General features: G+C 50.9%; 114 protein-coding genes and 3 tRNA genes (2 of these 117 cut by a window edge). 86 read left to right on the top strand and 31 right to left on the bottom strand.

Annotated elements, in window-relative coordinates:
- From EPV75_RS03695 to rimI, 5 genes are all read left to right on the top strand, one after another.
- Window positions 1-142, top strand: partial view of a UDP-glucose dehydrogenase family protein gene (locus EPV75_RS03695; RefSeq protein ID WP_029939897.1) — the 3' portion only. Its footprint begins 1,169 nt before the window's first position; 142 of the gene's 1,311 nt are visible here — the last part of the coding sequence; its start codon lies beyond the left edge, outside the window; the stop codon is at window positions 140-142.
- A 122-nt stretch (window positions 143-264) separates the two neighbouring features.
- Window positions 265-1,071, top strand: coding sequence for a CDP-diacylglycerol--serine O-phosphatidyltransferase (gene pssA / locus EPV75_RS03700; RefSeq protein ID WP_127120022.1), 807 nt, complete (start codon window positions 265-267; stop codon window positions 1,069-1,071).
- Between the two features lie 7 nt (window positions 1,072-1,078).
- Window positions 1,079-2,623 (top strand): 2-isopropylmalate synthase, encoded by a 1,545-nt coding sequence (locus EPV75_RS03705; protein WP_128384506.1) that lies wholly within the window; start codon window positions 1,079-1,081, stop codon window positions 2,621-2,623.
- A gap of 17 nt (window positions 2,624-2,640) precedes the next feature.
- Window positions 2,641-3,207 carry a hypothetical protein gene (locus EPV75_RS03710; RefSeq protein ID WP_128384507.1) on the top strand — a complete coding sequence of 189 codons (567 nt, stop codon included), beginning with the start codon at window positions 2,641-2,643 and terminating at the stop codon, window positions 3,205-3,207.
- Between the two features lie 11 nt (window positions 3,208-3,218).
- Window positions 3,219-3,695: a ribosomal protein S18-alanine N-acetyltransferase gene (gene rimI, locus EPV75_RS03715; protein ID WP_128384508.1), complete on the top strand. Its 477-nt coding sequence runs from the start codon at window positions 3,219-3,221 to the stop codon at window positions 3,693-3,695.
- Window positions 3,696-3,767: 72 nt separating this feature from the next.
- Here rimI and EPV75_RS03720 read toward each other — a convergent pair whose 3' ends face one another.
- Complete coding sequence (locus tag EPV75_RS03720) at window positions 3,768-4,568, bottom strand: inositol monophosphatase family protein (RefSeq protein WP_029939902.1); 801 nt, start codon at window positions 4,566-4,568, stop codon at window positions 3,768-3,770.
- Window positions 4,569-4,633: 65 nt separating this feature from the next.
- Between EPV75_RS03720 and EPV75_RS03725 the strand changes: the two genes are divergently transcribed.
- From EPV75_RS03725 to der, 11 genes are all read left to right on the top strand, one after another.
- Window positions 4,634-5,419: an RNA methyltransferase gene (locus tag EPV75_RS03725; protein ID WP_029939903.1), complete on the top strand. Its 786-nt coding sequence runs from the start codon at window positions 4,634-4,636 to the stop codon at window positions 5,417-5,419.
- A gap of 54 nt (window positions 5,420-5,473) precedes the next feature.
- Window positions 5,474-6,277 carry a serine O-acetyltransferase gene (cysE, locus tag EPV75_RS03730; RefSeq protein WP_128384509.1) on the top strand — a complete coding sequence of 268 codons (804 nt, stop codon included), beginning with the start codon at window positions 5,474-5,476 and terminating at the stop codon, window positions 6,275-6,277.
- 154 nt (window positions 6,278-6,431) lie between these two features.
- Window positions 6,432-6,860, top strand: coding sequence for an Rrf2 family transcriptional regulator (locus tag EPV75_RS03735; protein WP_127120015.1), 429 nt, complete (start codon window positions 6,432-6,434; stop codon window positions 6,858-6,860).
- 17 nt (window positions 6,861-6,877) lie between these two features.
- Window positions 6,878-7,204: a HesB/IscA family protein gene (locus EPV75_RS03740; protein WP_127120014.1), complete on the top strand. Its 327-nt coding sequence runs from the start codon at window positions 6,878-6,880 to the stop codon at window positions 7,202-7,204.
- Window positions 7,205-7,360: 156 nt separating this feature from the next.
- Window positions 7,361-7,786 (top strand): nucleoside-diphosphate kinase, encoded by a 426-nt coding sequence (gene ndk / locus EPV75_RS03745; protein WP_128384510.1) that lies wholly within the window; start codon window positions 7,361-7,363, stop codon window positions 7,784-7,786.
- A gap of 10 nt (window positions 7,787-7,796) precedes the next feature.
- On the top strand, window positions 7,797-8,930 hold the full coding sequence (rlmN, locus tag EPV75_RS03750; RefSeq protein WP_128384511.1) for a 23S rRNA (adenine(2503)-C(2))-methyltransferase RlmN: 1,134 nt from the start codon (window positions 7,797-7,799) through the stop codon (window positions 8,928-8,930).
- Window positions 8,923-9,339: a helix-turn-helix domain-containing protein gene (locus EPV75_RS03755; RefSeq protein ID WP_127120011.1), complete on the top strand. Its 417-nt coding sequence runs from the start codon at window positions 8,923-8,925 to the stop codon at window positions 9,337-9,339. Before rlmN ends, EPV75_RS03755 begins: the two co-directional genes overlap by 8 nt.
- A gap of 40 nt (window positions 9,340-9,379) precedes the next feature.
- Window positions 9,380-10,651: a histidine--tRNA ligase gene (hisS, locus tag EPV75_RS03760; RefSeq protein ID WP_128384512.1), complete on the top strand. Its 1,272-nt coding sequence runs from the start codon at window positions 9,380-9,382 to the stop codon at window positions 10,649-10,651.
- Window positions 10,652-10,708: 57 nt separating this feature from the next.
- Window positions 10,709-11,350, top strand: a complete 642-nt coding sequence (locus tag EPV75_RS03765) for a YfgM family protein (protein ID WP_128384513.1) — start codon at window positions 10,709-10,711, stop codon at window positions 11,348-11,350.
- Between the two features lie 26 nt (window positions 11,351-11,376).
- Window positions 11,377-12,615 (top strand): outer membrane protein assembly factor BamB, encoded by a 1,239-nt coding sequence (gene bamB / locus EPV75_RS03770; RefSeq protein WP_029939912.1) that lies wholly within the window; start codon window positions 11,377-11,379, stop codon window positions 12,613-12,615.
- A complete protein-coding gene (gene der, locus EPV75_RS03775; protein WP_128384514.1) occupies window positions 12,612-14,105 on the top strand; it encodes a ribosome biogenesis GTPase Der in 1,494 nt (497 codons plus the stop codon). The genes bamB and der overlap by 4 nt, the downstream gene beginning before the upstream one ends.
- Before the next feature lie 27 nt (window positions 14,106-14,132).
- Here der and EPV75_RS03780 read toward each other — a convergent pair whose 3' ends face one another.
- From EPV75_RS03780 to EPV75_RS03795, 4 genes are all read right to left on the bottom strand, one after another.
- Window positions 14,133-16,934, bottom strand: a complete 2,802-nt coding sequence (locus EPV75_RS03780) for an FAD-binding and (Fe-S)-binding domain-containing protein (RefSeq protein WP_128384515.1) — start codon at window positions 16,932-16,934, stop codon at window positions 14,133-14,135.
- A 158-nt stretch (window positions 16,935-17,092) separates the two neighbouring features.
- A complete protein-coding gene (gene serA, locus EPV75_RS03785; RefSeq protein ID WP_029939915.1) occupies window positions 17,093-18,331 on the bottom strand; it encodes a phosphoglycerate dehydrogenase in 1,239 nt (412 codons plus the stop codon).
- 190 nt (window positions 18,332-18,521) lie between these two features.
- Window positions 18,522-18,821, bottom strand: coding sequence for a c-type cytochrome (locus EPV75_RS03790; protein ID WP_029939916.1), 300 nt, complete (start codon window positions 18,819-18,821; stop codon window positions 18,522-18,524).
- 160 nt (window positions 18,822-18,981) lie between these two features.
- Window positions 18,982-19,290, bottom strand: a complete 309-nt coding sequence (locus tag EPV75_RS03795) for a c-type cytochrome (RefSeq protein WP_029939917.1) — start codon at window positions 19,288-19,290, stop codon at window positions 18,982-18,984.
- A gap of 301 nt (window positions 19,291-19,591) precedes the next feature.
- On the opposite strand from EPV75_RS03795, the gene EPV75_RS12215 reads away from it, so the two are divergent.
- Complete coding sequence (locus EPV75_RS12215; RefSeq protein WP_164730764.1) at window positions 19,592-19,768, top strand: hypothetical protein; 177 nt, start codon at window positions 19,592-19,594, stop codon at window positions 19,766-19,768.
- Between the two features lie 12 nt (window positions 19,769-19,780).
- Here the strand turns inward: EPV75_RS12215 and EPV75_RS03800 are convergent, their stop codons facing one another.
- From EPV75_RS03800 to EPV75_RS03825, 6 genes are all read right to left on the bottom strand, one after another.
- Window positions 19,781-21,397: an ABC transporter permease gene (locus EPV75_RS03800; protein WP_128384516.1), complete on the bottom strand. Its 1,617-nt coding sequence runs from the start codon at window positions 21,395-21,397 to the stop codon at window positions 19,781-19,783.
- A 218-nt stretch (window positions 21,398-21,615) separates the two neighbouring features.
- The gene (locus tag EPV75_RS03805; RefSeq protein WP_225972386.1) at window positions 21,616-22,644 is read right to left on the bottom strand and encodes an extracellular solute-binding protein; all 1,029 of its coding nucleotides are present in this window, start codon (window positions 22,642-22,644) and stop codon (window positions 21,616-21,618) included.
- A gap of 40 nt (window positions 22,645-22,684) precedes the next feature.
- A complete protein-coding gene (locus EPV75_RS03810; protein ID WP_051673559.1) occupies window positions 22,685-23,347 on the bottom strand; it encodes an ABC transporter ATP-binding protein in 663 nt (220 codons plus the stop codon).
- A gap of 153 nt (window positions 23,348-23,500) precedes the next feature.
- Window positions 23,501-24,526, bottom strand: coding sequence for a ribosome small subunit-dependent GTPase A (gene rsgA / locus EPV75_RS03815; RefSeq protein WP_029939921.1), 1,026 nt, complete (start codon window positions 24,524-24,526; stop codon window positions 23,501-23,503).
- A gap of 24 nt (window positions 24,527-24,550) precedes the next feature.
- The gene (locus EPV75_RS03820; protein WP_029939922.1) at window positions 24,551-24,892 is read right to left on the bottom strand and encodes a 4a-hydroxytetrahydrobiopterin dehydratase; all 342 of its coding nucleotides are present in this window, start codon (window positions 24,890-24,892) and stop codon (window positions 24,551-24,553) included.
- A gap of 70 nt (window positions 24,893-24,962) precedes the next feature.
- Window positions 24,963-26,210: a M48 family metallopeptidase gene (locus tag EPV75_RS03825; protein ID WP_128384517.1), complete on the bottom strand. Its 1,248-nt coding sequence runs from the start codon at window positions 26,208-26,210 to the stop codon at window positions 24,963-24,965.
- Between the two features lie 169 nt (window positions 26,211-26,379).
- Here EPV75_RS03825 and orn point away from each other — a divergent pair, with 169 nt between their 5' ends.
- From orn to rmuC, 13 genes are all read left to right on the top strand, one after another.
- Window positions 26,380-26,931, top strand: a complete 552-nt coding sequence (orn, locus tag EPV75_RS03830) for an oligoribonuclease (protein WP_128384518.1) — start codon at window positions 26,380-26,382, stop codon at window positions 26,929-26,931.
- A gap of 213 nt (window positions 26,932-27,144) precedes the next feature.
- Window positions 27,145-28,848 carry an acetolactate synthase 3 large subunit gene (locus tag EPV75_RS03835; RefSeq protein ID WP_128384519.1) on the top strand — a complete coding sequence of 568 codons (1,704 nt, stop codon included), beginning with the start codon at window positions 27,145-27,147 and terminating at the stop codon, window positions 28,846-28,848.
- A 13-nt stretch (window positions 28,849-28,861) separates the two neighbouring features.
- The gene (ilvN, locus tag EPV75_RS03840; RefSeq protein ID WP_029939926.1) at window positions 28,862-29,353 is read left to right on the top strand and encodes an acetolactate synthase small subunit; all 492 of its coding nucleotides are present in this window, start codon (window positions 28,862-28,864) and stop codon (window positions 29,351-29,353) included.
- 63 nt (window positions 29,354-29,416) lie between these two features.
- On the top strand, window positions 29,417-30,433 hold the full coding sequence (gene ilvC / locus EPV75_RS03845; protein WP_029939927.1) for a ketol-acid reductoisomerase: 1,017 nt from the start codon (window positions 29,417-29,419) through the stop codon (window positions 30,431-30,433).
- A 382-nt stretch (window positions 30,434-30,815) separates the two neighbouring features.
- Entirely contained in the window at window positions 30,816-32,177 is a 1,362-nt protein-coding gene (locus EPV75_RS03850; protein ID WP_128384520.1) for an ExeA family protein, read from the top strand.
- Between the two features lie 29 nt (window positions 32,178-32,206).
- Complete coding sequence (gene mshL / locus EPV75_RS03855) at window positions 32,207-33,958, top strand: pilus (MSHA type) biogenesis protein MshL (RefSeq protein ID WP_128384521.1); 1,752 nt, start codon at window positions 32,207-32,209, stop codon at window positions 33,956-33,958.
- Window positions 33,959-35,269: a tetratricopeptide repeat protein gene (locus EPV75_RS03860; protein WP_128384522.1), complete on the top strand. Its 1,311-nt coding sequence runs from the start codon at window positions 33,959-33,961 to the stop codon at window positions 35,267-35,269. It abuts the gene before it with no gap.
- Window positions 35,270-35,278: 9 nt separating this feature from the next.
- Window positions 35,279-36,961: a GspE/PulE family protein gene (locus tag EPV75_RS03865; RefSeq protein WP_128384523.1), complete on the top strand. Its 1,683-nt coding sequence runs from the start codon at window positions 35,279-35,281 to the stop codon at window positions 36,959-36,961.
- Between the two features lie 10 nt (window positions 36,962-36,971).
- Window positions 36,972-38,177, top strand: coding sequence for a type II secretion system F family protein (locus EPV75_RS03870; RefSeq protein ID WP_128384524.1), 1,206 nt, complete (start codon window positions 36,972-36,974; stop codon window positions 38,175-38,177).
- On the top strand, window positions 38,174-39,754 hold the full coding sequence (locus EPV75_RS03875) for a hypothetical protein (protein ID WP_128384525.1): 1,581 nt from the start codon (window positions 38,174-38,176) through the stop codon (window positions 39,752-39,754). The genes EPV75_RS03870 and EPV75_RS03875 overlap by 4 nt, the downstream gene beginning before the upstream one ends.
- The gene (locus EPV75_RS03880) at window positions 39,751-40,389 is read left to right on the top strand and encodes a hypothetical protein (protein ID WP_029937516.1); all 639 of its coding nucleotides are present in this window, start codon (window positions 39,751-39,753) and stop codon (window positions 40,387-40,389) included. The genes EPV75_RS03875 and EPV75_RS03880 overlap by 4 nt, the downstream gene beginning before the upstream one ends.
- Entirely contained in the window at window positions 40,386-40,733 is a 348-nt protein-coding gene (locus EPV75_RS03885) for a hypothetical protein (RefSeq protein ID WP_128384526.1), read from the top strand. Before EPV75_RS03880 ends, EPV75_RS03885 begins: the two co-directional genes overlap by 4 nt.
- A complete protein-coding gene (gene rmuC, locus EPV75_RS03890; protein WP_128384527.1) occupies window positions 40,720-42,180 on the top strand; it encodes a DNA recombination protein RmuC in 1,461 nt (486 codons plus the stop codon). The genes EPV75_RS03885 and rmuC overlap by 14 nt, the downstream gene beginning before the upstream one ends.
- Here rmuC and EPV75_RS03895 read toward each other — a convergent pair.
- On the bottom strand, window positions 42,177-42,560 hold the full coding sequence (locus EPV75_RS03895; RefSeq protein WP_128384528.1) for a response regulator: 384 nt from the start codon (window positions 42,558-42,560) through the stop codon (window positions 42,177-42,179). The genes rmuC and EPV75_RS03895 overlap by 4 nt on opposite strands.
- Window positions 42,561-42,811: 251 nt before the next feature.
- Here EPV75_RS03895 and rpsP point away from each other — a divergent pair, with 251 nt between their 5' ends.
- The 6 genes from rpsP to EPV75_RS03925 all read left to right on the top strand — a co-directional run bounded on the left by rpsP (window position 42,812) and on the right by EPV75_RS03925 (window position 46,560).
- On the top strand, window positions 42,812-43,054 hold the full coding sequence (gene rpsP / locus EPV75_RS03900; RefSeq protein ID WP_029937520.1) for a 30S ribosomal protein S16: 243 nt from the start codon (window positions 42,812-42,814) through the stop codon (window positions 43,052-43,054).
- A 25-nt stretch (window positions 43,055-43,079) separates the two neighbouring features.
- The gene (gene rimM / locus EPV75_RS03905; RefSeq protein WP_128384529.1) at window positions 43,080-43,628 is read left to right on the top strand and encodes a ribosome maturation factor RimM; all 549 of its coding nucleotides are present in this window, start codon (window positions 43,080-43,082) and stop codon (window positions 43,626-43,628) included.
- Window positions 43,629-43,630: 2 nt separating this feature from the next.
- Entirely contained in the window at window positions 43,631-44,341 is a 711-nt protein-coding gene (trmD, locus tag EPV75_RS03910; protein ID WP_128385617.1) for a tRNA (guanosine(37)-N1)-methyltransferase TrmD, read from the top strand.
- 102 nt (window positions 44,342-44,443) lie between these two features.
- Window positions 44,444-44,791 carry a 50S ribosomal protein L19 gene (gene rplS / locus EPV75_RS03915; RefSeq protein ID WP_029937523.1) on the top strand — a complete coding sequence of 116 codons (348 nt, stop codon included), beginning with the start codon at window positions 44,444-44,446 and terminating at the stop codon, window positions 44,789-44,791.
- Between the two features lie 96 nt (window positions 44,792-44,887).
- A complete protein-coding gene (gene xerD, locus EPV75_RS03920; protein WP_128384530.1) occupies window positions 44,888-45,781 on the top strand; it encodes a site-specific tyrosine recombinase XerD in 894 nt (297 codons plus the stop codon).
- A gap of 53 nt (window positions 45,782-45,834) precedes the next feature.
- Complete coding sequence (locus tag EPV75_RS03925; protein ID WP_225972387.1) at window positions 45,835-46,560, top strand: DsbC family protein; 726 nt, start codon at window positions 45,835-45,837, stop codon at window positions 46,558-46,560.
- 70 nt (window positions 46,561-46,630) lie between these two features.
- On the opposite strand, the gene EPV75_RS03930 is transcribed toward EPV75_RS03925, so the two are convergent.
- The 3 genes from EPV75_RS03930 to EPV75_RS03940 all read right to left on the bottom strand — a co-directional run bounded on the left by EPV75_RS03930 (window position 46,631) and on the right by EPV75_RS03940 (window position 50,042).
- Window positions 46,631-47,866, bottom strand: coding sequence for an Rta and bZIP domain-containing protein (locus EPV75_RS03930; protein ID WP_128384531.1), 1,236 nt, complete (start codon window positions 47,864-47,866; stop codon window positions 46,631-46,633).
- 12 nt (window positions 47,867-47,878) lie between these two features.
- On the bottom strand, window positions 47,879-49,255 hold the full coding sequence (locus tag EPV75_RS03935; RefSeq protein WP_128384532.1) for a midas domain-containing protein: 1,377 nt from the start codon (window positions 49,253-49,255) through the stop codon (window positions 47,879-47,881).
- Between the two features lie 100 nt (window positions 49,256-49,355).
- Window positions 49,356-50,042, bottom strand: a complete 687-nt coding sequence (locus EPV75_RS03940; RefSeq protein WP_128384533.1) for an RluA family pseudouridine synthase — start codon at window positions 50,040-50,042, stop codon at window positions 49,356-49,358.
- A 91-nt stretch (window positions 50,043-50,133) separates the two neighbouring features.
- On the opposite strand from EPV75_RS03940, the gene EPV75_RS03945 reads away from it, so the two are divergent.
- Window positions 50,134-50,616, top strand: coding sequence for a low molecular weight protein-tyrosine-phosphatase (locus EPV75_RS03945; protein WP_029937529.1), 483 nt, complete (start codon window positions 50,134-50,136; stop codon window positions 50,614-50,616).
- Between the two features lie 156 nt (window positions 50,617-50,772).
- Here the strand turns inward: EPV75_RS03945 and EPV75_RS03950 are convergent, their stop codons facing one another.
- On the bottom strand, window positions 50,773-53,175 hold the full coding sequence (locus tag EPV75_RS03950) for an Rne/Rng family ribonuclease (RefSeq protein WP_128384534.1): 2,403 nt from the start codon (window positions 53,173-53,175) through the stop codon (window positions 50,773-50,775).
- A gap of 687 nt (window positions 53,176-53,862) precedes the next feature.
- Here EPV75_RS03950 and rluC point away from each other — a divergent pair.
- Entirely contained in the window at window positions 53,863-54,798 is a 936-nt protein-coding gene (gene rluC / locus EPV75_RS03955; protein WP_128384535.1) for a 23S rRNA pseudouridine(955/2504/2580) synthase RluC, read from the top strand.
- Window positions 54,795-55,466 carry an HAD family hydrolase gene (locus tag EPV75_RS03960; protein WP_128384536.1) on the top strand — a complete coding sequence of 224 codons (672 nt, stop codon included), beginning with the start codon at window positions 54,795-54,797 and terminating at the stop codon, window positions 55,464-55,466. Before rluC ends, EPV75_RS03960 begins: the two co-directional genes overlap by 4 nt.
- Before the next feature lie 13 nt (window positions 55,467-55,479).
- Here EPV75_RS03960 and EPV75_RS03965 read toward each other — a convergent pair whose 3' ends face one another.
- Entirely contained in the window at window positions 55,480-56,088 is a 609-nt protein-coding gene (locus EPV75_RS03965; RefSeq protein ID WP_128384537.1) for a Maf family protein, read from the bottom strand.
- Window positions 56,089-56,189: 101 nt separating this feature from the next.
- On the opposite strand from EPV75_RS03965, the gene EPV75_RS03970 reads away from it, so the two are divergent.
- The 15 genes from EPV75_RS03970 (at window position 56,190) to EPV75_RS04040 (ending at window position 70,424) form a co-directional block, all read left to right on the top strand.
- Entirely contained in the window at window positions 56,190-56,720 is a 531-nt protein-coding gene (locus EPV75_RS03970; protein ID WP_185748088.1) for a YceD family protein, read from the top strand.
- Window positions 56,721-56,738: 18 nt separating this feature from the next.
- The gene (rpmF, locus tag EPV75_RS03975) at window positions 56,739-56,912 is read left to right on the top strand and encodes a 50S ribosomal protein L32 (RefSeq protein WP_029937535.1); all 174 of its coding nucleotides are present in this window, start codon (window positions 56,739-56,741) and stop codon (window positions 56,910-56,912) included.
- 97 nt (window positions 56,913-57,009) lie between these two features.
- Window positions 57,010-58,050, top strand: a complete 1,041-nt coding sequence (gene plsX, locus EPV75_RS03980) for a phosphate acyltransferase PlsX (RefSeq protein ID WP_128384538.1) — start codon at window positions 57,010-57,012, stop codon at window positions 58,048-58,050.
- Window positions 58,051-58,074: 24 nt separating this feature from the next.
- Window positions 58,075-59,052 (top strand): beta-ketoacyl-ACP synthase III, encoded by a 978-nt coding sequence (locus tag EPV75_RS03985; protein ID WP_029937537.1) that lies wholly within the window; start codon window positions 58,075-58,077, stop codon window positions 59,050-59,052.
- 52 nt (window positions 59,053-59,104) lie between these two features.
- The gene (fabD, locus tag EPV75_RS03990) at window positions 59,105-60,028 is read left to right on the top strand and encodes an ACP S-malonyltransferase (RefSeq protein ID WP_318779051.1); all 924 of its coding nucleotides are present in this window, start codon (window positions 59,105-59,107) and stop codon (window positions 60,026-60,028) included.
- Between the two features lie 10 nt (window positions 60,029-60,038).
- Complete coding sequence (fabG, locus tag EPV75_RS03995; RefSeq protein WP_128384540.1) at window positions 60,039-60,779, top strand: 3-oxoacyl-ACP reductase FabG; 741 nt, start codon at window positions 60,039-60,041, stop codon at window positions 60,777-60,779.
- Window positions 60,780-60,940: 161 nt separating this feature from the next.
- Window positions 60,941-61,177, top strand: a complete 237-nt coding sequence (acpP, locus tag EPV75_RS04000; protein WP_029937540.1) for an acyl carrier protein — start codon at window positions 60,941-60,943, stop codon at window positions 61,175-61,177.
- A 175-nt stretch (window positions 61,178-61,352) separates the two neighbouring features.
- Entirely contained in the window at window positions 61,353-62,591 is a 1,239-nt protein-coding gene (gene fabF, locus EPV75_RS04005; RefSeq protein WP_128384541.1) for a beta-ketoacyl-ACP synthase II, read from the top strand.
- 41 nt (window positions 62,592-62,632) lie between these two features.
- Window positions 62,633-63,976 carry an aminodeoxychorismate synthase component I gene (locus tag EPV75_RS04010; protein WP_128384542.1) on the top strand — a complete coding sequence of 448 codons (1,344 nt, stop codon included), beginning with the start codon at window positions 62,633-62,635 and terminating at the stop codon, window positions 63,974-63,976.
- Window positions 63,977-64,002: 26 nt separating this feature from the next.
- On the top strand, window positions 64,003-64,902 hold the full coding sequence (pabC, locus tag EPV75_RS04015; RefSeq protein ID WP_128384543.1) for an aminodeoxychorismate lyase: 900 nt from the start codon (window positions 64,003-64,005) through the stop codon (window positions 64,900-64,902).
- Window positions 64,902-65,909 (top strand): endolytic transglycosylase MltG, encoded by a 1,008-nt coding sequence (gene mltG / locus EPV75_RS04020; RefSeq protein ID WP_128384544.1) that lies wholly within the window; start codon window positions 64,902-64,904, stop codon window positions 65,907-65,909. The genes pabC and mltG overlap by 1 nt, the downstream gene beginning before the upstream one ends.
- Before the next feature lie 25 nt (window positions 65,910-65,934).
- Complete coding sequence (gene tmk / locus EPV75_RS04025; protein WP_128384545.1) at window positions 65,935-66,600, top strand: dTMP kinase; 666 nt, start codon at window positions 65,935-65,937, stop codon at window positions 66,598-66,600.
- A gap of 156 nt (window positions 66,601-66,756) precedes the next feature.
- Window positions 66,757-67,734, top strand: coding sequence for a DNA polymerase III subunit delta' (gene holB, locus EPV75_RS04030; protein ID WP_128384546.1), 978 nt, complete (start codon window positions 66,757-66,759; stop codon window positions 67,732-67,734).
- A gap of 60 nt (window positions 67,735-67,794) precedes the next feature.
- On the top strand, window positions 67,795-68,568 hold the full coding sequence (locus EPV75_RS04035; protein ID WP_128384547.1) for a TatD family hydrolase: 774 nt from the start codon (window positions 67,795-67,797) through the stop codon (window positions 68,566-68,568).
- Window positions 68,565-70,424, top strand: coding sequence for an ABC transporter ATP-binding protein (locus tag EPV75_RS04040; RefSeq protein WP_128384548.1), 1,860 nt, complete (start codon window positions 68,565-68,567; stop codon window positions 70,422-70,424). Before EPV75_RS04035 ends, EPV75_RS04040 begins: the two co-directional genes overlap by 4 nt.
- A 97-nt stretch (window positions 70,425-70,521) precedes the next feature.
- Here the strand turns inward: EPV75_RS04040 and EPV75_RS04045 are convergent, their stop codons facing one another.
- The 4 genes from EPV75_RS04045 to EPV75_RS04060 form a co-directional block, all read right to left on the bottom strand.
- Complete coding sequence (locus EPV75_RS04045) at window positions 70,522-72,753, bottom strand: methyl-accepting chemotaxis protein (RefSeq protein WP_192894029.1); 2,232 nt, start codon at window positions 72,751-72,753, stop codon at window positions 70,522-70,524.
- Window positions 72,754-73,000: 247 nt separating this feature from the next.
- Window positions 73,001-73,076 (bottom strand) — tRNA-His (locus tag EPV75_RS04050).
- Between the two features lie 28 nt (window positions 73,077-73,104).
- A tRNA-Arg gene (locus EPV75_RS04055) sits at window positions 73,105-73,181 on the bottom strand.
- Between the two features lie 54 nt (window positions 73,182-73,235).
- Window positions 73,236-73,312 (bottom strand) — tRNA-Pro (locus EPV75_RS04060).
- Between the two features lie 162 nt (window positions 73,313-73,474).
- Between EPV75_RS04060 and folD the strand changes: the two genes are divergently transcribed.
- A complete protein-coding gene (gene folD / locus EPV75_RS04065) occupies window positions 73,475-74,326 on the top strand; it encodes a bifunctional methylenetetrahydrofolate dehydrogenase/methenyltetrahydrofolate cyclohydrolase FolD (RefSeq protein ID WP_127119992.1) in 852 nt (283 codons plus the stop codon).
- Between the two features lie 122 nt (window positions 74,327-74,448).
- Here the strand turns inward: folD and EPV75_RS04070 are convergent, their stop codons facing one another.
- Window positions 74,449-75,384: an AraC family transcriptional regulator gene (locus tag EPV75_RS04070; RefSeq protein ID WP_128384549.1), complete on the bottom strand. Its 936-nt coding sequence runs from the start codon at window positions 75,382-75,384 to the stop codon at window positions 74,449-74,451.
- A gap of 253 nt (window positions 75,385-75,637) precedes the next feature.
- On the opposite strand from EPV75_RS04070, the gene EPV75_RS04075 reads away from it, so the two are divergent.
- The 3 genes from EPV75_RS04075 (at window position 75,638) to EPV75_RS04085 (ending at window position 78,482) form a co-directional block, all read left to right on the top strand.
- Window positions 75,638-76,057, top strand: coding sequence for a cyclophilin-like fold protein (locus EPV75_RS04075; RefSeq protein WP_225972388.1), 420 nt, complete (start codon window positions 75,638-75,640; stop codon window positions 76,055-76,057).
- 55 nt (window positions 76,058-76,112) lie between these two features.
- Complete coding sequence (locus tag EPV75_RS04080; protein WP_128384551.1) at window positions 76,113-77,270, top strand: (R)-mandelonitrile lyase; 1,158 nt, start codon at window positions 76,113-76,115, stop codon at window positions 77,268-77,270.
- 114 nt (window positions 77,271-77,384) lie between these two features.
- Window positions 77,385-78,482 carry an NAD(P)-dependent alcohol dehydrogenase gene (locus EPV75_RS04085; protein WP_225972389.1) on the top strand — a complete coding sequence of 366 codons (1,098 nt, stop codon included), beginning with the start codon at window positions 77,385-77,387 and terminating at the stop codon, window positions 78,480-78,482.
- Between the two features lie 116 nt (window positions 78,483-78,598).
- Here EPV75_RS04085 and EPV75_RS04090 read toward each other — a convergent pair whose 3' ends face one another.
- Window positions 78,599-79,249: a DUF5610 domain-containing protein gene (locus EPV75_RS04090; protein ID WP_128384553.1), complete on the bottom strand. Its 651-nt coding sequence runs from the start codon at window positions 79,247-79,249 to the stop codon at window positions 78,599-78,601.
- A 274-nt stretch (window positions 79,250-79,523) separates the two neighbouring features.
- Here EPV75_RS04090 and prfB point away from each other — a divergent pair.
- Both prfB and lysS read left to right on the top strand, forming a co-directional pair.
- Window positions 79,524-80,619, top strand: a protein-coding gene (gene prfB / locus EPV75_RS04095) for a peptide chain release factor 2 (protein ID WP_127119988.1) whose coding sequence is annotated in 2 segments (ribosomal slippage) — window positions 79,524-79,595 and window positions 79,597-80,619 — 1,095 coding nt in all. Because the reading frame shifts where the segments join, the coding sequence is not laid out codon by codon here.
- Between the two features lie 110 nt (window positions 80,620-80,729).
- On the top strand, window positions 80,730-82,238 hold the full coding sequence (gene lysS / locus EPV75_RS04100) for a lysine--tRNA ligase (protein WP_128384554.1): 1,509 nt from the start codon (window positions 80,730-80,732) through the stop codon (window positions 82,236-82,238).
- Between the two features lie 113 nt (window positions 82,239-82,351).
- On the opposite strand, the gene ygfZ is transcribed toward lysS, so the two are convergent.
- Window positions 82,352-83,419 (bottom strand): CAF17-like 4Fe-4S cluster assembly/insertion protein YgfZ, encoded by a 1,068-nt coding sequence (gene ygfZ, locus EPV75_RS04105; RefSeq protein ID WP_128384555.1) that lies wholly within the window; start codon window positions 83,417-83,419, stop codon window positions 82,352-82,354.
- 167 nt (window positions 83,420-83,586) lie between these two features.
- On the opposite strand from ygfZ, the gene EPV75_RS04110 reads away from it, so the two are divergent.
- Entirely contained in the window at window positions 83,587-84,147 is a 561-nt protein-coding gene (locus EPV75_RS04110) for a chemotaxis protein CheW (RefSeq protein ID WP_051673308.1), read from the top strand.
- Between the two features lie 12 nt (window positions 84,148-84,159).
- Here EPV75_RS04110 and nadB read toward each other — a convergent pair whose 3' ends face one another.
- Window positions 84,160-85,776 (bottom strand): L-aspartate oxidase, encoded by a 1,617-nt coding sequence (nadB, locus tag EPV75_RS04115; protein WP_128384556.1) that lies wholly within the window; start codon window positions 85,774-85,776, stop codon window positions 84,160-84,162.
- Between the two features lie 71 nt (window positions 85,777-85,847).
- Here nadB and EPV75_RS04120 point away from each other — a divergent pair, with 71 nt between their 5' ends.
- The 22 genes from EPV75_RS04120 to EPV75_RS04225 all read left to right on the top strand — a co-directional run bounded on the left by EPV75_RS04120 (window position 85,848) and on the right by EPV75_RS04225 (window position 106,536).
- A complete protein-coding gene (locus EPV75_RS04120) occupies window positions 85,848-86,333 on the top strand; it encodes a SoxR reducing system RseC family protein (RefSeq protein ID WP_192894030.1) in 486 nt (161 codons plus the stop codon).
- A 10-nt stretch (window positions 86,334-86,343) separates the two neighbouring features.
- A complete protein-coding gene (locus EPV75_RS04125) occupies window positions 86,344-87,768 on the top strand; it encodes a DegQ family serine endoprotease (RefSeq protein WP_128384558.1) in 1,425 nt (474 codons plus the stop codon).
- A gap of 214 nt (window positions 87,769-87,982) precedes the next feature.
- On the top strand, window positions 87,983-89,788 hold the full coding sequence (lepA, locus tag EPV75_RS04130; RefSeq protein WP_128384559.1) for a translation elongation factor 4: 1,806 nt from the start codon (window positions 87,983-87,985) through the stop codon (window positions 89,786-89,788).
- Between the two features lie 12 nt (window positions 89,789-89,800).
- On the top strand, window positions 89,801-90,568 hold the full coding sequence (gene lepB / locus EPV75_RS04135) for a signal peptidase I (protein ID WP_029937565.1): 768 nt from the start codon (window positions 89,801-89,803) through the stop codon (window positions 90,566-90,568).
- A gap of 1 nt (window position 90,569) precedes the next feature.
- Window positions 90,570-91,268: a ribonuclease III gene (gene rnc / locus EPV75_RS04140; protein ID WP_029937566.1), complete on the top strand. Its 699-nt coding sequence runs from the start codon at window positions 90,570-90,572 to the stop codon at window positions 91,266-91,268.
- Window positions 91,261-92,193: a GTPase Era gene (gene era / locus EPV75_RS04145; RefSeq protein WP_225972390.1), complete on the top strand. Its 933-nt coding sequence runs from the start codon at window positions 91,261-91,263 to the stop codon at window positions 92,191-92,193. Before rnc ends, era begins: the two co-directional genes overlap by 8 nt.
- A gap of 58 nt (window positions 92,194-92,251) precedes the next feature.
- Window positions 92,252-92,989, top strand: a complete 738-nt coding sequence (gene recO / locus EPV75_RS04150) for a DNA repair protein RecO (RefSeq protein WP_029937568.1) — start codon at window positions 92,252-92,254, stop codon at window positions 92,987-92,989.
- A 56-nt stretch (window positions 92,990-93,045) separates the two neighbouring features.
- On the top strand, window positions 93,046-93,792 hold the full coding sequence (pdxJ, locus tag EPV75_RS04155) for a pyridoxine 5'-phosphate synthase (protein ID WP_128384560.1): 747 nt from the start codon (window positions 93,046-93,048) through the stop codon (window positions 93,790-93,792).
- Between the two features lie 12 nt (window positions 93,793-93,804).
- On the top strand, window positions 93,805-94,188 hold the full coding sequence (gene acpS, locus EPV75_RS04160; protein WP_029937570.1) for a holo-ACP synthase: 384 nt from the start codon (window positions 93,805-93,807) through the stop codon (window positions 94,186-94,188).
- A 194-nt stretch (window positions 94,189-94,382) separates the two neighbouring features.
- Complete coding sequence (fliO, locus tag EPV75_RS04165; protein ID WP_128384561.1) at window positions 94,383-94,811, top strand: flagellar biosynthetic protein FliO; 429 nt, start codon at window positions 94,383-94,385, stop codon at window positions 94,809-94,811.
- 43 nt (window positions 94,812-94,854) lie between these two features.
- Window positions 94,855-95,574, top strand: a complete 720-nt coding sequence (gene fliP, locus EPV75_RS04170) for a flagellar type III secretion system pore protein FliP (protein WP_038151939.1) — start codon at window positions 94,855-94,857, stop codon at window positions 95,572-95,574.
- Window positions 95,574-95,843, top strand: coding sequence for a flagellar biosynthesis protein FliQ (gene fliQ, locus EPV75_RS04175; protein ID WP_029937573.1), 270 nt, complete (start codon window positions 95,574-95,576; stop codon window positions 95,841-95,843). Before fliP ends, fliQ begins: the two co-directional genes overlap by 1 nt.
- A gap of 51 nt (window positions 95,844-95,894) precedes the next feature.
- Complete coding sequence (gene fliR, locus EPV75_RS04180) at window positions 95,895-96,671, top strand: flagellar biosynthetic protein FliR (protein ID WP_029937574.1); 777 nt, start codon at window positions 95,895-95,897, stop codon at window positions 96,669-96,671.
- Window positions 96,672-96,701: 30 nt separating this feature from the next.
- A complete protein-coding gene (gene flhB, locus EPV75_RS04185) occupies window positions 96,702-97,838 on the top strand; it encodes a flagellar biosynthesis protein FlhB (protein WP_029937575.1) in 1,137 nt (378 codons plus the stop codon).
- A gap of 12 nt (window positions 97,839-97,850) precedes the next feature.
- Entirely contained in the window at window positions 97,851-99,944 is a 2,094-nt protein-coding gene (gene flhA / locus EPV75_RS04190; RefSeq protein ID WP_128384562.1) for a flagellar biosynthesis protein FlhA, read from the top strand.
- A complete protein-coding gene (gene flhF / locus EPV75_RS04195) occupies window positions 99,945-101,114 on the top strand; it encodes a flagellar biosynthesis protein FlhF (RefSeq protein WP_128384563.1) in 1,170 nt (389 codons plus the stop codon).
- A complete protein-coding gene (locus EPV75_RS04200; protein ID WP_029937578.1) occupies window positions 101,104-101,997 on the top strand; it encodes a MinD/ParA family protein in 894 nt (297 codons plus the stop codon). The genes flhF and EPV75_RS04200 overlap by 11 nt, the downstream gene beginning before the upstream one ends.
- A 17-nt stretch (window positions 101,998-102,014) precedes the next feature.
- The gene (locus tag EPV75_RS04205) at window positions 102,015-102,740 is read left to right on the top strand and encodes an RNA polymerase sigma factor FliA (RefSeq protein WP_029937579.1); all 726 of its coding nucleotides are present in this window, start codon (window positions 102,015-102,017) and stop codon (window positions 102,738-102,740) included.
- 20 nt (window positions 102,741-102,760) lie between these two features.
- Window positions 102,761-103,174, top strand: a complete 414-nt coding sequence (locus tag EPV75_RS04210; protein ID WP_185748090.1) for a chemotaxis response regulator CheY — start codon at window positions 102,761-102,763, stop codon at window positions 103,172-103,174.
- A gap of 85 nt (window positions 103,175-103,259) precedes the next feature.
- Complete coding sequence (locus EPV75_RS04215) at window positions 103,260-103,910, top strand: protein phosphatase CheZ (RefSeq protein ID WP_128384564.1); 651 nt, start codon at window positions 103,260-103,262, stop codon at window positions 103,908-103,910.
- A gap of 136 nt (window positions 103,911-104,046) precedes the next feature.
- Window positions 104,047-106,014 (top strand): chemotaxis protein CheA, encoded by a 1,968-nt coding sequence (locus tag EPV75_RS04220; RefSeq protein ID WP_128384565.1) that lies wholly within the window; start codon window positions 104,047-104,049, stop codon window positions 106,012-106,014.
- Between the two features lie 30 nt (window positions 106,015-106,044).
- Window positions 106,045-106,536: a chemotaxis protein CheW gene (locus tag EPV75_RS04225; RefSeq protein ID WP_029937583.1), complete on the top strand. Its 492-nt coding sequence runs from the start codon at window positions 106,045-106,047 to the stop codon at window positions 106,534-106,536.
- A gap of 68 nt (window positions 106,537-106,604) precedes the next feature.
- Here the strand turns inward: EPV75_RS04225 and EPV75_RS04230 are convergent, their stop codons facing one another.
- The 5 genes from EPV75_RS04230 to EPV75_RS04250 all read right to left on the bottom strand — a co-directional run bounded on the left by EPV75_RS04230 (window position 106,605) and on the right by EPV75_RS04250 (window position 109,453).
- The gene (locus EPV75_RS04230) at window positions 106,605-106,928 is read right to left on the bottom strand and encodes an EscU/YscU/HrcU family type III secretion system export apparatus switch protein (RefSeq protein ID WP_128384566.1); all 324 of its coding nucleotides are present in this window, start codon (window positions 106,926-106,928) and stop codon (window positions 106,605-106,607) included.
- Window positions 106,929-106,989: 61 nt separating this feature from the next.
- Complete coding sequence (locus EPV75_RS04235) at window positions 106,990-107,268, bottom strand: STAS domain-containing protein (RefSeq protein ID WP_128384567.1); 279 nt, start codon at window positions 107,266-107,268, stop codon at window positions 106,990-106,992.
- Window positions 107,269-107,294: 26 nt separating this feature from the next.
- Window positions 107,295-107,657, bottom strand: a complete 363-nt coding sequence (locus EPV75_RS04240; RefSeq protein ID WP_029937586.1) for a response regulator — start codon at window positions 107,655-107,657, stop codon at window positions 107,295-107,297.
- A 48-nt stretch (window positions 107,658-107,705) separates the two neighbouring features.
- Window positions 107,706-108,236, bottom strand: coding sequence for a chemotaxis protein CheW (locus tag EPV75_RS04245; RefSeq protein WP_127119983.1), 531 nt, complete (start codon window positions 108,234-108,236; stop codon window positions 107,706-107,708).
- Between the two features lie 179 nt (window positions 108,237-108,415).
- Window positions 108,416-109,453 carry a flagellar hook-length control protein FliK gene (locus tag EPV75_RS04250; RefSeq protein WP_128384568.1) on the bottom strand — a complete coding sequence of 346 codons (1,038 nt, stop codon included), beginning with the start codon at window positions 109,451-109,453 and terminating at the stop codon, window positions 108,416-108,418.
- Between the two features lie 132 nt (window positions 109,454-109,585).
- Between EPV75_RS04250 and EPV75_RS04255 the strand changes: the two genes are divergently transcribed.
- The 3 genes from EPV75_RS04255 to EPV75_RS04265 all read left to right on the top strand — a co-directional run bounded on the left by EPV75_RS04255 (window position 109,586) and on the right by EPV75_RS04265 (window position 113,032).
- Window positions 109,586-110,413: a CheR family methyltransferase gene (locus EPV75_RS04255; protein WP_029937589.1), complete on the top strand. Its 828-nt coding sequence runs from the start codon at window positions 109,586-109,588 to the stop codon at window positions 110,411-110,413.
- A gap of 63 nt (window positions 110,414-110,476) precedes the next feature.
- The gene (locus EPV75_RS04260) at window positions 110,477-111,610 is read left to right on the top strand and encodes a protein-glutamate methylesterase/protein-glutamine glutaminase (RefSeq protein ID WP_029937590.1); all 1,134 of its coding nucleotides are present in this window, start codon (window positions 110,477-110,479) and stop codon (window positions 111,608-111,610) included.
- A 189-nt stretch (window positions 111,611-111,799) separates the two neighbouring features.
- A complete protein-coding gene (locus tag EPV75_RS04265) occupies window positions 111,800-113,032 on the top strand; it encodes a methyl-accepting chemotaxis protein (RefSeq protein ID WP_029937591.1) in 1,233 nt (410 codons plus the stop codon).
- Between the two features lie 77 nt (window positions 113,033-113,109).
- Here EPV75_RS04265 and EPV75_RS04270 read toward each other — a convergent pair whose 3' ends face one another.
- Window positions 113,110-113,173, bottom strand: partial view of a hypothetical protein gene (locus EPV75_RS04270; protein WP_029937592.1) — the 3' end only. It continues 221 nt past the right edge of the window; 64 of the gene's 285 nt are visible here — the last part of the coding sequence; the start codon falls outside the window, past its right edge; its stop codon occupies window positions 113,110-113,112.

Below are 113,173 nucleotides of genomic sequence, written 5' to 3' on the forward strand. Positions count from 1 at the left end.
CTTCTGGAGTCCGGATTACCAGAGAATGTTCGATTTGATGAAACGACCGGTGGTTTTTGATGGCCGGAATATTTACGAGCATGATGTGATGGTGCAGCATGGGTTCCGGCACTTCGGTGTCGGCCGCGGTGAGGTCATTTAGTGACGCTGCCTAAAAAAGCCCCGAAAGGGGCTTTTCTTTTTTTGAAAAGCGTTTAACGGTTGTTTGGCCGAGGGATTGTTTATAAAATGAATCTTTCCTTCCAAATTAATGAATAGGATTTTATGAAACCTTTTGAAAAAGGCATTTATTTATTGCCGAATTTGATGACGACCCTGGCGCTGTTCGCGGGATTCTATGCAGTGATTGCCGGGATGAATGGTCAGTTCGAACTCGGTGCCATCGCAATTTTCGTCGCCATGATTTTTGACGGCTTGGATGGCCGTGTGGCGCGCATGACCAACTCTTGTAGTGCTTTCGGTGCCGAATATGACAGTTTGGCGGATATGGTGTCATTCGGTTTGGCCCCGGCGTTATTGGTCTATCAATGGGCGTTGCAGGATTTCGGTAAGCTGGGCTGGCTGATTGCCTTCATCTTTACCGTGGGAGCCGCATTGCGTCTGGCTCGTTTCAATACCCAAGTGGGGATTGCCGATAAACGTTATTTCCAAGGCTTGCCGAGCCCGGCCGCTGCGGCGTTGCTGGCCGGTTTTGTTTGGATGATTGAAACCAATCATATCGAGACAGGATTGGAGTCCTTGGCGGTGTTGCTGTTGACATTGGTGGCTGGGTTGATGATGGTCAGTAATATCCGTTTCAGTTCCTTTAAAGAACTGAACCTGAAAGACAAGGTACCGTTTGTGACCTTGCTGGTGGTGGTGCTGGTGTTTGTGGTAATCACCTTGAAGCCAGCCATGATTCTGTTCATTCTGTTTTTCGGTTACACCTTATCCGGCCCGGTTATGACGTTGAAGCAATTACAGCAAAAACGGGCCTTGCGCCGCCAAGCCAAGTCGCAGGCGAAACCGGAAAAATCACCTGCGACCGAGCCGCAGAATGAACCCCCTACCGAAGAAACTTCAAAAGAGTAATCCATTGATGAAAGAAGAATTGGTCATTTTTGATACCACGCTACGCGACGGGGAGCAAAGCCCGGGCGCGTCCATGACGAAAGAAGAAAAGATTCGTATTGCCAAGCAATTGGAAAAATTGCGGGTCAATGTGATTGAAGCCGGTTTTCCGGCCGCCAGTGTGGGCGATTTCGAATCGGTTAAAGCTGTGGCGACGGCGGTGAAGGATTCGACGGTCTGCGGTCTGGCGCGAGCGGTTGAAAACGACATAGTGCGTGCCGGGGAAGCGATTCAACCGGCCAACTCCGGGCGTATCCACACTTTTATCGCGACCTCGCCGATTCACATGGAAAAGAAATTGAAGATGACGCCGGATGAGGTGGTTGAACGTGCCGTCTGGGCGGTAAAGCGAGCACGGGATTTTACCGATAACGTCGAGTTTTCGCCGGAAGACGCCGGGCGTTCCGACATCGATTTTTTGTGTCGTGTTATTGAAGCGGTAATCGATGCCGGGGCCACAACCATCAATATTCCGGATACGGTCGGTTACAACATTCCCGAACAGTTCGGTGACCTGTTCCATCAATTGCTGACGCGCATTCCGAATTCCGATAAGGCCATTTTCTCAGCGCATTGTCATAACGATCTGGGGTTGGCTGTCGCGAATTCTTTGGCGGCCGTCAAAGCCGGCGCCCGTCAGGTGGAGTGTACCATCAACGGTTTGGGTGAGCGTGCCGGGAACACCGCTTTGGAAGAGGTGGTGATGGCTGTGCGTACTCGTCAAGATATGTTTGCCGTGGATACCCGTATCGAGACCACTGAAATTCTGGCGGCGTCACGTTTGGTGGCGGGTATTACCGGCTTTGCCGTGCAGCCGAATAAGGCGATTGTCGGCGCCAATGCTTTCTCGCATGAATCCGGCATTCACCAGGATGGCGTGCTCAAACACCGTGAAACCTATGAAATCATGCGGGCCGAAGACGTGGGCTGGACCACTAATAAGATGGTGCTGGGCAAGCATTCCGGCCGCAGCGCTTTCCGCTCGCGTTTGCAGGAATTGGGTATCGAATTCGAAACCGAACAGGAGCTGAACGAAGCCTTTATCAGTTTCAAAGACCTGGCGGATCGCAAGCACGAAATCTACGATGAAGATTTGCAAGCGCTGGTGACCGACAACAATACCCGTCGGGTGGAAAACGAAGTTTTCCGACTGGTGGCCTTGAAAGTGGGTACCCAAACCGGCGATTCGCCGACGGCGGAAGTGACGCTGTGGATTGACGGTGAGGAAAAAACCGCCTTTTCCGAAGGCGGCGGGGTGGTGGATGCCACCTTTAAAGCCATTGAGAAATTGGTGAATTCCGGTGCCAGTCTGGAGTTGTATTCGGTCAGCAATGTCACTAACGGTACCGACTCGCTGGGCGAAACCACGGTGCGTATGGAAAAGGCCGGTCGCATTGTCAACGGCCAGGGAGCAGACACCGACATCGTGACGGCTTCGGCCAAAGCGTACATCAACGCGCTGAATAAATTGCAGGATGCCGCCAGTAAGGCCCATCCTCAAGCGGACGTGTAGTTTCCAGAGGGGCGGATGTGCAAGCGGATTTTTTAAATACTCTAGGTCTCACCACTTGGCAAGCCAGGCCTGGGTATTTTGCCAAGTCGGTTACGCGAACGGAGCCGGCGGCGAATTCCATCTCTCTGGAAGCTGAAGCGATGACCGCGGCCCCAAGCACCGAGATGGAAGTGAATTCAGTGGTATCGGAAGCCGAGATGGCATCCGCCCCTGTTGAAACACCAGCGCCGAAACCGGCGTTTGTTTTGGTGGGGGCCGGTTTGGACGATATTTGGCAAAATGAATCTGCCGTGCAATGGGGCTTGATGTTGAATATCCTGAAAGCCTTTGGGTTATCTGAAGAACAATTACGTTTTTTCGATACCGCGCATGCCGTGACGGATGAAGCGGTGTTTGCCTCCATTGAAGAGGTCATCGACCTGGGAGTGGAAACGGTGTTTGCATTTGAAGAAAGCTCGCCGTTGATTGAGCAACTTGAAGAAGGGGTGCAAGTGGTGTTTTTGCCATCGTTGGATGAAATGATGCAACGCGGCCAAGCCAAGCGCGAAACCTTTGAAATCCTGTCTCATGTAATATCTGCCTGACGGAACGTCCTGTGCCTTCTTGTTACAGTTATTTTCGCCCGATGGACGAATCTGATTTGGATTGGGTGATGTCGGTTGAGACGGCCGCCTACGACTTTCCCTGGTCTCGTCAAGGGTTTGAAAAAGCCTTGGATGACGGCCTTAGTTATGTGTTCTGTGATGCTACCCGGCAATCATTGGGTTATGCCTGCTTCTTATCGGTTTTGGACGAAGCGCACTTATTGAACCTGTGTATTGCCCCGGGCCACCATCGTCAGGGGGTCGCGTCGGAGGGACTGAAGGCGTTGATCGACCATTTTGCTTCCGCAGCGTTTGAGGTGATGTTGTTGGAAGTCAGGGAGTCCAACCCGGCGGTGCGGTTGTATAAAAAGCTGGGGTTTGTCGAAGACGGTGTGCGTCCGAATTATTATCCAGTGAAAAGCCAGGAAAACGGGGAGAGGGCCGCTGAACGGGAAGACGCGATTTTAATGTCGTGTCGTTTGAATTGATTCTGGACTGATTTTAGATGGATAAAACGGCCAGGCCTGGCCGTTTTTGGGTTTGGCGGTGTTTTAAACCGATTAGTTTCGGAATTCTTCCGGAATGGTTTTGCCGATGATTTTCGCCATTTCTTTCAGCATTTTGCCGTTGGCAGCAATCAGGTTGCCCGATTCCAGGTATTTGTCGCCGCCTTTGAAATCACTGACCATGCCGCCTGCTTCGGTCACGATTAAGGCGCCGGCGGCAATGTCCCAAGGTTTTAAACGCATTTCCCAATAACCGTCCACGCGTCCGCAAGCGACGTACGCCAAGTCCAGTGCCGCGGAACCAGGGCGGCGGATGCCGGCAGTTGTCAGCATGAATTGCTTCAAACTTTCCAGGTAGGCATCAACGTATTCAAAGTCGTAATATGGGATACCGGTTGCCATCAGGGCGTTTTGCAGGGTTTTCTGTTCACTGACGCGGATGCGGTAGTTGTTGAGGCGGGCACCGGCACCACGACTGGCGGAGAAGAGTTCGTCACGCAATGGGTCGTAAACCACGCCGTGCATCAGGCGGCCTTTCTCGGTCACTGCGATGGACACCGCGAACTGCGGGAACTGGTGTAAAAAGTTGGTGGTGCCGTCCAGCGGGTCGATGATCCATTCAAAATCCGAATCGGTTTGGTGGTGTCCGCTTTCTTCGGCTTTGATGCTGTGATCCGGGTGGTATTTTCGAATGGTGTCGATGATGATGCGTTCGGCATGTTTATCGACTTCGCTGACATAGTCGTTGCGCCCTTTTTCTTCAATATCGAGCCGATCAATGTGCTCCAGCTGGTTGGCGATGAATTCACCGGCTTCTTTCGCCGCAATGGTGGCAATATTTAAAATAGGATGCATAAGTTCAGTTCCAGTTGTTAGAATAATCGGTTATTCGAATATAGGCGCATTATAGCGGAAAAAGCATGGTAGAAGATTACAGAACGCACCCGAATTTGGCAAAGATTAAAATTGTTCTGGTGGAGACGTCACACCCAGGCAATATCGGGGCGGTTGCGCGTGCCATGAAGAATATGGGGTTGAGCCAATTGGTGCTGGTGAACCCTAAGGAATTCCCGAGTCAAGTGGCGTCGGTACGGGCGTCGGGTGCCGCCGATGTGTTGAATGACGCGCAAGTGGTGGCGAGTTTGGATGACGCCATTGCGGATTGTCAGGTGGTGGTCGGAGCCAGTGCGCGGATGCGCAAAGTATCTTGGCCGCAACTGGACGTACGCCAGACGGCACAGTTGGCGATGGAAACGGTTTCGGCGGATGCGCAAGCGCAGGTGGCGATTCTGTTCGGCCGCGAAGATTCGGGCTTGAGCAATGCGGAGATGGATAAGTGTCATTATTTGGCACACATTCCAACCAATCCGACGTACAGCTCGCTGAATATCGCGGCGGCGGTGCAGGTGTTCGTTTATGAGTTTCTGATGGCGACCGATATCAAGAGCGTGCATCAGGCCGAAGGATATCGGCACCAGTTGGCGAGTGCCGAACAGTTGGAAGGGTTTTACGATCATCTGTATCAGGCGTTGCAGGACATCGCGTTTTTGGACCCGTCCAAAAATGCTCGCTTCATGCGTCGTATGCGTCGATTGTTCAATCGCAGTCAATTGGATGTCAAGGAAATCGATATTTTACGAGGCATCTTGACCGCGGCGCAGCGCCAGTCGAATCAATTAAAAACCCTGACTCAGGATCGGGATTAAAATACCGTTCATTAGTTTTACGTTTTTTGACGCTTACCCATTTAAGGAAACGGCATGTTCAAACGAATCAGAGACGACATTCAATCCGTATTTGACCGAGACCCGGCGGCACGGAACAGCTTTGAAGTCCTAACCACCTATCCAGGGCTGCATGCGGTTCTGTGGTATCGACTATCGCATTGGTTGTGGGGCTTGGGGTTGAAGTGGCTGGCGCGTTTCATCTCCGGTTTGGCGCGTTGGTTTACCGGCATTGAAATCCACCCGGCGGCGAAAATCGGCAACCGTTTCTTTATCGATCACGGCATGGGAGTGGTCATCGGGGAAACCGCTGAAATCGGGGATGACTGTACTTTGTATCATGGTGTGACTCTGGGAGGCACCAGCTGGAATGAAGGCAAGCGTCATCCAACGTTGGGGAATCGTGTGGTGGTCGGTGCCGGTGCGAAAGTGCTGGGGCCAATCGAAATTGGCGACGATGCCCGTATCGGTTCCAATGCCGTGGTGATTAAATCCGTGCCGAATAATCGGACAGTGGTCGGGATTCCCGGACGTGTGGTGGAGACCAATCTGAGCGCGAAGGAAAAACGCCGCCAGAAAATGGCGCAGAAAATCGGGTTCGATGCTTATGGTGTGGGTCAGGACGTCGAAGATCCGGTGGAGAAGGCCATTTACAGTTTGCTGGATCATGTGCAAAGTCAGGACGAGCAACTGGAGCGCTTGAACGAACAGGTTCAAAAATTGGGTGGGGCGGACACGCATGTGGATTTGCCGAGTCTGGATGATGCGGTATTGGAGCCGGATGATCCGGAGCAGCGAGCGCATGTAAAACCGCATGAAACGGGCGAAGCACCCAAATAGAACCTTGAATAAATGCTTGAAATTGGACTAATTCTTGAGTTGTTCGCTAGGTTATTGTAGAATGTTACAATTGATTAACAATTGAGTGGCGGTTTCATTCGCATTTGAGCGAAGAAAGGTTGGCCACCAAGCATTTGCAGAAGGGTTGACAGTTATGAAACTCACGTCAAAAGGACGATATGCAGTAACCGCCATGCTGGATATCGCCTTGAATCAGTCCAAAGGTCCGATTACCTTGGCGATGATTTCCGAGCGACAGGATATTTCGCTTTCCTATTTGGAGCAAATTTTCGCCAAACTGAAAAAAGCGGACTTGGTTTTGAGTGCCAGAGGGCCGGGCGGCGGTTACCGCTTGAGTCGTGATGCGGGTGAAATCACCGTCAGTCAGGTGATTTCCGCTGTGAATGAGGATTTGGAACCGAGACGCTGCCGTGGGCAATCGAATTGTCAGAACGGCATGCAATGCTTGTCGCACGAGCTTTGGGCGGATTTAAGTGATATGATTCAAGGTTTCCTCAGTGGCGTGACGTTGCAGCAAATTATCGACGGGCGTTCCGTCGCGAAAGAAGTGCAATTAGCGTAAGCGGAAATGGAGTAATTATGGCAGTGACATTGACAGAAGCGGCTGCACAACGCGTTAAAACCATGTTGGATAAACGCGGGCACGGCATTGGCTTGAAGGTTTCGACCAAAGTCAGCGGGTGCACCGGGTTTGCTTATGTGGTGGATTATGCGGACGAAATTACCGAAGGCGACAATGTTTATGAAAGCTTTGGGGTTCAGGTTGTGGTGCCGAAAAAAAGTTTGGAACAAATTGACGGAATGGAGTTGGATTACGTCAAGGAAAGTCTCCTGAACGAAGGGTTTGAATTTAATAATCCGAACGTGAAAGATTCTTGCGGCTGCGGAGAATCGTTCAGCGTTTAAATAACGTCTTTCGACAACATCAGAAAAGGCCTCGGAATCCCGGGGCTTTTTTTTTCGATAAAGGGCTTTTTCGCTGATTTTAAAAACCTTTTTTCTGCAATGTTTTTATGAGATTGTTAAAATAAGCTAATTCTAAAATATTGGGTAGTGAGTGACATGCTGGAAAGGACGTTTTCGATTATTAAACCGGATGCGGTGAAGCGTAATTTGATTGGTGAAATTTTAAGTCGTTTGGAACAAAATGGCTTGAAAGTGGTGGCGTCGAAAATGGTATTCCTGACACGCGGAGAAGCGGAAGGGTTTTACGCCGAGCATGAAGGCAAGCCTTTCTACGAAACGCTGGTCAACAATATGACCGCTGGGCCGATTATTGTGCAAGTACTGGAAGGCGAAGACGCCATCGCGAAAAATCGCCAGGTGATGGGGACGACGGATCCTGAGAAAGCGGATGCCGGCACCATCCGTAAAGATTTTGCCGTGTCGATGCAGCAAAATTCGGTACACGGTTCCGATTCGCCGGCAAGCGCGGCGCGTGAAATCAGTTACTTTTTCAGCGAAATTGAAATTTTTTCAGGCAATTGATAGGCCGATTATGACTCAAACGGATTTGCAAGCAACGGAACAGGTCGATCATAAAACCGACTTGCTGGGCATGGATATGGCAGGCCTAGCGGAATTCTTCACTCAGATTGGGGAGAAGCCGTTTCGTGCTGCGCAGGTGATGAAATGGATTCATCAGTTCGGTGTCAGTGATTTCGATGAGATGACCAACCTCAGCAAAGCCTTGCGCGAAAAACTGAAACAAAAAGCCGTGATCCGTACCCCGAAAATCGTTTCCGAGCAACGCTCGGAGGATGGCACGATCAAGTGGTTGCTTGAAGTGGACAACCACAACAGTGTGGAAACCGTATTCATCCCGGAAAAAACACGCGGTACCTTGTGTATTTCATCTCAGGTCGGCTGTGCGTTGGAGTGCAGCTTTTGTTCCACTGGTCAGCAAGGGTTTAACCGTAACTTGGAAAACTGGGAAATCATTGCGCAAATGTGGGTTGCCAACAAGGCGCTGGGCTGCAAGCCGAAAGAAGAACGCGTCATTTCCAATGTGGTGTTTATGGGGATGGGGGAGCCGTTGCTGAATGTGACGCACACCTTTCCCGCGGCGCGCATTCTGATGGACGACAATGCCTATGGCTTGTCGAAACGCCGCGTGACCATCAGTACGGCCGGAGTGGTGCCGGCCATCGATAAAATTAAATCCTCCGTCGACGTCAGCTTGGCCATTTCATTGCACGCCCCGAACAATGCGTTGCGGGACGAGTTGGTGCCGATTAACCAAAAGTATCCGTTGGAAGTGTTGATGCCGGCCTTGCACCGCTTCGTGGAAGGCGGTCACAGTAAAAAGCACGTGACGGTTGAGTATGTTATGTTGGATCAGGTGAATGATCGTCCGGAACATGCTCGTCAGTTGATTGAATTGTTGGGCGATTTGCCGTGTAAAGTGAACCTGATTCCGTTCAACCCTTTTCCGAATGCACCTTACAAGCGCTCGTCCAACAACGCGGTACACCGCTTTCAAGATGCGTTAATGAAAGCCGGCGTCAATTGCACGGTGCGGCGGACGCGTGGCGATGACATCGACGCGGCCTGCGGCCAATTGGCCGGTAAGGTGAAAGACCGCACCAAACGTACTTTGCAAACCGTTAACTTGGATAGATTACATGGCTAGCCCGGAAATGGAAGAAGAAAAGGTAGCACACGACGGATTGTTGTCCCGCGAGCTTGGGCAAAAGCTGCTGGCGGCGCGTGAACAAAAAGCTTTGTCGGTCGGTGATGTGGCCGAACAATTGAAAATCGCCAAACAGCATATCGAACACTTCGAAAGCGACGGGTTCGATTTGCAGACGTTGGACCCGTTTCAACGCGGTTATATTCGTAATTACGCCGAATTGATGAACGTGGATTTGGTGGAGTATGAACATCTGTTTCCGGAAGCCATTCAAATCGGTTCCAGCCTGCAATCGGTCGATTTGGAAGAGCAAACGGCCAAGCCATTGCTATCCATCGCCGCCATGCGCATCATTACCGTGCTGTTGATCATTGCAATTGTTGCGTTGCTCATCACCCTCAATGTTTAACGTTTCGATTACCCACTAAATTAAGAGAAAGAATTCAGCTATGTCAAAACAAATTACGGCTATTCGCGGCATGAACGACTTGTACGGCGAACAGGCGGAAGCGTTTGATTACCTGGTCAATACAGCGCAATCGGTTTTGAATCAGTACGGTTTTGCTTCCATTCGACTGCCGTTGGTGGAAAAGACCGAATTATTCGCGCGCTCCATCGGGGAAGTGACCGATATTGTCGAAAAAGAAATGTATACTTTCGACGACCGCAATGGCGATAGCCTGACCTTGCGTCCGGAAGGCACAGCCGGTTGTGTCCGCGCCGTGATTCAAAACGGTTTGGCGCACAACCAAATTCAAAAACTGTATTACACGGGTCCGATGTTCCGTTACGAGCGCCCGCAGAAAGGCCGTTATCGTCAGTTTCACCAATTTGGAGTGGAAGTTTTCGGGCTGGATTCGGTCGATATCGATGCCGAATTGATCGTGTTGTCGGCTCGTCTTTGGGAACGTTTGGGGTTGGAAAATCTGGAGCTGCAAATCAACTCCTTGGGAAGTCAGGAAGCACGTCAGGCCTACCGCGATTTGCTGGTCGAGTATTTGGAAGCGCATAAATCGGAACTGGATGAAGACAGTCTGCGTCGTTTGGAAAGCAATCCGTTGCGGATTCTGGATACCAAAAACCCTGATATGAAAGCCGTGGTTGACGGTGCACCGAAATTAATCGATCACTTGGATGCCGAATCGAAACAGCATTACGATGAGCTGAAAGTTTATCTGGATGATGTGGGGATTCCGTATACGGAAAACCCGAATCTGGTGCGCGGGTTGGATTACTACAACCGAACCGTATTCGAATGGGTCACGACGGAACTGGGTGCTCAAGGCACCGTGTGTGCCGGTGGACGCTATGACGGTTTGGTCGAGCAGATTGGCGGTAAGCCGACACCGGCGGTCGGTTTTGCCATGGGCATCGAACGTCTGATGGCGTTGCTGATCGATAAAAATTTGGTCGAACACAAGGCGGCACCGGATGTCTATCTGGTGTTGGCCGGTGAAGCGGCAAAACGCCCAGGCCTGGTGATTTCCGAGCAAATCCGTGATTATCTGCCTGAATTGACGGTGCAGATGAACTGCGGGGGCGGCAGCTTCAAAAGTCAGTTCAAGAAAGCCGATAAATCCGGCGCACGCGTGGCGCTGGTGTTGGGCGAAGACGAAGTGCAACAGCAGAAAATCGCCGTGAAATATTTGCGAGAAGATCGCGAGCAAGCGTTGATGGATTGGTCAGACTTACTGGCCCATTTGTCCGATGTCTTTCAATAAATCGAATTAAAATATTGATTACAATTAACACCGTTTAGCCTCAATTAGGATGAAATTATGAGTCGTTACGAAACAGATGAAGAACAAGTCGCTGCACTGAAAAGCTGGTGGAAAAAGAATGGCACTCAGTTGTTGTCCGGTATTTTGGTCATCGTACTGGCCTGGACCGGCTGGACTTATTGGAGCAATGCCAAATTAGCGGAATCCATGAACGCATCGGCCGTTTTTGAGGTGATGCAATCCAAGCAGCAGCAAGGCGCTTTGGGGGATGTGTTACGTGATGGTTTGAAACTGATGGAAGAACAGCCGAGCAGTCCTTACTCCTCGGGTGTGGCCTTAATGATTGCCAAGCACTATTTCGAAGAAGGTAATATGGACAAGGCGGTTGAAAACTATAACTGGGTGGTTGAGAACGCACCGGGGCAAGCGATTCAATTCATTGCCCAATTGCGTTTGGTGGAATTGTTCATTCAGAAAAAAGAATTTGCTGCGGCGCAAACCACCTTGAGCACGGTTGCGACGGATTCTTTGAGCCCGGCTGAGAAAGGAAACTACGATTTCCAAGCGGCTGAATTGGCGTTAGCGGAAGGCGAGATTGAGCAGGCCAAAACCGCGTTGCAGAAAGTATTGGACAACAATGACGCGCCACAGGGGCTGCATAATCTGGCCAGACTGAAACTGGACGATTTGGCCGGTTAACGAGAGGTTAGAGAAGTTACGTGAGAATGGATTGGTTAAAGCTGGGGGTGGCCGCTGTGCTGGCGACCCAATTGGTGGCATGCTCCTCACCGAAGGTGGTTCGGGTTCCGGCCCCTTTGATTGAAATGTCTTCGCCTTATCAAGCGCATAAGGATTGGCAGCTTCAGGTGGACGGATTCAAATATTCCGACAGTGAAGGTCTGTATTTCGCCAAGGGGGAAGACACGATTTATTTCGGTGTGCCGTCCGGAAACATCACCAAGGCTTTAACTCAACCGCAAGGGCGGTGGACCGATCAGGTCGTTTGGCAGAAGAAACTGAACGAACCGGTGGTGTCGGGGCCGACGCTTTATGACGATTTATTGATTATCGGCACTTCCAAGGCGCATGTGATGGCGTTGTCGCAGAAAGACGGACACATCGTTTGGCAAACGCCGGTTTCGAGCGAAGTTTTGAGCCGTGCCATCGTTGTGGAGGGGCAAGCCTATGTCCGCACGGTGGACGGGAAATTGTATTCCGTCAATGCCACGTCCGGCAAAATTAACTGGGTGGTCGAACACCAATTGCCGAACTTGTCACTGCGCGGCATCGCGCCCGTTACCTACGACGAGGGCACTTTGTACGTCGGGTGGGAAAGCGGCAAAGTCGAGGCTTTGGATGCGGCGACCGGCGAGCGGCGCTGGCAGGTGCAGGTGATCATTCCGAAAGGCCGGACCGACTTGGAGCGTATGGTCGACATTCAAGCGGCTTTGATTATGAAAGGCGGGCGTCTGTTCGTTCTGGGCTATCAAGGTAAGTTGGTGGCGTTGAATCCGGAAAACGGCAATTTGTATTGGGCCAAAGACATTTCCGGTTTCCGTGATTTTTTGATTGACCAACAGGCGCTTTACATCGTGGATGAGGACGACATCGTCTATGCGATTGACTATGTGAACGGCACGCAGTTGTGGAAGCAGGATCGTTTTAAATATCGTCAGTTGGCCGATCCGGTTTTCTATGGCACGAACCAGATTTTATTGGCCGACGACCTCGGTTACATTCATTGGATTGACAAAATCGACGGCACGGCAGTCGCGCGTGTCGAAGTGGGCAGCGAATACGGCACCAGTGACCGTATTGTCCGAGTGAACGTGGCTGGAAAGCGGATTTACGTTCAGGATAACGACGGCTTCAATACCGCCTACACCATTCAACCTTCCGACTGGTATGAGTTCAATCATCCGGAAGACCCACTGGGCATCATCGAACAAAAGGATACACCGTGAGCAAAACGGTCATTGCGCTGGTTGGGCGCCCGAATGTCGGAAAATCGACCCTATTCAACCGTTTGACGCGGTCGCGTGATGCCATTGTGGCCGATTATCCGGGCTTGACTCGAGATCGTCAATACGGCACAGGTCGAGTGGGCGGCCAGCCCTATATTGTCGTGGACACAGGTGGTCTGAGCGGCGAGCAGGAAGGCGTCGATCCGTTGATGGCCGGTCAGGTTCAGATGGCGATTTCCGAGGCGGATGCGGTTCTGTTTCTGGTGGACGGTCGTTCGGGACTTATTCCCGCCGACGAGACCATTGCCGGATACATCCGCCATTTCGATAAGCCGGTTTATCTGCTGGTGAACAAAGCCGAAGGCCATGATAAAACCATGATGGCCAGCGACTTTTATCAGATGGGCTTGGGCGACCCTTTTGTGATTTCGTCCGCGCATGGCGATAACGTGAATGAAGTGATGGAAGCCGTTTTGGCCGAAGTCGGCCGTGATGAAGAAGACGAAGACGAGCTGGATTTGGACAAACATCCCGGCATTCGTGTCGCGGTGATCGGACGCCCGAATGTGGGCAAGTCCACGCTCATCAATCGCATGATCGGCGAAGAGCGTGTAGTGGCGTTCGATATGCCGGGCACCACGCGTGACAGCATTTATGTTCCCTTTGAACGGGCCGGACAGCTCTATACCTTAATCGACACCGCCGGGGTGCGTCGTCGTAAGAACATCAAAGAAAAAATCGAAAAGTTCAGTATCGTCAAAGCCATTGAAGCCATGGAGTCTTCCAATGTGGTGGTGTTGGTCATTGACGGTTCTGAAGGCATTACCGACCAGGACTTGACGCTATTGGGGCTGGCTCTGGAGTCGGGGCGCGGTTTGATTCTCGCCATCAATAAATGGGATAACCTGTCGCAAGAACAGCGCGATAAAATCAAACACGAATTGGAATACAAACTGCATTTCGTCGACTATGCCAAAAAGCATTTGATTTCCGCGTTACATGGCACGGGTGTCGGCGACCTGTTCAAAACCATTGGCGCCGTTTATCGGGCCGCCATGAAGCAGGTCTCCACTTCGGACTTGAACCGCGTGTTGACGCAAGCGGTGTTAGACCATCAGCCGCCATTGATTGGTGGGCGTCGCGTGAAGTTGCGTTATGCGCATTTGGGCGGGCTGAATCCGCCTCGTGTCATTATCCACGGTACGCAGGTGGATAAGCTGCCTCAGGCCTACACCAAGTATTTGATGAACGTGTTCCGTAAAGCGTTTAAATGGGTGGGCACACCGGTGATGATTGAATACAAAGTGACGGCGAATCCTTATGAAAATCGTAAATCCAATTTCACGCATCGTCGCGGCAAGTCGGAATCTCAGGCGGAGAATGCTTACCTGAAACGTAAAAAGAAAAAAAGCCACAGCAGAAACGCCGGACCCATTAGCTGGGGATGGAACGTCAAACCGGCTCAGTTGTTCGCTGAGATGGTCGAATAAAAAACCCGCCTTTGCGGGTTTTTGCGTTTAGGGTCGGTTGCACACCGCTTGATGGAAGATTTCCGCCGGGTGCAACGCGTGTTTCTCCGCGAAGTCTTCCAACTGGTGGCGACAGCTGGTGCCGGTGGCAATCACCAAATCATCGTCTTGCGATTTTTCCAAGGTCGGCAATAACGTTTGATTGGCGATTTTTAACGAGACGTCGTAATTCTTATAACCGAATTCCCCAGACATGCCGCAACAACCGGAGTTGATGTATTGAATCTGCAGCTCTGGAATCAGGTTCAAGGCTTTCACGGCTTCCTGAGCTTGTGCCAGGGATTTTTGATGGCAATGCACGTGTAGCCAGGCGGTGCGGGGGACCGGTCCGAGGTTCAAGTCCATTTGCGCGTGGAGTTTCAGCATCAATTCCTCAAACAATAACACCGACGAAAACGCCCAGGCCTGGTCGTTTTGGGCAATCAAGTCTTTCGCTTCGTCGCGCCAAACGAGGGTGTCCGACGGTTCGATGCCGACAATGTAATCGGATTCGGCCACGTCCTTTAATTGTTGCTGGATGCCGGTCAATGCCTGTTTGGCTTCCTTGAGCAGGCCTTGGCTCAGCAACGCACGCGGGGATGATTTTAAAAACACCGGTTTGACATCAAAACCCAGCTTTTGAAGCGTTTGGATGGCAGCCTGGCCGATTTTGGGTTCCTGGTACTGGATGTATAGGTCCGCCAACACCCAAATGGTGTGATGGGTGTTTTGCGGCACTTCAGGGGGGATTTTCGAGTGTTGTTTCCACCAAGCGGACAACGACTGTTTTTCCAGCTTCGGCAGGGTGCGGCGTACATCAACGCCCATGACTTTTTTCACCAGGGACAAGTTTTGCGTCCAATTGTAGATGGCCGGGAAAATCGCGCCCAGACGCATGAGTTCACCGTAGAATTTAATCGACAGTTTGCTCAAGGAAAAGCGATTGATTTGATACAGCACTTCCGATTTCAAACGCGCCATGTCGACACTCGCCGGGCATTCGGTTTTACAGGCTTTACAGCCCAGGCACAAGGATAGGGCGTCTTGTAACTCGTCCTGGTTCAAGGCTTTGACCGGGCTTGGCTCGGTCAGGGCGTGGCGCAATAAGTTGCTGCGACCGCGTGTTGAATAATTTTCTTCACGAGTTGCCTGGTAAGACGGACACATGGTACCGCTGCCAGCAGATTTACGGCAAGCGCCGGCTCCGTTACATTTTTCCACGGCATCCATCAACGACAGGTCTTTTGACCAATCGTAACCCGGGTTGAGCAATTGTTTGGGTTGGCGGTCGGCGCGCAAGTTGGCGGTAACCGGTGCATCGCCGATAATCACGCCCGGATTGAACAGGTTTTCCGGATCAAATGCACGCTTGAGTTGCACCAGATAGCTGTAGACCGCTTCGCCGACCTGTTCTTTGATGAAGGGCGCGCGAATACGGCCGTCGCCGTGTTCGCCGGAAATCGCACCGCGGTATTTTTTAACCAGTTGTGAACTGCGTTCCGCAACCGTCTGGAAGGTACGACGACCTGCTTCGGTGGCCAGGTCCATCTCCGGGCGGACGTGAATCAAGCCGACCGAGGCGTGACCGTAGTAGACGCAGCCGATGCCCAGTTCACTCATCAACTGTTGGGTATCTTGATAAAAATCCGGTAAGGCTCTGACGGGGATGGCGGCATCTTCAATCACCGCAACGGCTTTCTGGCGCGTCGGTTTCCCCATCAAAAGGCCTAGGCCGGCTTTGCGCAGGTTCCAGACTTTGCCGCTGTCTTGCGGTTCGATAATCGGGCAGGCATAGGCGCCTTGCGTCAGCATCCAGGCCTGGCCACTTTTTAGGCGTTCCTGTAAGCGGTCGGCGTCTTCATCAAACAATTCCACCACCAGAACTGCCTCGGGGTCTTCTTTCACCCAGAAACGGTTGTGGGTTTGTTCGACATTGTTTTTGGTGCCGTCCAGGGTGGCTTTGTCGATGATTTCAATTGCGGCCGGGTCGTATTGCAGGTATTCCGGTACGGCTTTCATGGCGGTGGACACCGAATCGAAATGGGCGCAAAACAGTTGGCGGTGCGTCGGCAAATCCACCAGGTTCAAGGTGGCCTGAGTGATCACGCCTAAGGTGCCTTCACTGCCGCAAATCAACGGTGTTAGGTTGAACGGTTTGCCGTCCGGATTGAAGGGCTGATAATCGGTGTAAAGCACGTCCAAGGCATAGCCAGTGGTGCGGCGCACAATCGACGGGTCGGGGAAGTGTTCGACGATTTCCGGACCATGCTTTTCCAGCAGGTCGATGACCGTGCGGTAAATTTCGCCTTCCAGCGATTGCAGGTTCAGTTTGTCGTGCAGTTGTTCGGCACTTAGATCGTCGAAACGTACCTGTGATCCGTCGGCGAGAATCATTTCCACCGCTTTGACGTGATCGCGGGTGGTGCCGTAATACACCGAATAGGAACCGCAAGAGTTGTTGCCGATCATGCCGCCGATCATGGCGCGATTTGAGGTGGAGGTGTCCGGTGCAAAACGCAGGTTATCCTGCTTGACGAAGGCATTCAGGTCATCCTGAATGACGCCGGGTTCGACGTCGACTTCTTTCAGCTCCGGGCGGTAATCCAAAATGCGGGTCAGGTGTTTGGAAATATCCACCAATAAACCGGAACCGATGGCTTGGCCGCCCAAGGATGTTCCGCCGGCGCGCATGGTGATGGGTTGCTTTTTGTGCAAGGCGGTTTGGATGCGTTGACGAAGGGCATCGGTATCCGTTGGATAGATGAATTCTTCGGGAAAAATTTCAAAAACGGAAGCATCAGTCGAAATCATGAAATAACCTTGCAAAAAACGGGAAAAGAATCGTTAGGAGGCGGTTATTTTAATGGATTCGGTTTGATATTGCAGGATTTTTAGCGTTTGAGAGGTGGGGCGAACCCCGGAAGGTTGGAGTGCCTTTCCCGCTTTGAAAAGCCGGAAAGGCAAGGCATTTAACCGTGGATCACGCGAGTACGGATGGTGCCATCAATGGCTTTCAGTTCCTTCAGGCCGGTTTCACGGTCTTTGGAATCCAAATCGATGACCACGTAACCAATTTCGGAATTGGTCTGCAAGTATTGCGCCGCGATGTTGATGTTGTGCTGGCCGAACGATTCGTTGATTTGCGTCATGATGCCCGGCTGGTTTCGGTGAATATGCAACAAGCGGCTGCGGTTTTTGTGTTCCGGCAAGGAGACTTCCGGGAAGTTCTTCGCCGATAACGTGGTGCCGGTGTCGGAGTAACGAACCAATTTGGTGGCCACTTCCTGGCCGATATTTTCCTGGGCTTCTTCCGTGCTGCCGCCGATGTGCGGCGTCAGAATCACATTGTCGAGGCCTCGCAAAGGGGAGACGAATTCTTCGTTGTTGGATTTCGGTTCCTGTGGGAAAACGTCAATGGCGGCACCGGCCAGGTGACCGGATTTGATGGCGTCGGCCAAAGCGTCGATATCGACAACGGTACCGCGAGCCGCGTTGATGAAAATCGCGCCTTTTTTCATTTTGGCAAACTCGGCTTCGCCCATCATGTTCTTGGTTTCATCGGTTTCCGGAACGTGCAGTGAGATGACGTCCGACATCTGTAGCAGGTCATCCAGTGATTTCACTTGGCGCGCATTGCTCAAAGGCAGTTTGGTTTCGATGTCGTAGAAGTTGACACGCATCCCGATGCTTTCCGCCATGATGCTCAATTGCGTACCGATGTGACCGTATCCGATGATGCCCAGGGTTTTACCACGGACTTCCACCGAACCGGCGGCGGATTTGTCCCATTCACCACGGTGAACCTTGGCGTTTTTCGCCGGAATGTCTCGTGACAGCAACAAAAGTTCGCCCAATACCAATTCGGCAACCGAGCGGGTATTGGAGAAAGGCGCGTTGAAAACCGGAATGCCTTTCATCATGGCGGCGCGCAAATCCACCTGGTTGGTACCGATACAGAAGCAGCCGATGCCGACCAGCTTCTTGGCGGCGTCCAGAACATCGGCCGTCAAGTTGGTGCGGGAGCGGATACCGATGAAGTGGACGTCGGCGATTTTGGCTTTCAATTCGTCACCGGAGAGAGACCCCTTGTGGTATTCGATGTTGTAGTAGCCGTTTTCATTGAATACGTCAGTGGCGGTTTGGTGTGGGCCTTCCAGTAGAAGGATTTTGATCTTATCTTTGGCAAGAGATTTGGATTTGTTGCTCATCGGGTTTTCAAAGCCTTACATTCAAAAGAGAAATTATAAAAGATTTGGTTTAAATTGTAGAGAGAACTCAAACAATTTCAGTGTGTTATCGTTTTGTGTCCAGTCGCTTTTTGCAAGCGACCGGTGTTTGCCGGTTTCTGCCCGAGTTATAAGGAGAGAAGAACGGGAGGCGGAAACCGTCGAGAATGGCTTACTTGGCTTTTTGAGAAGCGTAGTAGTCCGCCAGTTCTTTGATTTCCTTGTCGCTCAGGTTTTTCGCGAAAGCTTGCATGGTCGCGTCCTTGCGGAAACCATCTCTAAAGTCCTTCAGCGCCTTTTCAAGGTACTGGGCGTGTTGTCCGGCCAATTTCGGAAAATTTGGGACAACGCTGTTTCCATCGACACCGTGACAGCCGACACAGGTTTTCGCTTTAGCCGGCATGTCGGCGGCAAACGCTGCTTGGCTGAACAATAGGCCGCTGGAGAAGGCGATTAAAAATAGTTTTTTCATAGCTTTAACTCGCTTTGATTGTTTTTGGATGCGCTTATTAAAAACGATTCCGGCAGTCAGGTCAAGAAAGACGGGATGCCGGTCAGGTCGGTCGTGCAAAATGCACAAACAAAAAAAGCCGCATGGAAGCGGCTTTTTCGACTTTAAGTAGCGAGGCTAATTAAAGTGTTTGGACGTAAGCCGCGATGTTTTCAATGTCAGCGTCAGAAAGACCCGCTGCCATTGGCGCCATCATGGAAGTCATTGGACCAACTTGCTCACCGGCTTTGTATTTGTGTAGTTTAGCAACGATGTCAGCGGCAGGTTGACCAGCTAGTTTTGGTCCAACACCACCTTCACCAGCTGCACCGTGACAACCTACACAAGTAGAGTAAGCGGCTTGACCAGCTGTAGCGTCACCTGCTGCGTTGGCAGCAGAACCGAAAGCAATCAAAGAAGTTGCAGATAATGCAAGTAGTAATTTTTTCATTTTTGTACTCTCCTAAGCACGATAAAAAAAGTCGGGTTTTACCCTGGGTGCAATTACAAACGAATTCATAACATTAGTCAAGCCTAAAACCTGAAGGAAGCTTGAAAGAGCGCCAATGTATGGAGCCTTGTTGGCGTTTTTTTGACAAGTGTTGAGAAAGTATGGATGAAGGTTTGTTTAAGCTTTTATGAACGGCGACTTTTTCAACTTCAGCATCGCCTGATTCGGTGGAAAACGGACGATTAAAACTCCGATTATGGTATAACCTTATACCATTGAAAGCAAAGCGGAGACGTCCGATATGATTATAAAAGTCTGGTTGTTCATTATTGTATTGACGATTGCCAGTTGGTACTTATTGAAGCTGGCCGGTAAGCCGTTTCACCTTGGGTGGGTGTTTCTGTTCTGGGTGGTTACGATTCTGGGCGGCACGGCATTTTTCTATATGATTTCCGTGTGGTTTGTGTCCAACCAGTGACGTCAATTGTCTTTAGTGTGATATGGGGCGGCGCTTTTCGGCCCGCGCTCGCAATACTTCAATAATGACCAGGCCTGCCAGGCCGATGCCCATCAATACCAAGGCCGGTAACGCGGCCGCTTCATATAAACCTTCCGTACTGAGTTCAAAAGTCCGCACCGCCAAAGTGTCCCATCCGAACGGGCGCAATAGATAGGTGGCCGGTAACTCTTTGAGAATGTCCAGCGTCACCAAAAACAATGCTGTTAATAGGCCTGGGGTCAGTAAAGGCCAGTAGATACGTTTGAACAATTCAAGCGGAGAAGCTCCTAGGTTCCGTGCCGCTTCGCTGATGGACGGTTTGATGGTTTTGAAACTGCTCTCCACCGGGCCGAAGGCCACAGCCATAAAACGCACCATATAGGCGATGACCAGTGCAAACAGGCCGCTGCTGAACCATAAACCACCATCGAGTAGGCCGTCCACTTCAAACAGGAACAACATGACGCCAACGGCCAGTACTGAACCGGGCAAAGCGTAGCCTAATGTTGTGAAGCGGATGCCGAAAGTTTGCAGGCGGCTCAACGGATGGTTGTGAATAACGGCATTGAGAATCAGGGCAATCAACACCGTCAGCAACGCGGAGAAGACTGCCAGGATTAAACTGTTTCCGATCCATTCGCTGAGGCGAGGGTCCCAACCGCTAAAGGATTGGTAGGCCCACAGGGAGAGTTGTATTAGCGGTAAGCCGAAGGCGAGCAATAGAACACCCGACAGGTAACCCCAGGTTGCAATGGCTTTGACACCCTGCAGGCGGTAGCGGGTTTGCTGCCTTGGCAAACCACTGTGAAACGCACGTTTGCCGCGTTGGTAGTGTTCCAATGCAATCAGCGTCGCGGCAATGATGAGGAGCAGCGTTGACAACTGAGCGGCGGTTTCCAATGAGCGATAATCCACCCAACTGGAGTAGATCGCTGTGGTGAAGGTGTCGTAGTTGAAAATGGCGACGGTGCCAAAGTCGGCTAGGACTTCCATCAGTGCGAGCGACAACCCGGCAATGACGGCGGGGCGTGCCAGCGGCAGTGAAACACGCCAAAAGGCGCGAAACGGGGAGTCACCAAGGCTGCGGGCCGCTTCGGTGTAGTTGGGCGGTTGAGCCAGAAAGGCGCTTCGGGTCAACAGATAGACATAGGGATAGAACACCAAACTCATGATGAAGGCTACGCCCCAGACGCCTTCGCGGATGTCGAGACCACCTTGCATATTGAGCGTGTCACGGAAAAAGGATTGTACCGGACCGGCGTAGTCGAACACTCCTAAAAACACAAACGCCAGCACGTAAGCGGGCACGGCGAACGGCAGGAAGAGTAGCCACTCAAACCAGCGGCGCCCGGGAAATTCACACCGGGTCACCAGCCAGGCGAGACTGATGCCAAGCACGCCAGTGCCGATGGCCACGCCCAACAATAATTGGAAAGTGTTTCCAAGCAGCTCGAGTAGCAGGTTGTCCGACAGGTGTTGCCAGAGCCCGCTGTCAATACGGTGCCAGGAAAAGCCCAGGCTCAGTATGGGCAGGGAAATGAGCAGTATCAACGCCCAGAGTGCCAGTTTGGAAAACAGGGTAAAGGGTTTCAAAGCCGACCTTTTCATCGTTGTCTGGTGTTTGTCATGGAGTGTTAGGCCATCCGGTTACCGGCATCCGTGCCGAAAGTCGTTATTTTAATCCGTTACAGCTTGGAATCCTATGATTTTCAGGTAATCGGGTCACCGTGGTGATGACATCTTCAAAAGCAGGCCTGGGCGTTTTACAAAAAAAAGCCCTTTTAAAAAGGGCTGAATGTCTTAGGAGAACGGTTACGGTTGTCCGGTTATTTATAATTGGCTTTCTGCATCAGTTTGACGGCTTCGGCCTGGCGTTTGCCGACAATCGCCAGGTTGAGGTCGTCGGCTTTAAAGCTGCCCCAGCTGGCGACTTGCGGATCCAGCGGGATTTTCGGGTTGGCCGGGTATTCTTTGTTGGCACCGCCGAATTGTTTTTGCGCCGTGTCGGAGGTTAGCCAGTTCAACAGTTTTTGAGCGGCTTCTCGGTGTTGGGCGTGCTTTAGAATGCCGGCTCCGGAGACGTTGATGTGTGTGCCGTAACTGTTTTGGTTGGCCCAGAACAGTTTGATTTTTGTTTGCGGGTTCTTGTCTTGCATGCGGCCGTAGTAGTAAGTGTTGACGATGCCGACATCGCATTGACCGGCTTCAATGGCCTTCAATACTTGCGAGTCTTTAGCCTGTGGCTTCGCGGCAAGGTTGCTTACCCAGCCGGTAAGAACTTGTTCGGTTTTGGTCGCGCCGTCGTGGTCGATCATCGCCGCTACCAGCGATTTGTTATACACCTTTTTCGACGTGCGAAGGCACAGCTTTCCGTGCCAGGCGTTGTTTGCCAGAGCTTCGTAGCTTGACAGTTCGGAGGGCTGAACGCGTTCGGAGTGATACACGATGGTTCTGGCGCGCACCGATAGACCGGTCCATAGATTGTCCGGGTCTCTCAGGTGAGCCGGGATTTTTGCTTGAATTCGATCGACGTTCATGGGTTGGAATAACCCTTGTTGGGCGGCATACCACAGGTTGCCGGCGTCAACGGTCATGAAAATGTCCGCTTGGGTGCGCTCGCCTTCGGCTTTCAAGCGCTCAATCAAGGCGTTGGCTTTACCGGTTTGTAAGGTCACCGGAATGCCGGTTTCCTTTGTGAACTGGTCGAACAGCGGCTTGATCAAGTGCTCTTTTCGAGAAGAATACACCACCAGTTCGTCATCGGCATAGGCTAGTTGAGAGGTGCCGAGCATTGCCAGGCTGGCAATGGAGAATAAAGTGGTGGCGAAAGCGTGTTTCAATGAACGTTTTTTCACAAGGCGCTCCTGGTATAAGTATCGGTTTTCTCGGCGGCGTTTAGGCCGCCGTGGGATTGGCGAATTGGATTTTGGATGCGGTCAGTGTGCCGTAGTGGTCGCAGAGGGTTTGCGCATCGGTCTCGTCATGGGTGACCAATAACGCCGGAGTGTTTTCCTGCTTCAACCACTGGCGGGTTTCTTCCGCCAAACGGTGGCGCAAGGCCGGATCCAGGTTGGAGAAAGGTTCGTCCAATAATACCAATGCCGGCTTCGGTGCCAAGGCGCGAGCCAAGGCCACGCGCTGTTGTTGACCGCCGGAGATTTCGTGCGGGTAACGGTTTGCCAAGTCGTTCAAGTGAATCATGGTCAAGAGTTCGTCGACACGACGACGTTGTTCGGTTTTGGATTGACCGCGCAGACCGAAGGCGATGTTTTCCGCAACCGTCAGGTGTGGAAAGAGGGCATGATCCTGGAACACCATGCTGATATTACGTTTTTCCGGTGGCAAGGATTGGCCATCGCACGCCAGACAACGGTCGTTGACGGTGATGACGCCGGATTGGATTGGCGTGAAACCGGCAATAGAGCGCAATAGGGTCGTCTTGCCGCAACCGCTCGGGCCCAATAGCCCGATGATTTCGCCGGCGGCAAACGATAGGGTGAACTCCTTGAACAAGGCTTGCTGACCCAAATTAATGCAGACTTTATCCAGTTCGACCATGTTGCGATTCCATTCTTAATACGTTAGTCACTAAGATTGGTAACAATATTAAAGAAAATGAGAGTAATTTTCAATATCAAGAAGAATAAAATCTTTTAACGATGGATAAGATGCTTTTGGGATGAAATCAATGGGTGTGTTTGATCCGGTCGTTCAGTGGGGTTCGTTAGCGAACTCTTCACGTAACCGCTGGAAGCTTTGGTAGCGGGAATAGTGCAGTTCGCCGTCTTCAACCGCTTGGCGAATCGCACAGTTGGGTTCGGTGGTATGGGTGCAATTATTGAATTTGCACTGGCCTAGAAAGGGCGCGAAATCCGGGTAAGCGGCTTCCAGCTCGTGCAATTCGCATGGCATCGGGCTGAATTGACGCACGCCGGGCGAGTCGATGATGTTTCCGGCGTGCCCCGGGTTGACGTCGGCTTCCTCCGGTAGATGGTACAAAATGCTGTTGGTGGTGGTGTGTTTGCCCAGTCCGGTGGATTCCGACAGGGCGCTGGTTTTGATGTCGATGTCGGGAATCAGGGCTTTAATGAGTGACGATTTTCCCGCACCGGACGGGCCGACAAAGACACTGTTTTTGCCGGTTAGCAAGGTTCTTAATGCCTCGATGCCATCCCCGCTTTCAGCCGATACCGGCAGAATATCCAGCCCCAATTCGTCATAGGGAAGTAAGAGTTCGGCAATGGCTTCCCAGTGTTCATCGGACGCCATCAAGTCGATTTTATTAATCAGAATCAGCACCGGCAAGTGCATTTGATGGGCGGTGACCAGGTAACGGTCGATCATGTCCGGGTGAACGCCCGGTTCGATGGGGGCGACAATGCCTAAGAGGTCGATATTGGCGGCCACCATGCGCTTTTGACCGCGAAAACCGGGGCGACTGAGTTCCTGATGGCGTGGGTCGGCCGCGACGACCACGCCGGTGTTGGGTTCAATGTCGGCCTGCCAGGTGACGGTGTCGCCGGCCACCAGCTTGCCCAGGTGTTGGCGTACGGCGCAGTTGTGGAGTTGGCCGTCTTCGGACTCCACCAGCAGACGTTTGCCGAAGTTGGTAATGACCAGGCCTGGTCGTTTTTCACCCAGTTGGGAATCGCCGACCGTTTCCGTGGCGGTGCGCTCCTGATGTTGCTTTTGCTTCACCCGGCGCTGTTGTTGTTGGTTGAGTTTGCGTTTCGCCACGAAGGTTTCTTTGGTTAAGGGGGGTTAAGCCAGCAAAGCGTCGATTTTGGCGGCCAGAATAAAATCGTTTTGACTCAGTCCTTTGATATTGTGGGTGGTCAGAGTGATTTTGCATTGATTATACCCAAAGCACACTTCCGGATGATGATCTTCTTTGTGCGCCACCCAGGTGACGGCGTTCACAAACGCCACGGTTTGGTGGTAGTTTTTGAAGGAGAAGGTCTTGGTGAGCGTCAGGTAATCCAACGGCACATCCCAGCCCGGCATTTGTGAGAGGTAGCTCTCAATAGTGGGGATAATCAATGGCTTGCTGCCTTTTTCGATGTCGGTGCAGGATTGGTCTTTTAGTGGCAATTCGTGTGTCATAAATTACGGTTCCTGTGTTTGATCTCGTTAATAACGTTGCGCTTGATCGCTTTCAATAGGGACTAGCGCTTTATTTTTCAAGCGACTTTAAGTGGTCAATGCGGATTTTAGCCGGCGGATGACTGTCGTGATACGCTGAATAAGTCGGATCCGGGGTCAGGCTGCTGGCATTGTCGCGATACATTTTCAGCAGCGCGGAAATCAACGGGGCCGAACCGGTGGTTTGTGATGCGAAGGCATCGGCTTCAAATTCGTGCTTGCGGCTTTTGAAGGCGGCAATCGGCCCGAAGAAAAAGAACATCACCGGGATGGCGGTCATAAACAGCAATAACGCGGCGGCTGGCGTTTCCGAAGTCATGCCCAAGCCTTGGTAAAACGCCGGTAATTGCGTCAGCCAGCCCAGAACGAACAAGCCGGCAAAGCTCAAGGCAAAGGATTCGATCATGCGTTTTTTGATGTGGCCGTGCTTGAAATGCCCCAGCTCATGTGCCAGTACCGCTTCGACTTCTTCCGGTGTTAAGGACTCCAGTAGGGTGTCGAAAAACACAATGCGTTTGTTTTTGCCAAAACCGGTAAAATATGCGTTGCCGTGACCGGAACGCGAGGAACCGTCCATGACGAAAATGCCGTTTGACTCGAATCCGGTGCGCTCCAGCAGGGCTTCAATGCGCTGTTTCATTTCGCCGTCTTCCAACGGGGTGAACTTGTTGAAAATCGGCGCGATCCATTTCGGGTAAGCCCAAAGTAACAGCAGGTTGAACGCCACCCAAAGCACCCAGGTATAAAACCACCAGGCCTGGTCGAAATAGGCATTCATAATCGACAGCACCGCCCAGGCCAATGGCAGGCCGATGATTAAGCCGAGCAACCATTGTTTGACAAGGTCGGAAATGAATTTGCCGACGGTCATTTTATTAAAGCCGAAAGCCTCTTCGATTTTAAAGGTGGAGATGATGGCGAACGGAAGGTGCAGTAGCGACAAAAACCAGAAGGTAGACAACAAGAAACCGACATCACGCCAGATGGGTGATAGATCCGTCGCCAGCCAGTAATTGTAAATTTCTTGAAAGCCGCCGCCGAGCGTCATGAACAATAAGACGGCGGCGTCGAAAAATAAGACGAATCGTGAGAGTTGCAGTTTGGCGCGGCTGTAATCGGCGGCTTTGTGGTGTGCTTCTTCGGTGACAACACTTTGGAAGTCTTCCGGCACTTGGTTGCGGTGGGTACCGATGTGGAACTGGTTTTTGATGTTGAGCCACAGCTCGATGACTAGGTTAAGAATCAGGGTGGTTGCAAATAATACGGTAATCCAATTCATGGAACGATGCCTTGTCTTGTTGTTTGCGTGCCTGTGTTAGTCGCGCGGTTTTTTTGAACGTCGAAGAAGCGGCGAATTCCGCATTTCCGGCGTTGTGCGCGTTGAGGCTGGCTCGAATAAAGTTTAAACTAGCGCCTATTCTAGTTTAAAAGGTTCAATGAGTGTAGTGATGAAGTCTGAAAATAATTTGATTTGGATTGATCTGGAGATGACCGGTTTAGACCATAAAGCCGATCAGATTATCGAGATCGCCACGGTGGTAACGGATGCCGAATTGAATGTACTGGGCGAAGGACCGGTGATTGCGATTCAGACGGAACAGCATTACCTGGACGGAATGGATGAATGGTGTACCACGCATCACGGCAACTCCGGTTTGACCAAGCGCGTGCAGGAGAGCGATATTTCGATGCGCGAATCGGAATTGCAGACGCTTGAGTTTCTGAAAGATTTTGTGCCGAAAGGCAAATCGCCGATGTGCGGCAACACCATTTGTCAGGATCGCCGTTTTCTGATTGAGCAGATGCCGGAATTGGAAGCGTTTTTCCATTACCGAAACCTGGACGTGTCCAGTTTGAAGGAATTGGCCCGACGCTGGGCGCCAAGCGTGTATTCTTCCCACAAGAAAAAAGGCGCGCACCTAGCGCTGGACGATATTTACGAGTCGATTGAGGAGTTGAAACACTATCGTCAAAATCTGTTTTTACCGGAGTTTCGTTAAACGCCGTTCGGCACTTTCTATTCCGGTGATTTTCAAACCGATTAATTTCAACTTATGGGTTTATAAAAGCGCCTAAGTTCGTTATAATCGCCTGCTTACCCTGCGAAACTGCAGGGCTTTGTTTTTAAAGTTATTTTTAAACGTGGCAAGGCTGTCGAACCGTTAAAACAACCAGGTTTCGGAGCTTTGCGACCAAAACGGAGGACCGTTGTTGTGGAATTAACTGGTGCCCAGATTCTTGTTCATTATTTGGAAGATGAGGGCGTAGAGCATATTTGGGGGTATCCTGGAGGGGCGGCGTTGCCTATCTATGATGCCTTGGATACGGATGCACGTAAAATGAAACACGTGTTGGTCCGTCATGAACAGGCTGCGGTTCACGCAGCGGACGGGTTCGCGCGCTCTACAGGTCTACCAGGGGTCGCTCTTGTAACATCCGGGCCGGGTGCCACCAATACCGTCACCGGTATTGCGACAGCTTATATGGATTCGATTCCGATGGTTGTCATCACCGGCCAGGTCGCCACCAATATGATTGGTCTGGATGCCTTCCAGGAAATCGATACGGTGGGGATTACAAGACCGATCGTCAAACACAACTTCTTGGTCAAGGATGTCAAAGACCTCGCGATCACGCTCAAAAAAGCGTTTTACATCGCAACGACCGGTAGACCCGGTCCGGTCGTGGTCGACATCCCGAAAGATGTCCAAAATGCCAAAAGCTCTTATGAATATCCACAAGAAGTCAGTTTGCGCTCCTATGTACCTGTAACGAAAGGCCATAGCGGACAAATCAAAAAAGCCATCGATATGATGATGAAAGCGAAGAAGCCGATCATTTACACCGGTGGTGGTGTGGTGCTCGGCGGCGCGTCGGAAGCCTTGACGGAATTGGCGCGTACCTTGGGCTTTCCGGTGACCAACACCTTGATGGGGTTGGGTGCGTATCCGGCGGAAGACAAGCAGTTTGTCGGCATGCTCGGGATGCATGGCACTTATGAAGCCAATTTAACCATGCATAACTCCGATGTGATTATCGCCATCGGTGCACGCTTCGATGATCGAGTGACCGGGAATTTGGAAAAGTTCTGCCCGGATGCTCGCGTCATTCATATCGATATCGACCCAGCGTCGATTTCCAAAAACGTGGCGGTGGACATTCCGATTGTCGGGCCGGTCAAACAAGTGTTGTTGGAAATGCTATCGCTGTTGAGCAAAACCAAGAAAAGCGTGGACAAGAAAGCCTTGGCCAGCTGGTGGGAGCAAATTGAAGCTTGGCGTGCCACCGATTGTTTGCGTTATGATCAGGTGGGACACAAAATCAAGCCGCAAGCGGCCATGGAAACCGTTTGGGAAGTCACTAAGGGCGATGCCTATGTGACGTCGGACGTTGGTCAGCATCAAATGTTCGCCGCGCAGTACTATAAGTTCAATAAGCCGCGTCGCTGGATTAACTCCGGCGGTCTGGGCACGATGGGCTTCGGTTTGCCGGCGGCGATGGGCGTACAGGCGGCTTTTCCGGAATCGACCGTTATCTGTGTCACGGGTGAAGGATCGATTCAAATGAACATTCAGGAATTGTCGACCTGCTTGCAATACGGCTTGCCGATTAAGGTGGTCTGTTTGAACAACGGCTTCCTTGGGATGGTGCGTCAGTGGCAGGAGTTCTTCTACGATCGTCGTTATTCGATGTCGTATATGGATTCCTTGCCGGACTTCGTTAAGCTGGCCGAAGCCTATGGGCATGTCGGCGTACGTATCGAAGATCCGAAAACCATGAAACAAGAGCTGGAAGAGGTCTTTTCCGATAAATACAAAGATCGTTTCGTCTTTATTGACATCGTGACCGATCAGCAGGAGAACGTCTATCCGATGATTCCTGCTGGCGCCGGTCTGGATGAGATGATTTTGGTATAAGGGGGAGAGACGAATGAAGCATATTATTTCAATGTTGATTGAGAATGAGTCTGGCGCGCTTTCCCGTGTGGCGGGCTTGTTTTCGGCACGTGGTTACAATATTCACGCTCTGACAGTGGCGCCGACCGATGACGAGACGATGTCGCGTTTGACGTTGGTCACCAGCGGTGATGATCAGCAAATCGAGCAGATCGTCAAGCATTTGAATCGTTTGATTGATGTCATCAAGGTGGTGGACATCACAGAAGGGCAGCACATTGAGCGAGAGCTAATGCTGGTGAAATTGAAAGCCGTCGGCGGTATGCGTGAGGAAATCAAACGCTTGTGCGATATTTTTCGTGGCACCATCGTTGACGTGACTTCCAATATCTACACCGTTCAGTTGGTGGGCGAAACACAGAAGCTTGACGCTTTCATCGATGCGATCGACGAAGGCTTGATTGTTGAAATTGTGCGTTCCGGCGCAGTCGGCCTGATGCGTGGTGAGAAATCGCTCCACCTGTAACGATTATCCGAATGGACAAAATAAGATTTATTATTACGATTAACTTACTTTTAAGGAAAAACAATGCAAGTTTATTACGATAAAGATTGTGACCTTTCTATCATCAAAGGCATGAAAGTTGCGATTATCGGTTTTGGTTCTCAAGGTCATGCGCATGCAGCCAACCTACAGGATTCCGGTGTGGACGTAACCGTTGGTTTGCGTGCCGGTTCCTCTTCTATCAAGAAAGCGGAAGGGTATGGTTTGAAAACCGCAGACGTCGCAACGGCTGTCGCGAATGCCGATATGGTGATGATTCTGACGCCGGATGAGTTCCAGTCGGTGTTGTATAAAGAAGAAATCGAGCCGAACATCAAGCAAGGTGCGGTATTGGCCTTTGCCCACGGTTTCGCCATCATCTATAACCAAATCGAACCTCGTAAGGACTTGGATGTTGTGATGATCGCGCCGAAAGCGCCGGGCCATACGGTTCGTTCCGAATTCGTTCGCGGTGGCGGGATTCCGGATTTGATCGCTGTTGAGCAAAATGCATCCGGTAAAGCGAAAGACATCGCTTTGTCTTATGCGTCAGCGATTGGTGGCGGTCGTACCGGTATCATCGAAACCACTTTCCGTGACGAGTGTGAAACCGATTTGTTCGGTGAGCAAGCGGTTCTTTGCGGTGGTGCGGTTGAGCTGGTTAAAGCCGGTTTCGATACATTGGTTGAAGCGGGTTATGAGCCGGAAATGGCGTACTTCGAATGTTTGCATGAGTTGAAGTTGATTGTTGACTTGATGTTCGAAGGCGGGATTGCCAATATGAACTACTCCATCTCCAACAATGCAGAGTACGGTGAATATGTGACAGGTCCTCGAGTTATCAATGACGAGTCGCGAGAAGCCATGCGTCAAGCGTTGAAAGACATCCAAACCGGTGAGTACGCTAAGAAGTTCATCTTGGAAGGTCAATCGAACTATCCGTCCATGACAGCGCAACGTCGTTTGAACGAAGAGCATGGTATCGAAGTCGTCGGGCGTAAGCTACGTGCGATGATGCCTTGGATTTCAGCCAACAAAATCGTTGACCAAGAAAAGAACTAAGATTGTTTCGTTCAGGCTCGAAAGGGCCTTTTTGAATCGACTGTTGAAAAACCTGCCGCCGGCAGGTTTTTTTATGCCCGTCAGATAAATTGACCAGGCCTGGCAAAGATTCGGTTTGCGGCCTCGGCTAAAACAAGCATTTGTGAATCGTATTTTTACGGATTAAAATACCGGGTAAGACGTGACAGTGTTTTAGGCGGGGCAGTTTGGTATCAATCGAGTTGGTTTCCGTGTTTTTGCGGAATAAAAAACAACGAAATGACGGTTAAGTTGTTATCATATATACAAACTTTAAATATCGGTTCTTCGCCCGAATGCGTGTTGTATGGCAAGGATAAAATAAACAATTGAACGAACCGTTAAGTGTGGTTATCAAACATCTATGTATTGCTCTTTCTTTGGTCTGAAGAAACTCCCGTTTAAAATTTCACCGGATTTGACGTTCTTCTATAAACAAGCCGCGCGAGACGAAATTGCGCAGGCATTGCTGTTTTCCATCGAGCGTGGGGACGGCATCATTACGGTGACCGGTGAAGTCGGTGTTGGCAAAACCACTTTGCTGCGTCTGCTGTCGGATCGGTTGCCCGCCAATTATATTCAAGTGTACATTTCATCACCGACCCTGTCGGACAAAGCCTTATTGACGTTTATTTGCACCGAGTTATCGATTCCGGTGAATCCGGAGGACGGTAAACCGGAATTGATGACACGATTGAGTCGTTTTCTGATTGACGAATACCGTCAAAACCGGCGGGTGGTGATGTTGATTGATGAGGCGCAGGCGATGACGCTGGATGCCTTGGAAGAGTTGCGGTTGCTGGGAAACCTGGAAACCGAGGAAGATAAGTTGTTGCAAATGGTGTTGTTCGGTCAGCCGGAATTGGACGTGACCTTGCAGGATCCGCGCGTTCGCCCGTTCAAAGATCGGGTGGCCAACCACTTCACGATTCAGCCATTGGACGATGACGAAGTGATGCATTATCTGAATTACCGAATGCGGGTGGCGGGGTATATGCAGGCGGATTTATTTTCACTGAGCATTGCCAAACGTATCCGGCAGGCCACAGGCGGTCTGCCACGCTCGATTAATCTCTTGGCCGATAAGTTATTGATGGTGGCTTTTTCGAAAGGCGATGCGCGTTTAAAAGCCTCGCACTTCAAAGGACTGGTACCCCAGTCTAACAAGATTCGGTCTCGATTGACCTGGGGGTTGGTGGCGTCCTTTATGGTGGTGGCCGTCGTGGTCGTGCTTTGGTTCGCGGATAAGGCGAATTCGGACATTCCGACCGATACAACCGAGCCGGTGGCTTGGTGGCAGGCTACGCAACAATTAGCGGACACGGCGGCGCATTTCGGTGTCAGTTCTCAGCGTTTGGTGCAGTTGACGGATATGGATCGTGAGACGCGGCGTTTTTTGCGTACCCAATCGGCTTCTAAACCGTTGATTCTTGTCAGTGCCATGCCGTTGCGGCGTTTTGATAATGTGTACTCCAACGTTTTGAACGGGTTGGATGTGGCCAATCGCGCACATTTGTTTGCAGTCGTCGATGCGCAAAGCGATCCTTCGGATATTCAGTTTCGGCTGCTTTACGACCCGAGAGCGGAAGCGGGATCGGTCTTACGAAACAAACAAATCGATTTACAAACCTTGTCGGGCGCTGAATCCCGTATCGTATCGGTTTCCAGTGTGGCAGAAATGATTGCGCGCTCGCCCAAAGAGCGAGGCGTTTCAGCCGGATCTTAGGGCGCGTAAAAAGGAATGAAAAAAGCATCATGAAGAAAATAGCGTTAATTCTCCCAGGCCTGCTTTGGATTCTGGCGGGGTGCAGTACCTCGGACAGTGTCAAGCGTGAGCCTTTGGCGCCGCCGGTATCGGATAAGTTCAATCTGCAAGGGCATTTGACGCCGGAAGACGATATGGCGCAATCGACGGCCAAGCCGGCGGCGATTCCCGAATTGGTAACCGACGAACCAATCAATCTCGACCCGAGCGAGCAAAAAAACATTAAGCGTTATAGTGTGTCCGCGATTAACGTGCCGGTATCGGATTTGTTGTTCAATTTAGCGAAAAACGCCGATAAGCAACTGGATCTGTCATCCGCGGTGCAGGGGCGGGTCACTATCAATGCCATTAACCAGCCTTTGGAACGCATTTTACAGCGCGTGACGGCGCAAATCGATGCGTTGTACGAGTTGCAAGGCGACACCATTGTCATCACGCCGGACAAGCCGTTTTGGAAAAGCTATGAAGTCGACTACGTCAATGTGACGAAACACATTAACGATTCGACGGTCATGAAAATGTCGGTCGGCAATGTGGCGCAAGGCGTCAGCTTGAATAACGGCAATCAGAACAGTCAGTTCAAGCTGGATACCAAAGCGGTCAACGATTTCTGGAAAACACTGGAAGAAAACGTCTCGGCCATGGCGATGCTGGAAGTCAAGCCGATTAAAACGGTGTCTCATAAGCGCACTTATGATGGTGACCGTCAAACCGATCGACAGAACATGGGGCAAGAGTACTGGGGTGGTAACTATGCCGAGGGGAGCAGTAGCCAGGCCATGGAGACAGTGACGTCCACCACCTCTGAGAAAGTGCAAAACGTAGTGGTCAATAAAGAAGCCGGGTTGTTGACCGTGTTCACAACCGGTCGACAACATAAAGAAATCGAAGCTTATTTGGAAAACACTTTGCACCGTACCAATAAACAAGTCCTGATTGAAGCGACGGTGGTGGAAGTCGAGTTAAATGACCAGTATCAGGCCGGGGTGGATTGGAGTGCGGTAACCTCGAACTCGTCCGGTTCCAGCGCCATTACCCAAAGTATGCTGGGCAGCAATTTATCCAACGATCCGAACTTTTCCATCAACCTGACGTCATTGGGCACTTGGGATTTCTCGCTGGGCATCAAATTGTTGCAAAAATTTGGCGACACCAAAGTCTTGTCCAGCCCGAAAATCATGGCGATGAACAACCAGGCGGCGTTATTGAAAGTGGTGAAAAACGAAGTCTATTTCACCGTCGACGTGAACCGGGAATCCGCCACGTCGGTGAGTGCGGGGGTTACGACCTATGAAACCATGGTGCACTCGGTGCCGGTCGGGTTCATGATGCATGTGACGCCGTTCATTACCGACGACGGTGAGATTTCACTGAATATCCGTCCGACCTTATCGCGCATCGTCAGTTATGTGGACGACCCGAACCCGGAGTTGGCGAAAGAAAATATCGTCAGTAAGGTGCCGGTGATTCAGGAACGCGAAATGGATTCGGTATTACGGTTGCGTGATAAGCAGACGGCGATTATCGGTGGTTTGATTCAAGATACACACAGTAACCAGCGTGAAGGTGTACCGGGTTTGATCGACATTCCTTGGGTGGGCGACTTATTCTCCTATCGGGATGATACTGTTCAAAAGTCGGAGCTGATTATCTTTATTCGTCCGATCATTATTAATAACCCGGATATCGAGCACGGTGACTTGAAAGCCATGAAACCGCTGTTACAGACGACGAGTAACTAAATGAGTGTGTTGCTGGATGCCTTGAGAAAAGCGGCCGCCGAAAAACAGACGGCGGGAAGCGTTTCTGAAGAAACGGCCAGGCCTGGTCAAAACCGGAAAACGGTCACATCTGAGCGTTTAGTCGACGGGCAGGATGTGGTGTCTTCCTCGTTTGAAGATAAAGTGCAGCAACCTGATATGCTGACTGAGGCGATGCCGGAAAAGCGTCTTCAAGTAGCTCCGGCTGGGACAAATGAGTCGAAGGTGCCGGATTGGAGTCTGTCGCAAATACCGGGGTATCAATCGGAAGCGTCCTTGGAAAATGCAAAGCGGCAGCGAGCGCAGGGCGTTTTGCAGGCCATGCAACAAGCCCGCCAACCAAGTGGTCATCCGCTGCGCTGGTTGGGCGGCAGTGCTTTGGCGGTGTTTGTTCTGGCCGGTTTGGGGTACTACGGCTGGGCGTATTTTCAAATGCAAACTCAGGCGGTCAATCATGAACTGGCGGCGTATCGAACCGTGCCCCAGGAGACGGTGCTCCCCGTCAGTTCGTCATCGGATGCCGTCGAGTCAGAGGAAGACAAGGTTCAGCCGCAAACCCAAGCGAGTCTTTCCGAGCCACCAAATAAAGCGATGCCCATCGCTCGAACAGAACGCGTGAACGCGCCGGCCGTGGCAGGAAAATCGGTGACGCCGGCGGTCGCGTCTGTGCCGACCAAACATTTGAAAATCGTGGCGATGACCGAACCAACGGAGGCAGAAAAGGGCTACCAAGCCTATCAGGCCGGGAAATTGGATGAGGCGCGACAATTCTACACATCGGCTTATCAGCAGGATGCCCAAAACCTTCCGGCTCTGTTCGGTTTGGCTGCGGTGTCAGTCAAACAGGGACGTAAATCGAATGCACTTCGTCTTTACCAACGTATTCTCGAAATCGATCCTCAAAACCTGCGAGCGCAGGATGCAGCATTAATGCTGAGCAGTCAGGTGCAAGGCGAAGCCTCGACGGAAAACCTGGTGAAACGCGTGCGTGATTTTCCCGAGAACGCTGCACTACAGGCTGCCTTAGGGCATCAGCTGGCGAAAGAGAACAACTGGGTGGCGGCTCAAAAACAATATTTTAAAGCCTATCAATTGGCACCCAACCGTGAGGATTACGCGTTGAACTTGGCGGTGAGCCTCGACAAATTAGGCGAGTATGACTTGGCAAAACAATATTATGAGCGGGTTTTACAGGCTTCTTCGGCCCGTTTGTCGGCGGAACGAAAAGAGCAGGTCCGTCAGCGTGTCAGCGCGTTACAGACGTTTTTGAACCGGGAAGCGAAACCATCATGAGAGGGGTTTATGGATAAGGCACGCCTTGGCGATCGTTTGGTTGAAGCCGGTTATATTACGCCGGATCAGTTGCGTATTGCCCTGACCGAACAGAGTGTGACCGGCAAGAAGCTCGGTAAGGTGCTGGTTACCCTGGGGTTCCTTGCCGAACAGGATGCGCGGCAGATATTGGGCGATGTGGTTGGCTATTCCTCCATGTCGTTGCAGGGTGTGGTCCCCGATTCCAAAGCCTTGGAGTTGGTGTCTGAAGAATTTGCACGAACCAATCTGGTGATGCCGATCAGCCTGGACGGCGACCGAATGAAAGTGGCGATGGCGAGCCCGGATGACATTTTGTTGATGGACCACCTTAAACGTCACATTCAAGGCGAGGTTCGCATTGAACCGATCTTGGTGGTTGAAAACGAAATTCAAAATGCCATCGACCATTTTTACGGGTATGAATTGTCGATTGACGGCATCTTGAAAGAGTTGGAAACCGGGGCGCCGGAAAGTTACAGCCGCTCGTTACAAGATGAGTATTCCCAGCCCATGGTACGCCTAGTGGATAATATCTTGACCGATGCGGTGAAAAAAGGCGCGTCGGATATCCATTTTGAACCGGAAGAATATTACATTCGCATCCGCTATCGCATCGACGGGGTGTTGCAGGAAATTCGCTTATTGCACAAATCATTCTGGTCGGGTCTGGTGGTGCGTTTGAAAGTGATGGCCAGTCTGGATTTGACCGATCAGCGGATGCCGCAGGATGGTCGGATGGAACTGGTCGTGCACGGTCGTCAAATCGATTTTCGTGTATCGACATTGCCGGGCCGTCAGGGCGAAAATTTTGTGCTGCGTATTCTGGACCGGGAAAAAGGCATCGTGCCATTGAAAACGCTGGGGCTCGATGCCGACAGTCATCGCGAATTGGAGTTGATGATGTCGCGGCCAAACGGCATCGTTTTGGTGACAGGGCCGACCGGTTCCGGTAAAACCACGACACTCTATTCGATGTTGAATGAGATGAACCGGGAAGGGGTTAATATCATGACCTTGGAAGATCCGGTCGAATATCCGATGGGGATGGTGCGTCAAACCTCAATCAACGAGGACATCGGTATGACGTTCGCCACCGGGATTCGCGCCATCTTGCGTCAGGATCCGGACATTATTCTGGTGGGGGAGATTCGTGACAGCGAGACGGCGGAAATGGCTTTCCGGGCCGCCATGACGGGGCATCAAGTGTTGACGACGCTGCATACTAATTCCGCTATTGGAGCGATTCCACGCTTGCTTGATATTGGCATTTCCCGTTCGATTTTGTCGGGCAATATCACCGGTATCTTGGCTCAGCGTTTGGCTCGCCGTTTATGTGAGCATTGTAAGGAATCTTATCGTCCGGATACTTTTGAGCGACGTTTGGTCGGCTTGGAACATGACTCGGACTTGGTTTTGTATCGGGCTTGTGGTTGTTCGGCCTGCAATGGTATCGGTTATAAAGGGCGTTTGGCGATTCTGGAGACCTTACGCGTCACCGACGAAATGGACGATATGATCATGGCCGGTCAGTCTCAGCATGCCATTCTCGACAAGGCCTTGGAAAACGGTTTTTCCCCTTTGCTGCAAAATGCTTTGAAGCGGGTTCGGGCCGGAGAAACGACTCTGGATGAAATCAGTCGAATCGTCGATTTGACGGAACTGGTGTCATGAAGGAAGTTTGATGGAAGTCTATCGCTATACCGGTGTCAACCGTTTCGGAAAACGGGTGCGAGGCGAGGTGCAAGCCTCGAATGAACAGGATTTGGAACAGCGTTTGCGCTCCGCTCAAATCGACTTGCTGTCTTTTCGTGTCAAGTCTCCCGGTTTGTTCAGTGGTTTCGGGCACCATAAAATTACTCGGCGTGACATCATTACCCTGACGACGCAGTTCAAACAATTACTCAAGGCCGGTGTGCCCTTGATGGAAATCATCGATGACCTGCGCAAATCCGATGACAGTGACGCGACGCGGGAAATGCTTTCGGCCGTCTATGAGTCAATGGAAGGCGGGCAAAGCTTTTCGCAAGCGTTGAAACCCTATGAAAACCGTTTGGGGGCCGTGTACATCGCTTTGGTTGCGGTAGGAGAAAAGACTGGCCAGATGGCGACGGTGTTGAGTCGTTTGGAAACCATGCTGAAATGGGAAGAAAGCCTGGCGGCCAAAACCAAAAAAGTCATGATTTATCCGTCGATTGTGGGGTTGGTGGTGCTGGCGGTTATTTTGATGATGATGCTGTTTGTGGTGCCGGAACTGGTGTCCTTTATTCGTGAAATGGGTGGCGAATTAAGTTTTGCAACTGAATCCCTGATTGCGGTATCGGGGTTTATGCAACATTATCTGCTGGAATTGGTACTGGTGCCGATGGTGGTCTGGCTGGGGGTGAAATGGTGGAAAAATCGTTCGCAGGCGTTTCGAATCCAAATGGATCGGTTGCTGTTCAAAATTCCCGTGATCGGCCCTGTGTTGTATAAGTTGAAAATTGCCCGTTTTGCCAGCACATTGGCGGTGATGCACAGTGCAGGCATCCATTTCGGTGAATCGTTAAAGTTGTCGGCTTCCGTGGTGGCTAATGCTTATCTGGAACGAAACATCGAACGTGCCATGCTGTTGATTGAAGAAGGAGAAACGATTTACCAGGCTTTTTCACTGGCTGAGGTGTTTCCGTCCATGGCCATTCGAATGGTCAAAGTCGGTGAACAAAGTGGCGGTATGGACGAAGCGCTGCGTCATGTCAGTGACTATTACGATGCCGAAGCCAAAGAGAGCATCGAACGGATTGAACCGGCGATTGAACCTTTGCTGACGGTGGTGATGGCTTTGGTGGTCGGTTGGGTCATGCTGGCGGTGCTTGGTCCGGTTTATGAAACCATTTCAAAGGTGCAATGATGCGATATAGCTTGTTTCTGCGGGATGAAGGGTTCGATGTCGTCGACTTAGAGGCGACAGAACGTGATCATCTGGCCACAGCGTCATTGACGTGGGAGCCGCAGGCCATTCGCGACTTGTTGGGTGAGTTTGAGCCGTCGCATGGCTTGGCACTGGTGTTGGATTTTTCCGACGAGTCTATGCATTATGAATGGGTTCCCAAGCTGTTTCCGTGGGAACGGCCGGCTTTGGAAAAGCGTCTGAAAAGCCGGTTTGAAAAAAGTGCCTTCGTACACGCTCACTGGCTGCCGGTATTTCAGAAAAATGCCGAAGGTCGAGAAGAACAACTGATTCTTTTGGCGAATGCCTCCCATTCACCCAAGCTCGATATGTTGCTTGGGTTCATCGAGGAGTTTGGGTTGGCCTTGCGGCAAGTGTATTCTTACACGTTTTTAATGGAAACCTGGTTCTTGAAGCGTTTGGCTCGTCGCATCGGTCTTAAAGGCAAACGCCTTAAGCAACCGTTTATTCTAACGGTGCGAGAGACCGAACGACGGTTCCGTCAGTTCGTGTTGATCGAATCACAGTTACGGATGACCCGGAACATTGAGCTGGACGATGTTTTGGATGAGGCGGAATGCTCCCGTGCGCTGGCGGATGAAACGCGTGCCACGTTGCGTTACCTCTACAACCAAAAACTGGTGCCTTTCAATCATGAAGTCGGGCAAGTGTATCTGGATGGTTACGGTCAGGCGGTGGCACCGGTAATGGGCGCGCTGCGCGCCAGCCTGGTGTCCACCAGTTGGGACCGAACTCGATTGATTCTCAAAGGCGAATCACTCGGCGGCTTGGGACTTGCGCCGTCTGCGCCGAATGAAAAAAGGACGTTGATGTGTTTGGTGCAGTTTTTGAAAACCGCTGCGCCAGCCTCTTTTTATCGCAATGCCTATACAGAACGGGTTGGGCGTTTATGGCAATGGAACCGGCTGACTTGGCTGTCATGGGCACTGGTGGCTTTGTTGGGAAGTTATGCTTTATTGCAGACGGCGATTGATTATTTCGTGTTGACGGATAAGGCCGAGCAGGTGATGGCGAAACAGCAGCAGTTTGAACAGGATAAGCAACGCCTGCAGAGCGTGATTCATTTGCAGTATGATGCCGAAGATATGAAAGCGACGGTCGAATTTTTCGACCAACTCAAGCGGGTGAAACAGCACGGTTCGGTTGGCCGAGAACTGGCTGTCTTGAGCCGTGTCGTGAACAGGCATCCGGCGATTGAACTTACGGAAATACGTTGGAACCGTCACCCTGTTTTGGATGAAGAGCGGGTTCAAGTGTGGTTATCCGGTCATGTGAAAGGCAACCAGCGCTATGAGGTGCTGTTGCAAAAAGCGGACGCATTTATGGCGGGCATTCGAGAGGATTCTCGCGTGGAGCAACTGAAATATGTCAATGAACCTTTGAATCGAAATGCAGCTCAGGCGCTTGCCGTGGAAGGTCGTCTGGAGCGTAAAACTCAGGAACTGCCGTTTAGCCTGACGTATCGCTTGAAAGTTTTCGAACCTTTGACACCTGCCCCGACGGAGGAAACGCCATGAGATTCATCGAATCGAACGGGTTGCGCCGTTATTTGGCTTGGCCGCTGGGCGTTTTGGTGGCGACGCTGCTGTTAATCGGATTGGGGCGTTGGTTTCTTTTGGAACAAACCCATGCACTGCAAACCCATGTTCAGCAACAGGTCGCGCATTTGGATCGTTTGGTTCGGCAGGTCGAATTCCTGAAAAAACAAGCGCAATTGTTTCATGCCTACGGCGAAGCCTACTCCCAAATCAACCCCGAAGACCTGGTCGATCAGCAGGGGCGCGTTGCTTGGACCGATGCATTGTTGAACATTCAAAAGTCGTTGGCATTGAAACCATTTAAAATTCAATTCGAGCCGGAAAAAGTGTTGCGCCAAAATGACTTGAAATACATTCCGTTGGAAAAGCCGATTTTCTTCTTTACCCGATTGAACTTGTCGGCGGGCTTGCAGTCGGACCGTGATATCCTGACGCTGTTTCAACGTATTTCAACCGACATTACGCCGTTTTTCTTGATTGAAGGGTGTGATTTGGATCGAGATGCCAATACGAAATCACCGGTTTTTAATTTGAATAAAGGCGGTATCCGTATGGCGTGTTCGCTGATTTTTTTTGAAGCCAAGCCGAGAGCGTTTGAAGGGAAGGCCTTATGAGACAGCTAAGTGGTTGGAAGGTATTATTAGGGCTATGTTTGACCGTGGCTGTTCAGGCTGCAGAACCTAAGTTGGAAAGATTGTTTTATACCCCCGATCAACGGGCTCATATCGAACAGGCGCGCCAAGCGTATTTGAACCCGGAGGCTAAGCCGTCCCAACGCCCGTCGCCAGTTCAAAATGCGGTGACGCCGACGCAACGGAAACCGAAAGTGTCGGCGATTATTGTCTTGCCGGACGGGCAGCGGCAAGTGCGTGTGAACGGACGTTACCAATCTTTATCGGATAATCGAGTACAATTAGACGCACGAGGAAACGTGGCGAAATCAAATGACGTGGAGTGAATTTGTGGAAGTGTTGCAGGCAAACCCGTGGGCTTGGGGGCTGCTGGTCGTATCGGTCGGACTGGCCGTGATGACCGTTCGTTTGAAACGACAGCGCGATGCGGCACAGGATAAACTGCCAGGCCTGGCCAGATTGGAGGAAGAAGCCGATGCGCTTCAAGCACAAAATCAGCGGTTGCAGGCCGAAATGGTGGATTTGCAGGTGATGAAAGGCGAAGCCAATCAGCAACGCGAACAGGTGGCGCAATTACGCCAGGATTTAGGCGTACAACAAGCGCAATATGAACAGCTTCAGCAACGTTATGCGCATGCGCAGTCGGAATTGTCGGGTCTCAAAAACCGTATGGAGGCGGAGCGGGAAAGTCATGCCGAAAAGCTGGCGTTATTGGAAAACGCCAAGCAAACGCTGATGCAGGAATTCAAGGTGTTGTCGAATGAAATCCTCGACCAAAAGCAACAGCAAATGCGCCAGCAAAGCAAAGAGACCATCGGCGGCTTGATTCAACCGGTACAAACCGCTTTGAACGAATTCAAGCAACGGATCGAAGCCGTGCACAAGGAAGACTTGGAAGGACGCGCCTCCTTAACCGAGCAGTTGCGACACTTGTCGGAGTTGAATCGGTCGATGACCCAGGAAGCGCAGAACCTTACCAAAGCCCTGAAAGGCGACCAAAAAATGCAGGGCAATTGGGGCGAATTCATACTGAAAAAACTGTTGGAATCCAGTGGATTGCGGGAAGGGGTCGAATTTGAAACCGAAAAGAGTTTTACCGAGGAAAGCGGTCAACGGCTCCGTCCCGATGTGGTAATCAATCTGCCGGATAACAAGCACGTCATCATTGATTCCAAGGTCTCGTTGCTCAGCTACGAGGCGGCTTTGAACGCCGACGACGAGATTGAAAAACAAAAACACCTCAAAGCCCACTCGGCCAGCTTGACCAAACACATCCAAGCCTTGTCGGAAAAACGCTACGATCATTTGTCGTTACTGAACGCACCGGATTTTGTGTTGATGTTCATCCCGATTGAAGGCGCTTACATGATGGCGATTGAACAGAATCCGACCATCTTTGAAAACGCTTTCGACAAGCGGGTAGCGGTGGTCACGCCCACCACTTTGTTTACGACCTTGAAAACCATTGAGCAGTTGTGGCGTTATGAACGTCAATCGGAGCATACCGTGAAACTGATTCGCCGTGCGGCGGACGTGCATGATAAATTTGCCGGCTTCGTTGATACCTTCGAGAAAATTGGCAAACAATTGACGACGGTGCAAGGGTCTTATGACCAAGCCAGAAAGCAAATGATGAGCGGCAGCGGAAATTTAGTGCGGCAGGCTGAAATGTTGAAAGAGTTGGCCGGTAAAACCAAAAAAGAAATTCCTCAGCATTTATTGGATGAAGCGGAGGGGGTGCCGTTGCTTTCAGAAGAAACCGACAAGTCTTAATTGTTGTTGACTGTCTGTGTCAGTAACCGCTTGACAGCGTCAATCAGGGTCAATGGCTGAAACGGTTTGATAACCCAGGCCGAGACATGCAATGATTTGGCTTGTTCCTTGATGCAGGGGTCGGTCTCGGCCGTCAGCATCAATATCGGTGTATGCTCGTACTCCGCTTGTTCGCGCAGATGTCTGACCAATTCCAGGCCGGTGTTCTCCGGCATCAAGTAATCGATGACGAATAAATCATAATGCGTCCGACGTGTGTGTTCCAATGCTTCCGACATAGAACTCGCCAAATCGACGGTCCAGTCCGGTTGCGTTTTAAAGGTGATTTTCAGCATGTTTCGGATGACATCGGCATCGTCGACAGCGAGTAGATGCGCCATGGCTTTTCTCGGTTGCAGTTCTTTTCACACCATTCTAGCAAACCCCTTGAAATATAAAGGAATTAATTTTGAGGCCTGGTCGGCAATAAATGCCTGAAAAAATTGAAAACTTTGCGGTTTTTGGTATATAATCCCGCTTTTCCAGTTTTCGGCTGGAAAATGCATGAGAAAAACAAAGTGCGGAAGCGCTTTAGTAGAAGAATTTGTTAGCAGGATTTCCTGTTATCGCCGATCAAGATAGGAGTAATCAAATGGTCGTAATTCGTTTAGCCCGTGGTGGCGCCAAAAAGAACCCTTATTACCGTGTGATGGTTGCGGATCAACGTAAATCCACTACCGGGCGTTTCATTGAACAAGTTGGTTTCTATAACCCAACGGCTCGTGGCCAAGAAGAAAAGCTTCGTCTTGATTCGGCGCGTATCGAACACTGGGTGAACCAAGGTGCTCAAATGAGCCCTCGCGTTAAGAGCTTGGTTGAAGACGCTGCTAAATAATCCTTGTTGATACATTAGGTGTCGAATGTCTTCTTCGCAAGACGAACATATCATTCTCGGCCAGATTAATGGCATTTACGGTGTTCAGGGATGGGTCAAAATTTTTTCCCATACCGAACCCCGCGAGAATATTTTGAATTACTCACCCTGGCTGGTGCGAGTCAAGGGCGAATGGCGAACCATGTCGTTGCAAGACGGCCGTTCGCAAGCCGGTGGCAAATCCATTATCGCGAAACTCGACGGTGTCGATGATCGTGATGTGGCCCGTGAATTCATGGGCTGTGATATCGCCATTACTCCGGATCAGTTACCGGACACCGATGACGGCTATTATTGGCGTCATCTAATTGGCTGTGAAGTCAGCAATCTGCAAGGTGAGGTGCTGGGGCAGGTTTCGGAAATCGTCGAAACCGGCGCGCATGATGTGTTGCGTGTGACGCAAATTCTGCCGGGCGGTGAGACGCGGACAACGTTGATTCCATTTGTCATGGACACTTTTATCCTGGCGGTCGATGTCGACGCCAAGCGGATTCAGGTGGACTGGCAAGCGGACGACGAAGATTCCGACACGTGACGATGCGATTCGACGTCGTCACCTTGTTTCCGGAAATGTTTTCGGCGTTGCTGGAATCCGGCGTTTCCCGACGGGCTTATCAAGACGGTCTGTATGGGTTTCAAACTTGGAACCCTCGAGCCTATACACAGGATAAGCACAAGACGGTCGATGATCGTCCATATGGTGGTGGGCCGGGCATGGTGATGATGTATCCGCCGTTGAAAAAAACGGTCGATGCCATTGCTGAAGCCAATGACGAAAAGCCGCATGTGGTGTATTTGTCACCCCAGGGAGTGCCTCTGACGCAGCAAAAGTTGGCGGCGCTAAGCCGAAAGCCGGCATTGACCTTAGTTTGCGGACGATACGAAGGCATTGACGAACGGTTTATCGAGACTTGTGTCGATGAAGAAATTTCCGTTGGGGATTTCGTCGTCAGCGGCGGCGAATTGCCGGCCATGATGTTGATGGATGGCTTGATTCGTTTGATTCCGGGCGCTTTAGGGCACGAGCAATCGGCCGAGCAGGATTCATTTTCGGACGGTTTATTGGATTGCCCGCATTATACGCGCCCGGTTGAAGTAGATGGATTAGCCGTTCCGGATGTTTTGCAAGAAGGGCATCATGCGAAGATCGACGCTTGGCGTCACGAACAAAAGCTTGCCAGGACCAAGCAAAAACGTCCTGACCTATACACGGCTTATTTGGCTCGACAGCAAAAGACCGAATCCTAGCCGTGTTTGACAATTCGGATTCAACCTCTGGCAGCTTCGTCTGTGAATGTTGGATAAAATACATTTCATCCTAAGGGATGAGCTAATTTGGAGTGCTTAAAGATGAGCGATATCATCAAGCGTATTGAAGCGGAGCAAATGACAAAGGAATTGCCTGAGTTTGGTCCGGGGGACACAGTGATTGTTCAAGTAAAAGTTAAAGAAGGGAATAACGAGCGTCTGCAGGCGTATGAAGGGGTTGTGATTTCCAAGCGCAACCGTGGTTTGAACTCTTCTTTCATCGTCCGTAAGATTTCTCACGGTGTGGGTGTTGAGCGTACGTTCCAAACTTACAGCCCATTGGTTGATTCGGTTGAAGTCAAGCGTCGTGGTGACGTAAGACGTGCGAAATTGTACTATCTTCGTGATCGTTCCGGTAAGTCGGCACGTATCAAAGAGAAGGTTAAGTAATTTCTCGATTCAAAGCCCTCTTCGCGAGGGCTTTTTTGTTTTCCGCTCCAGTATTTTTTCACATTTCCATCGGCATGACTGTGCTATCGTTATTTCATGTCATCGAACCTGCCAACCGATATTACTAACTTCATCCAATTTCTGCGTTTAAACGAGGGTTTGAGCGATAATACGCTGCAAGCTTATCAACGGGATCTCAAGAAATTTTGGGCCTATGTCGAACCGACTGCGTTGACGCAAATCGAACGGGATCGGGTTGAGGATTTTTTGTACCAATGGCACGAAAATCAAGGCAGCGCCCGGAGTATCGCCCGATGTTTGTCGACTTTGAAACGTTTTTATCAGTTCATGGTGTCGAATCAGCGCATGGCGACCGATCCGGCCGGTGCCGTGAAAGCGCCAAAGTTGATGAAAAAAATTCCCCGGGTCATTTCGGAACAGCAAGTGGAAGCCTTGTTGAATGCACCTGACGAAACCACGCCGCTGGGGCAGCGGGATAGAGCAATTTTAGAGTTGATGTATGCGTCGGGATTGCGGGTGTCGGAAGTGGTCAATTTACCGTATGAGCAAATCAACCTGTCGGCCGGTCTGGTGCAGGTGAGCGGGAAAGGCAAAAAAGAGCGGATCGTTCCGATTGGGCAGTTAGCGATTGAAGCGGTGGCGGATTACTTAAAATCCGCCAGGCCTGCTTTGTTAAAAGACAATCGCTGGGTGCCGACGCTGTTTGTATCACGCCTCGGGCGACCGATGACGCGGCAAACCTTGTGGCACCGTATTAAGAATTTGGCGTTTGAAGCCGGTATTCAAGGGGATTTGTCTCCACATGGATTGCGGCATGCTTTTGCGACCCATCTGATTAATCATGGCGCCGATTTGCGCACGGTTCAGTTGTTGTTGGGGCATTCCGACTTGTCGACCACTCAGATTTATACGCACGTTGCGAAGGCTCGTATGCAGAAGATTCATCAGACACACCATCCTAGAGGTTAATCGATGTGATCAGTAAAGCTAAACATATTGAAAATGAAACGATAGGACAAAACATGAAAATGGGATTATCCACATTCAAACCCTGGTCAATTGGTATGGCGTTGTTGGCGTGTTCCGGTTGGGCGTTGGCCGATGAAGCCGTCATTCAAAAAAAATTGCAGCAATTGATTCCGGGTGCGCCGCCGGCGAAGATCCAGGAAAGTCAGATTCCCGGTTTATATCAAGTGTCGATCGGGCCGAAAATCGTTTACATGAGTGCCGACGGGCACTATCTGGTCTCCGGCAGTATTGTGGATTTGAATACTCGTGAAAATCTGACTGAAACCGCCAAGAACCAAGCGCGTAAAACCGAATTGGAGAAGCTCTCGGTCGACAGTATGATTATTTACCCGGCGAAAGGGTCGACCAAGCGGACCATTACGGTATTTTCCGACATCGATTGCCCATATTGCCGCAAGCTGCACAAAGAGATTCCAGCGCTGAATGAGGCTGGCATCGAAGTGCGTTACATGGCTTATCCGCGTGCCGGAGTCGGCTCGCCGGCTTACCAGAAAGCGGTGTCTGTATGGTGCAGTGATGACAGCCGTCAAGCGATGGATCAGGCGATGGAGAGTGGTCAAGTGAGCCCCAAAACGTGCCAGAATCCGGTTCAGAAACACATGATGGAAGCTGAGGCCTTCGGTGTCAGCGGTACGCCGAACATTGTGTTTGATTCCGGCGAAATGATTCCGGGCTATGCACCGGCCAATGAACTGATTAAGATGCTGGTGAAAAGCTGAGAGAGCTGAATAATTTCAGAAGAAAATTGTACTTAGATGAAAAATAAAAAAGGGGCGATCAGCCCCTTTTTTATTCTTTGATGTTCAGCTCCGGTGCCCGGTAGCTGTATGGATTGGGGCGAGACGCCAACTCCTGAGTGACGGTTTCCAAATCCTGCACTTTCTTCTGGATATGATCCTGCTGGGACTTCAGTTCCGTGACCTGTTTGCTGAGTTGTTTCAAGCTGCTGTCGATGTTTTTCAGCGCACCTGTGTCTGAAGTCCCTTTCGTTTTGGAGGCGGAGGCTTTCATTTGTGCGTCCAGAGTGGCTTGGATTTTTTTCAACAGTTTGCGCTGTTCGCTGACCGACCAGGAAATGCCGTTCAGCTTTTTCACTTGCGATTCGGTCAGGCCCATAGACGTCACTTCGACCGGTGCCACAGCGGATTGTGTGGTTTTGTGCAAAGTCGAAGCCTCGATTTTGGCTTGCACGTCCTGAATCTTCTGTAACAACGCTTGGATGCCCGCATATTGTTGGGCACGCTCGTCGGCATAGTGTTTCAGGTCTTTTTGAACCGCTTCCATCATTGCACCGGAAGCTGGTGTGACGGATTCGCTGACAGCTTTTGGCTCCGTCGTGGCGGTTTGGGTTTCTTGGCTGACTTCGTTTGTCACACTTTCTTGAGTGGCTTCGGCTTCCGGCTTCATATCAGCGTTGGTCGGAGCTTCCGGTGCCGGTTTTGAAGCGGAAATGCTCGCGCCATCGGTTCTCGGAATGTTCAGTCGTTGAATGTCTGCCGCCAAAGCTTCAATCAATGAGGATAACTGGTCCACTTTCAGGTTGAGGTTCTTATTGAACAGAGTGTTTTCCGTGGTGATGATGTCAAGTACATCCCCTTTTAGAGCGTCATGTTTTTTGCTGAGGCTGTAATACAGCCAGCTCATAATACCAACGGAAATCACGCTGACGGCAATCGACACCGACATCATGATGGTGATGGCATTTTTTGCCGTTTTCAGGTCATTCGACGCCGCGCGCAGTGATTGTCGCCAAGCGACATTCGAATCCGATAGTTCGATGATTTGCGCTTTTTGTTCGTGGGAAATTTTAATGGCGGCTTCGGCCGCGGACTGGCTTTGTTCGGCGGCCAACTGAGCCGTCTTGGCGGCTTCCAATGACAGTGCGGCGGCATCCAGATGGTCGGCTTCACCGGAGGCTTCCAGCGCCTTGTTTTTTTCGGAGGCTTTTTCCACTTCTTCCTGCATTTCGGCCGAAGCGTTTTCCAATTGCTCCAATTCGTCTAGTAGATCGTCCGTATCACTCATAGTGGATTGCCTTTATTTTTTCCCCAGTGCGTCGATACGACTTTTCAGGGACTCATTCGTTTGTCTTAATTCGGTATTCTTGCTGCGAATTTCCGCCAGTTGAGCCAGTAGCTCATCATTTGAAACCGGTGCGCTCAGTTCGGACAGCTCGATTTCATACCCGGCGTTTTTCGCGGCTTCAAAGGCACGTTCCGTCGCTTGGAAGGTGGCTTCAATGGCTTTTTGTGCTTTATCGGCCGACGCCTGGGCTTTTTTAGAGACTTCCAGCGCCAATCGGGTGGCTTCATGTGCGGTTTCCGCGACTTCCGAACTGATTTGTTTCACTTCGTCGTCGATGGCGATGGCTTCTTCCATACTATCGATGCTGTCCGCGGCTTGCTCAATTAATGAAGTGTCGTCAGAGGCTTCGGCCGACTCGGTTGTCGAGACGGCTTCAGGTTCTGGGGTCTCATCATTCATGGCATCGGTTTCATCCATAGAAGGTTCGGTTGCGCCTGCCATTTCCACAGGGGATTCCATTTCCGGCGAGGTATCCTCTTCAAGAGCGGTCTCTTCCGTCGCAGCGTCTTCGATATCCGGCAATTCACTGTCCAGTTCAGATGTCGGTTCGGCCTCCGTTTCCGTTGCATCGAGTGTTTCCTCGGCCACAGTGGCTTCCGGTTCGTCCGTTAGTTCTGGTAGGGCTTCATCCGTCGCGGTGTCATCGGTTGGCAGACTGTCGTCTGTGTCCAAGGCATCCAAGATTTCATTGTCACCCGTATCACCTTCTGTTTCAGCGGTTTCTTCCGGTAGCTCCAATGATTCGATGGCCTTGTCTTGGAAGTCATTTTCCAGTTCAGCCATTTCATTCGCCATGGCGTCAATGTCGTCTATCGCATCATCGGTTTCCGGAAGGTCGTCATCCGGCGCTTTTGCAGAGGACGCTTCGGTTTCAAAGGCGGTCGTCTCTTCGTCCTGAGTTTCCATTTCCGAGTCCATGTCGGGCACCGCTTCATCCATCATTTCATCCGAAGGTTCCAGTGGGGTTTCCAGCGCTTCGGAAACGTCGTCTTCTAGCGTGTCGGAAGTGTTTTCGACTTCCGCCAATAGCTCGTCCACGGTCTGGGCTTCGTCTTCAGTGAACGGCAGGTCGTCTTCGCCCGAGTCGATATCGGTAGCCGTTGTCGTGGTTTCCGGTTCAGGGGATGGGGTTTCTGGAGGTGGTTCCGGTGTATCTTCCGACAATTCCGGTTCAACGTCGGTTTCCGCCAGTTGATCCAGAGCATCCAGCAAGTCGTCAGCATCCGATTCGCTCGCCGGTGCATCGCCGGCTTCGGCAATGGATTCTTCGCCCATCATTTTCAGCATTTCCTGGGTTGCTAAATCGTCTTTTTCCATATCCGCGGTCATGATTGAATACCTTTTAAATGCGTTCAGCTATCTTAGCGCAACAAGGCCGGTTTTGGATACCGGACGCTTATTGCGGATATTTTGTGTAACGAAAAGCATGTTATGTGCCAGTTATAAAGGATGTGAGTTCTTCCAGGTGTTCAAATGCCAGTTTTTGACCGCCGGTCGGGTGGGTAAAGGAAAGGAAACAGGCATGCAACAATAAACGCTGACTCATCTTTAAGCTGTGCGTATCGGCATAAAGATTATCGCCCAGAATCGGGTGGCCGAGCATTTTCATGTGTAAGCGAAGTTGATGGGAACGACCGGTGATGGGGGTGAGTTGCATGAGCGAGAGGCCGTTGCCTAGGTGTTCCGCCTGCCAAAGGGTTGTGGCCGCTTTGCCTTGCCGAAAATCGATTATTTGCAAGGGGCGCTTTTCCCAGTCGCAGCGCATGGGCAGCCGAATCCGTCCTTCGGGTTGACTGGGGTGTCCGTAACAAATGGCTTGGTAGCGCTTTTCGGTTAGTCGATCCTGGAATTGAATACTGAGGTGGCGGTGTGCGGCTTTATTTTTAGCCAGAACCATCAGGCCGGAGGTATCCATGTCCAGGCGATGGACGATGAGTGCCGAAGTGCAATGGGTATGTACTTGTGCCAGAAGGTTATGGTCGGGATGGACGTTACGACCCGGCACCGACAGTAATCCGGAGGGTTTGTTGACGACCAGAAGGGCGTCGTCTTCGTAAATCACCCAAGCTGGGTCGAAAGGAATATGGGGAATGTCGGTTCGATAGGCTGTGGTCATGGTATTGGTGAGTACGAAGCTGAATGGAAGCGGAAACTGTCCAATGGATACGTTAAAATAATGGCCTTTATTGTAAAAGAGAAAAGGTTTGATGAGTCATAAAGTTTCAGTAATTTTTGTCTGTTTAGGCAATATTTGCCGCTCACCGACGGCGCATGCGGTTTTTCGTGATTTGGTGTTGGCGGAAGACTTACAGGATCAGATTCGAATCGATTCTGCGGGCACCGCATCATGGCATAAAGGTAAGCCGGCCGACAGTCGGTCGATTGAAGTGGCGCACGGGCGCGGTATTCAAATGGATGACTTGCGGTCCCGTCCGGTAGACATGGGGGATTTGATTGAGTTTGATTATGTGTTGGCGATGGATGATGCCAACTATGCGGATTTGATGGCGATGGCTTTGCCGGAACAGCGGGAAAAAATTCGCATGTTTTTGGAGTTTGCCCCGGAATTCGAGGAAAGAGAGGTGCCGGACCCATACTATGGCGGACCTCAAGGCTTCGATCATGTGTTTGATTTGGTGACGGCGGCGTCGCAAGGCTTGTTGACTGAAATCAAACGTTCCCACCTGTAGTTAGTTGACAGGGTGTTTGCCTGTGTTTTCGCTGTCCTGAAAAGCAAAAACGACCAGGCCTGGTCGTTTTTGATCTTGATGCCTCCACTCAGGATTGGCGTGATTCAACACGCCAATCCTGAGAATGCTTTTTGGAGGAGTACTTCGAAAACCGGATTACGATTTGGTGGTTTCCAAGGCGTCTTCCGAGGTCTTGTCAGACGTTGAATCCGCTTTCGATTCCGTGACCGGTGTTTCGGCTTTTGGTTCCGTTTTCGGAGTTTTGGCCGGTTTGGCATCGGCTTGAGGCTTAGCTTCCGTGGTCTCAGTTTTCACCTGAGTTTGAGCTTTCGTATTCGGCTTTTCATTTGTCTGGGTGTCGCCTGGTGTTTTAGGCGCATCCTTGTCCGCTTCCGGTGCCGGCAAATTGTGAATTGACATGGTTTCCGCACCTTCCGGCTTACGACGGCGGCCGTTGTAGCTACGGGTGTTGTAGCGACTACGGCGTCTTGGACGCTCGGAGGAGGACTCTTGGTTGTCTTTGTCGGATGAAGCGGAACCGGTTTCGGCATTTTTCACCGCTTTGCCGGCGGCTTTACTTTCCTTGGTTTCTTTCGCTTTATTCGATTTGTTGTCGTTTGCCGGCTTGTTGTCCGCTACGGTTTCGTTTTTGTCCGCATTGTTGTTGCGCGAACGGGAGCGACGGCGGCGGTTTTCCTTGCCTTCGGTTTTGCGTTCATCGGCTTTCGGTCCATTACGGTCGTTGCGCTTGTTGTCGCGGCGGTTGTCGTTCTTGTCAGAGTCTTCCTTGTCGGATGAGCGACGGCGGTTATTGTTGCGGCTGCGGTTGTTGCGGTTGCCGTTCCGTCCATTGTTTCTGGAACGGTTTTCCTTTTTCGGTTCTTCGGCCTCTTCTTGCTCGAACAAGGCTTTCCACAAACGGGTGAACAAGCCCGGTTTGGCTTCTTCTTTTGGCGCTGGTGGCGGGGTGCTCGGTTGCATATTCTTGATGGCCGGTTCTTCCTTAACCACATTCGGCTTGGCCTGTTGTTCCGCTTCGTCCTTGGCGATTACTTCCTTGATCTTGTAGCTGGAATCAATCGGCACGTCGTCACCGACGCGAGTTCTTTCCATTCGGTAATCCGGCGTGTCCAAATGTTCGTTCGGAATGACGAGAATATGCAGATTGTGGCGGTCTTCAATGCCGGTAATCTGGTGACGTTTTTCGTTCAGCAGGAAGGTGGCGACCTCCACCGGCAATTGCACGGTGACGCGGCGCGTGTTTTCCTTCATGGCTTCTTCTTCCAACAAACGGAGAACTGACAGAGCCAGTGATTGGACGCCGCGGATGACACCGGTGCCTTTGCATCGTGGGCAAATCATCTGGGTGGATTCTTCGATGGACGGGCGCAAGCGCTGACGCGACATTTCCAACAGGCCGAAGCGTGAAATCTTACCGATTTGCACACGGGCGCGATCGGACTTCACCGCTTCACGCATTTTGTTTTCCACGTCACGCTGATGACGGTTGGAATGCATGTCGATGAAATCGATCACGACCAGGCCGCCAATGTCACGCAAGCGGAGTTGGCGAGCGATTTCGCAGGCGGCTTCCAGGTTGGTGTGGTAGGCGGTTTCTTCGATGTCGCCACCTTTGGTGGAGCGACTGGAGTTGATGTCGATAGATGTCAGCGCTTCGGTGATGTCGATGACGATGGCGCCACCGGACGGCAAGGTCACTTCACGAGTGTAGGCTGTTTCGATTTGCGACTCGACTTGGAAGCGAGTGAATAATGGAATAGTGTCCTGATACGGTTTGACTTTATACACTTGGTGTGGCATGACGTGCTGCACAAAATCACGTGCCTTGTGGAAGGTTTCCATGTCGTCGATGATGATTTCACCGATGTCTTGGCGCAGGTAGTCCCGGATGGCCAAGATGACGATGTCGGATTCCTGGTGAATCAGGAAAGGGGCACTTTTTTCAGCGGATGCCTTTTGAATGGCTTCCCAAAGTTGCACCAGATAGTTTACTCCCCATTGCAGTTCTTCGGTGGATTTGCCGACACCGGCGGTGCGGATAATCAGCCCCATGCCTTCCGGCATGTCCAGGTCTTTCAGCGCGTCGCGGGTTTCGGAACGGTCATCGCCTTCAATGCGGCGGGAAATACCACCGGCTTTGGGGTTGTTCGGCATCATCACCACATAAGGGCCGGCCAAGGTGATTTGCGTGGTCAGAGCTGCGCCTTTGTTGCCGCGCTCTTCTTTTTGAACCTGAACAATCAACTCCTGACCTTCGGACAGAATATCCTTGATGGACAGGCGTTCGCCTTTGGCGTTTTCAGGGTAATATTCTTCAGCGACTTCCTTAAAAGGCAGGAAGCCATGACGCTCAGCGCCGTAGTCTACAAAAGCCGCTTCCAAGCTCGGTTCGATTCGAGTGACGGTTCCTTTATAGATATTGGCTTTTTTCTTTTGGTGGTGTGGGGTTTCGACATCTAGATCATATAGTTTTTGACCGTCGACTAAGGCAATACGCACCTCTTCGGACTGCGTAGCGTTAATCAGCATTCTTTTCATGCGATTCTCTTTTTATTGATTTATAAGGAAGCTCGCATGTCGAACAGGGGAAGGGATAATACGAGAAATGGGGCTGGGCGATTAGGCGTCTTGAATCAACCGTTTTATTCTTGTTGCAACGATCGGGCGTTTGATTAGGTCGTCCGGCATTCGATTGCGTTTTTGAGGTTGTCGTTTTTGTCGAGCTGTTTATCGGTTGTTGAAAAATGGTAAAAGCTCTTAGCCAATCAGAAGGGCAGTTTGCTGCGGTTCTAATTTATTTTGTTATTCGCTCAGTTTCAATTCTTAATGCAATTGCTCTCGTGTGGTTGAGCCGTCGTCTTATGAACGTCGCGTTTACTTGCGGGTGCGACGGCTAACTTTTTATTCGCTTCTTAGCCTGCTGACAGGGTCGCTTCAGGTTAAAAAATTCTTTAAGCCGCTGTTTCGAAAGCTTAAATAGCTTGTTGATTTAAATGGGAAACAGCCACTCTCATGTTCTTTTATTGCGCATTTAATATACCATCCCTTGACGTACCATGCAATTGAAATATTTCACCAGGTCTCGGCGGGCGCATTGAAAGTGTCAACACCACATCGACAAAGCCTGATTTAGCGCTCGGGATAAGGTAAAATAGGCGGTTTTTAAAATGCCGGTCGTTTCATCGAGGTATGTTGCGGTCGCGTCGGCGGATTTATGGAATATATATGGGTGTAAAGTTTCTTGAGGTGACCTCGGAGGACGAGGGGCAGCGGGTGGATAATTTTTTGATGCGCCATTATCGAAATGTCCCCAAAACCTTGATTTACCGGATTATTCGTAAAGGCGAAGTGCGGGTGAATAAAGGGCGCGTCAAGCAAAACACTCGTTTGGCCGACGGGGATGTGGTGCGGGTGCCGCCGATTAAGGTGCCGGAAAAAACCGAGTCCACCGTGCCGGCCGGCCAGTTACAGCGCATTGAAGACAGTATTCTTTACGAAGATAAGGATTTGATGGTCATCAATAAACCCTCCGGTGTGGCGGTGCATGGCGGCAGTGGTATTCAGTGGGGGTTGATTGAGGTTGTCCGTGCGTTACGCCCGCTGGCCAAGCGTCTGGAACTGGTGCATCGTTTGGATCGTGAAACCTCCGGCTGTATTTTATTGGCGAAAAAAGCATCGGTGCTGAAAGCGCTCCATGAACAGATTCGTGAAAACAAGATGGCCAAAGAATATTTGGCATTGCTGACCGGCCATTGGCCGAAAGGTTTGGAAAAAGTCGATTTGCCGCTGTTGAAAAACACCTTGCAGTCAGGCGAGCGGGTCGTGAAAGTCTCGAAAGAGGGCAAGCCGTCGGTCAGCTATTTTCGGATATTGGAACGTTTTGACGATTGCGAGTTGGCCGCGGTACGCCTCAAGACCGGTCGAACGCATCAAATCCGGGTGCATGCCTTGTCGCAAGGTTGTCCGTTGGTGGGGGATGATAAGTACGGCGATAAGATACTGAATAAGGCTTATAAGAAACTGGGGATGAAGCGTTTGGCTTTGCATGCGCAGTATCTGGGATTCGAACACCCGGTGACCCAGGCCTGGCTAAAAGTGGAAGCGCCGTTGCATGACGATTTTGAATTAACCTTGACGAATTTGCGGGGAGAGAAAGCATGACAAGGCAATACCAGTGTGTGATTTTTGACTGGGACGGAACGCTGATGAATTCCGAAGCGCGAATCGTGTCGTCGATTCAAACCGCGGCGGAGCGAGTAGGTTTTCCGGTATTGCCGTACGATGTTTCCAAGCAAATCATCGGCTTGAGTCTGGAAAAAGCGATTTTAACGCTCTACCCCGATGCCGATGCGTCGGGTATCGAGGCGATGGCCAAGGGTTATACGGATTGTTTTTTGGATGAATCCTGTGTGCCGATGTTGCCGTTCGATGGCGCGGAAGCTTTGTTGCAATTTTTGCACGGTGAAGGCGTGAAAGTCGCGATTGCCACCGGCAAGAGTCGGAAGGGGCTGGATCAGGTGTTGGATGAGGTCGGGTTTGAACCGTATTTCCACTTTACGCGTACCCCGGTGGAATCCGAATCCAAGCCGAGCCCGTTGATGTTGCAACAGATTTTGGATGAATTCGATTTGGCGCCGGAGCAGGCGGTGATGGTCGGCGATACCGAATTTGACATGCAAATGGCGCAGACCATCGATATGGACCGGATTGCGCTCAGTCATGGTGTGCATGAGCTGGAGCGTTTGCAAGGCTTTGACCCGGTGGCCAGTTTCGACGATTTAATGTCGATGCAGGCCTGGTTAAAAGGCCGATTGTTACCACACGCTTAAGTCGCGAACGATCTTAATCCGGGAGGTAAGGCAGTTGCAGGCCGCACTGTCTCAAAAAATGCGTCAAGTCGATCAGCGGTAGGCCGATTAAAGCGTTCGGGTCTTTGCCTTCGATGGATTCAAATAACGTAATGCCCAAGCCTTCCGATTTGAAACTGCCGGCGCACTGATAAGGCTCTTCCAGTATCAAGTAATTGTGAATGTCGATTTCCGATAGGCTTCGGAAAGTGACATGCGTTTCATCCAGCGTTTGTAATGTGAGGTTATGGCGAGTGTCCAGAACCACCAGGCCTGTCCGGAAGGTAACGGTTTGACCGCTGAATTGTCGAAGCTGTTCAACGGCGTTTTCGTAATGGTGCGGTTTGCCGATGGGACGGCCCTGGAAACTGGCGCTCTGATCGGACGCGATAATCAGTGCGTCCGGGTGATGCGGCGCGATGGCTTCGGCTTTCGCCAGCGAGAGGCGGTTGACCATCTCGGCCACGGTTTCGCTCGGGTTTGGGGTTTCGTCCACCTCGGGTTTGGCGGTTACAAACGGCAATCCAAGCTTTTCCAAGAGCATTTTTCGGAAAGGGGAAGTGGATGCCAGAACGATTTGTGGGAGAGATGACGTCGAAGTCATGCTAGGCCTTTGTTTTTTTTAAAATTTTGCTAAAATAGGATGGCGGATTTTATCGCCATTTATTTTTGACTTTGGAATGTAATAAGAGTATTATGCGCGCCATGTTAGACAAGCTTCCGGATTTGATTGACCCTGTTTACTCTTCGCAACATGATAAACGATTTGTTGCACGAGTCAATCAAGAGCGTTTCCCGCGCCTGAAGCAGCTGCTTTTTTCGGCAGAACATGATGTGGAAGTGGACGTACACTTTTATTATCACCCGCAATATAAAATGCACGGGTTTGATATGGAATTGGATACGGTCTTCACGCTGGAATGTCAGCGCTCGCTGAAAGGGTTTGACTATCCATCCTCATCAACGATTACCGGCGTGTTTGTCGAGTCCATGGCTTTGGCCGAAGACTTGCCTTCCGATGTGGAAGTCTACGAAGTGTCGGAAGAGAAAATCTCATTGATGGATTTGGTGGAAGACGAGCTGATGTTATCGGTGCCTTTGTCGCCAATCAATGAAGCCAGTGAAATGGACTATCAGAACCCTTCCGAGGAAGTGGGGCTGCCGGAAGAAAAAGAATTAGAGAAAAAGGAAAATCCTTTCGCGGCGTTGAAAGGATTAAAAGACAACCCGAATTAACCTTCAGGAGATATTAAGATGGCTGTACAAAAAAGTCGTAAAACCCCTTCAAGACGTGGTATGCGTCGTTCGCACGATGCGTTGAGCGCGGCACCAATCACCGTTGATGAAACCACCGGTGAAGTTCATCGTCGTCACCACGTTACAGCGGATGGCTACTACAAAGGCAAAAAAGTCATTCAAGACAAATAATCTTTTTTAAGGGGTGTCGCCGTCCGGCGGCCACCTCTCATTTCTTTTGCATTCCCCATTTCTGTTTTTTTTGGATTACTGTTTTTAGGATCTGACCTTGAGTATTAAAATTGCTATCGATGCGATGGGCGGTGACCACGGTATTAAGGTAACTGTTCCAGCTTCTTTGGAAGCTTTGTCAAAATTTCCGGATCTTTCGATTGTTTTGGTGGGTAATCAGCCCTTGATTGAAAAAGCCCTGGCCTCCCATCAATATGATGAATCGCGGCTGTCCGTCGAACATGCCGAACAAATTGTAGAGATGGACGACCTGCCTTCCAAAGCGTTGCGGAATAAGCGTAAATCGTCGATGCGCATCGCGCTCAATCTGGTGAAAGAAGGTGTTGCACAGGCGGCGGTCAGTGCCGGTAATACCGGCGCCTTGATGGCGGTTTCCAAGTTTGTGCTGAAAACGTTACCGGGCATTGATCGTCCGGCCATTTGTACTCAGATGCCGACCATGAAAGGCCATGTCCATGTTTTGGACTTGGGTGCGAATGTCGGGGCCGACGGACAAAGCTTGGCGCAATTCGGTGTAATGGGATCGGTTTTGGCGAATGCGGTCGATAATAACGCCAAGCCACGCGTGGCGCTGTTGAATATCGGCGAAGAAGAAATTAAAGGGCATCAGCGCATCAAAGACGCTAATGAGTTGTTGAAAAACAGTTCCATCAATTACGTCGGTTACGTGGAAGGCGATGAAATCTACCAGGGCGATGTCGACGTGGTTTCCTGCGATGGTTTTGATGGTAATGTGGCCTTGAAGTCCAGTGAAGGCGTTGCGAAAATGATTTCCTTTTACTTGAAAGATGCCTTTAATAAAAACCTTCTGACCAAACTGGCCGGTTTGGTCGCGTACCCTGTCCTGAAAGCTTTTAAAGAAAAAGTCGATCCTAGACGTTATAATGGGGCCTCATTATTGGGGTTACGTAAAATTGTCATCAAAAGTCATGGCGGTGCCGATGCGTTTTCGTTTTATCACGCCATTGCCGAAGCGCGCTTGGAAGTGATTAAAAACGTACCGGAGTTAATTGCGTCCGAAGTGAAGACGATTCTGGACAGCCACTCCGACGACCAACCCTTGGAAAAACAAGAATAACAGGCGACAGCTAAAGCAGGTCCTATGAGTCAAAAAATCTACAGTCGAATTATTGGAACGGGAGGTTATCTCCCAGAAAAGGTGATGACCAACGCCGATTTGGAAAAAATGGTGGACACCAGCGACGAGTGGATTCGAGAAAGGACCGGGATTGAAGAAAGACGCATTGCCGCGGAAGGGCAAACCACCTGTGACTTGGCGGAACAAGCTTCATTGCAGGCGCTGGAAATGGCGGGCGTTACGCCGCAGGAATTGGATTTGATTCTGGTGGCGACCACGACACCTGATAAGATTTTTCCAAGTACCGCGACCTTGTTGCAAGCTCGTTTGGGCAATCACGGCGCGCCGGCTTTCGATTTGCAAGCCGTTTGTACCGGATTTGTCTACGCCTTGAGTGTGGCGGATCAATACATTAAAACCGGTATGGTCAAGCGCGCCTTGGTTGTCGGAGCGGAGACGTTGTCGCGTATCACCAACTGGGAAGACCGCAATACCTGCGTCTTGTTCGGAGACGGAGCCGGTGCCGTGGTGCTGGAAGCGTCTGAAGAAACCGGTATCTTGTCTACACACATCCATGCCGACGGTCAGTATGAAGAGTTGTTGCATGTCCCATCCGGCCCGTCCAAAGTGCCGCAAACCGATGAAATTGCCGAAAGAACCATGTCGATGAAAGGTAATGAAGTCTTCAAGATTGCGGTGAATACGTTAAGCCAAATCGCCTCGGAGACCTTGAACGCTAACCAGATGGAAAAAACCGACTTGGATTGGTTGGTTCCGCATCAAGCGAATTCCCGTATTATTAAAGCCACGGCCCGCAAACTGAGATTAGGCGACGATCAAACCGTGATGACGGTGAGCAAACACGCCAATACCTCCAGTGCATCCATTCCGCTGGCATTGAATGAAGCGGTACGTGATGGTCGCATCCAGAAAAATCAGGTCGTGCTGTTGGAAGCCTTCGGCGGCGGCTTTACCTGGGGCTCTGCGTTGCTGCGTTTTTAATGGCAGGCCTGGTCAGAATTCAGATTAATCAAATTTAAGGAACGTTTATATTATGTCATACGCGTTTGTTTTTCCCGGTCAAGGGTCGCAATCCGTTGGAATGCTGGCCGATATGGCTGAGCAGCATGCCGTTGTAAAATCCACATTTGATGAAGCTTCTGAAGCCTTGGGTTATGACCTTTGGAGTGTGGTACAAAACGGTCCGGAAGAAAAATTGAACCAAACCGATGTCACGCAACCGGCGATGTTGACGTCCGGTATCGCTATCTGGCGCGCCATGGCCGAGCAGAAAACCTTGGCGCCGGCGTATCTGGCGGGGCACTCGCTGGGCGAGTACACGGCCTTGGCGGCGGCGGGTGTGATGAATTTGGCGCAAGGCGTGGAATTGGTCGCCGAGCGCGGACGCTTGATGCAATCCGCCGTGCCAGCCGGTGAAGGGGCTATGGCGGCTGTTTTGGGCTTGGAAGATCAGCAGATTGTTGACATCTGTGCCGCCGCAGACGGTGTCGTGGAAGCGGTGAATTTCAATTCACCGGGGCAGGTGGTGATTGCTGGTGCGAAAACCGCGGTGGACGCCATTTTGCCTGTATTTGAGGAAGCGGGTGCCAAACGTGTTGTGCCGTTGGCGGTCAGCGTGCCATCTCACTGCTCTTTGATGAAGCCGGCGGCGGATGCCTTGGCCGAAAAACTGAACGGCATGGCGCTGAACACGCCAACCATTCCGGTTCTGCATAACGTCAATGTCGAAACCGCTGCTTCGGAAACGGAAATCAAACAGGCGTTGGTGGAACAATTGTACCGTCCGGTGCAGTGGGTGAAGACGGTTGAAAAAATGAAATCCTTGGGTGTCGAGCGTTTATATGAGCTGGGCCCAGGCAAAGTGTTGATGGGGCTGAACCGTCGCATCGATCGTAAAATGGGGATGCAAGCCGTTTACGATTCGGCTACACTTACGGCATCGTTGGAAACTCTCTAAGGAAAACCTTATGTTATCTGGAAAAATAGCTTTTGTAACAGGGGCGAGCCGTGGCATCGGAAAGGCGATCGCCTTGGATTTGGCGGCGAATGGCGCAACGGTCATTGGAACGGCCACATCTGAAAACGGTGCGCAAGCCATTACCAACTATTTAAAGGAAGCGGGCGCGCAAGGTGTGGGTAAATGTTTGAATGTCACCGATGCTGAAATGATTGCCTCCGTATTGGGTGAAGTGACCAAAGAGTTTGGTACGCCGACGGTTCTGGTGAACAATGCCGGGATTACACGCGACAACCTGTTGATGCGTATGAAAGACGATGAATGGAACGACATCATCGACACGAATTTGAGTTCGGTTTACCGCATGTCCAAGGCGTGTCTGCGCGGAATGATGAAAGCCAAGCAAGGCGCCATTATCAACATTGCATCCGTTGTCGGTGTGATGGGCAATGCCGGGCAAACCAACTATGCCGCAGCCAAAGCCGGGATTATGGGCTTCACCAAATCCTTGGCCCGTGAAATCGGTGCCAAGAATGTGACCGTAAACACAGTGGCACCGGGCTTTATCGATACCGATATGACGCGCGCCTTGCCGGAAGAGCAGCGTGAAGCCTTGACGCAACAGATTCCATTGAAGCGTCTGGGAGAGCCAGAAGACATCGCCAAAACGGTGACCTTTTTGGCCTCGGAAGGCGGCAGCTATATTACCGGTCAAACCATTAATGTAAATGGTGGTATGTATATGATTTAAAAGCCGATTCAGGCTTTTTAAATCTTTGGCTATTGGATTTGGCTTATAATGCGTTTGGATGTTTTTTCAAAATAGCTTGAAAAAAAACAAAGATAAAGCGAAAATGAGCGGAATTTTTGAAAGAAGAATTTTAATTTAACTAGTAAACCGGAGAATATTCCATGAGCAGTATTGAAGAACGCGTCAAAAAAATTGTTGTAGAACAATTGGGTGTTGAAGAAGACCAGGTTACCCCTGATGCTTCTTTCATCGATGATTTAGGTGCGGATTCATTGGACACAGTTGAGTTGGTTATGGCATTGGAAGAAGAGTTTGACTGCGAAATTCCTGACGAAGAAGCAGAAAAAATCTCTACTTTAGCGCAAGCAACTGCTTATGTAGAAGCGAACCTAGACTGATCTAAACTGAAAGTTTTTCAGAAAAGCCGTTTTTACGGCTTTTTTTGTTTCTGGCCACTGAAAAATCGCCAAGTCGATATTTAATTATGTGGGGCTTGGCGAAAGGCGCATGGAACAATGGAATAAAACACTGACGGATAAGCGTCGGTGGCGTGTGAATGTAAAGGAATGAAAGATGAAAATGCGTCGTGTTGTGGTAACGGGTATCGGTTGTGTCACACCGGTCGGGAATACGGTTGAAGCCACTTGGTCGGCCTTGCTGAAAGGGCAAAGCGGTATTGAAACCATTAAAGGCTTTGACACGGATGGTTTTGCCGTGACATTCGGTGGGGAAATCAAAGATTTTGATATTACCGAATACATTACACCCAAAGAAGCGAAAAAAATGGACCCGTTCATTCACTATGGGATGGCAGCGGGCACGCAAGCGCTCAAAGACTCCGGTTTGGAAGTGACCGAAGAGAATGCCGAGCGTATCGGTGTGTCCATCGGTTCCGGTATTGGCGGGATCGGCTCCATTGAGAAACAACATGCGACCTTGCAGAAATCCGGTCCGCGTCGTGTTTCACCGTTTTTCGTTCCAAGTTCCATCATTAATATGGTCTCCGGTAACCTGTCGATCATGCACGGTTTGAAAGGCCCGAATATGGCGATTGGCACCGCCTGTGCAACCGGTACACACAGTATTGGTGATGCCTACCGAATGATTCAATTCGGCGATGCCGATGTGATGGTCGCCGGTGGGGCGGAACAAGCCACCACGCCGCTGGGATTGGCCGGGTTTGCCGCGGCGAAAGCCTTGTCGACCCGCAATGACGATCCGCAAACCGCCAGCCGCCCTTGGGATAAAGGGCGCGACGGCTTCGTTCTGAGTGACGGTGCCGGTGCCGTGGTGTTGGAAGACTATGAACATGCGAAAGCGCGTGGCGCGCATATTTATTGTGAAATCGTCGGTTTCGGCATGAGTGGTGACGCATATCATATGACCAAACCGGCCGACGGCGGGGAAGGCGGCGCGCGTTGTATCCAAAATGCTTTGCGAAACGCCGAGCTGAACCCGGATCAAATCGATTACATTAATGCGCACGGCACCTCGACACCGGCCGGTGATGTGTGTGAAGCCAGCGCGATCAAATCCGTCTTTGGTGACCACGCGCACAAATTGGCGGTCAGTTCCACCAAATCCATGACCGGGCACGCCTTGGGCGCGGCCGGGGCGATGGAAGCCGTGTTCACCGCCTTGATGATTCAAGAGCAGGTATTGGCGCCGACTATTAATTTGGAAGATCCGGCGGACGGATGTGATTTGGACTTTGTGTCCGATGGGGCACGTGAGGCGAAAATCACCTATGCGGTGTCCAACTCGCTTGGGTTTGGCGGAACCAATGCCTCTTTGGTGTTTGCTAAAGTTTAATGGTTTTTGACTGCTTCCGACATCAATAAAGGTTCGACCAAATGGCCGCCACGTCTACGCAGACAATGAACGTTGTTTCCATTGACTGTCCACAAGTTGACCTGTTAAAACTGCATCAGCTGGATGCGGCACGCTATCCGTTTTTATTGGAGAGCGTGGCCCAAGGGCAATTGGGACGTTTTGATGTGCTGTTTGCCTTTCCGCAAGACACCTTGACCTTGTCGGATGCAACCGACGCCGAGGCGTTCCAAAATGCGTTTCACGACGCCTATCAATCACTCCAAGTTCCAGACATTGATTCGGACTTACCCTTTACCGGCGGTTGGTTCGGTTATTTCAGCTATGATTACGCTCAGGTCGTCGAACCGACGCTGAATTTGCCTGTGTCCGATTTACCGTTGGCGGTGTTGGTTCGAGTGCCGGCGGCGGTGATGGTCGATCATCAAACCGGACAGGTACACTTTATGGCCGAAGCCGGTTTTGAGGCGTGTCTCGACACCATGCATCAGGATTTTGAATCGGCGCAAGCCCGGCCGGATAAACCGGTCGATATTCAGGTCACTAATCGCTGGGAAGAACCGGAAGCCAAATATCTGAACGGCATCGAAACCATTAAAGATTACATCCTGGCTGGAGACATCTTTCAGGTAAACCTGTCGCGTGAATGGCGCTTTGAATTAAGTGAGGCCGATTATGCCGCCTTGTACGCGTCGTTGCGGCGCAATAATCCGGCCCCATTTGCGGCTTGTGCGCAGTTTGGCGATTGGCAATTGCTCAGCTCTTCTCCGGAACGTTTGGTGCAATACCGGGCACCTTGGGTGGAAACGCGTCCGATTGCCGGTACCCGCAAACGCAGTGCCGACTTGGCGGCCGATCGCGCCTTGATCGAAGAATTGATTTCCCATCCGAAAGAACGCGCCGAACACATTATGTTGATTGACTTGGAGCGAAATGATCTCGGGCGAATCTGCTTGCCCGGTTCAGTGGAAGTTAATGAGTTGATGGTGGTGGAAACCTACGAGCATGTGCATCACATCGTGTCGAATGTGCGCGGGCATCTCCAGCCCGGCATGACGCCGTTGGAAATCATTCACGCCACCTTCCCGGGCGGCACCATTACCGGCTGTCCGAAGGTGCGCTGCATGGAAATCATCGCCGAATTGGAACAAATGCCTCGACAAGCCTATACCGGTTCTTTAGGCTATATCAACCGGGACGGTTCGTTGGATTTCAATATTCTGATTCGGACGATTCTGCAGCAAGGGAATCAAGTGTCGCTGCGGACCGGCGCGGGCATTGTCGCCGATTCGATTCCGGAACGGGAGTTGAAGGAATCACGCCATAAAGCCAAGGGGCTGTTGAACGCGTTACTGGGCGATGTTTAAAGGGTTGATACCAAAGAGGAGTGGTTATGAAGTTCAATACACAAATCTGGCTGAATGGGGAACCGATTTCACAGTCTGGCTTTGACCGAGGTTTGTTGTATGGCGACGGTTTCTTTACCACGATCTTGCTGGTCGACGGTCAACTGGCCAATTGGGACGCCCATTGGGCGCGACTGAACGAAAGCCAGAAGCGTTTGGGTTTTCCGGCGTTGAATCCGGTCAATATGATCAATGATTTGATTGCCTTTATCAAATCGCGCCCGGCGCAACCGTTGGAAGTTATTAAGATTTTGATTACCCGCGGCGAAGGTGGCAAGGGCTATCAGCCGTTGGCCAAGCCACGTCCATCGGTCTTCATCCAGCGGCTGCCGTTTCCTGAAGAGGGCGCGACGGAAAGCCTAACATTGGAAAACGACCGGGCCTGGCCGTTTTTTCGATTGAAGATGACCGTGTCCGATATCGAGGCGTCGCGTCAAACCCAATTGGCCGGCTTGAAGCACTTGAATCGCTTGGAAAACGTCTTGGCCCGCCAGGCGTTGTTGGACACCGAGTTCGACGAAGCGGTGATGCTGGACGGTGACGGTCAGGTTATCAGCGCTACTCAGGCCAATCTGGTGCTGCTCAAAGACGGGCGGCTTTTGACGCCGAAATTGACGCACAGCGGGGTCTTCGGAACCTGTTTGCGTTCGCTCAATCACGCCTTGCAGGCAAGCGGGTTTGAACAGACGGTGGAATGGAGCGAGATACGCCGCGAAGATGTATTGTCCGCCGACGAACTCTTTTGCTGCAATGCCTTGCGCGGAGTGATGCCGGTGAGTCACTTTCAGGGCAGAGCCTACGCCATGCATCAAAGTGATAAAATCGCCCAGGCCTGGCTGAATTGGCAACAGACGAATTTAACGAATATCCGAGGGTTACGGGTTTAATGCAAAAAATCAAACTGTTCCTTATGACGGTGGCGGCCTGTGTGCTGGTCACCTGGTTATCGGTGGAAGGTTGGGCCTTCAAGCAGTTTCTGACTCAACCGATTTCCTCACAAACCGACGCGCAAGTGGTGTCGATTCCGAAAGGGGCCACCTCCCGTAAAGTGGCGCATTTGCTGTACGAGGCTAAGATGGTGCGTCACCCGGAATGGCTGGTTTGGGTCCTGAAGTGGCGTGGTCAGGCAGAGCAGGTGAAAGCCGGTGAAATCGAAATTCATCCGAATTGGACGTTGGATGAATTAATCGACGCCTTGATTCAAGGCAAAACGGTGACGTATCCGGTGACGTTTATTGCCGGGGAGACCATACAACAAGGCTTGGAAACCCTGCGCAATTCACCCAAGCTGGAAAAGGTGCTCGATTATCAAGACACCGCCGCCATCCAGGCCCAGCTGGGTTTGAAACAACCTTTGGAAGGCCAGTTCCTGCCGGAAACCTATTTCTATTCCGCCGACGAAACGGACTTGTCGATTTTGCAGCGTTCCCATGCGTCGTTACAGAAAACCTTGCAGCAGGCCTGGGCGAATCGTGCGGATAACTTGCCGATTAAAACCCCTTACGAGGCGCTGATTCTGGCGTCGATTGTCGAAAAAGAAACCGGCTATGCGCCCGAGCGACCGATGATTGCCGGTGTGTTCGTCAACCGCCTGCGTAAAGGTATGCGGCTGCAGTCCGACCCGACGGTGATTTACGGCATCGGCGATAAGTACGACGGCAATATCCGCAAGAAAGACTTGCAGACCAAAACCGCTTACAACACTTATCGCATCAACGGTTTGCCGCCCACGCCGATTGCACTGGCGAGCGCCGATGCGATTCATGCGGTGTTGAACCCGGCGACCACCAAGGCGTTATACTTTGTGTCGAAAGGCAATGGTCAGCACGTGTTTTCCAACACGCTGAAAGAACACAATCGCGCGGTACGTAAATACATTTTGTCGCGCCAATAACTCAAGTAGCCCATAGGATTTATTCATGTCTCATGTCACACAGCCCGGTCAATTCATTACGCTCGAAGGGACGGAAGGCGCCGGCAAGTCTACCAATTTGATGTTTATCGAGCAGTGGTTGCGGGATCGGGATATCGACGTGGTGGTGACGCGGGAGCCGGGCGGCACCGCCATCGGCGAGGCCGTCAGACACATTTTGCTCGATAAGCAATACGGTGAGATGACGCCGGATACGGAGCTGTTATTAATGTTTGCGGCGCGCAACCAGCACCTGCAGGAAAAAATTTTACCGGCGTTGGCGGCTGGCCAGTGGGTGATTTCCGACCGTTTTACCGATGCAACTTATGCTTATCAAGGCGGTGCGCGCGGTTTGCCGTTCAAGCGCATTGCCGAAATTGAGCAATGGGTGCAGAAAGGGCGTTTTCCAGATCGAACCTTTGTGTTTGATTTACCCATTGAAGAAGGCATGAAACGGGTGGCTGCGCGGGCCGAATTGTCGGGGCAACACATTGACCGCTTCGAGCAGGAAAAAATCGATTTCTTTGAAAAGGTCCGAGCGACCTATCTGATTCGGGCAGAAGAGGCACCGGAGCGCTATACCGTCCTGGATGCGCAGCAGCCGCTGGAAGCAGTTCAAGCACAGTTGCAAGCCGCTCTGATGAGCATGGTAAGCGAGTCCGCAAATTTATGAAATTTCCGGGCGAAGCCTCTTTAAAACGTATTTCATGAAACACCTCAGGGTGTTAGAATGCAAACTTCCCGTGAACGAAATGAGAATCAATCTACCTATGAACCAGCGTGATACAGCACGAAAAAACGATGGGTGGCTAAAACGGATGGTGACTCAATGATTTTTCCCTGGCAGGAAACCGCTTGGCAACAGTGGCAGCAGCAGGCCGCCCATTTGGGACAGGCGTATCTGCTGTCCGGTGCGGCGGGCATTGGTATTGATGCCTTTGCGCGGGAAATGGCGCAAGGCTTATTGTGCCAAACGCCAGGCGTAAAAGCTTGCGGGCAATGCGCGCAATGTCATCAGTTTCAGCAGGCGACGCACCCGGACTTTTGGGTGTTGAAACGCCTGGAGGATAAAAAAGAAATCACCATCGATCAAGTGCGTGAGCTGACCGACAAGGTCAGCCGCACGGCCCATCAGGGCGGCTTCAAAGTGGTGCTGGTGCTGGAAACCGAAACCTTGAATGTGTCGGCTTTCAACGCCTTGCTGAAAACCCTGGAAGAACCGCCGGAACGCACGGTGTTGATTTTGACTACGCATCGTTTGAGTGCGCTGCCAGCCACCATTATCAGCCGATGCCGTCAGGTGGCGTTTGCCGCCCCGTCGCGTGATGAGGCCCTGGCCTGGTTACAACAGGCCTTACCGCAAGCGGATTTGCCGTTGTTGAAAAAAGCGCTGACGCTCAACTGGGGTGGGCCGGTGGCAGCGAAAACCTGGATTGACGACAAAGCGTTTGAATGGGAAGCGGCTTGGCAGGACGATATCAAAGGCCTGCAACAAGGACGCCTGAGTGTGTCGCAGGCCGTCGAAAAATGGAAAAAATGGCCCCAGCCGGAAGTGACGCTGGATTATTTCTACGCCTGGTCGGTGAATGTGGTGCGTTCCGCTTTGTATGGCCAAAAGCGGCCTTACAGTCCTAATTGGTTAGCCTTCCAGAAAGCGGTGTTGCAGGCGCGCCAATACTGGCATCAGAACGTCAATAAAGATTTGTTGCTGGAAGGCATCTGTTTGGAATGGTTGCAACAGCACCAGGCCGATTATCAGCCGGGCGCGGCGTTTTCCGGTGCCTTGATTCGCGGCCGCGATTTGTAATGAATGACGGGGGTGTTCGTGAATGGATGAGCATCACACCCAAAATAAACGAGTTTTACTATGATTATTGATTCACATTGTCACCTGAATATTTTGCCCGACGATGTCGGCGGAACGGAAGAGGTGCTGGAAAAGGCACATGAATTGGGCGTCGATAAAATGATGTGCATCGCCATTGGCCCCGGCGCCTGGCATGAGGTGCTGACGTTGGCGGACACGCACGAAGAAGTCTATGCCGCCATCGGTATTCATCCATGTGAACCCAAAGACGTGGTCACCACCGATGATGCCCTGTTAAAGGCGGCGTCGCACCCGAAAGTGCTTGCGGTGGGGGAAGTCGGTTTGGATTATTATCATTTTAATGCCGACGATGAGGACATGACGTGGCAGGCGGATCGTTTTCGGCAAATGATTCGGTTGGCCAAGCAGTTGGATAAGCCGCTGGTGATTCATACCCGTAACTCCACTCCGGATTGTTTACAGATTCTGAAAGAAGAAGGGGCAGACCAGGTCGGGGGCATTATGCATTGTTTCGTCGAAGATTTGGCGACGGCACAGGCGGCGATGGCGTTGGGCTTTTACATTTCCTTTTCCGGCATCGTGACTTTCAAAAACGCTAAAGAATTGAAAGAAGTGGCCAAAGCCATTCCGCTTGATCGCATTTTGGTGGAAACCGATTCGCCGTACTTGGCGCCGGTGCCATATCGCGGCAAAACCAACCAACCGGGTTATACCCGTTACGTGGCCGAAGAAATTGCGCGCTTAAAAGATTTGCCGTTGGAGACCGTGGCCGAAGCCACCACGGCCAATTTCAAGCGCTTGTTTAAGTTATGAGTCAGGTTGGAGCCGGGAAAAGCGACGACGCCTTAGTGAGTGTGTCGGCGGATCAATTGGGGCAACCGGAATCAACGGCGGCATCCGATCGTCCGGCGTATAGTTGGCAGCGTATTTTCGACTTGGTCTTGCGCCATAAATCACGTCTGATTAAAGCCCATATCATTGCGTTGTTCGCCATGCTCGCCACGGTGCCTTTGCCGTTGTTGTTGCCGTTGCTGGTGGACGAAGTGTTGCTGGATAAACCCGGTTGGATTGTGCATTCGTTGAATGATGTGATTCCGCTGGCTTGGCAAACCGCACTCGGCTATATCCTGATTGTGACCTTGATTACCATTTTGTTGCGTGTGCTCGGGGTGGTGTTCGGAGTGTGGCAGGTGCAGCAGTTCACCGTGATTTCCAAAGACGTGACCTTTGGCATCCGCAAGGACTTGCTGGCGCGGATTCAAGGCGTTGCCATGAGTCAGTATGAAACCATGGGCAGCGGCAGCGTGACGGCCACGATGGTGAATGACGTCAATACCATCGACACCTTTTTGGGCACGACCGTCGGCAAGGTGATACTGGCGATTTTCTCACTGGTCGGGGTGACGGCCGTGCTCTTGTGGCTGCATTGGGAACTGGCCTTGTTCATCCTGTTGATGAACCCCATCGTAGTGTATTTCACCATGCGGATGGGGCGCGCGGTCAAAACCCTGAAAAAAGACGAAAACACCGCCATCGATGCTTTTCAGCAGGCGTTGTCGGAAACATTGGACGCCTTGCAACAGGTACGTGCCGCCAATCAGGATACGCCGTTTTTCCGCCGGATTCTCGGCAATGCGCAGGACATCAAACGCCATTCCGAAGCCTTTACCTGGAAGTCGGAAGCTGCCAGCCGCATTTCGTTTTTGATTTTTCTGGTCGGGTTCGACATTTTCCGTGGCGTCAGTTTTCTGATGGTGGTGTTTTCCAACCTGTCCATCGGCGAAATGATGGCGGTGTTCGGGTACCTTTGGTTCATGATGGGGCCGGTGCAGGAAATTCTCGCCATTCAATACGCTTACAGTGCCGGTAGCGGGGCGTTGCAGCGCATCAACAATGTTCTCGATTTGGAGCAGGAACCCAAATACCCGCAAAAGCAGAACCCATTTGACGCCGATACCGTTTCGGTGGAAGTCAAAAACCTGTTTTTCCATTATCCCGGCAAAGACGAAGCCGTATTGCATGATCTGAGTTTTACCATTCAGCCAGGAGAAAAACTGGCGTTTGTCGGTGCCAGTGGCGGGGGCAAAACCACGCTGGTGCAATTGCTGCTCGGTTTTTATCAACAAGATGCCGGCGAGGTGTTATATAACGGGGTGTCGATTAAAGACATCGGCCAGCAGTGCGTGCGGGAAAATGTGGCCACTGTCTTGCAGCAACCCGTGCTGTTTCAGCAGAGCATTCGTTTCAACTTGACGCTGGGGCAGGATTTGGCGGATGAGCAATTGTGGCAGGCGTTGGAAATGGCGCAATTGAAAGAGGTGGTCGAGAAGCTGGAACATCGTTTGGACACGATGGTCGGCCGTAACGGCATTAAATTGTCCGGTGGTCAGCGTCAACGCCTCGCCATTGCGCGAATGATTTTGCAGGATCCGAAAGTGGTGATTATGGACGAAGCGACGTCGGCGTTGGACATGGAGACCGAACGCCAGCTGTACGTCGATTTAGCGCCTTTCCTGAAAGGGCGAACCACTTTGATTGTGGCGCACCGTTTGAGTTCCATCAAGCAGGCGGACCGCATTCTTGTCTTTGAAGACGGTCACATTATCGAATCGGGCAGCCATGAAGATTTGGTGGTTTCCGGCGGGACTTATCAGCGCCTGTATCGTTAGAGTCATCGTGTTAAGGCACATAAAAAACCACCAGGCCTGGTGGTTTTTTCAATTCAAACACAAGGTGACCGTTCCATCGGCGGTTCCCTCTGGTGGTTTAAAAATCACTCCATTCATCGGACGCCTTTTCCGACTCGTGACTGTCAGACGGTTTCGGTTCTGCAGGCGCGTTTGATTTTTTAGCCGGCGGTAAGCTGGCAGGTTTGGTATCCGTCTTTTTGGCCGGTGGCAGATGAACTGATTGACCGGTTTTGAAAAACGCCATGTTCCGGTCAAGGCTTTCGGCCTGCTCGTTCATGCTGTCGGCGGCGGCGGCCGTTTCTTCTACCAGTGCCGCATTTTGTTGAGTGACTTCGTCGATTTGACTGATGGCTTTATGCGCCTGGTCGATGCCTTCCATCTGCTGGTTCGAGGCTTGCGAGATTTGTTCGATCATCTGGGCGACTTCATTAATGGATTGATTAATGCCTGACAGAACCTCGCCCGACTCCGAGGCCAGTTGCGTTCCTTGGTCGATGCGGGCGACACTCTCGGTGATTAGGCTGGTGATTTCCTTGGCGGCATCGGCTGATTTTTGTGCCAGTGAACGGACTTCGCCGGCCACGACCGCGAAACCACGCCCGTGTTCACCGGCCCGTGCCGCTTCAACGGCGGCGTTGAGTGCCAGCAAGTTGGTTTGGAAGGCGATGCCATCAATCAATGTAACGATGTCGGAAATTTTGTGGCTGGATTCCTGAATCGCATTCATGGCTTCAATGGTCTGCTTCATCACTGTAGAGCCGCTGTTGGACTGGCCTTGTACCGTATGGGCCACTTCCGAAGCTTCCTTGGCATGTTGGGCGTTGTTTTTCACGCTGGAGGTCATTTCTTCCATGGTCGAAGAGGTTTCTTCAATGGCGGCGGCCTGTTCTTGAACCCGTTGGCTTAAGTCCATGGCGCCTTGCGCCACTTCCTGAGAGCCCTGCGAGACGACTTGAGATGCCTGAGCCGTTTGATTGATGACATCGGACAGTTTGGTGACGGTGTTGTTGACCGTTTGTTTGAAGTCGTCCAAATGGCCTTTGTAATCGCCGTTGATGGTTTGGGTGAGGTTGCCTTGCTCGATTTCCTTTAAGACCTGGATGGCTTCATTGACCGGCTGCACGATGCCGTCCAGTATCCGGTTGATGCCTTCAATCATTTGTTTCCAGTCGCCTTGGAATTGGTTGGCGTTGGCGCGTTTGTCGAGTGCGCCATCGGCCACGGCTTGAATCAACATGTCGGTGTCGGCGGTAATCGCTTTGAGGTTATGGCGAACCGCTTCAATAGCGTTGTTGATAAACGCTTTTTTGCCGGGAAGCTTTTCAATGTCGGCCCCGAAATCGCCTTTACCGAACGATTCAAACACGGCCATGGCTTTCTTTTTCACTTGAATGTGTCCGTCAACCATCTTGTTGACGCCGGTGGCCATTTTTTGGAAATCGCCCTGGAATTTACTTTCGTCGACATGGACATCGATGTCACCGGCATCGTGCTGTTGAGACATGTGGTCCATGTCCTGCAATAAGGATTGCAACGTGCCTTGAACGTGTTTCATGGCATTCAATAATTGTCCGGTTTCGTCTTCGGTCCGAATATCGATGTTTGTGGATAAGTCACCCGCGGCGATGGCGTTGGCGGTATCGATGGATTGGTGGAGTTGCCGGGCAATGTTTCTGGGAATGGAATACCCCAGCCACAAAGCACCAATTAGAATCACGCCCAATACTGCCATGGCGATGTTCTGGAATTGTTCAAGTTGCTGGGCTAGGTGTTCGCGTATCTCGACGGATTTCGACAAAGCCGCTTCGCCGGCTTTATCCAGGTTGTCGCGTAATGCGGAGAACTTCTGTTCGGCATCCTGGCGCAGCGCGCTGATTTCTTCCGGTGAGGCTTGTCCGATGGCGGCGACCAACTTGTCTGATTGTTGTTTCCAGGCGGCAAAGTCGGCTTGAAATGCGGAGGATTTTTCCAGCACATCCGGGTAATCCTGCATATTGGTTTGGTACTTGGCATAACGGTCGGCGACTTGCTGGGCGTTTTCAACGCGAGAGGCGTTTTCGGCCTCGGCATCGCCGTAGCGCGCCAATAAGTTCAACTCGGCTTCTTTGGCCTGATACAAATCCCGGTCCGCATTGAGCGTTAAGGAAATGGATTGGACAAATTTATCCGCTTGCAGTTGGATGGAGTGCTCTTGCATCTTGAGCATCCAGGATGACGCCGCAAGCAACAGAATGATGGAAATGGCCAGTGTGACAATGGGAATTGTACTTTTGACTCGAATACTGTTGAGTGCTTTTGCGTTTGTCATTAGTGCAGACCCTTTATTGTTTTAATTGTTGAAGCGTTTACATGCATACATGCAATATTTTCATTAATTATATAGGGGGTATCTTGTATTTTTGTGATAAAAAATTTTTACGAGGATTGAATGCTTTTATTTCAGTATTTGATGTTATGTGTTTAAGAGGAAAGAAAGGGAAGGGAGCTTGGACATACGAATCGGTTTCAGCGATGAAAGAATGCTGAGTGTTACAGGATTATTTGAATGGGGAAAATGGGGCGAATGACGGGGATCGAACCCGCGACAACAGGAATCACAATCCTGGGCTCTACCAACTGAGCTACATCCGCCATAGTGGTTTGAAAGACATACCGTAAATGGCACGCCCATCAGGATTCGAACCTGAAACCCTCGCCTTAGAAGGGCGATGCACTATCCAGTTGTGCTATGGGCGCTTATCGAACCTCTTAGATATCGTGCTGAATAGTGAGCATCAACAAGATAAAAATTGGTCGGAGTAGAGGGATTTGAACCCCCGACCACCTGTACCCAAAACAGGTGCGCTACCAGACTGCGCTATACTCCGAAAAGATGCGGCGTATTTTATAGACCGGACGGTAAGCTGTCAATAATTAAAAGCAGGAAATATGAAAAAATTTTTACATGCGGTTTTGGCGACGAACCCCATGAAATCAGTTATTATATCCAGCTATTTTCGTATTAATTTGTTTTAAATAGGATTTTTCACATGACGGCAAAAATTTTGGATGGAAAGGCCATTGCTCAGGAGTTGAGAGAGAGTATTCGTGCGGAAGTGGACGCACAGGTTGCGAAAGGGCAAAATCCGCCAGGCCTGGCCGTTATTTTGGTGGGTGAAGACCCGGCTTCCCAGGTATATGTGAGAAACAAAAAGATTGCGTGCGAGAAAGCCGGCTTCAATGATGTGTCGATGGTGTTGCCGGCCGACACGACCGAAGAACAGTTGTTGGCGGAAATTGACACTTTGAATGCCCGTGACGATGTGCACGGTATTATTGTGCAACTGCCGGTGCCGGATCACATCGACCCGGAAAAAATCATCGAGCGTATTGACCCGAAAAAAGACGTGGACGGTTTCCACGCTTATAACATGGGGCGTTTGGCGACGCGCATGCCTGGGTTGGCACCTTGTACGCCGCACGGCGTCATGACCATGCTGGAAAAAACCGGCATTCCGCTGCGCGGATTGGACGCCGTTGTCGTGGGTGCGTCCAATATCGTGGGGGTGCCGATGGCATTGGAACTGTTGAACGCCCGTGCCACAGTCACGGTTTGTCACAGTGCCACCAAAGATTTGGCGCAGAAAGTGTCCGAAGCCGATTTGGTGGTTGTGGGCGTCGGGATTCCGAATATGGTGAAAGGCGAGTGGATTAAAGACGGTGCCATTGTGGTGGATGTGGGCATTAATCGTTTGGACGACGGCACTTTATGCGGTGATGTGGAATACGATGTCGCCAAAGAAAAGGCCAGTTGGATTACCCCGGTGCCGGGCGGTGTCGGGCCGATGACGATTGCCACCTTGATGCAAAACACTTTGCAGGCGGCTTACGCTCAGTCGTAACCGAATTGTCCAAAACCGCCAGGCCTGGCGGATATCTTATTGTTCAGCCGTTCGGCTGAACATTCATTCTCTTTTTATCGCAGCTGATGGTTGATGGCCTTAAATCGTATTGTCGTTTGAGTTTAAGCCGTTTGTGAGTTTTGGCGCAAGGCTTCAATATCCCGTCTCGGTGGCGCGCCGAACAGGCGACTGTACTCCCGGCTGAATTGCGAGGGACTTTCGTAACCGACCTGAAATGCGGCGCGTGCCGCTTCCATGCCTTCATTGAGCATTAAACGTCGGGCTTCATTTAAACGTAACCATTTTTGATATTGCAACGGACTTTTGGCCGTGAGTTGGCGGAAGTAGTGGTGCAGGCTGGAACTGCTCATTTGCACATGGTGCGCGAGTTCATCAATCCGAAGCGGTTGGGCGTAATTCAGTTTCAGCCAATCGATGGCGCTGGCAATCCGCTGGCTTTGACTGCCGACTGAAACAATTCGCCACAACCGTGGTGCCAAATCCGTTTGCAGTAAGCGGTAATGAATTTCCCGTTCAATCAGCGGGGCCAAAACAGTCATGTCGTCGGTGTGGTCCAACAAGGCCAGCAACCGCGTAAAGGGTTCCAATAATTCCGGGGTGACGGTTCCGAGAACAGCGCTGCTTTCCGCCGCATCGCCGCGTGGAATCGGCCGTTTGGTTTGTGAAATCAATTCCGCAATGATGCGCATATCGAGTTTTAAAACCAAGCCCAAAGAGGGGGTTTCGGGGCTGGCTTCCAGCACTTGTGAGCTGGCCGGCAAATCCAGTGAGGTTACCAGAAAGCGTTCGGTATTGTATTCATGCACATCGTCGCCAATCAACATTTGTTTGGCGCCTTGCACCACGAGCACAATGCTCGGTTCGATCAAACACACACACGGATCCGAGGGCGCTTCCCGTCGGAAAAACGATAGATTGGGAATCGCCGTCGGACAGTCTTCCTGATCCAGGGTCAAACGGTTAATCACCGCGGCCAGTTCATCATGCAATGCTTGAATGGCAGATGTGTTTGGTGTTTTGTTATGTCCGGTTGTCATGGCATTTCTCCCATTTATTTCACTTCATACGATACCGTTTCCTATAGTGCGTTGTCGAATACCAATTTAATTTTCTGGTGGATTAGGCAAGAAATTTGCCTAATTAATATACCTTTTAAGGTGGGTTTCGATGCAATATGGTATCCAACACTTAAGTTATCTTTGGCTGAGAAGAGCCGAGTGTCGCAGTTTTAGGAGTGAGTGGTGAGATGACAAGGTTATTGAAAAAAGCCTATGGGGGTTATTGGCATTAATGACCCACGCCGCTTTTGCACAAAACGAGGCCACATCCATGGAAAGAGAGTCGTTTATGAAAATACGCCTGGTGGTGGAAAATGCCGTGGTGGAAGCCACCTTGGATGATAACGCGACCAGTCGGGATTTTGCGGCGATGTTGCCATTGGATGTGACCTTGTCTGATTACCATCAAACCGAAAAAATCGCCGATTTGCCGTCGACCTTGTCGACGGATGGCGCGCCGGACGGTATCGACCCAGCCATTGGTGACATCACTTATTACGCGCCCTGGGGCAATCTAGCAATTTTTTACCGAGATTTTGGTTATGCGCGAGGCCTGGTTCGCCTTGGGCGCATCGATTCCGGCATTGAAACGCTTATTCAACAAGGTGAGTTGCGCGTGCGAATTGAACGTGTTCAAGACGATCCGGACTGATTAAAGTCAGTCCGGACAGAACGTAATAAGTTTCAACTAGGAAGGAGAGAAGGATATGCAGACTCGACCATTTTTCAGAGCGTTTTTGATTGCGCTTAAGAGCAGTTTCGCCACACTCGGCTTTGCGCAAAGCGATCTCCCGCAAAACCAGGCCCAGACCCTGTACCCGCTTGATACACAAGAGACCTTTAACGGCCCGGACGCTTACTTTACCGGAGATGTGTCGGTGAAAATGTTGTTTCCCAACAACGAAACAGCACATTACTCCGGCGCTTATGTCACCTTTCAACCCGGTGCGCGAACCGCGTGGCACCAGCATCCCGCCGGGCAGCATATGGTGGTGACGTCGGGCACGGCTTTGACCGGCACCCGAGACGGACAGGTGATAGCGTTTGAGAAAGGCGAAACCGTCTGGTGTCCGAAAGACATTGACCATTGGCACGGTGCTACGCCGGACGCGGCCATGACCCATTTGGTGGTGACGGGGAGTTTGGACGGTGAAAATGTGGTGTGGAAAGAAAAAGTCTCCGATGCCGACTATCAGTTGGCGGTGGCTGCCAATGTCTCCAAAAAACTGGATATTCAATCTTTGACGTTACAGCAGCAGGCGTTGGTACCGATTTCGGCCTTAACGGCCAGTGGGGATTTGACGGCCTTGGAAGCCGCGATGCAAGCCGGCTTGGACGCTGGGTTAACGGTGAATGAGATCAAGGAAATTCAAGTGCATCTCTATGCTTATGTTGGTTTTCCGCGCGCGCTGAATGGTATGGGGACTTTGATGAAAGTCGTCGAAGCCAGACGTACCCAAGGTATTAAAGACCCGGTAGGTGACGCGCCCGGATCGATTCCAAAAGGGCAGACCAGCCGCGAGTTCGGTGAAAAAGTACAGACCGAATTGGTGGGTCACCCGGTGAGCGGGCCTTTGTTCGACTTCTCGCCGGCGATGAATGAGTTTTTACAGGCGCATTTATTTGGTGACCTGTTCGCACGCGGGATTTTGGATCACCAGGCCCGAGAACTGGTCACGGTGGCTGCTTTGGCTAATATGGACGGCGTGGAACCGCAGCTGAATGCGCATATCGGTATGGCGTCCAATGTGGGGTTAAGTCGACAGCAATTGCAGGATGTGGCCAGGGTGCTGAGTGCCCGTGTCAGCCGGGAAGCCGGATTAAGAGTCGACAACGCGTTAAAAGCGGTGCTTGCGAAGAACTAGCGGGTGTCTGAATGGAATTCAAAATCGGATAACAGGAGTCATGAAATGGATAAGAAGAAAGGTCTGACCAGACGGGAATTTATTGAAACATCAACCATTGCAGGAGCCAGTCTTATGTTAGGAAATACACCAAATGCATCGGCCGCCGAAACACCGGCCAACCAAAACATTCCATCCAGAGGTTATGCCGCCACGGATGAGTCGGGCATTTTAACGCCTTGGGAGTTTGAACGTCGCCCGGTCGGTGACAATGACGTGCTGATTGATATCAAGTTCGCCAGCATTTGCCATTCCGACATTCACCAAATGAAAGGGCACTGGGGGCCACAACAGTATCCGCAGGTGCCGGGCCATGAAATCGTCGGGGTGGTGGCTGCCGTCGGTAAAAACGTCACCAAATTTAAGGTCGGAGACCGTGCCGGGGTCGGTTGTATGGTCGATACCTGTCTGGAATGTGAGGACTGTAAGGGACAGGGCGAGCAGTACTGTCCGGAAACCACCTTCACTTACGGCTATCCGGAAGAAAGTTCTCCGACGGGCATTTCTCAAGGGGGCTATTCCAATAACATCGTGGTACGCGATTATTTTGCGGTGCACATTCCGGAAAGCATTTCCTTTCAGGAAGCGGCTCCGTTATTGTGTGCCGGCGTCACCACTTATTCTCCGATCATGAAAGCCGAGTTTAAGAAAGGCGATAAGGTTGGGGTGGCCGGTATCGGTGGTTTGGGGCACATGGCGATCAAGCTGGCGGTGTCGAAGGGCGCGGAAGTTTATGCGTTTACCACCACGCCGGACAAAGCCAAAGATATTTTGGCGTTCGGTGCCAAAGAAGCCATTGTTGTGGACGATTTGCAGAAGCTGGCCCCTTACAAAGGGATGTTGGATTACATGATCACCACCATTCCAGTGCAGTATGATGTGGCGGCCTACGCTTCAGTGGTGAAGCCGAACGGTTTCTATACCCAGGTCGGGATGCCGGAAGGGTTTGCGCTGACGTTAAGCGCGATTGGCATGTCGATTAACCGGGTGAATTTCAATGCTTCCTTGATTGGGGATATGAAAGAAACCCAGGATGTGGTCAATTATTGCGCCAATCACAAGATTTACCCGCAGATTGAAGTCATCAATGCCGAACAGGTGAATGAGGCCTGGAAAAATGTCGTGGACAAAAAAGCGCGTTATCGTTATGTCATTGATGCCGCGACGATTTAAACCACGGTGACAGACGTATAAGGCCTATTGCTGTATTATGGCGTTTGACCGTAAACAAAAAAAGCCCCGCAATGCGGGGCTTTTTATTTTCCGAGCTGAGAAGTTGGAATCGTGGGTTAAACGGTTTCCGTGTCGGTGCCGGTGTCGTCACTGTCCGGCGTGGCTTCTGCTTCCTCTAACGGCGGTAAGCCCAAATAGTCCCGACGGAAGTTTTCCATGCCTTTATTGACCAAATCGGTGGTGGTCGTGAAGTTGTCCTTGACCATGCCGTCGAACACTTTGAGTTCTTCCAGAATGCCTTGGGCTTCGTCAAAGCCTTGCTGCAACCCGCCGCCAACGACTTCCATGAATTTGTTCATCAGTTCTTCACCTTCCAGTTCCGGGTGGACTTTTTTAAAGCCTTCCAGGAAGCCGGTGGCACCACTGAGAATACGGTCGGCGGTGTTTTCCGGCGACCAATATTCCATACCACCTTGTTTTTCCAGGTTCTCCAAACTAATGGCATTTTCGCCCAGGTCTGGTGCCAGAATGTCATTCAGGTTGGTAATGGCCGATTGGTAGGTCATTTTCAATGCGTTGCCGATGGCCTCGTCGGAGTTGCCGAACAAATGTGCCACCAGGCTGGCTTGGTTTTCGTTGCGGATGGCGATTTGGTCGAATTTCATTTCCTGCCCTTTCTGGGCTTTGTCCGACGCGAGGGCTTCACTTTGGGTGCCGGCCAGTTTTTGGTAGGCCTGTAATCCGGGTGGTATCTGTGAAATAGACATGACGATTTCCTTTTTCTGGTATTCGGTCTGGAGAAATCTTATTGTTTTTGAACCACTTTTCGTTGCTTTCATCTTAACGGTTTTTCGTTGTTTGAGAAAGCCTTTTCTCCAAAATCGTTATCGGCTGAAGGTTTGAAAACTTAAGAAAAATTTGCCTTCAGGTAATGAAAAAACCGATTGGCCAGTGTGCTGAGAAAAGTGATGTGACTGGCTGATAATAAAGGCAAAAAGTGGTATCATTCCGCTTTTACAGAAAAAGCACATTTTTACGGATATGGAACTCAACCCGATTTACACCAAAATCAAAGATTTTACCGAGCGCACAGACGTGCTTAGGGGGTATCTTTGACTATGAAACCAAGCAAGAACGATTAGTCGAAGTCGACCGCGAACTGGAAGACCCGGCGGTCTGGAACGACCCGGAACGCGCCCAGAATTTAGGGAAAGAAAAAGCTCAGCTGGATAAGGTGGTGAAAACCATCCAGGATTTGGACGGCAGTTTGGAATCGGCTCAGGAAATTCTGGAAATGGCCGAAATGGACGAAGACCAGGAAATGGTCGATGAGGTCGTCAGCGAGCTGGAGCGTCTGGAGCAGGAATTGGATCAATTGGAATTCCAGCGCATGTTCTCCGGCGAACTGGACCCGAACAATTGTTATCTGGAAATTCAGTCCGGTTCCGGCGGGACCGAAGCGCAGGATTGGGCCAATATTCTGTTGCGCATGTATTTGCGCTGGGCGGAAAGCCATGGCTTCAAAGCGGAGTTGATGGAAGTCTCGGCCGGGGAAGTGGCCGGCATCAAGAGTGCCACCGTCCATGTGCAGGGCGATTATGCCTTTGGTTGGCTGCGTACCGAAACCGGCGTGCATCGTTTGGTGCGTAAATCGCCGTTCGATTCCGGCAACCGACGTCACACCTCGTTCGCATCGGTCTTCATTTCGCCTGAAATCGACGACAGTTTTGAAATCGAAATCAATCCGGCGGATTTGCGAATCGACGTTTACCGCGCCAGCGGTGCGGGCGGTCAGCACGTTAACCGGACCGAATCGGCGGTACGTATCACTCACTTGCCGACCAATACGGTCACGCAATGTCAGAACGGGCGTTCCCAGCATCAGAATAAAGCGGAAGCGATGAAACAATTACGTGCCAAGCTCTATGAGTTGGAGATGTTGAGCCGTAACGCCGAGAAACAGGAGTTGGAAGACAGCAAATCCGACATCGGGTGGGGCAGCCAGATTCGTTCTTACGTGCTGGATTCCGGTCGCATCAAGGATTTACGTACCAATGTGGAAACCGGTAATACCACAGCGGTGCTGGACGGTGATCTGGACCAGTTCATCATCCCGAACCTGAAAGCAGGTGTCTGACATACACCTTAAGTCGGTGTTGGACACAATCGGCCAGGCCTGGTAGAAAAGCCTGATTGGCTTGACGATAAAGAATTGAAACATTTTAAGTGATTTGAATAGGAAACATCATGGCAAACCCTGAAACCCCAGCAGTGGATGAAAACAAAATCATTGCGGAAAGACGCGCCAAGCTCGCCGCTTTAAGAGAAGAAGGGCATTCTTACCCGAATACCTTCCGTCGTAACGACGTCTCCAGTGATTTGCACGAGCAATACGATGCCTTGAGCAAGGAAGAAATGGAAGCCATGCCGAAGGTGCGCGTTAAGGTGGCCGGGCGTATGTTATTGCGTCGTATTATGGGAAAAGCCAGTTTCGCGACGTTGCAGGATACGCATGGCCGTATTCAGATTTACGTGACACGCGACGAATTGCCGGAAGGGTTCTACAACACTCAGTTCAAGAAATGGGATTTGGGCGACATTGTGGGCGCCGAAGGCTATTTGTTCAAAACTAATACCGGTGAGCTGTCGGTTCACGTTGAGCACATTGAGTTGATCACCAAATCATTGCGTCCATTGCCGGATAAGTTCCACGGCTTGCAGGATCAGGAAATCAAGTACCGTCAACGCTATGTGGATTTGATCGTCAACGAAGAAAGTCGCGAAACCTTCCAGTTGCGCTCCAAAATCGTTCAGCATGTGCGTCACTTCCTGATTGAAAAGGGCTTTATGGAAGTGGAAACCCCGATGATGCACGTCATTCCGGGGGGCGCCACAGCCAAACCGTTCAATACCCATCACAATGCGCTGGATATGCCATTGTATCTGCGGATTGCACCGGAGTTGTATTTGAAGCGTTTGGTCGTGGGCGGTTTCGAGAAGGTGTTCGAAATCAACCGCAGTTTCCGTAACGAAGGCTTGTCGACCCGTCATAACCCGGAATTCACCATGGTGGAATTCTATGCGGCTTATACCGATTATCATCAGTTGATGGATTACACCGAAGAACTGTTGAAAGAATTGGCGGAAATGACCGTTGGTTCGACACAAGTGCCGTATCAGGGGCAAACTTTTGACTTCGGCAAGCCGTTTGCACGCTTGACGATGAAAGACGCCATTTTGCAATACAACCCGAATATCTCCGCCGAGCAACTGGATGATTTGGACTCGGCGCGTGCCATTGCGAAATCGTTGCACCTGGATTTGGACGAGAGTTGCGGGCTGGGCAAGATCATGACCGAAATCTTTGAAGAAACGGTCGAAGAAAAGTTGATGGACCCGACGTTCATTACCGAATATCCGGCGGAAGTATCGCCTTTGGCGCGTCGTAACGATGACAATCCGTTTATCACCGACCGTTTCGAACTGTTCATCGGTGGCCGTGAACTGGCCAACGGCTTCAACGAGCTGAATGATGCCGAAGACCAGGCGGAGCGTTTCAAGGCGCAGGTGGAAGCGAAAGACGCCGGTGATGACGAGGCGATGCATTACGATGAAGATTACATCATCGCCTTGGAGCACGGTATGCCGCCGACGGCCGGTGAAGGTATCGGAATTGACCGTTTGGTGATGTTGTTCACCGATAAGCCGTCGATTCGGGATGTGTTGTTGTTCCCGCATATGCGTCCGGCGGATTAATGCACTCGGTCGACTCGCGATGCCAATAAAAAAAGCCGCTTGAAACAGCGGCTTTTTTATTTTGAGCGGTTGCCTGAAAACCACCAGGCCTGGTGGTTTTTGGGATGGGTGGTTTATTCTTCCGTCAGATCGTACGGTAGCGGTTCCACATTGGCGGGGGCGCCGCTTTCACTTTTCAGGTGGCCGTTCACGGCTTCCAGGGGTTTCAAGGTGGTAACGGCCAAACACACCGAGCCTTCGAATACATCCGGTGCGGACAAAATGCAGGTGAACTTGTATTTTTTATCCGCGTCGTCGGTCAGAACAAACTCTTGCCCGGGTGCCGGTGCGTCGGCGTCACCTAAGTGTAAGCGAAGCATGCGTTTGGTGGCTTTGCCGCGGTAATGCATGCGGGCAATAACTTCCTGGCCGGGAAAACAGCCTTTCTTGAAGTTGATGGCGTCCAGCTTGTCCAGGTTCAAAAATTGGGCAATGAACTCGTTGCCGGTGACGGCATCCACGCTGGGTTGGCCGCTGACAATTTGTAATAATTTCCAGTCAATATTGTTGGTGGCTTCGCCGTTGCTTTTTAATTGTTCCCAAACCGTTTTCATCGACGCCAGCGGGCCGAAGAAGCTGTAGCAGTGATAAGGGCCGGGGCGCTTCACGGCGATGACGTCGCGCACGCCGTCCATATCGAGTGTCTTGACTTCATACAATTCTTTGATCTTGGTGGTCAGGAGGCGCTGGATGTCTAGGTCACCGAAGTCGCCACCGTAGCCGATGTGGATCATCTCGTCGGAAACGTCTTCCAGTTCCACTTTGGAACGCAGCTTGAACATGGTCAAACGTTTCAAGATGGTGTCTTTCAGCGAGCCGTCAAAATTCAGGTAAAAAGCGTCCTGATGTTTGAAGACCATCAGGACGGCCAAGACTTTGCCTTGCGGGTCACAGTAGGCACTTAATTGCGCGTGTTCGTCGGTGACGTCACTGAGATCGTTGGTGAACTGCCCTTGCAAAAAGTCAAACGCTTCTTCGCCGGATACTTTGATGATGGCTTGATGGGCCAGGCTGGTGAATACCGGGCCGTTTTTCACCATATAGCGTTCGATTTCCGGTAGGCCAAAGGTGGTCACTTCACCGGCGTCGTTCCACTGCGCGCCTTTGGCGGATAAAAAGTCTTTCCAGTCAGCGTTCATCATTTTTCCTTTGAAAAAAATTTGCGGGCGACCATTATACCTTGAAGTGACTGCCTTTTTGAATGCGAACGCACGGAGTCTCTTTACGCGGGAAATGATTTAGAGATTGATAAACCCCGTCGGAGTGGTTAATATCACACTATAAAACAATTCGATTGGAGGTTACATTCGTGGCTGAAGCTTTTAATGAGTTTTTAACATTCAAACTGGGCAAGGAAGAGTTTGCAATTGCAATCGACCGTGTTCAGGAAATTCGCGGTTGGCAGGAGCCAAGCCCGCTACCGAACGTACCGGCCTATGTGAAAGGTGTGATTGATATTCGCGGTACCATTGTGCCGATTCTGGATTTGCGTGAGCGTTTCCATATGAAGGCGGAATTTAAGGCGACAACGGTGGTCATCGTGGTGAATCTGGCGACCCGTCAGGGCGAACGGATTGTCGGTCTGGTGGTGGATGCGGTATCGGACGTACATCAATTCGATATGAATGCGTTGCAGGCTCCGCCGGACATTTCCAACTCCATCGATACGCAGTATATGCAGGGTTTGACTACGATTTACGATCAAGGTTCGGAAGCGGAAGCGAATATTCAGAATGAGAGCCGAATCGCGTCGGAAAAAGTCTCGAAAGGCCGGATGGTGATTGTCATCGATATTGATAAGTTGGCTTCGGAAGGGCTGATTGAGCAAGTTTCCAACGTCGATGAAGCCATCCCGCTGCGTAACGGTTAAACGTTGTAACGTTTAAGATTTCTTTTTGTTTTTGTCGTGCGGTTTGGGCATTAGCGTAGTCGGCTTGCTACGCTTCTTCATGAAAGGGTAATCCAGATTGAAGTTCAAACCGCGACTTTCCTTGCGTTTTAACGCACTCTTGATCATCAGTTCGGCTACCTGAGCCAAGTTACGCAGTTCGAGCAAATCGGCGTTCAGCTTATGGTCGTAATAGTATTCGTAAATTTCCTGTTTCAAGATTTTGATACGCTTTAAAGCGCGTTTCAAACGTTTGTCGGTGCGAACAATGCCGACGTAATCCCACATCAAACGACGCACTTCATCCCAGTCATGACTGACCAATACCTTTTCTTTCGCCGGCGTGACCCGCGTGTCGTCCCAATCCTTGACGTTGCGGTCCGGGTCGAAGGTGGGCTTGATTTTCGCCTTGATGTCCTGATAAGCGGTTTCGGCAAAGACCAAGCCTTCCACCAATGAGTTGCTCGCCAGACGGTTCGCGCCGTGCAGGCCGGTATAGGCGGTTTCGCCAATGGCGTAAAGGTTTTTGAGGTCGGTCCGCCCTTTGAGGTCGGTGGTGATGCCGCCACAGGTGTAGTGTGCGGCCGGAACCACTGGTATCGGTTGCCGGGTGATGTCGATGCCGACGTTCAGACAGCGTTTCTGGATGGTCGGGAAGTGATGGCGGATAAAATCTTCCGATTGATGGGAAATGTCTAAATAGACACAATCGATACCGTGTTTTTTCATTTCCTGGTCAATGGCGCGGGCCACAATGTCGCGCGGTGCCAAATCCTTGCGTTCATCATAATGCTGCATGAAGGGTTCGCCATTCGGCAGCTTCAAAATGCCACCCTCACCCCGTACCGCTTCGGAAATCAAAAAAGACCGGTCTTGCGGGTGATACAGACAGGTCGGGTGAAACTGGTTGAATTCCATGTTGGTGACCGAGCAGCCGGCTCGCCAGGCCATGGCAATGCCGTCACCGGTCGAGGTGTCGGGGTTGCTGGTGTACAAATAGGTTTTGCTGGCGCCGCCGGTGGCGAGAACCGTGAATTGCGCCAGGTGGGTTTTTACGTCTCCGCTGGTTTGATCCAAAATATAGGCACCAATGCAGCGGCGTCGGTCCTTGTTGAGAATGAGGTCGACGGTCATGTGGTCCGGCAAAACGGTGATGTTCGGGGTGTTTTTCACCACTTCCAAAAGGGTTTCGGTGACGGTTTTGCCGGTGTGGTCCGCTGCATGGATGACGCGGCGATGACTGTGTCCGCCTTCCTGGGTCAGGTGGTAGGCATCCGACGTTTCCTGTTTGCTGAAGGGGACGCCCATTTCAATCAACTCATAGATGGCGGCGGCCCCGTTCTTGGCGACCATTTCGACGGTTTGGGCGTCGCACAAACCGGCCCCGGCATTCATGGTGTCTTCAATGTGTGATTGTACGGAGTCGAAAGGGTCCAGAACCGCCGCGATGCCGCCTTGCGCATAGGCTGAACTGCCTTCGTTCATCGAGGATTTGGCCACCAGCGTGACGGAAAAATGTTTGGCCAGTTTCAGGGCGATGGACAGCCCGGCAATGCCGCTGCCGATGACGAGAACATCAGTGTGGGAATGAGGAAGGACATCGGAATTCATGCAGTGTCTAGCGTCTCTTGAAAATCGAATAAATGGTACCATATCTGTCATGCTGTTATGGAATAGAAATAATGGGTAACCCAAAAGAGTTAAATGCGGAAAACCGGGAGAATCGCCTGACGGCAAAAGGCTGGGTGGTGTCGGTTTCGGGTGAGATGGCTTATGTCTCGACCGAGCGTCAAACCGGTTGTTCCGGCTGCGCTTCGCAGGAAGGGTGTGGAACGGCTTCGTTGGCCAAACTGTTTGCGCCACGTAATCGTTCTCCGATTGCGGTGTTCAATGCACTGGGGGCCAAGTCTGGAGATGAGGTTTTGCTCTCAATGGAGGAGTCACATTTGATCAAACATTCCTTCATGGCCTATGGGGTACCATTATTAGGACTGTTTATTGGAGCAGGCTTGCTGCAATTTATCACTCAAGCATTTGCGATGACCGAAGCGAGTGAATCGCTGACCATGGTCGGAGGGGTGTTGGGTGTCGTCATCGGCTGGTGGGCCACAAAAACATATTACCGCCCAGAGCCTCCGGTGATGGAGAAGATTCTGCAAGCCTCTTAAAGGAGCTAAGATGAAAACAATGGTTAAATCGTTATACACTTATGGTTTGGTCAGCTTGTTGTTGGTGCTGAGTTTGACGTCCGCTCAAGCCGCTACGGTCACCCTGCCGGATTTTTCCGAGTTGGCGGCTGAAAACAGCCCGATGGTGGTGAATATCAGTACCACTCGTAAGGTCGAGCGTGCGGCGTATCCGCAGTTCCGGGGCATGCCGGATGAAATGTTACGTTACTTCTTCGGTATTCCGGGGCAACAAGGTCCACGTGGCCAGCAGCCAATGCCGGAAGAGCAAGTAAATTCATTGGGGTCCGGTTTCATTATTTCCGAAGATGGATACATTATCACCAATAATCATGTCGTGGCGGATGCCGACGACATTGTTGTGAAGTTAAGCAATCGCCAGGAAATGAAGGCTAAAATCATCGGAACGGATGAGCGTTCCGATATTGCGTTGATTAAAATCGAAGGCGATGATTTGCCGGTGGCGAAAATCGGAACATCGAAGGACTTGAGAGTTGGTGAATGGGTCATGGCCATCGGTGAACCGTTTGGTTTGGATTACACTGTCACTCATGGGATTGTCAGTGCCTTGGGACGTTCGTTGCCGGACGATACCTACGTGCCGTTTATTCAGACCGACGTGCCAATCAATCCGGGGAATTCCGGCGGGCCTTTGTTGAACATGAAAGGTGAAGTGGTTGGCGTTAATGCACAGATTTTCAGTAAAAGCGGTGGTTCCATGGGATTGTCGTTCTCGATTCCGATTGACATCGCTATGAATGTGGCACAACAGTTGAAGGAAAAAGGACATGTCGAACGCGGCTTCTTAGGTGTAGGCGTGCAGGAAGTTTCCGGTGATTTGGCGCGTTCTTTCGACATGGAAAGGCCTACTGGCGCTTTGGTGACCTCCACTGAAAAAGACTCTGCTGCTGCCAAAGCTGGCATTGAGCCGGGCGATATTATTGTCGAATTTGCCGGTAAAACCATCCAGAAGTCGGCGGACTTGCCTCCGGTGGTCGGTAATTCGCCGGTTGGTAAACCGGTCAAAGTCAAAATCCTGCGGAATGGTGATTACAAAACCGTAACGGTTCGCCTGAAAGCATTGGATGGCGCTAAGGTTGCGTCGGCGGGAGACTCCGGCAAACAACCAGGCCTGGAGAACACGGCGCTAGGTGTCAAAGTGGAAATCATCGATCAGGAAACGTTGGATGAATTGAACATTCCGTTTGGTGTCGGTGTCAGCCAGGTTCAAAATGGCAGCGCGGCGCAAAAAGCCGGTATCCTGCCGGGCGATATTCTGGTGACGGTCAATTTTAAACCGATTAAGTCGGCCGCCGATTTAAACAAAATCGTTCGTTCCGCTCCGAAGGGGCGTTCGATTCCGGTTCGCATCATTCGTGGTAATCGTTCGATTTTCCTGCCATTGATGTTGTCTTAACCATACGAAAGGTAACTAAATCGGATAAACGAGTGAGATTTGAAACGAATTAGCGTAAAATACGCGAAATATTTGTTATCAAACGATTTAATACCTTGATATCGAAGAAGGGTGGCTAGCGCTATGCAACTAGACACCCTTTTTTATTATGCTTGGACGGATTTTGAAATCGTTTGGTTGGATTTCGTTTTGTATCGTTTTATTTGAGGCGTAGATGTCAAACCAGCTTGATCATATTCGTAACTTTTCCATTATCGCGCACATCGACCACGGAAAATCGACCATTGCCGACCGTTTTATCCAACTTTGTGGTGGCCTCACCGAGCGGGAAATGGCCGCTCAAGTATTGGATTCCATGGATTTGGAGCGGGAAAGAGGCATCACAATCAAGGCGCAAAGTGTGACGCTACACTATCAGGCTGACAACGGTGAGACTTATCAACTGAATTTTATCGATACCCCGGGACACGTGGATTTTTCTTATGAAGTGTCACGTTCTCTGGCGGCGTGCGAAGGTGCCTTATTGGTGGTGGACGCCTCTCAAGGTGTGGAAGCGCAAACGGTGGCGAACTGTTACACCGCCATTGAGCAAGGCTTGGAAGTCTTGCCGGTACTGAATAAAATCGACTTGCCGGCCGCGGATCCTGAAAAAGTGGTGGACGAAATCGAAGAAATCATCGGTATCGAAGCGCATGAGGCCGTGCAAGCCAGCGCTAAATCCGGGCTTGGTGTTAAGGAAACGCTGGAAGAAATCGTTCATAAAATTCCGGCCCCGGAAGGGAATCCGGATGGGCCTTTGAAGGCGCTGATTATCGACTCCTGGTTTGATAATTATCTGGGGGTTGTGTCGTTGGTGCGTGTGATTGACGGCAAAATCGGCAAAAAAACCAAAATGAAAATCGTCTCCACCAAGGAAGAATATCAGGTGGACGATGTGGGCATTTTTACGCCGAAACGGACCCCACGCGATTTTCTGACCGCCGGAGAGGTGGGGTATGTCATTGCCGGTATCAAAGACATTGACGGTGCACCGGTCGGGGATACCATTACCACGGCGGATGCCGATATTGAACCGTTACCGGGGTTTAAGCCTGTTCAGCCGCGTGTTTTTGCCGGTTTGTTCCCAATCAGTTCCGAAGATTTCGAAGATTTGCGTGAGGCCTTGCGAAAACTGCGCCTGAATGATGCGGCTCTGCATTTTGAACCGGAGAGTTCCGATGCGCTAGGTTTCGGTTTCCGGTGTGGTTTCCTGGGAATGCTGCACATGGAGATCATCCAGGAACGACTGGAACGTGAATATGATCTGGATTTGATTACGACCGCTCCGACCGTGGTGTATGAGGTTCTAAATAAAAGTGGTGAATTGATACGAATCGATAACCCGTCCAGCTTGCCGGATCAAAGTTTGATTGACGAAGTCCGCGAGCCGATTATTCAAGCGAATATCCTGGTACCGGACGAGTTTGTCGGAGCGGTGATGAAGCTGTGCCTGGAGAAACGTGGCGTGCAAAAAGACATGCAATACGTCGGAAGCCAGGTATCGATTACTTATGATTTGCCGCTGAATGAAGTGGTACTGGATTTCTTTGACCGCTTGAAGTCGACCAGCCGGGGTTATGCGTCCATGGATTATGAATTCCGTCGTTTCCAAGCGGATGATTTGGTGAAGCTGGAATTCATGGTCAACGGTGAGAAGGTGGATGCCTTGGCTTTGATTGTGCACCGTTCAACCGCGGTTCAGCGTGGTAAGGTGTTGATTGAAAAATTGAGAAAGATCATTCCGCGTCAAATGTTCGATGTCGCCATTCAAGCGGCAATTGGTGCTAAAATCATTGGCCGAACCAACGTGAAAGCGCTTCGCAAGAACGTAACCGCCAAGTGTTACGGCGGGGATGTGTCGCGTAAGAAGAAACTGCTTCAAAAACAAAAAGAAGGGAAAAAGCGCATGAAGTCCATCGGCAGTGTTGAATTGCCACAGGAAGCGTTTTTAGCCGTCTTGAATACATCCGAAGAGAACTGAGAGAACTGAAACATGAGCTTTGAATTAATTTTGGTGATTATCACCGCCATCACCGGGGTAATCGTGTATGTGGACCGCGTGGTTTGGAAGCCGAAACGTGACCGATCCGTGACCACAGAAAAAGAGCCGGTGTTGGTCGAGTATTCGCGCTCATTGTTTCCGGTTTTCTTGATTGTCCTGGTATTGCGATCCTTTGTGGTGGAACCTTTCCGAATTCCGTCCGGTTCCATGTATCCAACATTGGAAATCGGTGACTTTATTGTCGTGAACAAGTTTGCTTATGGCGTGAAACTGCCAGTCACTCAGACGAAGATTCTACCGGTAGGTGAACCGGAAAGAGGCGATGTTGTGGTCTTTAAATATCCGAAAGATCCGGATGTGGATTACATCAAACGCGTCATCGGGTTGCCGGGAGATGAAATCGCTTACTATGGTAAGACGCTGTATATCAATGGCAATCCGGTCAAGCAAAAGCTACTGGGCGAATATGAAGGTACGGCATCCGGTAAGGTGATGGATGGCGCGTCTCTGTTGGAAGAGTTTTTGGAAGAACATTCGCATGACATTCTGTTGGATCCGGAAAAAAGCAGTCAGGATATGAATACGGTCGTGGTGCCGGAAGGTCATTATTTCATGATGGGGGATAACCGTGATCACAGTAATGACAGTCGCTTTTGGGGCTTTGTCCCGGAGAAAAACTTAAAAGGCAAGGCGTTTGCGATTTGGATGAACTGGGATGATGGCGTCCATTTCGATCGCATTGGCAAGGGAATTGAGTAAGATGTCAGAAGTTGAAAAGCGTGCTAAGTTAGAGCGACTTTCAAAACGGCTGGGTTACCAATACCAAAACCTTGATTTCCTGCAGCGTGCGCTGACGCATCGCAGCATGGGCGCTAAAAACAATGAACGATTGGAGTTTCTGGGGGACAGTCTTGTTAACTTCATTATCGCCGATGCCCTGTTTCATCAGTTTCATAAAATTTCCGAAGGGGACTTGAGTCGTATTCGAGCCTTTCTGGTCAAGGGCGAAACGCTGGCCAAGATCGGAAAGGAATATCAGTTGTCGGACTACCTGATGCTCGGACCGGGGGAGTTGAAAAGCGGCGGTTATCGTCGTGAATCGATTATCGCCGATGCGGTCGAAGCGATTATCGCTTCCGTTTATGAAGACGGCGGCTTGGAAGCCTGTCGTGATTTCGTCTTGCGACTGTACCATAAGCGCTTGAAAGAGCTGGACCCTTCCAAGGTTGGCAAAGACCCGAAAACCCGCTTGCAGGAATTTTTACAATCCAACCATGAGCAGTTGCCGGAATACAGCGTGATTACCGTTAACGGACCGGCTCACGCTCAAGAATTTACAGTTTCTTGTTATGTAGCCAAACTGAATCGTAAGTTTGAGGCGACGGCCACCAATCGTCGTAAAGCGGAGCAAATTGCGGCCGAAGAGGCGCTCGACATTCTGGAGAATGCCAATGACTGACCACACTTCTGAAATGGATGCCACAACCGACTATCAAGCGGGGTTTGTGGCCGTTATCGGTCGCCCGAATGTGGGCAAATCCACGATTATGAACAGTTTGATCGGGCAAAAGCTCAGCATCACGTCACCAAAGCCGCAGACCACGCGTCACCGTATTCACGGTATTTTAACGACCGACCGCTTTCAAGTCGTGTTCGTCGATACGCCGGGGATGCATTTGGGCGGACAAAAATCGATCAATCGTTACATGAATCGTGCGGCCAACAGTGCCTTTGGCGATGTCGATTTGGTGTTGTTTGTGGTGGAGGCGGGCCGCTGGACCAAAGAGGACCAGGCCGTGGCCGATAAATGCCGCAATTTGGATGTGCCCGTTGTGATTCTGGTCAATAAGGTCGATAAGTTCAAAGACAAAACGGAACTGTTTCCGTTTTTACAAAAAGTTGGCGATCAAGTGGCGTTTGAAGCCTTGATTCCGATTTCGGCCTATACCAAGTCGGGCTTTGAACAGGTGCAGGCCGAAATTTTGAAACATTTGCCGCAGCAGGACGCGATTTTCCCGGAAGATTACATTACCGATCGTTCAACCCGTTTCCTGGCCGCGGAAATCGTGCGGGAAAAACTGATGCGTGCCCTAGGGGATGAAGTCCCTTATGGTGCCACGGTGGAAATTGAACAATTTGCGTTTAATGAAGAAGAGGGGCGTTGGCATATCAACGCCTTGATTCTGGTCGAGCGCCCGGGGCAAAAACAGATCGTAATCGGTAAGAAAGGCGAGCAAATCAAGCAGATGGGGATTCAGGCACGTAAGGACTTAATGCATTTGCTGGACAGTCGTGTGCATCTGGAGTTGTGGGTCAAGGTCAAGGAAAACTGGTCGGACGACGACCGGGCGCTGGCCAGTTTGGGCTATACCGAAAACCCTTGAGAGAGCTCGTCGGCGACCGATGGTTTCCTTATAAATCGCGGGTGTTTTGGAGGCGTGTTTGGCAAAAGACATCGAACAATTGGCGTTCGTTTTACATCGTCGGCCTTATCGTGAAACCAGTTTGTTGGTGACCTTCTTTACACCGGACTATGGCAAACAGAATGCCATCATCAAAGGTGTCCGCAGCGGCAGTAAATCCGCACAAGCCAAACAAGCCTGGTTACAACCGTTTCAGGGGGTAACCATCGGCTGGCGCGAACGGGCGCATCGCACCTCGGACTTGGTATCGTTACGTCAACTGGAAGCCAGTCGTGTCCGTTTTCCGTTGATGGGCGAGAGTAATCTTTGCGGACTTTACGTCAATGAATTGTTGTATCGTTTGCTTTATCCCGGGCTGGAATCCGAAACGTTATTTCAGGCGTATCAACAGACCTTGTATGACTTGGCCCGTGCGGAAGAACGTTTTCACCAGGCCTGGGTGTTACGGCAGTTCGAGTTTGAACTGTTATCCGAACTCGGCGTGGCCTTTCAAGCCGAAACGGACCATTTTCATCGCCCGGTACGCGCGGGGGAAACCTATCTCTTTCATTTGGAACAAGGCTTGTTCCCCCGTTCCGAGTTGGCGGACCCGGAAGGCGCGCAAGGGGTCTGGGTGTCCGGAGACTGTTTGCTCAAGTTCGCACAACGCAGTTATTGTGAAACCTGCCTGAAAGACTGGAAGCGCTTGTTCCGTTATGTGCTTTCGGCCCATCTGGGAGACAAACCGATACAGACACGAGCCTTGTTTAAAGATTGACCAGACCTGCCGGAGGGCTTCGGCAGGCGTTTTTAATGATGATTGAAGGAATTGCTATGAACCCGATTTATCTGGGATTGAATATTGACCATGTCGCCACCATCCGTCAAGCGCGCGGAACGCGCTACCCGGATCCGGTCAAGGCCGCGCTGGATGCCGAAATGGCCGGTGCGGATAGCATTACCCTGCATCTTCGAGAAGATCGGCGCCACATTCAGGATGCCGATGTCTATCGTTTGTCGGAATTGCGTCAGACCAAAGTCAATCTGGAAATGGCCGCGACGCAGGAGATGTTGGAAATTGCATTGAAATGCCGCCCGGAGGACGTTTGCCTCGTACCGGAAAAACGCGAAGAATTGACCACGGAAGGCGGCTTGGATGTGGCGTCGCAAAAGCCTTGGCTAACGGATTATTGTGCGCAGCTGGCGGAAAATAAAACGCGCGTATCCTTATTCATTGATGCCGACGAAATGCAGATTCGAGCGGCCAAAGAAGTGGGGGCGCCGGTCATTGAACTGCACACCGGTACTTATGCCGAATTGACCGATCCAGTTGAGGTGGAAGCGGAATTGCAACGCATCCGTGAAGCGACCGATTTGGCGGTGTCCTTAGGTTTGACGGTGAATGCCGGTCATGGCCTGCATTATCATAACGTGCAGGCGATTGCCGGCATCAGGATGATCGAAGAGCTCAACATTGGCCATGCAATCATCGCACAGTCGATTTATTCCGGCTTGCCAGCGGCGGTGTCCGAAATGAAGCGCTTGATGGTGGAAGCCCGTCAACAGGCGTACATGGCGTAAGGCGGCCCCGACGTGATTGTTGGTATTGGAACCGATATCGTTGAAATTCAGCGAATCGATCGTTTGTGGCAAAAGCGGGGCGATGCCTTTGCGACGCGTGTGCTGTCCGAAGTTGAAATGCTGGAACTTAAAGGACATGCGCAGCCGGAGAAGTTTCTGGCGAAGCGTTGGGCCGCGAAGGAAGCCATCGCAAAAGCATTGGGAACCGGCTTTACCCAAGGAGTGTCTTTTACCGAGATGACCATTGGGCATGCGGTGACGGGCCAGCCGGAAGTCGTGTTGGCTGGCGTCACGCGTGACGTCGCCCTGCGCCTGAATGTCGATAGCTGGTCCATTAGCCTCAGTGACGAAAATCACTATGCGGTCGCCTTCGTGGTGGCCGAAAAACATCTTTGATTCCATTCGGAAAATAGCATTGCGGCCTTGGCGGTCGTCTCTGTGATAGAAAGTCTGAATTCCTCGTGATAAGTGCTTACACTTTAACAGGTTATCCATTACAATTAACTTCCATGAAGCCATTATCTTTTCAAACGCTTAAGCCGAGGCTTAGGCCAATTCACCAGGCCTGGTCGTTTTTGATCCTGGCATTTATGCAACTGCCGGCATTCGCCAAAGCAGAGGAAACCCCGTCTTTGACCACTTCGCTGGAACCCAGCAGTTACATCGGTCAAATCATCCTGTCGTTGTTTTTCATTTTATTGATTATTTTTGCGGCCGCCTGGATGCTGAAGCGTTTCGGCAAAATCAACGGCGTGGCGGGCAACCAGATGAAAGTCTTGGGTGTCATGAGCTTGGGGCAACGTGAACGGGCGGTGTTATTGGAAGTGGGGAAAGAACAACTGCTGATTGGGGTGACGTCCAGCCGCGTGTCCTTGTTGCATAAGTTGGAAGAACCGATTGAAGTGGTCACGGAGAAGTCGGTTAACAATGCGTTTGCAAAACGCTTGCAGGAAGCGATTAATCAGCGGACGGCCACACAGCCGTCGAAAGACTCTTCGAAAGGTGGCGCGGATGATTAAGCGTTATGCACCTTATGTGCAATGGCTGTTGGGCAGCGCCTTGATGCTGTTGCCGCTGGTGGGTTGGACCGAACCGGGAATTCCGGCTTTTACCGTGGAAACCGACGCGCAAGGGAATCAGGATTACACCCTGACCATGCAGATTCTGCTGTTGATGACGGGCTTGACGCTGTTGCCGGCGGCGCTGATTGCCATGACGTCTTTTTTGCGGATTATTGTGGTGTTGGCGTTATTACGACAGGCTCTGGGCACGCAAACGACACCTTCCAGCCAGGTTTTGATTGGTTTGGCGCTGTTTCTCACGCTGTTTATTATGTCGCCGGTGCTGGATAAAATTTACGACACGGCGGTCAGCCCGTATCTGGAAGAGCAAATTAAATTCAAGGAAGCGGTGGAAATCGGCGCGAAGCCGTTGCATCAATTTATGATTCAGCAAACCCGTGCCGACGATTTGGGCATGTTTGCGGAAATGGCGGATGTGCAATTGACCGACCCGGAAACGGTCCCGTTTAAAATTTTGATTCCGGCCTATATGACCAGTGAATTGAAGACCGCATTCCAAATCGGGTTCATGATTTTTATACCGTTTTTGATCATCGATTTGGTGGTGGCGACCCTGTTGATGTCGATGGGGATGATGATGCTGTCGCCGATGATTATTTCCTTGCCGTTCAAAATCATGCTGTTTGTGTTGATTGACGGTTGGGCGCTGATAATGGGGACTCTGGCGAACAGTTTCGTCGTTGCAGGAGGGAGTATCTGATGACACCGGAATTTGTCTTAACCATCGGTCAGAAAATGCTTGAGGTGGTGACCATGCTGGCTGCGCCGCTGTTGATTCCTGCCTTGTTGGTCGGTTTGCTGGTGGGGATGTTTCAGGCCGCCACTCAAATCAACGAAATGACCCTGAGTTTTATCCCGAAAGTCGCCATCGTCGGCGTGGTGTTGGTGATTGCCGGTCCCTGGATGTTGACGACCCTGATTTCCTTTTCACGTGAGTTGTTCGAAAACATTCCGGCCTTTATCGGTTAAGTCATACGGCCTTAGGGATGCCGCCGCCGTTCACTCCAATGGAATGTGCTGATGAGCTTTAGTTACACCGAATTTTTGCAATTGATGGGCCTCTATTTTTGGCCGTTCGTGCGCATTTCCGGCATGCTACTGATGGTGCCGTTGCTCTCGGCTTCCTATGTGCCGGTCCGGGTGCGGCTGATATTGGCCGTTTTCATTACCTTAGGCGTGGCGCCTTCGCTGGACTTACCGCCGCCGATTGATCCGTTTACCTGGCATGGGGTGCTGTTAATTGTGCAGCAACTGGGCATTGGTGTCGCCATTGGATTGATTTTCCTGGTTATTTTTCAGGCATTTGTTCTCGCCGGTCACTTGGCCTCGATGGCTATGGGCTTGGCGATGGCCAGTATGGTGGACCCCGCAACGGGCGTAAACACGCCGATTATCGGCCGTTATTTCACCATTGTCGTTACGTTGTTGTTTTTATTGATGAACGGGCATGTTTTGGTTTTTACCGCGGTGATGAACAGCTTCGAGATGTTGCCGATCGGGCTACACTTCTTTACCCAAGACAGTTTGAAGTTGATTTACACCTTCGGGGGGCAAATGTTTGAATACGGGGTGGCTGTCGCTTTGCCACTGGTAACGGCGTTGCTGCTGGTCAATATTGCATTTGGTGTGGTTTCGAGAGCGGCGCCGGCCTTGAATATCTTTGCGGTTGGGTTTCCGGTGACGTTGTTGGCAGGGTTGATTATGTTGATTGTGACCACGCCGCTGTTGTTACCGAATATTCAGATACTGATGAATAATGCAATTGAAACGCTCTCTAAGCTGAGTTTGAATCAATAGGGTCATCGACGGGGAAGCTGAGACGGAATTATGGCTGAGAACGAAGACGGTACCGAAAAAACGGAAGAACCCTCCGAGAAAAAGCTTCGGGAAGCGAGGGAAAAGGGGCAGGTTCCCCGGTCTCGAGAGTTGGCAACCTTGCTGATGACACTGGGCGCCGCGCTGTTTTTGTATTTTTTCGGTGCCGGGATGGCGGAAGATATCCAGACCATTTTCATCGAGGGGTTGAGTTTTGACCGTTCCCACGCTTATGACGTCCATATGCTGACGAACCGTATATTGGCGCTGGTGGAACAGGCCATTTTTATGGTGTTGCCCTTCTTGATGTTGATGGTGTTGATTGCGCTGGTTTCCGGCAGCTTATTGGGCGGTTGGAATTTCAGTTTGCAGGCGATGTCGCCGAAGATCAGTAAATTGAATCCGCTGTCGGGTCTGAAGCGGATGGTGTCGATGACGGCGTTGATGGAGTTGCTGAAAGCTCTGGGCAAGTTTGTCTTGGTGTCGGTCGTGGCGACCTATTTTCTGTGGTATTCCTATGAAGAAATTCTGAGCATCGGCGTGGAGCCGACCAAGATGGCGTTGGCGCATTCCGCCAAGTTGATTTTGGAAGCGTTTATTTTCGTGAGCCTGTCGTTGATCGTGATTGCAGCCATTGATGTTCCGTTTCAAGTGCACCAACACATTTCGCAATTGAAAATGACCAAGCAGGAAGTGAAAGAGGAGTTCAAGCAGCAAGAGGGGAGCCCGGAAGTTAAGGCGCGCATTCGTCAGTTGCAACGCGAAATGTCGCAGAAACGCATGATGCAAAAAGTGCCGGAGGCCGATGTGGTCATCACCAACCCGACGCATTTCGCCGTGGCCTTGCAATATGACCCCGATAGCATGGGGGAGCCGATGGTTTTGGCAATAGGCAGTGACTTCATGGCGGCTCAGATTAGAACCTTGGCGAAGGAGCATGATATTCCATTGGTAGAAGCCCCACCTTTGGCCCGTGCTTTGTACTATAATGCGGAAGTTGATCGACCGATTCCGTTTCAACTGTTCCGAGCGGTTGCGACGATTCTGGCGTATGTGTACCAGTTACGGGATGGCAAGAAAGCCAATAAGGTCGATTTCGAGAATTTACCGATACCGGAAGAGATGCAAACGGACGGGCCGAGCGAGTAAAGCTGAGACGGAATGGACTTTAATCAAATACTCAATAAAATCAAAGACGCTTTCCAAAAAGGTTTAGGCATTCCGATTGCGATTTTGGCTTTGTTAGCCATGGTGGTGGTGCCTCTGCCGCCATTTCTGTTAGACGTCTTCTTTACCTTCAATATCGCCCTGTCTTTGGTCGTCTTGATGGTCACTCTCTACGCCAGACGGCCGCTTGATTTTGCCGTTTTCCCAACCATTATTTTGCTGGCCACACTGTTCCGTTTGTCATTGAATATTGCTTCCACCCGCGTTATTTTGCTGGAAGGGCATAACGGTGCCGCTGCTGCCGGGCACGTCATCGAAGCCTTTGGTGAATTTGTCATCGGCGGTAACTTCGCTGTCGGTCTGGTGGTGTTTGCGATTCTGGTCGTCATCAACTTCGTTGTTATCACCAAAGGCGCGGGGCGTGTGGCGGAAGTCAGCGCGCGTTTCACCTTGGATTCCATGCCCGGTAAGCAAATGGCGATTGATGCCGATCTGAATGCTGGTTTGATTACCCAGGAGCAAGCACAGGCCCGTCGAATCGAAATCACCACTGAAGCCGACTTCTATGGTTCGATGGACGGTGCCAGTAAATTCGTCCGGGGGGATGCCATAGCCGGCATCGTCATTCTGTTCATCAACTTGATCGGTGGCTTTGCGATTGGGATGGGGCAGCATGACATGACGTTTAGTGACGCCATTCAGGTATACACCATCCTGACCTTGGGGGACGGACTGGTTGCGCAGATTCCATCCTTGTTGTTGTCGACCGCCACGGCCATTATCGTCACACGGGTGTCTGGCGATAAAGAGGATATGAGTCAACAGGTGCAGGCGCAGATGTTTGCCAACCCGAAAGCATTGGGCATGACGGCGGGGATTGTCGGGGTGTTCGGCGTGATTCCTGGGATGCCCAACTTTGCCTTTTTGTCGTTTGCGGCCATTGCCGGTGCCGGGGCATATCTGATTCATAAAAAACAGCAGGAAAAGCCGGCGCCCGAAACCTTGTTGGCCGAAGAGGATAGTGCGCAGGAAAACGCCGCGCCGGAATTGAGTTGGGATGATGTTCAAGCGGTTGATGTGCTCGGCTTGGAGGTCGGTTATCGTCTGATTCCGATGGTGGATCAGGCGCAGAACGGACAGTTGTTGGAGCGGGTCAAAGGGGTGCGGCGTAAAGTGTCGCAAGAACTCGGTTTTTTGGTGCCGCCGGTGCACATTCGCGATAATTTGGATTTAAAACCGAACCAATATAGAATTATGTTGATGGGAGTGTCGTCGGGAGAAGGTGAAGTTTTCCCGGATAAAGAACTGGCCATTAACCCTGGGCAAGTGTTTGGCGAAGTACGAGGCGTCGTCACCAAAGACCCGACGTTTGGCTTGGATGCGGTGTGGATTTCCCCATCGGATCGTGAGCAGGCGCAAGCGTTGGGGTATACCGTCGTCGATGCCAGTACCGTTGTAGCGACGCACATCAGCCAGGTGATTCAGGATTATGCATCGGAGTTGCTGGGGCATGACGAAGCACAGAAACTGCTGGATAAGTTGAAAGACACTTCGCCGAAGTTGGTGGACGAGCTGGTGCCGGAGAGAATGTCGTTGGCCATTGTCGTCAAGGTGCTACAGAACCTGTTGACGGAAAAGGTTTCCATCCGGGATTTGCGAACCATTTTGGAAGCGTTGACGGAAAAGGCTTCGACGACGCAAGACCCGGCCCAGTTGACCCAGCACGTACGGGCGGCCTTGGGACGTTCCATTGTGCAGGCCATTGCCGGCACCGACGACGAGTTGAAAGTGATTACATTGGAACCTGGGTTGGAACAGTTGTTGCTTCAAGCATCACAGGGTGCGCCTGAAGGACAATTGGCTATTGAACCAGGCCTGGCGGAAAGGTTGCATACGACATTGAAGGAAGAGGCTCAAAAGGTTGAAATGACCGGCCAATCGGCAGTTTTGCTGGTGGCGCCGCAGATTCGTGCGCAGTTGGCGAAGTTGTTCCGGTTTAGCCTGTCAAATTTACATGTATTGGCTTATTCCGAGGTGCCGGAAAACCGACGCATTAGTGTTGTAGCCAGTGTCGGGCAAGGAAACTAGATGAAGTTAAAACGCTACTTAGCCCCCAATATGCGTCGTGCCATGCTTTTGGTTCGGGATGAACTGGGAGACGAAGCTGTCATTATGTCGACCCGTCAAACCGATGAGGGGGTTGAAGTGGTGGCCGCCATAGATCCGGAGGCGAAACAGTATCAGGCGTCGGAAGCCGCGGGCGAAGCGCGAAGCAGTTACCAATCACCGGAAACGGTGATTCCGTCTAAGATGCCGGATGCAGCGTCCAGCCCGGAAATAGCAAAGATGGCGGACGAATTGAAAGCCGTCAAGCAGATGCTGGAAAATCAATTGTCCGGTTTGGCATGGCACCAGAGTGAAACACAAGACCCCAATAAGGTCGGTTTGATTAAACGCTTGGTGCAGTTAGGAATCGGCTGGGACTTGGCACAAAAGTTAGTGATGGACGTGAATGTGCATCCTGACCAGGCCTGGTCGGAAATACTGGGCACGGTGGAGTCCATGATTCCGGTAGACGATAAGGATATTTTGGAGTCCGGTGGCATCGTTGCTTTGGTAGGGCCGACAGGGGTTGGTAAAACCACGACCATTGCCAAGATGGCCAGTCGTTTTGTCATGCGAAACAGCGCGAATCAGATTGCACTCGTGACAACGGATTGTTATAAAATTGGTGCTCAGGCGCAGTTAAAGACTTTTGCCGACTTGATGGGCGTGCCGGTCCATGTGGTGAGTTCGGAAGGCGAAATGTACAGCTTGCTGAGCTCCCTGGCATCGAAGAAACTGATTTTGATTGATACCGCCGGCATCAGTCAGAAAGATATTATGTTGACGCAGCAACTGACCAAGGCGCAACCGGGCGTGAATCATATCCGAAACTACTTGGTTATGTCGGCAGCGACGCAATTAAGTGTGATGAAAGACATCGTGCGATCCTTCAGCCAGGTTGGTTTGAAAGGCTGTATTTTGACCAAGGTGGATGAAGCCTTGCAGTTGGGCAACATCATTACGGTGTTGATTGAACACCGGTTGTCGTTGTCGTATTTGTCCAATGGCCAGCGTGTGCCGGAGGATTTGGAGCCGATTAAGGTTAGGGATTTAATGGATAAAGCAATTGTGCTGGGACAACAACACCAGCATTCGAATCAAGAAGAAGCCTTCCGCATGGGAATGGGCAAGGAGATTTCCGATGCTCAATGATCAGGCGGCCGGACTAAGAGCGATGCAAACGAGCAATAACGGTGAACGGAAAGTGAGTTCTGAAAAGAAAAGCAAACCGGTTAGAGTGATTGCCGTCGCCAGTGGTAAGGGTGGCGTGGGCAAGACGAATGTGTCCGTCAATCTGGGGGTCAGCCTCAGCAAGATGGGGCACCGTGTCTTATTGATGGATGCCGATATGGGCTTGGCGAATGTGGACATCATGCTTGGCTTGCAGACGCAGTACAACCTTTCCCATGTGTTGGACGGGGAAAAGAGCTTGCGCGAAGTCATGGTGGATGCCCCGGGCGGCTTGAAGGTGATTCCGGCCGCTTCGGGGGTGAAGCGCATGGCTCAATTGACCCCGATGGAAAATGCTGGAATAATTAACGCCTTTTCCGAGCTGGATGGCATTCTGGATGTGTTGATTATCGACACCGCTGCGGGGATTGCCGACAGTGTGGTCAGTTTTTGCCGGGCGTCCCAGGAAGTTGTGGTAGTGGTCAACGATGAACCGGCTTCCATGACCGATGCGTATGCTTTGATTAAAGTCTTGAGTCGGGATTACAAGTTAACCCGTTTCAAATTATTGGCGAACATGGTCCGTTCCGAAAAACACGGTCGGATTCTGTATGACAAGTTTGCGCAGGTGTGCGAACAGTTTTTGGATGTGTCCATTGACTATCTTGGAACCGTGCCGTTCGACCATGATTTGCGAGAAGCGATTCAGAAACAAAGCCCGGTCACCATCGCAAAACCGATGAGTGAGTCGGCACAGGCTTTCCGAAACATTGCGCAACGAATCGACCAATGGCCGATTCCGAGCGATGTGACGGGGTATTTGCAGTTTTTTGTTGAGAGTTTATTTCAGGCACCGTCTGAATAGATGAGGAATCGATTTTCATGACTGGCACTCAGGCCTACGCGAACATTCACAAACAGACCTCAAACGGGATGATGGACATAGAGGCGTTTTTGCCGTTGGTGAAACGAATCGCCTATCACTTGAAGGGGCGGTTGCCGGACAGCGTTATGGTCGACGACCTGATTCAGTCCGGTATTATCGGTTTGATCGAAGCGTCGCAAAAGTTCGATGCTGGGCAAGGGGCCAGCTTTGAAACCTATGCCGGGATTCGTATTCGCGGCGCCATGCTGGATGAGATTCGAAAAGGGGATTGGACGCCGCGTTCGGTGTACCGTAAGTCGCGTGAGGTCTCGGATGCCATCAATGTGGTGGAGTCGAAAAAAGGACGTGAAGCGCGCGACGAGGAAGTGGCCGAGGAAATGGGAATTACTCTGGATGAGTATTACCATATCCTTCAGGATACGAACTCCGCGCAACTGTTGTCGATCGATGAACCGGATCACGACGAATTGTCGGAAGAACGTATGGTCAGCGGTGTGAAAACGCCGGTGTCGGAATTGGCAGAATCCGGGTTTCAATCCGCGTTGGCGGAACAAATCAACGAATTGCCGGAAAAAGAAAAACTCGTGATGGCGCTGTATTACGATGAGGAGCTGAACCTGAAAGAAATCGGCGAGGTGCTGGAGGTCAGTGAATCGCGCGTCAGTCAAATTCACAGCCAGGCGATTAAACGCTTGAAATCACGCTTAAAAGATTGGATTTAATAAAGGTTTGAGGAAATAGAATGCAAATCGATAGAGATATGAACATATTGGTAGTGGATGACTTTTCTACCATGAGACGCATCGTTAAGAACCTGCTGAAGGAGCTCGGGTTCAGTCGTTTCGATGAAGCCGATGACGGCGCCACCGCCTGGCCGATGATTCAGAGCGGCAAATACGATTTCATCGTCAGTGACTGGAATATGCCGGAAATGACCGGGATTGATTTGCTGAGACATGTCCGTGCCGATGCGAAATTGAAAGATACGCCTTTTCTGCTGATTACGGCCGAAGCGAAGCGCAGCCAGATTTTGGAAGCGGCAGAAGCCGGCGTGGACGGGTACATTGTCAAGCCGTTCACCGCAGCGACCTTGAATGGCAAGATTCAAAAAATATTCGAACGTGTCGAAGAGCGCAAAAAGGCCGCAGGTGGTTAGGAGCGCATACAACAATAAGAAATGATTAAAAAGCCTTGTTCATCTGTCCGTGAATGAGGCTTTTTTTTTAATAAAAGGAGGAACGATGAAGAATATTAATGTCGAGCAGGCCAGAGAGCTGCTACAGGCTTTAGAAAGTGGCCAATACGACCAGGCCTCGAAGACACTGGATGGCATTGTCGCGGCCCGCGATGAGAACTTGTTGGAACAGGTCGAAGAAATTGCCCAGAACTTACATGATACGCTGGAATCGTTTGGAGCCGACTCTCGTATTTTGCAACACACCAAGCATGGATTGCCGGATGCGACCGAGCGTTTGGAGTATGTAATTCAAGCCACTGAGGAAGCCAGTAACAAAACCCTCTCTGCGGCCGAAAACACCATTGCCTTATTGGAAACCATGGAATCCAAAGCCTCGGATAACGAGATGAAGGAATGGATTGCTCAGGCTCAGACGCAAGTGACAGAAATTATGATGGCCCAATCGTTTCAGGATTTGACCGGGCAAGTGTTGAATCGTGTGATTATGTTGGTCACGAGTTTGGAGCAGAGTCTGGTGGAGTTGATTGAAAAGTCGGGCATCGAATTCGACAGCATTCCGGATGTGACCACCGATGAACAGCGAAAAGCGGAAGAAATGAAAGGTGTTGGGCCGAATGTGACGAAAAACAGTCAACAAAACGTGGCGCAATCGCAAGATGAAGTGGACGATTTGTTGGGGGATTTAGGCATTTAACGCAGAAGCGAAACCGGTTTGACGAGTTTGGTGGCATAGTGATTGCTTAAGTTTTTCCATTGAAAAACAAGAAGGATGAAGTGGCGAAAATTTGGCACTTCATTGGGATTCACACAGGCTCAAAGAGGAATACATCGTGGATGAAGATATTTTACAGGACTTTTTAGTCGAAGCGTCAGAGCTGGTTGAGCAGCTGGATGAACAGCTGGTCGAGCTTGAAAATTCGCCGTCTGATGCCGACCTGTTGAATGCGATTTTCCGTGGCTTTCATACCATTAAAGGGGGCGCAGGCTTTTTGGGTGTGACGCCTTTGGTTGAGGTATGTCACCGTGCGGAAAATGTCTTCGATAAAATTCGAAACGGTGACGTGTCGTATGATTCCAGCGCGGCGGATATCATTATGCGCGCTTTCGATGTCATCAGCGATTATATCCAGCAGCTCAACGACGGTGCGCGTGAATTGGAAGAGGCGGATACCGGGTTGTTGGCAGAACTGGATGCCCTTTGGAAAGGACAAGCTGCGGCCGAACCTGCTGCAGAGGTCGAAGTATCAGGGGCGTCAGAAGCCGAAACCGGTATGAAATTGGAATTGCCGGAAGGTGTGGATCCGGATGGCGATATTTCCGACGACGAATTTGAGGCCTTGTTGAATCAGCGTGATGCTTTGATGGGCGGCGAAATGGAAACCGCGGATGCTCCGGAACCGAAATTGGAGTTGCCAGAGGGGGTCGACCCGGATGGAGACATCACCGATGAAGAATTTGAAGCCCTGTTGAATCAGCGCGATTTGATCGACAATCTTCATGAGGCGGAAGGCAATACACCACCGGTTGCTCCGGAACCGAAACCCGAGCCGGTGGTCGAAGCGCCTAAACCGAAGCCACAACCGAAAGCCGCCGAGTCTGGCGGAGATAAAGGGTCGGCCAAAGCTGCCGCCAATACGGAATCCACCGTGCGTGTGGACACACGTCGCCTGGATGAAATCATGAACCTGGTCGGAGAGCTGGTGTTGGTTCGTAACCGTTTATTGACGCTACGCTCAAGCCAGGATTCTGAGGAAGACCTGTCCAATGCCGTGGGCAATTTGGATCACGTCACGACCGATTTGCAGGCTTCGGTGATGAAAACCCGGATGCAACCCGTCAAGAAAGTGTTTGGCCGTTTCCCTCGCGTGGTGCGTGATCTGGCGAGAAAACTCGGCAAGGAAATCGATCTGGAGCTGAAAGGCGAAGAAACCGATTTGGATAAAAATCTGGTGGAAGCGCTGGCCGACCCGCTGGTGCATTTGGTGCGTAATTCCGTCGACCACGGGATTGAAATGCCGGATGTGCGTGAACAGGCCAATAAGCCACGCAAAGGAACGGTGATTCTGGCTGCGGAACAGGAAGGGGATCATATTCTGTTGTCGATTACCGATGACGGTAAGGGAATGGACCCGGAAGTTCTGCGTCGTAAAGCGGTGGAAAAGGGCATGATGGATGAAGTCACCGCCAATCAGTTGGATGACAAATCCGCGTTTGAATTGATTATGTCGGCCGGTTTTTCGACGGCGGATCAGATCAGTGATATTTCCGGTCGTGGTGTGGGCATGGATGTGGTCAAGAATATGATCACCAAGCTGAACGGCAGTATCGACATTCATTCCGTACTGGGTGAAGGCACGCAAATCAGTATTCGTGTGCCCTTGACCCTAGCCATTTTGCCGACGTTGATGGTTTCGTTTGATGACGACAGTTATGCGATTCCATTGACCAGCGTACAGGAAATTTTCGATTACGATGCGTCGCAGGTAAACCGAATTGACGGACAGGTCATGGTTCGCTTGCGGGATAAGAGTGTGCCGTTGATGTTCCTGTCGGAATGGCTGGCCCCTGAAAGCATCAAGGAAAACTATGAAGGTGACAAGGTGATTATCGTGTCCATCGGTAATCAACGTGCCGGTCTGGTGGTCGATCAGGTCAACGGTCAGGAAGAAGTGGTCATCAAGCCGTTGGGCGTGATGATGAAGCATCTGGAAGGTTATGCCGGCGCGACCATTACCGGTAACGGTAACATCGCCTTGATTTTGGATTTACCGGGCGTGATTCAGCGCTTTCAATATTAATAACGGAGACGTGTCATGATGGAGCAAAGTATGACATCGACAAACCAATTGCTGGACGGCGTCATTGGTGACGAAGAAGAGGAACAGTATTCCGGTCCGAGCATCCGCTGTGTGATGTTCAACCTGGATTCGGAAGTGTATGGCATCAATGTCAAGAAGGTTCGTGAAGTATTACGCGTCGGCTCCATTCGTAAAGTCGAAGGTGCCGCGCATAATGTACTGGGCGTCATCAATGTGCGCGGGGTCATCGTCACCGTGGTGGATACGCGTGCAACCTATGGGTTGATGAGTAAACCGGCCGATGAACTGTCTCGTATTATTATCGTTGAGCTGGACACGGATAATATCGTCGGCATGATGGTGGATTGTGTCATGGAAGTCAAAGACATCCCGGAGAAGAAATTCGAACCGATGTCCGCGACCAAAGAAGGCGCTTCGCGGTATCTGCAAGGCATTGCGCATTACAATGGCGATGTGATTATCTTGATTGATGTCGACAGCATGTTTTCAGGTCAGGCGTAAGCCGGGTTCCGAACATCCATTTGCATTTCTGAAAACGCCCAGGCCTGGGCGTTTTTTATATTCAACGTTTAAGAGTGTCGCTCTGGCTCCTGAGAGGACTTCGGTTGCCCCGGAATCTCTTTTTCCGACAATTGGTAGGCGAAAATCAACACTTGCACCACGGCTTCATAAAGGATTTCCGGTATTTCCTGATCCAGCTCCACTTGTGATAGCAGACTGACGAGCTCATGGTCTTCCTTGATGGGAATGTTGTGCTCCTTGGCCAGCTCAATGATTTGCTCCGCCAGGTAACCGGTACCTTTTGCCGAGACGCGTGGCGCCGCCTGACCATCGTATTCCAACGAGATGGCGACTTTCTGGTCAAGGGTCACAGGGGAATCTTGGTTTTCCATCCGGTATCCTGAAAGATGGTTGCAGAGCAATAAAAAAGCCGCTGAAATGCGGCTTTTAAAATTAGGCGAGGCGGAGTTTTTCCGTTAACCCCAGCTTTGATGCGCTGGAGGTTAAAGGCTCGCTGGGCGAGTCCCAGAGAATTTCTTTTTGGTTCTGGACGGCATTCTTCACGAGAGCCAACAGCGCCTGTAGACCGGAAGTGTCAATCGACTCGACAGCGGAGGCCGCGATTTTGTAGGTTTCCGCGTCGGATTGAAAAGCGATTTTCAGGTTTCCATACACTTCTTCAATGTGGTGAATGGTCAAGCTGTCTGGCAGTTCGATTTGATATTCGCTCATCGGATCACCTCTGGCCGAAGCCGTTATTATAGAACGCGGTTGATAACGGAAAGTAACTTTTCAGGGCTGAAAGGTTTCACAATCCAACCGGTGGCACCAGCTTCTTTCCCCTTGGTTTTCATGTCACCGGACGATTCGGTCGTCAAGCAAAGAATCGGTGTGAATTTGTAGTTGGGAAGTGTGCCGCGAACCGCTTGAATCAGTTCGATGCCGTTCATGTTCGGCATGTTGATGTCGGTTACGATTAAGTCATATTGTTCTTTTTTGGCCATGTCGAGCGCAATTTGACCGTCTTCGGCTTCGGCGACGTCATGACCTGCTGATTTCAAAGACATGCTGACCATTTGACGCATAGATTTGGAATCATCAACCGCAAGGATTTTGGACATTGTTACTTCTCACTTTCTTAATACTTAAAATCTGGTTGTAATTATACATTATTCGTCAATATGAAGGCTTTTTTTGATCTCCGACAGGATGCCCGCAGAGACCAATTCATCGACATGTAAGACGATAACCATCTTTTCGCCGACGGTGGCGAGTCCTCTAACGTATTCGGTATGAATAGTGCCGTTGATTTCCGGTGCGCCCTGCAAGTTATGCAGGTCGATACCGTGTACATCCGAGACGCCGTCAACCACGATGCCGATGATTTTCTGTGTGGCGGTCTGCTCGTCGGTGGCGCGTAAAATGATGACGACGGTGCTTTCATCGTAAGTGATGTCGGACAGCCCGAAACGCACGCGTAAATCCACCACGGGTACGACGGCGCCGCGCAGGTTGATCACGCCCATGACATAGTCGGGGGCATTCGGAATGGTGGTGGTTCTTTCCCAGCCTTTGATTTCCTGTACACGAAGAATGTCAACGCCGTATTCTTCTCCGCCAAGAATAAAACTGAGGATCTGATCGTCCGTTCCGTCGTTTTCTTCGATTTGATCTTGAATGGCTTCTACGTCAGCGCTCATTTGGTTCTAGCCTCGTATCCTCGAATAATCTATATGCTTATATTTTGTAATGCTAACTTACCTTATTTGTCTGGAAAGGTCTAGTTTTTAAAAAGGGTTTTCACATAAAAAACCACGAGGTGATTATAAAAAATTTACCCTCTGCGTTTAAGCAAGGAACTCGCCAATTTCATGTGTTTTCAGACGTGAAGGTCAATTAAAGCGACTTTTTGTGCTTGAGGATGGTTTTCCGGTTTTTGTTGGGTGATGAATACCTGTTTCAGCGGGATGGCGGCTTGTTGGAAGCTGGCTTGCAGTTCCGGAAGGCCTGCCCGGACACGCTGTTCCAGATTGGTATTATCAGCCCAGAGGCTGAGAGAGATTTCGTCGTTCATAAACATCAGTTTGCTGGAGAGTTCACCGGATGACAGGGTCAAGTTGACGATGACCTCCCAAAAATCCGGTGTTTCCTTGGCCTGGCGGCGAATGTCGATTTCCATTTCGTCGATGTAGGGGTTAGGCTGTAGGGGGAGTTGGATGTTGAGCAAGTTTGGGTTTTCAATCGCTTGAATCTGTTGCAGGGTGATTCGGTTCAAGGTTTGAGAAAGCAGCTTGGCCAATTTCGGCATTTCTGCGGTGTCAGAAGCTTTCGTCTGTTGTGTCATTTGCAGCAGTTGCAATAGTCGAGCTTTAAGGTCACTGGTTGGTGGTTTTTGGGTTTTGCCTAACTGGTTTTCCAGAAACAAACCGCTCGACAATAGTTGGTTTTTCAGCTCTTTTGCACTGGTTTGGGTCGAAGGCTTGAACAATTGCTCCAATAGGGAAGTGATGTGCGACTGGATATTGGCGGGCAATAACCCGGTTTGGCTGAATTGTACGAGTTGCTGCAACCCTTGGTTGATGGGCATCTGATTAGGCAGTAGTTGTCGGTAAGCAGTTTGCAATGTCTGTTGGGTATTGGGTTGAGGTGTGCCGGGCGCCGTACGTGGTTGAATTTGCAGAATGACGTTCGGTTTGGTTTGAGTGACTTTGACATCCAATTGTTGGCCGGCTTGCAAGCTCTGCTGGCTGGTAGCGGTGAAGCTGCGCCCGGCGAGGTTGAAATTGACCTGATTGCCTTCCACTTTGGTGACGGTGACGGACAGCATTTGGCCTACAGACAGTTTCAGGGCCTGAGCCGCGGTTTGTCCAAGGTTTAGGGAGCCGCCAATGGATGTTGAAGTCGGGCCGATTGCCATAGCATTCCTGAGGCATGAAGCCGTTCGGTGATAGAAAATTGCCGATTAGGTAAAATAATAAACTGCATTCCGCGAATCAAGCAACTATAATTACTCTTACAATAAGACCATTTTAAAAATAAGGGCAACGGCGTGAGTGAAAGGGAATTTGACTTTACTGAAAAAGACTTTTTAAGAGTCAAAACAGTCGTTTATGATTTTGCCGGAATCGATTTGAACGATTCCAAGAAAAATCTTGTCTACAATCGCTTGGCGAAGCGTATCCGCTTTTTGGATATGAACTCCTTCTCCGCATATCTGGATTACGTTGAAGAGCAGGGTGAGGCGGAATTCGTCCATCTGATCAATGCCATCACCACCAATCTGACCTTTTTCTTTCGCGAAAATCATCATTTTGAGTATCTCGCCAATCAAGTCATTCCGATGTTGCTGGAAAAGAACAAAGGGTCGAAAAAAATCCGCATCTGGTCGGCGGGATGTTCCACCGGTGAAGAACCTTATTCCATTGCCATTGTGTTGAAAGAAGCGGTGCCGCCGGGCTGGGATGCGCGTGTTCTCGCAACCGATTTGGACACCAACGTGGTTCAGACCGGACAAACGGGCGTGTATAAAATGGACCGTTTGAAAGGGGTGTCGGACGAACGCAAAAAACGCTGGTTTCTCAAAGGTTCGGGTTCGCGGGAAGGTTATGTGCGCGTGAAACCCGAATTGCAACAGATTATCGATTTCGGTCAAATCAACTTGATGAATGAATGGCCGATTCGAGATGCCATTGATGTGATTTTCTGTCGTAATGTGGTGATTTATTTCGATAAGGAAACCCAGGCGCGTCTGTTTGACCGTTATGCGAACTTGTTGCCGGACAATGGTCATCTATTCATCGGGCATTCCGAATCCTTATATAAAGTGTGCGACCGTTTTGAGTTGCTCGGTCAGACCATTTACCGGAAAATTCGCTGAGCCGATTGCGGTATAATGGGTAATTAGAGAATCAAGAAACATTAAGCCAGTCCAGGTGTCCCTATGTCAAAGGTAAAAGTACTCGTCGTCGATGATTCAGCATTGGTCCGATCCATGTTGCAGGAAATGTTGGGCGCCGACCCTGAGATTGAGGTGGTCGGTACGGCCTCCGATCCTTACGATGCCCGTGAAAAGGTCAAGGAGTTGCACCCGGATGTCCTGACCTTGGACGTTGAGATGCCGAAAATGGATGGCGTCACCTTTCTGAAGAATTTGATGCGTTTGCACCCGTTGCCTGTGGTGATGGTGTCCACTCTGACGGAAAAAGGCGCGGACATTACGTTTGAGGCCTTGGATTTGGGGGCGGTGGATTTCGTGACCAAGCCGAAAATCGATTTGGCGCACACCTTTGAAGATTATGCGGTGGAAATCCGTACTAAGGTCAAAACCGCGGCCAAGGTGTCGAGATGGCAGTTAGAGCGTCACTATGCGCGTTATGCCTCCAACCTGAAGGAAAAACCGATTGTATTGCCGTCTGTCCGTCCGGCCCCATCGAAAAGCGTGGCGGAAAAATATTCGGCGGATGTCATCGTTCAAAAGAAAAGTCCGTCGGCCACATCTCGAATTTCCGACAAGATTATTGCACTGGGGGCCTCCACTGGCGGCACCGAAGCCATTAAAGAAGTATTGATGCGTTTACCGGCTAACACGCCGGCCATTGTGATTACACAACATATCCCGGCGACATTCAGTTTGCCGTTCGCGCAGCGCATGGATACGGTTTCCGAAATGACGGTGGTGCAAGCCGAAGACCGTCAACCGATTTTGCCGGGTCATGTGTATATCGCGCCGGGCGATAAACATTTATTGGTGGAAAAAGCCGGGGGCGGCTATATTTGCCGCTTGAATGACGGTCCGCCGGTCAATCGTCACAAGCCATCCGTGGATGTCATGTTCCGTACCGTGGTGCAGAATGTCGGCAAAAATGCCGTGGGTGTGTTGCTGACCGGCATGGGCGCGGACGGTGCCAAAGGCATGAAGGAGTTGCAGGAAATCGGTGTGCCGACCATCGCACAGGATGAAAAAACCAGTGTTGTTTGGGGGATGCCGGGTGAAGCTGTAAAACTTGGCGCCGCGGATCATGTGCTGCCGCTGGGTAAGGTGCCTGAAAAAATATTGGAACTGGTCAAAAAATAATAATATTGACCAGGCCTGGCGTTTCTTATTGTTTTTAAATCGAAAACTTGCCTGAAACCAAAATCGTTGCCTCTGTTCATATAAAATTATCCATCAAGAATTTATCATTCCCGCCGAGAAAACACTTGGTGCTGGCATATTAACTGCTTTGCATGAGTTAACGTTACGGGAATATTTAAGGAAAAACGCATGTTGCATACTTTTAAGCAATACTGGCCGGCTTGGCTCTTAACCCTGTTAGGGGTGGTATTGACCTTCATAGACATTCCGCATATCGGTGCCATTGCACTTGTTCTGGTTTCCTTGATTTGGACATTGTCCGTGGCAAAAGTTGCCAGGGAAAGCGGTGCTCCAACCCCCGCGGTTGTTCAAGCGCCAGCGCCGATGGAAGCTTCCCAGTCCGCTAACTTTGATGCTACGGTGATTGACGATTCACTGCAGGTCATCATGAATGATATCGATGCGGTGGTGGATCAGGAAGTCGAAGTGATCCGCGGTGAATTGCTGCAGGTCAAAGAATTGGTGGCTGAAGCGATTGAAACCCTGAACTCAAGCTTTATGGGACTGCACAACCAAACTCAGGAAGAGTACAAAATGGTGGTGTCTTTGCTGGATAACCTGGGCGGCAGTGGTGAAGGCATGAGTATTCAGAAATTTTCGGCCGAAATCAAAGATGTCTTGGAGTTTTTGATTACTCTATTGCGTAACTCCAGTCAGCGCAGTAATGAAACGGTCGATAAAATCGACGATATGGTCAGTCAGATCGAGTCGATTTTCGCCCTGCTGGAAGATGTGAAAGGTATTGCCGATCAGACGAATTTGTTGGCCTTGAATGCGGCGATTGAAGCGGCACGTGCTGGGGAAGCCGGGCGCGGTTTCGCGGTGGTGGCGGATGAAGTCCGTAAGTTGTCCTTGAACTCCAACCAGTTGAACGAGCAAATTCGTAAGCAGGCGGAAAAAGCCAAACAAACCGTTGACCAAGTCCGTCGTCGAGTGATGGATACCGCCGAAAAAGACATGCAGGAAGCCAATTCTTCGCAGGATCAGGTCACAGTGTTGGTCACCGATCTCGAATCGATGAACAGCGGTATTTCCAACAAGCTGGGTGATGTGTCCGGTATTATTTCCGAGATTGAAGTCAGTGTGTCGAACGCCATGCGCTCTTTGCAGTTCGAAGACATTGTCCGTCAGTTGGTCGAGCAGGTGCTCAACCATTTGGAGAATTTGAGTGGCTTTTCCCACAAAATCAACCACTTCATTGAAGAGAGTAAAAACGATCCGGTGCAATCGGTGGCGGAGCATAAGCAACGTTTGGAAGCCTTCCGAAACACCATTCACCAGGAACGTGAAGAGATTGAATCCAAGCGGATGCGACGGGTTTCTTCCGAGTCAATGGAAGAGGGTGAAATCGATTTGTTCTAAGCGTCAAATCGATGCCATAAAAAAAAGCACCGAAAGGTGCTTTTTTTATGGGCGCTTTTAAGCGGGTAAAGTTGTCATTAAGACGCCATATTGCCCATTTCGCTATTCCAGAAGCTGCCGAAAATCAAACTGAAAACCAAA

The organism is Hydrogenovibrio thermophilus (genome assembly GCF_004028275.1).
Classification (GTDB): Bacteria; Pseudomonadota; Gammaproteobacteria; order Thiomicrospirales; family Thiomicrospiraceae; genus Hydrogenovibrio; species Hydrogenovibrio thermophilus.

What these genes read in the sequence shown, in the direction of transcription:
- pssA (WP_127120022.1), top strand. Translation starts at nt 265, where the DNA reads ATGAAACCTTTTGAAAAAGGCATTTATTTATTGCCGAATTTGATGACG.
- EPV75_RS03705 (WP_128384506.1), top strand. Translation starts at nt 1,079, where the DNA reads ATGAAAGAAGAATTGGTCATTTTTGATACCACGCTACGCGACGGGGAG.
- EPV75_RS03720 (WP_029939902.1), bottom strand. Translation starts at nt 4,568, where the DNA reads ATGCATCCTATTTTAAATATTGCCACCATTGCGGCGAAAGAAGCCGGT.
- EPV75_RS03725 (WP_029939903.1), top strand. Translation starts at nt 4,634, where the DNA reads ATGGTAGAAGATTACAGAACGCACCCGAATTTGGCAAAGATTAAAATT.
- cysE (WP_128384509.1), top strand. Translation starts at nt 5,474, where the DNA reads ATGTTCAAACGAATCAGAGACGACATTCAATCCGTATTTGACCGAGAC.
- EPV75_RS03735 (WP_127120015.1), top strand. Translation starts at nt 6,432, where the DNA reads ATGAAACTCACGTCAAAAGGACGATATGCAGTAACCGCCATGCTGGAT.
- EPV75_RS03740 (WP_127120014.1), top strand. Translation starts at nt 6,878, where the DNA reads ATGGCAGTGACATTGACAGAAGCGGCTGCACAACGCGTTAAAACCATG.
- ndk (WP_128384510.1), top strand. Translation starts at nt 7,361, where the DNA reads ATGCTGGAAAGGACGTTTTCGATTATTAAACCGGATGCGGTGAAGCGT.
- rlmN (WP_128384511.1), top strand. Translation starts at nt 7,797, where the DNA reads ATGACTCAAACGGATTTGCAAGCAACGGAACAGGTCGATCATAAAACC.
- EPV75_RS03755 (WP_127120011.1), top strand. Translation starts at nt 8,923, where the DNA reads ATGGCTAGCCCGGAAATGGAAGAAGAAAAGGTAGCACACGACGGATTG.
- hisS (WP_128384512.1), top strand. Translation starts at nt 9,380, where the DNA reads ATGTCAAAACAAATTACGGCTATTCGCGGCATGAACGACTTGTACGGC.
- EPV75_RS03765 (WP_128384513.1), top strand. Translation starts at nt 10,709, where the DNA reads ATGAGTCGTTACGAAACAGATGAAGAACAAGTCGCTGCACTGAAAAGC.
- bamB (WP_029939912.1), top strand. Translation starts at nt 11,377, where the DNA reads ATGGATTGGTTAAAGCTGGGGGTGGCCGCTGTGCTGGCGACCCAATTG.
- EPV75_RS03780 (WP_128384515.1), bottom strand. Translation starts at nt 16,934, where the DNA reads ATGATTTCGACTGATGCTTCCGTTTTTGAAATTTTTCCCGAAGAATTC.
- serA (WP_029939915.1), bottom strand. Translation starts at nt 18,331, where the DNA reads ATGAGCAACAAATCCAAATCTCTTGCCAAAGATAAGATCAAAATCCTT.
- EPV75_RS03790 (WP_029939916.1), bottom strand. Translation starts at nt 18,821, where the DNA reads ATGAAAAAACTATTTTTAATCGCCTTCTCCAGCGGCCTATTGTTCAGC.
- EPV75_RS03795 (WP_029939917.1), bottom strand. Translation starts at nt 19,290, where the DNA reads ATGAAAAAATTACTACTTGCATTATCTGCAACTTCTTTGATTGCTTTC.
- EPV75_RS12215 (WP_164730764.1), top strand. Translation starts at nt 19,592, where the DNA reads ATGATTATAAAAGTCTGGTTGTTCATTATTGTATTGACGATTGCCAGT.
- EPV75_RS03800 (WP_128384516.1), bottom strand. Translation starts at nt 21,397, where the DNA reads ATGAAAAGGTCGGCTTTGAAACCCTTTACCCTGTTTTCCAAACTGGCA.
- EPV75_RS03810 (WP_051673559.1), bottom strand. Translation starts at nt 23,347, where the DNA reads ATGGTCGAACTGGATAAAGTCTGCATTAATTTGGGTCAGCAAGCCTTG.
- EPV75_RS03820 (WP_029939922.1), bottom strand. Translation starts at nt 24,892, where the DNA reads ATGACACACGAATTGCCACTAAAAGACCAATCCTGCACCGACATCGAA.
- EPV75_RS03825 (WP_128384517.1), bottom strand. Translation starts at nt 26,210, where the DNA reads ATGAATTGGATTACCGTATTATTTGCAACCACCCTGATTCTTAACCTA.
- orn (WP_128384518.1), top strand. Translation starts at nt 26,380, where the DNA reads ATGAAGTCTGAAAATAATTTGATTTGGATTGATCTGGAGATGACCGGT.
- ilvN (WP_029939926.1), top strand. Translation starts at nt 28,862, where the DNA reads ATGAAGCATATTATTTCAATGTTGATTGAGAATGAGTCTGGCGCGCTT.
- ilvC (WP_029939927.1), top strand. Translation starts at nt 29,417, where the DNA reads ATGCAAGTTTATTACGATAAAGATTGTGACCTTTCTATCATCAAAGGC.
- EPV75_RS03850 (WP_128384520.1), top strand. Translation starts at nt 30,816, where the DNA reads ATGTATTGCTCTTTCTTTGGTCTGAAGAAACTCCCGTTTAAAATTTCA.
- mshL (WP_128384521.1), top strand. Translation starts at nt 32,207, where the DNA reads ATGAAGAAAATAGCGTTAATTCTCCCAGGCCTGCTTTGGATTCTGGCG.
- EPV75_RS03860 (WP_128384522.1), top strand. Translation starts at nt 33,959, where the DNA reads ATGAGTGTGTTGCTGGATGCCTTGAGAAAAGCGGCCGCCGAAAAACAG.
- EPV75_RS03865 (WP_128384523.1), top strand. Translation starts at nt 35,279, where the DNA reads ATGGATAAGGCACGCCTTGGCGATCGTTTGGTTGAAGCCGGTTATATT.
- EPV75_RS03870 (WP_128384524.1), top strand. Translation starts at nt 36,972, where the DNA reads ATGGAAGTCTATCGCTATACCGGTGTCAACCGTTTCGGAAAACGGGTG.
- EPV75_RS03875 (WP_128384525.1), top strand. Translation starts at nt 38,174, where the DNA reads ATGATGCGATATAGCTTGTTTCTGCGGGATGAAGGGTTCGATGTCGTC.
- EPV75_RS03880 (WP_029937516.1), top strand. Translation starts at nt 39,751, where the DNA reads ATGAGATTCATCGAATCGAACGGGTTGCGCCGTTATTTGGCTTGGCCG.
- EPV75_RS03885 (WP_128384526.1), top strand. Translation starts at nt 40,386, where the DNA reads ATGAGACAGCTAAGTGGTTGGAAGGTATTATTAGGGCTATGTTTGACC.
- rmuC (WP_128384527.1), top strand. Translation starts at nt 40,720, where the DNA reads ATGACGTGGAGTGAATTTGTGGAAGTGTTGCAGGCAAACCCGTGGGCT.
- EPV75_RS03895 (WP_128384528.1), bottom strand. Translation starts at nt 42,560, where the DNA reads ATGGCGCATCTACTCGCTGTCGACGATGCCGATGTCATCCGAAACATG.
- rpsP (WP_029937520.1), top strand. Translation starts at nt 42,812, where the DNA reads ATGGTCGTAATTCGTTTAGCCCGTGGTGGCGCCAAAAAGAACCCTTAT.
- rimM (WP_128384529.1), top strand. Translation starts at nt 43,080, where the DNA reads ATGTCTTCTTCGCAAGACGAACATATCATTCTCGGCCAGATTAATGGC.
- trmD (WP_128385617.1), top strand. Translation starts at nt 43,631, where the DNA reads ATGCGATTCGACGTCGTCACCTTGTTTCCGGAAATGTTTTCGGCGTTG.
- rplS (WP_029937523.1), top strand. Translation starts at nt 44,444, where the DNA reads ATGAGCGATATCATCAAGCGTATTGAAGCGGAGCAAATGACAAAGGAA.
- xerD (WP_128384530.1), top strand. Translation starts at nt 44,888, where the DNA reads ATGTCATCGAACCTGCCAACCGATATTACTAACTTCATCCAATTTCTG.
- EPV75_RS03925 (WP_225972387.1), top strand. Translation starts at nt 45,835, where the DNA reads ATGAAAATGGGATTATCCACATTCAAACCCTGGTCAATTGGTATGGCG.
- EPV75_RS03930 (WP_128384531.1), bottom strand. Translation starts at nt 47,866, where the DNA reads ATGAGTGATACGGACGATCTACTAGACGAATTGGAGCAATTGGAAAAC.
- EPV75_RS03935 (WP_128384532.1), bottom strand. Translation starts at nt 49,255, where the DNA reads ATGACCGCGGATATGGAAAAAGACGATTTAGCAACCCAGGAAATGCTG.
- EPV75_RS03940 (WP_128384533.1), bottom strand. Translation starts at nt 50,042, where the DNA reads ATGACCACAGCCTATCGAACCGACATTCCCCATATTCCTTTCGACCCA.
- EPV75_RS03945 (WP_029937529.1), top strand. Translation starts at nt 50,134, where the DNA reads ATGAGTCATAAAGTTTCAGTAATTTTTGTCTGTTTAGGCAATATTTGC.
- EPV75_RS03950 (WP_128384534.1), bottom strand. Translation starts at nt 53,175, where the DNA reads ATGAAAAGAATGCTGATTAACGCTACGCAGTCCGAAGAGGTGCGTATT.
- rluC (WP_128384535.1), top strand. Translation starts at nt 53,863, where the DNA reads ATGGGTGTAAAGTTTCTTGAGGTGACCTCGGAGGACGAGGGGCAGCGG.
- EPV75_RS03960 (WP_128384536.1), top strand. Translation starts at nt 54,795, where the DNA reads ATGACAAGGCAATACCAGTGTGTGATTTTTGACTGGGACGGAACGCTG.
- EPV75_RS03965 (WP_128384537.1), bottom strand. Translation starts at nt 56,088, where the DNA reads ATGACTTCGACGTCATCTCTCCCACAAATCGTTCTGGCATCCACTTCC.
- EPV75_RS03970 (WP_185748088.1), top strand. Translation starts at nt 56,190, where the DNA reads ATGTTAGACAAGCTTCCGGATTTGATTGACCCTGTTTACTCTTCGCAA.
- rpmF (WP_029937535.1), top strand. Translation starts at nt 56,739, where the DNA reads ATGGCTGTACAAAAAAGTCGTAAAACCCCTTCAAGACGTGGTATGCGT.
- EPV75_RS03985 (WP_029937537.1), top strand. Translation starts at nt 58,075, where the DNA reads ATGAGTCAAAAAATCTACAGTCGAATTATTGGAACGGGAGGTTATCTC.
- fabD (WP_318779051.1), top strand. Translation starts at nt 59,105, where the DNA reads ATGTCATACGCGTTTGTTTTTCCCGGTCAAGGGTCGCAATCCGTTGGA.
- fabG (WP_128384540.1), top strand. Translation starts at nt 60,039, where the DNA reads ATGTTATCTGGAAAAATAGCTTTTGTAACAGGGGCGAGCCGTGGCATC.
- acpP (WP_029937540.1), top strand. Translation starts at nt 60,941, where the DNA reads ATGAGCAGTATTGAAGAACGCGTCAAAAAAATTGTTGTAGAACAATTG.
- fabF (WP_128384541.1), top strand. Translation starts at nt 61,353, where the DNA reads ATGAAAATGCGTCGTGTTGTGGTAACGGGTATCGGTTGTGTCACACCG.
- EPV75_RS04010 (WP_128384542.1), top strand. Translation starts at nt 62,633, where the DNA reads ATGGCCGCCACGTCTACGCAGACAATGAACGTTGTTTCCATTGACTGT.
- pabC (WP_128384543.1), top strand. Translation starts at nt 64,003, where the DNA reads ATGAAGTTCAATACACAAATCTGGCTGAATGGGGAACCGATTTCACAG.
- mltG (WP_128384544.1), top strand. Translation starts at nt 64,902, where the DNA reads ATGCAAAAAATCAAACTGTTCCTTATGACGGTGGCGGCCTGTGTGCTG.
- tmk (WP_128384545.1), top strand. Translation starts at nt 65,935, where the DNA reads ATGTCTCATGTCACACAGCCCGGTCAATTCATTACGCTCGAAGGGACG.
- holB (WP_128384546.1), top strand. Translation starts at nt 66,757, where the DNA reads ATGATTTTTCCCTGGCAGGAAACCGCTTGGCAACAGTGGCAGCAGCAG.
- EPV75_RS04035 (WP_128384547.1), top strand. Translation starts at nt 67,795, where the DNA reads ATGATTATTGATTCACATTGTCACCTGAATATTTTGCCCGACGATGTC.
- EPV75_RS04040 (WP_128384548.1), top strand. Translation starts at nt 68,565, where the DNA reads ATGAGTCAGGTTGGAGCCGGGAAAAGCGACGACGCCTTAGTGAGTGTG.
- EPV75_RS04045 (WP_192894029.1), bottom strand. Translation starts at nt 72,753, where the DNA reads ATGACAAACGCAAAAGCACTCAACAGTATTCGAGTCAAAAGTACAATT.
- folD (WP_127119992.1), top strand. Translation starts at nt 73,475, where the DNA reads ATGACGGCAAAAATTTTGGATGGAAAGGCCATTGCTCAGGAGTTGAGA.
- EPV75_RS04070 (WP_128384549.1), bottom strand. Translation starts at nt 75,384, where the DNA reads ATGACAACCGGACATAACAAAACACCAAACACATCTGCCATTCAAGCA.
- EPV75_RS04075 (WP_225972388.1), top strand. Translation starts at nt 75,638, where the DNA reads ATGACCCACGCCGCTTTTGCACAAAACGAGGCCACATCCATGGAAAGA.
- EPV75_RS04080 (WP_128384551.1), top strand. Translation starts at nt 76,113, where the DNA reads ATGCAGACTCGACCATTTTTCAGAGCGTTTTTGATTGCGCTTAAGAGC.
- EPV75_RS04085 (WP_225972389.1), top strand. Translation starts at nt 77,385, where the DNA reads ATGTTAGGAAATACACCAAATGCATCGGCCGCCGAAACACCGGCCAAC.
- EPV75_RS04090 (WP_128384553.1), bottom strand. Translation starts at nt 79,249, where the DNA reads ATGTCTATTTCACAGATACCACCCGGATTACAGGCCTACCAAAAACTG.
- lysS (WP_128384554.1), top strand. Translation starts at nt 80,730, where the DNA reads ATGGCAAACCCTGAAACCCCAGCAGTGGATGAAAACAAAATCATTGCG.
- ygfZ (WP_128384555.1), bottom strand. Translation starts at nt 83,419, where the DNA reads ATGATGAACGCTGACTGGAAAGACTTTTTATCCGCCAAAGGCGCGCAG.
- nadB (WP_128384556.1), bottom strand. Translation starts at nt 85,776, where the DNA reads ATGAATTCCGATGTCCTTCCTCATTCCCACACTGATGTTCTCGTCATC.
- EPV75_RS04120 (WP_192894030.1), top strand. Translation starts at nt 85,848, where the DNA reads ATGGGTAACCCAAAAGAGTTAAATGCGGAAAACCGGGAGAATCGCCTG.
- EPV75_RS04125 (WP_128384558.1), top strand. Translation starts at nt 86,344, where the DNA reads ATGAAAACAATGGTTAAATCGTTATACACTTATGGTTTGGTCAGCTTG.
- lepA (WP_128384559.1), top strand. Translation starts at nt 87,983, where the DNA reads ATGTCAAACCAGCTTGATCATATTCGTAACTTTTCCATTATCGCGCAC.
- lepB (WP_029937565.1), top strand. Translation starts at nt 89,801, where the DNA reads ATGAGCTTTGAATTAATTTTGGTGATTATCACCGCCATCACCGGGGTA.
- rnc (WP_029937566.1), top strand. Translation starts at nt 90,570, where the DNA reads ATGTCAGAAGTTGAAAAGCGTGCTAAGTTAGAGCGACTTTCAAAACGG.
- era (WP_225972390.1), top strand. Translation starts at nt 91,261, where the DNA reads ATGACTGACCACACTTCTGAAATGGATGCCACAACCGACTATCAAGCG.
- pdxJ (WP_128384560.1), top strand. Translation starts at nt 93,046, where the DNA reads ATGAACCCGATTTATCTGGGATTGAATATTGACCATGTCGCCACCATC.
- fliO (WP_128384561.1), top strand. Translation starts at nt 94,383, where the DNA reads ATGCAACTGCCGGCATTCGCCAAAGCAGAGGAAACCCCGTCTTTGACC.
- fliP (WP_038151939.1), top strand. Translation starts at nt 94,855, where the DNA reads ATGCTGTTGCCGCTGGTGGGTTGGACCGAACCGGGAATTCCGGCTTTT.
- fliQ (WP_029937573.1), top strand. Translation starts at nt 95,574, where the DNA reads ATGACACCGGAATTTGTCTTAACCATCGGTCAGAAAATGCTTGAGGTG.
- fliR (WP_029937574.1), top strand. Translation starts at nt 95,895, where the DNA reads ATGAGCTTTAGTTACACCGAATTTTTGCAATTGATGGGCCTCTATTTT.
- flhB (WP_029937575.1), top strand. Translation starts at nt 96,702, where the DNA reads ATGGCTGAGAACGAAGACGGTACCGAAAAAACGGAAGAACCCTCCGAG.
- flhA (WP_128384562.1), top strand. Translation starts at nt 97,851, where the DNA reads ATGGACTTTAATCAAATACTCAATAAAATCAAAGACGCTTTCCAAAAA.
- flhF (WP_128384563.1), top strand. Translation starts at nt 99,945, where the DNA reads ATGAAGTTAAAACGCTACTTAGCCCCCAATATGCGTCGTGCCATGCTT.
- EPV75_RS04200 (WP_029937578.1), top strand. Translation starts at nt 101,104, where the DNA reads ATGCTCAATGATCAGGCGGCCGGACTAAGAGCGATGCAAACGAGCAAT.
- EPV75_RS04205 (WP_029937579.1), top strand. Translation starts at nt 102,015, where the DNA reads ATGACTGGCACTCAGGCCTACGCGAACATTCACAAACAGACCTCAAAC.
- EPV75_RS04210 (WP_185748090.1), top strand. Translation starts at nt 102,761, where the DNA reads ATGCAAATCGATAGAGATATGAACATATTGGTAGTGGATGACTTTTCT.
- EPV75_RS04215 (WP_128384564.1), top strand. Translation starts at nt 103,260, where the DNA reads ATGAAGAATATTAATGTCGAGCAGGCCAGAGAGCTGCTACAGGCTTTA.
- EPV75_RS04225 (WP_029937583.1), top strand. Translation starts at nt 106,045, where the DNA reads ATGACATCGACAAACCAATTGCTGGACGGCGTCATTGGTGACGAAGAA.
- EPV75_RS04230 (WP_128384566.1), bottom strand. Translation starts at nt 106,928, where the DNA reads ATGGAAAACCAAGATTCCCCTGTGACCCTTGACCAGAAAGTCGCCATC.
- EPV75_RS04235 (WP_128384567.1), bottom strand. Translation starts at nt 107,268, where the DNA reads ATGAGCGAATATCAAATCGAACTGCCAGACAGCTTGACCATTCACCAC.
- EPV75_RS04240 (WP_029937586.1), bottom strand. Translation starts at nt 107,657, where the DNA reads ATGTCCAAAATCCTTGCGGTTGATGATTCCAAATCTATGCGTCAAATG.
- EPV75_RS04245 (WP_127119983.1), bottom strand. Translation starts at nt 108,236, where the DNA reads ATGAGCGCTGACGTAGAAGCCATTCAAGATCAAATCGAAGAAAACGAC.
- EPV75_RS04250 (WP_128384568.1), bottom strand. Translation starts at nt 109,453, where the DNA reads ATGGCAATCGGCCCGACTTCAACATCCATTGGCGGCTCCCTAAACCTT.
- EPV75_RS04260 (WP_029937590.1), top strand. Translation starts at nt 110,477, where the DNA reads ATGTCAAAGGTAAAAGTACTCGTCGTCGATGATTCAGCATTGGTCCGA.
- EPV75_RS04265 (WP_029937591.1), top strand. Translation starts at nt 111,800, where the DNA reads ATGTTGCATACTTTTAAGCAATACTGGCCGGCTTGGCTCTTAACCCTG.